We start from the raw sequence: 113,046 nt of genomic DNA, 5'->3' as shown, positions 1-113,046 counted from the left end.
GGTGCGACGCCCACCCGCATGCGGCAGCCGAAAACGGCTTCCATCGTCTCGTCGGTCAGAACCTCGCGGGGGGCACCGCTGGCGCGGACCTTGCCGGCCTTCATCATCACCATATGGTCCGCGAACATGGCCGTGAGATTGAGGTCATGCATCACGGCGACGACCCCGCCGCCGCGTTCACAGAACTTGCGGGCGAGTTGCATGATCCCGAGCTGGTGGCGGATATCGAGGCTCGACACGGGTTCGTCGAGAAGCAGGTAGCGCGGCTCGCCATCGATCACCGGATCGGTGATCTGGCAGAGGACGCGGGCAAGCTGCACGCGCTGCTGCTCGCCGCCCGACAGTTCCTGGTAGAAACGCCCGGCAAAGCCCGCGAGATCCACCGCCTCCAACGCCTCGGCCGTGACCCGGTCGTGCGCGGCGGGACCCGCATTGGCACCGGCGGCAAGGCCCAACCTCACCACCTCGCGCACGGTGAAGGGGAAGGAGATGACCGTCGACTGGGGCAGCACGCCGCGCATCAGCGCGAGTTCCCACGGCTTCAGCCCGCTGAGGTCGCGGCCATTGATGCGGATCGTTCCGCTCGACGGCGAAAGCTCACCGGAGATCGCCTTCAGCGTCGTGGTCTTGCCGGAGCCGTTCGGTCCGACGATGGCGGTCAATGCGCCCGGCAAAGCCTCGAGCGATATCCCGTGGATGACAGGTCGCCCGCCGAGACGAACGGAGAGATTGGAGACGTTGATCATGGTTTCCTTCAGAGTCCCATGTTCGAACGGCCGCGCAGCAGGATCCAGAGGAAGAACGGCGCGCCGATGAAGGCGGTGACGATGCCGATCGGCAGTTCCGCCGGAGATACGATGGTGCGGGCGATCATGTCGGCGAGGATCAACAGCGTGCCGCCGAGCAGAGCCGAGGCGGGTAGCAGGTAGCGATGATCGGGGCCGATGACGAGGCGCAGCAGGTGCGGAACCACGATGCCGACGAAGCCGATGCCGCCGCTGACGGCAACGGATGCGCCGGTCGCCGCTGCGACGCTGACGATCGCGATGTTCTTCAGCCGCTGCACGGGAATGCCCATGTGGAAGGCGGCCGCTTCGCCGAGCGTGATGGCATTCAGTCCACGCGCCAGGAAAGGGGTCACCGCGAGCGAGGCGAGGATGATCGGCGCTGCGGCCAGGATCCTCGTCCAGTTGGCGCCTGCGAGCGAGCCGAGCCCCCAGAAGGTGAGGTCGCGCAGTTGCTTGTCGTCGGCCTTGAAGACGAGAACGCCGGTGATCGCGCCGGTCAGCGCGCCGAGCGCGATGCCGGCGAGCAGCAGGGTGGCGATCGACGTCTGGCCGCCGCGGGTGGCGATACGGTAGAGCAGCAGCGTCGTGACGAGGCCGCCGACGAAGGCTGCGACCGGCAGTGCATAGAAGCCGAACAGCGCGAAAAGCGGCCCGAAGGCGGAGGTTCCGAGCACGATCAGCAGCACGGCGCCGAGGCTCGCGCCCGAGGAGACGCCGACGAGGCCGGGATCGGCCAGGGGGTTGCGGAAAAGACCCTGCATGACGACGCCGGAAACGGCGAGCGAAGCGCCGACGAGCATGCCGAGCACGGCGCGGGGCAGGCGGATATCGAGGATGATGATGCGGTCGCGGATGCTTAAGCCCTGATCGGCCCCGCCGATCAGCCAGCGCCAGACGTTGGCGAGCGACGCATCGGCAGCACCGGTCATGATAGAGCCGACGAAGGTCGCGACGGCAAACGCGATCAGGACGACAATCACCAGACGCGCCAGCCGCGAGCGATTGCCCGCGCGCCATTCGTTGCGGATATCGGCGGCGAAAGCGGTCAGGCGCATGCCGCGGTCCACCGCCTCACTGCGAGGCATTGGCCTTCTTCCCGTAGATGGCGGCATTCAGTTCGCGCACGGCGCTTGCTGTGCGTGGGCCGAAGCCGAGCAGGTGCAGGCCGTCCATGCGGATCAGCGCCTTGTTCTTGGCGGCGGGCGTGAGGCTCAGCGCCGGCAGGGCGAAAAGTTCGTCCGCCTTGGCGGAGTGTTCACCGCCGCGGTCCATCATCAGGACGACGTCGGGCTTGGCCTCGATGATTGCCTCGTCGGTCAGCCCCTTGTAGCCAGGGAAAGTTCCGACCGCGTTGACGGCGCCCGCAAGCTCGATGATGCCGTTGGCCGCTGTGCCTTGTCCCGAGGCCATGACCTTTCCGCCCTGCGTGCTCAGGATGAAGAGCACGCGCTTGCGTTCGGCTTCCGGACGGGCGGCACTCTCGGAGACTGCCGCATCGAGATCAGCTTCGACGCTCTTTGCCAGGGTTTCAGCCCTTTCCTCGACACCGAGGAAGGTGCCGACGGCGCGGATCTTCGCGGGGATGCCAGCCTTGTCGAAGGTCTCGGGCACGCTGGTGAAGGCGATGTTCGCCTCCTTCAGCACCGCCAGCGCCTCTGGCGGGCCGCTGCCTTCGATGGCGATGATGGCGCTCGGGTTGGCGGCGATGATGCCTTCCGGTGCAAGCTGGCGCATGTAACCGACATCCGGCAGCGCCTTTGCCGCTTCCGGATAGGTGCTGGTGGAATCGCGGCCGACGAGGCGGCCTTCCTCGCCGAGCGCATAGATGATCTCGGTGATCGCTCCGCCGACCGAAACGACGCGCGAGACGTCGGCCTTCTGTATCTCCTCGGCCATCGCCGGCTGGATGAAGGAGGGCGCGCCGGGTGCCATCGCCGGCAGCAGGAAGGGCGCCGAAAGGGCAAAGGTGGCAAGCGCCAGTTCCCGGCGGCGGAGGCGACGGAAGTCGAGACCGTTGATCATCGAAGTGTTCCTTATCCTCTCCTCAGGCGGCGACAGTCGTGTCGAGACGCGGCAGGCCTTCGGCGATCGAACGCCATTCTGGACGTTCGGCGAGACCCTCTTTCCGCTTGCCGAAGAACTGGATGATCATCTCGCCCTTGGCGTCGAGCGCCTCGATCGAGGTGACATGACCGTCGGCCGTCGGCTTGCGCACGGCCCAGAGTTCGGCGATGTGGTCGGTGCGCAGATGCAGGTGGAAGGTCGGATCCATGACGTTGAGCCACGGGCCCATCGGCGCGATCTTGGCGATCGGGCCGGAATGGATCTGGATCATGCCGCGGTTGCCAACGAAGCACATGATCGGCAGTTCGATCTCGGCGCTCTGACGCATCATCGCTTCGATGCTGGACGGGTCGAGTTGCCAGGCGAAATCCTCACCGATGTTGCTGAGCGCCTGGCGGCGGCCGATCTTCAGCTTGCGCAACATGCCGTGGAACTGATGCGTGTCCGTCATTTTCATCCAGCGGTCGCGCAGTTCGGCAACATCGACGACGGTCTCCGGCCTGTCGTCGGTGGCGGGCACGCTGGCGTCGGCAGCGAATTCCTGCGTCTGGTCGTCAAGGCGGAAATCCGCGACGATCTTGTCATAGGCAGCGACATTCGATTCCGGGCGCAGATGCACCTTGTGCACGGCATTGCCCCACTTGTCGAAGAACTGCAGGCTCTTGCGGGCTTCGCCCTGGTCGTCGGTCTTCGTTACGGCGAAGGCGTGCGCCCAGGCGCCCGGGAAAACTCTGAGGTCGATCTGTTCGCCCATCACGATGCTTGCCATCTCGCCGGTGGTGATCTTCTCGTAGACGCCGATCTTTTCATGAACCGCGCTTTCGTTGCGGGTCAGCGCCATGACTTCGCCGAGTTCCTCCACGCGCGACAGGAAACGGTTGGCATCGGCATCGATGCGCACGGCGGTCAGCCCACATTCGGCAGCGACGAGAGCCGCTTCGGAAACACCGAGTTGGGCTGCGATATCACGCTCGCGCAACTTCGGGTTCTCGGCGCGGTAGGCGCGGATTTCGGAAGGAGTGGGGCGGAGGCTCTCGGTCATTTTCATCTGCCTATTTGTTCAGGATCAGTTTGCCTTGGCGGGTGATCTTCATGCGGTAGATCGCGCCGTCGTGGGAAATGAGGATCTCGTTTTCGCTGCCGAAAAGTTCGCGACTTTCGATTATCCGTTGCGCGCGCCCGGCCTGGATCGGCGGCTCGGATGGGCGTGCAAGGTCATTGTCGTTGGTCACTGGGCTGGCCGTTTCGAGAGGGCAGGCCGCGCTGTTTTTCCAGCATTTCCTGCCGTGCAATTCGTTTACTATCTTGACTTCATTACTCATATTTATTTATGGACGCAATACCGGACTTAAACACTCAAGTTAGTTATTGCGGGCTTGTGGACAAGGGTGTGCGGGCCTCGTTCGGTGGCTCGCCGCAACCCTTTGGAGTGATGTCGTCATGAAGTTTTCCAGCCTTCCGATTGTTTCCGTTGCTCTTGCGCCCCTCATCGCTGCGACCAGTGTCAACGCCCAGGAGGCTGTGCCCGCCGGTGGGCTGACGATCGAGTTGAACGATGTCGCGCCGTCGCAAAAGGGCTGCAAGCTCACTTTCGTCGCCGGTAACGCCTTTGCGCAGTCGCTGAGCAAGGTGTCTTTCGAGTTCGTGATCTTCGACCAGAAGGGGCTCGTCGAGCGCATGGCGGTGCTCGACTTCCGCGATCTGCCCGCCGGCAAGACCAAGGTTCGCCAATTCGACCTCCCCGGCACCAATTGCGATGCGGTGAAGAGCCTGCTGATCAACGATGCGCCGACTTGTGTCGGCGATGGCATGCAGCCGGGCGCCTGCATGAGCGGGCTCAAGACCGGCTCGAAATCGGCCGTGGAACTCAAGGGCTGAGCGAACAGGGGCTGATTGAGACCGCTCCTTAGGGAGCGTGGGTTTGCGCCGCCCGGTGCGGCGAAGGTAAGGCAGCAATGAAGCGCATCGTCATCTGGACTGGGGCCGCCATCATCTCGCTTGCAACGCATGGCGTTGTTCTTGCTACCCTGTTTGCATCTGCGCCGCCGGAGGACGAATCGACGCTCATGATCGGCGGTACGGCGACAGAAGTTGCCGTGCTCGGCGACGCGTTCTCTGAAACGCTGCAGGCGGGTGATCCCTCCGAGATCGTCGAGCCGATTGAAGATGTTCGCGACGAGGTAAAGCCGGAGGAGCTTACGCCGGTCGAGGAGCAGACTTCGACCACACCGGAAATCGCCGCGGAAGAACCGCACGATCTGACGGCGACCGAGGCCGATGTCATCCTGCCGGCCGAAGAGATGCCGACCCTTGAGGTTGCCGAAGCTGTGGTCACCGCAAGCGTCGCGCCGGTTGAACCTGCCGTGCCGGAAGAAAAACCCGAGATCGTGGAGCCGAAGAAGGAGCAGGTGGAAAAACCTGAACCGAAGAAGGAACCGGTCAAGAAAAAGAAGGTCGCCCGCAAGAAGGCTGGCGACAAGGGCGAGCAGAAGCAGACCCAGGTCAAAGGCCAGGCGGACGGCGATATCAATGGTGCTTCCACGGTCGCCACCGGTCAGGGACGCGCGGCATCGGTGATCGGCAACGCGGGAGAGGAAAACTACAAGGGCAAGGTCCGCTCAAAGGTCCAGCGCGCTTTCCTCAGGAAGACCCGCGGGATCCGCAGTGGCGAAGGCGATACCGCGACGGTTACGTTCGTCGTCGCCGCGAATGGAGGCCTGGCGGGGGTCAATCTCGTGCGCAGCTCCGGATCGGACCGTCTCGACAAGGCGGCCCTGGATTCCGTCCGCAGCGCAGCACCTTTCGCCGCCATCCCGGCCGGTTCCGGCAAGAGCAGTTGGAGCTTTACCGTCCCGATGTCCGTAAACTGACAGGCGGATGCGCCATTTCCTGCCTGCGGGCGAAGAGCTGATTTTTTCTCGAAAATATGATTATAAAACTCATGTTTATACTTTACTCGGATTATCAAGTTTAATAGGTTGCGTTCGTCACGCAGCCGAAGGGCGTGTGTCGAGATGATGTCCCGATGCGACCGGCTGCCCGTGAAGGCCCTTGTCGCACGATCAGGCGGAGAGGATTGCATGCGCGGCAAGCGTCACCAGAATGCGGCGAAGAATGGCAAGGGGCGTTCGGAAGCGACCGAGGCACGCCAGGAGGCCGGCAAGGCAACGCTTGAAGGACGCAGTTTCCTCTATGTCGGCGGCCGCGATTGTCAGGTGGCGCATTTGCGCGAAATCGCCAGCTCCTTTGGCGCCGAGCTGCTGCACCACGACGGCGGCCTGCGCGAGGCCGTCTCGCGGATCGACCGGGTGCTACCGTCCGTCGACTGCGTCTTCTGCCCGATCGACTGCATCAGCCACGACGCATGTCTTCGCGTGAAGACCGGCTGCAAGAAGTGGGGCAAGGCCTTCGTGCCGCTGCGCAACGGCTCGAAATCGAGCCTGGAGCGCGCGCTTCAGGACCTGACCACCAGCCGCGACGAGCGGTAATCCTCCCAAGACAAGACGAGAGTTTGCAATGAACGAAGAACGTCCTGACCTCGCCATGATGATCGGTCTGCACAAGCTGGCGGTACAGAATGGCGATGGCCTGGTGCCGGAGCTCTACGAGATCCTGACGCGCCGCGCGCGCATGCTGGAAGAAACCACCAACATCGCGGAGTTCCCAACCTGGCAGGCGCGACCTCCGGTTCGCGATCCGCTCGGCCTTGCGGAGCCCAAGGAAGGAACTATCCTCGCCTTTCCGCGCGCCGCCAACGACGCCGCCCGCAAGAAGGAAAGCGCATAAAAGCAATTCCAGGAAAAGTGCGAAGCGGTTTTCCGTCCGGGATTGCGTAGGCTAAGGAAACAGTTCCAGGAAAAGTGCGAAGCGGTTTTCCGTCCGGGATTGCGTAGGCTAAGGAAACAATTCCAGGAAAAGTGCGAAGCGGTTTTCCGTCTGGGATTGCGCCGTTTCAACGGAGCCGGATCGTTTCGCAGTTCGGCGAAGACCTACGGAGACCAAGATGTACGTTGCCATGAACCGTTTTCGTATCGCCATCGGCCAGGAAGAGGCTTTCGAAGCCGTGTGGAAGGGCCGCGATTCCAGTCTTTCGGAAATGCCGGGCTTCGTTTCCTTTCATCTGCTCCGTGGCGACAGCGTGCCGGAAGAGGGCTATACGCTCTTCGTCTCGAACTCGGTCTGGAAGGACAGGGATTCGTTCTCGGCCTGGACGAAATCGGAGAACTTCCGGGCCGCACACCGGAGTGCCGGTGACAACAAAGCGATGTATCTCGGTCCGCCGAAATTCGAAGGTTTCACCGCCGTCGAAGGTGCCTGATCCTCGCCGTGGGCCTGGGCCCAATCCCTGATATTGCCTTTCGTTCGCCTCCTGGATGGACCCGTCCGGGAGGCGAATTGCTTCTGGGCTAGGCCTTTCGCGGCAGGAAGGCGCCGAGCGAAACGGCGAGCCAGCCCGCCATGATCGTCGTGCCGCCGAGCGGCGCCGACATCGGGAACAGGCCGTGGCCGGAGGCATGGCGCATGGCGAGATCCGCCGAGAACAGCGCCGTTCCCACGGCAATCAGCAAGGCCGCAGCAGGGGCGGTGCGAAAGCTTGGCCAGGCTGCGTAAAGCGCGACCAGTGCAGGCGCGTGCGCCAGGCACATCGCGGAAATGCCGGCGAGCAGTCTCGGATCGTCGCCATGCGAGGCCGCGGCCGCGCTGACAACGCCGGTCAGCCCCATCAGTCCGGCAACAAAAAGCGTCGTTGCGCGAAATCCGCTCTGCGACATGTCACGTCATTCCTTGTTCTGCATATGAAGGGCGAGGCGGGTGATCGGCTCGATAATGATCTGCCTGAGCTGCGGATGGGCGATCGTTTCCTCAAGCGCGCGGGTGAAGCAGAGCAGCCATTCGTCCCGTTCCGCCGGGCCGATTTCGGCGATGAAATGGCGACGGCGCAGCATCGGGTGTCCGCGCTTCTCGACATAGATTGGCGGTCCGCCAAGCCAGCCGGTCAGGTACTCGTAGAATTTCTCCTCGCTGCCCGAAAGGTCGGGCGGATGCACGGCGCGGCATCGTGCGGCTTCCGGCAGCGTGTCCATCAACTCATAGAAGCGGCGCGTCAGCGCGCGAACCGTCGGGTCGCCGCCGATCGCTTCGTAGAGGGTGGTGGTTTCCGTTTCCGCCATGCTCGCGTCCTTCATCCCCTGCGGTCCTAGCGCGCGGCATCCGGTCCGACAACGGTTTTCCTGGCAACGGCTTTGCGGCGTTTCATCGCGGCCGGGCCGTGTCCCTTACGGCGGTCCGCGCCCGGGTCTCATCATGGCCGAGGTGGTGATCCTCAACCTCTTTTCCAAGTCCGCCTTTGATTGAGGTTGTCAAAAGCCGGTCCTCACGCATCCTCAGGCGGCGGCGCCGTCGATTCCCGCAGGATCAGTTCGACCGGCCAGAGTTCATGGACCTCCTCGGTTGGCCTGCCGGAGAGAAGCTGCAGCACGAGGTCGGCCGAGCGTGCACCGGCAGCGCGCATCGAAGACCGTGTCGCCGAGAGCGACGGCACCATGTTTTCCGCGGTCAGGTAGGGGAAGACGTCGTCATGGGCGATCACCGAAACCTCGCGGCCGATCTCCAGCCCCATGGACCGGGCCGCTCTGTAGATGCCGAGGGCGGTCATCATCGAGCCGGCGACGAAGGCGGTCGGGCGCGGCGTCTGCTCCAGGAAGGAGCGTGCGAAGCGGAAGCCCAGTTCATCGGTAAAGTTGCCGTGGGCGACGAGACGCGGATCGAACGGAATGCCGCGCGCCTGCAGCGCGTCGCGATAGCCCTTGTCGCGGTGAAGTGAGAAGGTGCGTCCTTTCCGTCCGTTGATCATGGCGATGCGGCGATGGCCGAGATCGATCAGATGCGAGGTCGCCCGGCGGATCGCGCCTTCGTTGTCGATGTCGAGCCAGGCATGCGGCACGTCGATATCGGATCGACCGTGGACGAGGAAGGGCATACCGAGCTTGTGGAGGAGCGCAATGCGTTCATCGTTCGGTTCGGGCGAATGCACGATCACCGCATCGACGCGGCCGCTGACGGCGAGCCGGCTGTAAAGCTGGATTTCGCCCTTGGGATCCTTGTCGTCGATCGGGCTGACGAGGATGTCGATATCCTCGGTGCCGAGCCGCTCGGCCAGCCCGCCCATGAACTCGGAGAAGTGAAACTCACCTGATCGTCCCATGACGACGCCGATGGCGCCGGCACGACCGGTGGCGAGCCTCACGGCATTGATGTTCGGACGATAGCCAAGGCGCGATGCCTCTTCGGCCACGCGCTTGCGTGTCTTTTCGCTGACCTCTGGGTAACCGCTCAGCGCCCGGCTGACGGTGGTTGGCGAAAGGCCCAGTTGCTGTGCGAACTCCCTCAGTTTCATTCGGTATGCGTTTCCTCAGCCTAACCCCGGTCCCAGAAATATACACCTTCCCCGCCGGTAACAATCAGTTTGTCGGGGCCGTCCCCTGCCTTGCATCCGAAGGGAGTTTTGCCAAACCGTTTTAAATTACCGCGTCTCCCCCTCTATTTTATGGGTTTCCGCGACTCGCACGCGGAATTCACTCTCTTTTTGTAATCTATTGAAAATAAACAGTTATATTTGATGACTCACGAAATCCGACTTTTTCCAATGCATGGATTGACAGTTTTTCCGTCTTCTGCCAACTTTTTCCAATCCAAACCGCTTTCGATTTTGCTGAGGAGCTTCGAGCGGTGGAGGGGAACAGGAGGAGTCGACCATCATGAGAACCATGCTCAATGCCCTGAGTTTTTGCGCCGCGATCGTTGCAGCCGGGACGGCCAGCGCCGCCGAGCTTTCGCTCGCCGCCAACACGACCGGCAAGAACGTCAATTTCATCCGCGAGCAGCTCGACATCTTCGAGAAGCAGACGGGACACAAGGTGAGCCTGGTCACCATGCCGCCGTCGAGCAGCGAGCAGTTCAGCCAGTACCGGCTGTGGCTTGCCGCTGGAAACAAGGATGTCGACGTCTACCAGACCGATGTCGTCTGGGCGCCGCAGTTGGCCGACCAGTTCGTCGATCTGACGGAGGCAACCAAGGACGTCGTCGGACAGCACTTCCCGTCGATCATTGCCTCGCAGACCGTCAACGGCCGTCTCGTGGCCCTGCCGGCCTTCACCGATGCGCCGGCGCTGTATTACCGCAAGGACCTCCTGGAAAAGTATGGCAAGACGCCGCCGAAGACCTGGGACGAGCTGGCGGCGACCGCCAAGGAAATCCAGGAGAAGGAGCGCGCCGCCGGCCAGGGCGATCTTTGGGGCTACGTCTTCCAGGGCAACGCCTATGAAGGGCTGACCTGCAACGCGCTTGAATGGATCAAGTCGTCAGGCGGTGGGCAGATCGTCGAGCCCGATGGCACGATCTCGATCAACAACGAGAAGGCGGCCGCTGCGATCGACCGCGTCAAGGAATGGATCGGCGCGATTTCTCCGCAGGGCGTGCTCGCCTACCAGGAGGAAGAGTCGCGTGGTGTCTGGCAGACGGGCAATGCCGTCTTCATGCGCAACTGGCCCTATGCCTACGCGCTCGGCAATGGCGACGACAGCGCGGTGAAGGGCAAGTTCGATGTCGTGCCGCTGCCAACGGCGACCGATGGCGACCAGCCGTCCTCGACGCTCGGTGGCTGGAACCTTGCCGTCTCCAAATATTCCGACGACCAGGAAGCGGCGATCGCGCTCGTCAAGTTCCTCGCGTCCCCCGAGGTGCAGAAGCAGCGGGCCATCCAGCTCTCCCAGCTTCCGACGGTTGCCGCTCTCTACGACGATGCGGAGGTCGCCAAGGCGCAGCCGTTCATGCCGGCCTGGAAGCCGATCTTCCAAAGCGCCGTACCGCGGCCGTCGGCTGTTACCAAGGTCAAGTACAACGAGGTTTCGGCCAAGTTCTGGAATGCCGTCCACAACACGCTGTCTGGCAACGGCACGGCCGCGGAAAACCTCGAACTGCTCGAAGTCGAACTCACGGACATGAAAGGCGATAGCTGGTGATCCTCCCGGGGGCGAGGGGAGTGCCTTCGGGCCTTCCCTCGCTCCACCGAGCCACCGCCGACGACGCGCTCTTTGAACCAGGCAATTCCGGACGCGATACCGTTTCGCGCCGTGATTTGCCGAGAGCAGCGTCGTTTCTCTCGGGCCAACCGTCCGGCAGCGCGCCGAACGGCAAGGGTGAGTATAGACATGACCGATCTTTCACTCGCAGATCCCCCTTCCGCACTCGATGAGCAGGCAGGGATCCGTTCGGATCTCAACGCCAGCCGCGTTCGTTCCGCCTGGATCTTTCTCGCGCCGACCTTGCTGGTGCTCGCGCTCGTCGCCGGCTGGCCGCTGTTGCGCACCATCTATTTCAGCTTCACCAACGCGTCGCTGACCAACCTCGAAGGCGCCGAGTTCGTCGGCCTCAAGAACTATCTGAGCTGGATCACGCTAAAGAGCGGGCGCACGGTCTATAACGGCCTGCTCGCCGATCCCGCCTGGTGGAACGCCGTCTGGAACACGCTGAAGTTCTCGGCGATCTCCGTCACCATCGAGACGGTGCTGGGCCTCGTCGTCGCCCTGGTGCTGAACGCCAATTTCCCGGGCCGCGGGCTGGTGCGCGCCGCGATCCTCATCCCCTGGGCCATTCCGACCATCGTTTCCGCCAAGATGTGGGCCTGGATGCTCAACGACCAGTTCGGTATCTTGAACGACCTCTTGCTCGGCCTTGGGCTGATCAGCCAGAAGATCGCCTGGACCGCCAATCCGGAGACGGCGATGGTTGCGGTGCTGATCGTCGACGTCTGGAAGACGACGCCCTTCATGGCGCTCTTGATCCTTGCCGGCCTACAGATGGTGCCCTCCGATATCTACGAGGCGGCCAAGATCGACGGCGTTCATTCGCTGAAGGTGTTCTGGCGGCTGACGCTGCCCCTGATCCGGCCGGCGCTGATGGTCGCGGTGATCTTCCGCATGCTCGATGCGCTGCGCATCTTCGATCTCATCTATGTACTGACGCCCAACAACGCCCAGACGAAGACCATGTCGGTGCTGGCCCGCGAGAACCTGTTCGACTTCGACAAGTTTGCCTACGGCGCAACCGCCTCGACAATGCTGTTCCTGATCATTGCAGCGATCACCGTCGCCTACATGTGGTTTGGCCGCGTCAATCTCGAAGGAGGAGAACGCTGATGGTCGCCATCCTCGCCAAGCGCACGGCGTTCTACGCCCTCGTCGCCGCCATCATCATCATGGCCGTCTTTCCGTTCTATTACGCCGTGCTGACGAGCTTCAAATCCGGAACGGCGCTCTTCCAGGTCGATTACTGGCCGACCGAGATTTCCTTCGAAAACTACGCCGGGGTCGTGTCGAGCAGCGGCTTCCTGCGCAATCTCGCCAATTCGCTGCTGGTCGCAACGATCGTCGTCGCAGTATCGCTGCTGCTGGCCGTCACCGCTGCCTACGCATTGGCGCGGGTGCGGTTCCGCGGACGGGGACTCTTGCTGCTGACGATCCTGTCGGTGTCGATGTTTCCGCAGATCGCCGTGCTTGCCGGCCTGTTCGAACTCATCCGGAGTGTCGGGATCTTCAACACGCCCTTAGCGCTGATCTTCTCCTACATGATCTTCACGCTGCCCTTCACGGTGTGGGTGCTCACCACCTTCATGCGCGATCTGCCGGTGGAAATCGAGGAGGCGGCGATCGTCGACGGCGCCACACCCTGGGTGATCATCACGCGCGTGTTCATGCCGCTGATGTGGCCGGCGCTGGTGACGACGGGGCTGCTCGCCTTCATCGCCGCCTGGAACGAGTTCCTGTTCGCGCTGACCTTCACGTCGTCCGACAGCCAGCGCACCGTCCCGGTCGCGATCGCGCTGCTCTCGGGGAGCAGCCAATACGAAATCCCGTGGGGCAACATCATGGCCGCATCGATCATCGTCACCGTGCCGCTGGTGATCCTCGTCCTGATCTTTCAGCGGCGGATCATTTCCGGTCTCACGGCCGGTGGCGTCAAAGGATAGAGCGGGGTGAGGAAAAGTGTGCGCGGTTTTCCGCCCGCATCCCGCTCTAACCTTTTAGAATCGATCACGTTTATTGTTTTGGCTCGGCCCGACCCAAAACAATCGTGATCCAAGGAGGAAAACATGGCAGAACTTCAATTGCGCAACATCCGCAAGTCCTTCGGCGCCTTCGAGGTCATCAAGGGCGTCAGCATGGACATCCGGGCCGGTGAGTTCATGGTCTTCGTCGGGCCGTCCGGCTGCGGCAAGTCCACGCTGCTGCGCCTGATCGCCGGGCTTGAGGATATCTCTTCGGGTACGCTTTCCTTCGACGGGCAGGTGGTCAACCAGTTGACGCCGTCGAAGCGCGGCATCGCCATGGTGTTCCAGTCCTATGCGCTCTATCCGCACATGACCGTGTTCGAGAACATGTCCTTCGGCATGCAGCTTGCGGGCAAGGACAAGGAGCAATGCAAGAAACGCGTGGAGGCGGCCGCCGAGATGCTGCAACTCACGCCCTATCTCAAGCGGCTTCCCCGTCAGCTCTCCGGCGGCCAGCGTCAGCGCGTCGCGATCGGCCGGGCGATCGTGCGCGACCCCAAGGTCTTCCTGTTCGACGAACCACTCTCCAATCTCGATGCGGCGCTCCGGGTGGCGACCCGCATCGAGATCGCCAAGCTGCATCGCAGCATGCACAAGACGACGATGATCTATGTCACCCACGACCAGGTCGAGGCGATGACACTGGCCGATCGCATTTGCGTGCTACGGGATGGTCGGGTCGAACAGATCGGCACGCCGCTCGAGCTTTACGAGAGCCCGAACTCGGTGTTCGTCGCCGGCTTCATCGGTTCGCCCAAGATGAATTTTCTCACCGGCGCTTTTGCCGCTCCCTACGATGCGCACACGATCGGCATCCGGGCCGAACATCTGGAGATCAGGGCAGGGGATGGCAAGTGGTCGGGCACGGTGGTGCATTCCGAAATGCTGGGATCCGACAGCTATATCTATCTCGACATCGGCGCTGCAGAACCGGTCATCGTCCGGGAAGGCGGTACCTCGCTTCACCGGCCGGGCGAGACAGTGCAGATCTCGCCGGTCGGCGACAACATCCACCGCTTCGATGCGGAGGGGCAGGCCTTGGGTCGCATGCCCATGAAAGGGGCGGCCTGACAAACCTGATGAACAACGAGGCAGTCTTGAGCTTCGGGGCCGCCAACTCCCGGCGGCGTACGACGACAGGCCCGCAACGGGCGAAACGCAAGGAGAATGAACGTGCCTATCAGAACAGTCGTTTGGGGCGAAAACATCCACGAGCAGACCAACGAGGTGGTCCGCAGCATCTATCCGAACGGGATGCACAACACGATCGCAGCGGCGCTGAACACGGAAAGCGCGATCGAAGCGACGACCGCGACGCTGCAGGAACCGGAACACGGACTCAGCGTCGAGCGCCTGGCCAATACCGACGTGCTCCTGTGGTGGGGCCACAAGGACCACGGCGCCGTCAGCGACGAAGTGGTCGAGCGGGTCGCCAAGCGCGTCTGGGAGGGCATGGGCCTGATCGTGCTGCATTCCGGCCATTTCTCCAAGATCTTCAAGCGCCTGATGGGAACACCCTGCGCGCTGAAATGGCGCGAGGCCGGCGAGCGCGAGCGTGTCTGGGCGATCAACCCACGCCACCCGATCGCCGAAGGGCTCGAAGAGAATTTCGTGCTCGAGAACGAGGAGATGTATGGCGAGCAGTTCTCGGTTCCCGAGCCGCTCGAAACCGTGTTCATCTCGTGGTTTGCCGGCGGTGAAGTGTTCCGTTCGGGTCTCACCTGGCGTCGCGGCGCCGGCAACATCTTCTATTTCCGCCCGGGCCATGAGACCTACCCGACCTATCATGACGCCAATGTGCAGAAGGTGCTGCGCAATTCGGTGAAGTGGGCCTACAACGCCGACAATCGCTACACCGCGATCCATGATGCGCCGAACGTGCCGGTCGAAAAGGCGTTGGAACCGATCGTCGAACGTGGGCCGAAGCTGCACCAGGCCGGCGAAGCAGGATACAGGTGAGAACAATGCGTCTTCTTGTTGTTGGAACCGGCGGCATGGCGAACAGCCATGCCCAGGCCTTTGCCAAGATCGAAGGCGTCGAGATGGTCGGCGCCGTCGATGTCGATCCGTCGCGCGCCCGTGCCTTTGCCGAGAAGCACGGGATCGCCGAGGCCTTTACTTCGCTCGACGAGGCGATTGCCTGGGGCAAGTTCGATGCGGCGACGAACGTGACGCCGGACAAGGCGCATCACCCGACGACGCTGGCATTGCTGGCGGCCGGCAAGCACGTGCTCTGCGAGAAACCGCTCGCCGAGAACTACGCCAAGGCAGCGGAGATGGCGGAGGCGGCCGAGCGTTCCGGCCTGGTGACGATGGTCAACCTCACCTATCGCAATGTCGCGCCGCTGCAGAAGGCGCGGGCGATGGTGCTCGCCGGCGAGGTCGGGCAGTTGCGCCATCTCGAGGCCTCCTATCTGCAAAGTTGGCTCGTCTCCAAGGCCTGGGGTGACTGGGCGACGGAATCGCAGTGGCTGTGGCGGCTCTCGACCAAGCACGGCTCGAACGGCGTGCTCGGCGATGTCGGCATCCATATCCTCGACTTTGCCGGCTACGGCGCCGGGACGGATGCCGCTCGGATCTTCGCTCGCCTCAAGACCTTCGACAAGGCGCCCGGCAACCGCATCGGTGAATATGACCTCGACGCCAATGACAGCTTCGTCATGACGGCGGAATTCGGCAACGGCGCCATGGGCGTCATTCATGCCAGCCGCTGGGCGACGGGACATCTGAACGAGCTGCGGCTCCGGCTGCACGGCGATAAGGGCGCGCTTGAAGTGGTGCACACGCCCGATGGCTCGACGCTGCGCGCCTGCCTCGGCGCCGATGTCGAAACCGCCACCTGGCGCGACGTCGATGCAGGTACGGTTCCGACCAACTACCAACGGTTCGTGGCTGCGGTTCGCGAGGGCAAGACCGAAGATCCGGGCTTCCGTCACGCGGCGAACCTGCAGAAGGTGCTCGACCTGGCGATGGAGACGGAAGCCGGACGGCGCGAACTCGCCGTTTGATGCACGGGTCGTGAGGGCGGCGTAACCGTTGCCACCCTCCGCCTTGTTCAGGGGCTGATTTCAGCTCCCGAAAGCCCATTCGGCGATCCGTGTTTCACAGCACGGATCGCCGAATGCGGTACTGGACCCCGCGTCTTCTAAGGCACGCTAGGGCCGTTGTAACACCCTGAACTGCTGCATAATTTCGCCCTCGATCGATTGAGGATTTATGCAACAGGGTCCGCGCGTCAGGGTGTTACCGTTGCGCCGACGGTGTTTTCCACCGACTGGCCAAGACGTCGTACTTGCTCGTTGTAGTTCTTGCGGGTGTTGGGGTCGAAAATCATGATCGGCGTCGAGACCGCGAGGCTCGCCGCGTTGCCGACGGTCTGCGTGGCGCCGAGCGTGACGGCGCCCAGGCGCTCGCCGAGCCCGACATCGGAATCGGTTACGGTCTGGCCCGCGATCAGGCGGTTGCCAAGCAGGCGCACGACTTCCGGACTTTCGGCGAACTTGCCATGGTTCAGCTTGTCGCCGCCCTTCAGCGCCGTCAGGTCGATGACGCTGATGCCGGCTCTTTCCAGTTGCGTACGGTAAGGCTCGGCGGTCGGATCGATCTGTCCAAGGCGGTCGACATTGCCGGAAATGCGCCTGGACAAGGTCAGCGCCCGGTCGTCGCGCGACACGAACAGCGTGAACTTCGGCCGCTTGTCGCCCATGGCGCGGATCTGCTGGCCGAAGACGTCGACGTCGAGATCCGGCGACGCCAGGATGACGTCGGTGATCTTGGGTGCGATGCATTTGTCGCGAATCGCCATCTGGCGCAGGGCCTCGACCGTCAGCCACGAGCCCATGGAGTGGGCCATGACAGTGATTTCGCTGACCTGGGGGTTGCTCGAGGCGCGCCGAAGCAGTTCCTCCAGCGCATCCCGCGAATAGTTAGTGCTTTCCTTGTCGTAATTGTAGTCGAAGATGCTGGCGCGCGAGGGCCAGGTGAAGATGACCGGGGCGACGTCCGTGCCGGAATCATGCACGATCTGGGCAAACCGGTAGACGGCATCCTCGTAGCGGTTGTTGAACCCGTGCACGAAGATCAGCACGCGGCGGCTCTTCGGCAGATTACCCTTCAGCCAGCTTTGGACGTCGTTGCCCTGATGCAGCGGCGTGACGCTGACCGTGGAGAAGTCGCGCTCCGGATTGGCCGGGAGCTTCTTCGGCCATTGCACCTGGCCGACTTCGCGGTTCTTTTCCGGCGGGATGGAAACGACGATTTCCGTCAGGGAAAGCTGGTCCGACCGTTCGCCGCTGAAAAGCACGCCCGGTTCCGCCGTGGGGGCGCGTGTTGTCGCGACCATCAGGTCGACTTCGGAGGCGCCACCCGTCGTGCCCGAAGGAACGAGCACGCCCACCGGACGGCCGGCACAGGCAGCGAGGGTTACGGCGAGGAGGAGCGTGGCGGCGACGCGGCTCCAATGCCCTTCCGAACCTGCCAGTGAAAACGGACGCAGCAACCCAACCCCCAGTACCGCATCATGCGGTGCGACATCCCGGCCATCGGGACCAAGCTATTTCCTTGCATTAGAAACGGCAGATTTTCATCCCTTGATCGGCTTTGCGCACCTGTTGCCGCTGTGTTTGACGGCGAGATTGCGGCAATCATGCAACATTTCGCTACAGGCAGGCCTGGGTAAAACCCCCTGATATTCATTGAAAAGGCTTTGGCCTTTCAATAGCATCGCCACGACTTTCTCCCGGACACGGCCGTAAGCGGCCTGTTCGATCTCCCTGAAATGATGAAGGAATTCAGGAATGCAGGCGGTTTTCGATGGCCATAACGACGTGCTTCTGCGCCTGTGGCAGAACGCCCGGAAGGGTTCCGACCCGGTCCGTGAATTCGTCGACGGTATCGGCGAGGGCCATATCGATGCGCCGCGCGCCAAGGCCGGCGGCCTCATCGGCGGTCTCTCTGCGATCTACGTGCCCTCAGGCGATCTGATCCTGCAGCCGCCGGATGAAAACGGCCACTATGAAACGCCGCTTTCGGCGCCCCTCGAACACTTGCCGTCGCTGGCCGTCGCCATGGAGCTCGCGGACATCGCCGTTCGGCTCGACCGGGCAGGGGCGTGGAAACTCTGTCGCTCGACCGGCGAGATCCGCCGTGCGGTCGAGGCCGGCGTCTTCGCTTCCGTCCTGCATATGGAAGGCTGCGAAGCGATCGGCGCCGATCTATCGGCACTTGAAACCTTCCATGCTGCCGGACTGCGCTCGCTCGGGCCGGTCTGGAGCCGCCACAACGTCTTCGGCCATGGCGTGCCGTTCTCCTACCCGAAGTCGCCGGACACGGCGCCGGGCTTGACCGAGGCGGGTTTTGAACTGGTGCGCGCCTGCAATCGCCTCGGCATCCTCATCGATCTCGCGCACATCACCGAGCAGGGGTTCTGGGATGTCGCGAAAACCACGGATCAGCCGCTGGTCGCCAGCCATTCGAACGCGCATGCGCTGACGCCGGTTGCGCGCAACCTCACGGACAGGCAGCTCGACGCCGTCAGGGAAAGCAAGGGCCTCGTCGGGCTCAACTATGCGACGACGATGCTGCGTGCCGATGGCCAGGAGAGTGCGGCGACACCGCTTTCCGACATGGTTCGCCATGTCGACTACATGGTCGAGCGCATGGGCATCGAATGCGTGGCGCTCGGATCGGATTTCGATGGCGCGACGATCCCCGAGGGGATAGCCGACGCAGCCGGTAACCAGGCGCTCGTTGCCGCGTTGAGGGGTGCCGGATATGGTGACGCCGAACTGGCAAAGATATGCCGGGAGAACTGGTGGAGAGTTCTGGGACAGGCTTGGCACGAGGCCGCCTGAACCATGAAGAAGGGGCCCAAAAGGGCGCAAACGAGGGAACTGCAAAAATGATGCACAAGCTCAATGGACGTCTTCGTCTTCTGACCGCTTCGGCGGCGCTGGCCATGGTCATGGCCGCGACCGCGCCGGCCTTCGCCGAAACGCCGAAGGACACGCTGGTCGAAGCCTTTGCGATCGACGACGTCATTTCGATGGATCCGGGCGAAGCCTTCGAGCTGACCGCCGCCGAAATCACCGGCAACACCTACAGCATGCTGGTGCGCCTCGACATCAACGACACCTCCAAGGTCGTCGGCGATCTCGCCGATAGCTGGACCGTGTCCGACGATGGCCTGACCTACACCTTCAAACTCAAGTCCGGCCTGAAGTTTGCCTCCGGCAATCCGGTGACCGCTGAGGACGTCGCATGGTCGTTCGAGCGCGCCGTGAAGCTCGACAAGAGCCCGGCCTTCATCCTTACCCAGTTCGGCCTTACCGGCGACAACGTGACGGAAAAGGCGAAGGCTACGGACGAACAGACCTTCGTCTTCACAGTCGATCAGCCCTATGCGCCGAGCTTCGTCTTGAACTGCCTGACGGCGACCGTCGCCGCCGTGCTCGACAAGAAGCTCGTTCTCGAACACGCCAAGGCTGTAACCCCAAGCGACGACTTCAAGTACGACAACGACTTCGGTAACGAATGGCTGAAGACGGGCTATGCCGGCTCCGGTCCGTTCAAGCTGCGCGAATGGCGCGCCAACGAGGTCATCGTTCTCGAACGCAACGACAACTACTATGGCGAACAGGCAAAGCTCGCCCGCGTCATCTATCGCCACATGAAGGAAAGCTCGGGCCAGCGCCTGGCGCTCGAAGCCGGCGATATCGACGTTGCCCGCAACCTCGAGCCCGGCGATCTCGATGCCGTCTCGAAGAACGCAGATCTGGCCGCCACCAACGCGCCCAAGGGCACGGTCTACTACATCAGCCTCAACCAGAAGAATGCGAACCTTGCCAAGCCCGAGGTGCGCGAGGCCTTCAAATATCTGGTCGACTATGATGCGCTCGGCTCGACGATCATCAAGGGTATCGGCGAAATCCACCAGAGCTTCCTGCCGAAGGGCGTGCTCGGTGCTCTCGACGAGAACCCCTACAAGTTCGATGTCGCCAAGGCGAAGGAACTGCTCGCCAAGGCCGGCCTTGCCGACGGCTTCACCGTCACCATGGACGTTCGCAACGGCCAGCCGGTCACCGGCATTGCCGAATCCTTCCAGCAGACGCTCGGCCAGGCCGGCGTGAAGCTCGAAATCATCCCCGGCGACGGCAAGCAGACGCTGACGAAGTACCGTGCCCGTAACCACGACATGTATATCGGGCAGTGGGGCATGGACTATTTCGATCCGAACTCCAATGCGGAAACCTTCACCAGCAACCCCGACAACTCGGACGAAGGCAAGAACAAGACGCTTGCCTGGCGCAATGCCTGGGACGTTCCGGAGCTGACGAAGAAGACCAAGGAAGCTCTGCTTGAGCGCGACGGCGCCAAGCGCGCCGAGACCTACAAGGAACTGCAGAAGACGGTGCTCAACGAAAGCCCGTTCGTCATCATCTTCCAGCAGACCGAAGTCGCCGGCTACCGCGGCAACGTCAAGGGCCTGAAGCTCGGTCCGAGCTTCGACACCAACTTCGTCGCCGGCATCACAAAAGAATAAGCCGTCTCGAAGGAATAAACCGAAAGGATCGTTCCCTTGAGCATGAGCGGAACAGGGACAGTGGACGGGCGCAAACGCGCCCGTCCCGGCAAGATCGTTGCAGCCGTGCTGCGCTTTCTTGTCGTTGTCGTCACGACATATCTCGGCCTTCTGGCCGTCACCTTCTTCATCGGCCGGGTAATCCCGATCGACCCGGTTCTCGCCGTTCTCGGCGACCGGGCGCCGACGCATGTCATCGAAAGGACGCGCGAGGCGATGGGCCTGAACCTGCCCCTCTACCAACAATTCTTCATTTATGTTCGCCAGGCGCTGACCGGCGACTTCGGCGTTTCCGTGCTGACGACCAATCCGGTCATGACCGACATTCGTCGTGTGTTTCCCGCGACGATGGAGCTTGCGACGCTCGGCACGCTCATCGGCGCGCTGATCGGCGTGCCGCTCGGCGTGCTTGCCGCCGTGAAGCGCGGCAGCATCGCCGACCAGATCGTGCGCGTCATCGGCCTCGTCGGATATTCCGTGCCGATCTTCTGGCTGGCGCTCCTGTCGCTCCTCCTCTTCTATGCGCGGCTGAAGTGGGTCGCCTATCCGGGCCGCATCGACATCGTGTTCGAATACACGTTCACGCCTATCACCGGTTTTTATCTCCTGGATTCGCTCTGGCAGCGGCAATGGGACGTCTTCTGGGACGTCTTCCGCCACATCATCCTGCCGGCCGCGCTGCTCGGCTATTTCTCGCTCGCCTATATCAGCCGCATGACGCGCAGCTTCATGCTCAACGAATTGCAGCAGGAATACATCGTCGCGGCGCGCGCCAAGGGATTGTCCGAGACGCGGATCATCTGGGGGCATGCGCTTCGAAATGCGGCGGTGCCGCTCGTGACCGTGATTGCGCTCTCCTATGCCGGCCTGCTCGAAGGCTCGGTGCTGACCGAAACCGTCTTCGCCTGGCCGGGTCTCGGCCTTTACATCACCAACTCGCTGCAGAATGCCGACATGAACGCCGTCCTCGGTGGCACCATCGTCATCGGCTCGGTCTTCATCGGTATCAATCTACTGTCCGATCTTCTCTACCGGACACTCGACCCGAGGACGCGTCAGCGATGAGCACCATTACCGAAACACGTCCGATGACACGCCGCGAGTGGCTTTTGTCCGATCGCCCGCAGTCGCGCACCCAGGCCCGTCTCGGTCGCGCCTACATGACCTGGCAGCGCTTTGCCGCCAACCGGCTCGCCGTTCTCGGCCTCGTCATCCTGTTGGCGCTGGTCTTCGTTGCGGCCTTCGCCGATTTCCTGGCGCCGCATTCGCCCTATCTCGGCGATCTCGCCAATGCCCGGCTGCTGCCGCCCGGAAGTCCCGGCTACCTGCTCGGCACCGACGATCTCGGCCGCGACATCCTATCGCGGCTGATCCACGGGTCGCGGCTGACGCTCGCCGTCGTGTTGCTTGTTGCAATCATCGCGGCACCCATCGGCCTGATCGTCGGCGCCGTCGCCGGCTATGCGGGCGGTTGGGTCGATGCGGTGCTGATGCGTATCACCGACATCTTCCTGGCCTTCCCCAAGCTGGTCCTGGCGCTTGCTTTCGTCGCGGCACTCGGCCCGGGCATCGAGAATGCCGTCATCGCGATCGCCATCACCTCCTGGCCGCCCTATGCGCGTATCGCCCGCGCCGAGACACTGACGGTGCGCAACTCCGACTATATCGCGGCGGTGCAACTGATGGGCGCGTCGCCGATCCGTATCATCTTCCGCCATGTGATGCCGATGTGCATGTCGTCGCTGATCGTGCGCGTCACGCTCGACATGGCCGGCATCATCCTGACCGCGGCCGGCCTCGGCTTCCTCGGCCTCGGCGCACAGCCGCCGCTGCCGGAATGGGGCGCGATGATTGCTTCGGGTCGGCGCTTCATCCTCGACCAATGGTGGGTGGCGACCATGCCCGGCATCGCCATCCTCATCGTCAGCCTCGGCTTCAACCTGCTTGGCGACGGCCTGCGCGATGCACTCGATCCCCGGGAGAGCGGCCAATGAGTGCGCTGCTGACGGTTGAAGACCTAAAGGTTTCGTTCCCGACCCGCACCGGCCTCGTCGAGGCGGTGCGCGGCGTATCCTTCACGCTCGGCCGCGAACGCCTTGGCATCGTCGGCGAAAGCGGTTCCGGCAAGTCGCAAACGGGCCGCGCCATCATGGGGCTGACGCCTGGTCATGCGCAGGTGACCGCCAAGCAGTTGTCCTTTGACGGGATCGATCTGCTCTCCGCATCGCCGAAGGTCCGCCGGGATCTCAGGGGCAAGCGCATCGCCATGATCCTGCAGGACCCGAAGTATTCGCTGAACCCGGTCATGAGCATCGGCCGGCAGATCGTCGAGACGCTCAGGCAGCATGAAAACGTCAGCCGGGCGGAAGCCCGGGAGCGGGCGCTCGACATGCTGGCGGCCGTGCAGATCCGCGATCCGAAGCGCGTCTACGATCTCTATCCGCACGAGGTTTCGGGCGGCATGGGCCAGCGTGCGATGATCGCCATGATGCTGGTCGCCGGGCCGGAGCTCCTGATTGCCGACGAACCGACATCGGCGCTCGACGTGACGGTGCAGCTCGAAGTGCTTGGCATCCTCGACAAGCTCGTTGCCGAGCGCGGCATGGGCCTGATCTTCGTATCGCACGACCTGCGTCTGGTGTCGTCCTTCTGCGACCGGGTGATCGTGATGTATGCCGGCAGGATCGTCGAGGAACTGGCGGCATCCGAACTCGCCAACGCCAAGCACCCCTATACCCAAGGTTTGCTGAACTGCATGCCGGCGATCGGGTCCGATCGCCATCCCCTGCCGGTTCTCGACCGCAAGCCGGAGTGGGCTCAATGACATCAGCCGTATCCGTTTCGAACCTTTCCGTCACATATGACGACTTCAAGGCCTTGAACGACGTCAGCGTCGAGATCGCGCCGGGCGAGTCCTTCGGGCTCGTCGGCGAATCCGGGTCGGGCAAGTCGACCTTGCTCCGAGCGATCGCCGGTCTGGCGCCGGTCACGGCCGGCACCATCCGGGTTCATGACCGCGTGCTGCAGGGGGCCAAGCGCGACAAGGCGTTTTATCGCGCCGTGCAGATGGTCTTCCAGGACCCCTACGGTTCGCTGCACCCGCGCCAGACGATCGACCGGCAATTGCTGGAACCCCTGGCGATCCACGGCGTGGTCGACGGCGAACGCCGCATCCTGAAGGCGCTTGACGAAGTCGGTCTCGGATCCGGGTTCCGGTTCCGCTATCCGCACCAGCTCTCGGGCGGTCAGCGCCAGCGGGTCGCGATCGCCCGCGCGCTGATCCTCGAGCCCTCGGTCCTGCTGCTCGACGAGCCGACCTCGGCCCTCGACGCCTCGGTTCAGGCCGAGGTCCTGAACCTGTTGGAACAGGTCAGGCGCGTTCACAAGCTCACCTTCATCATGGTCAGCCACGACCTCGGCGTCGTCACCCATATGTGTGACCGGCTGGCGGTCATGCAGGGTGGGCGTGTCGTGGAGCGCCTGTCCTCGGCGGATCTCGTCGCCGGACGGATCGGCGAGGGCTACACGCGCAGCCTGATGGTCGCGAGCAAGGGCTTCCAGCGCAAGGACGCTGCAGCGACTGCGTGACGAGACCGCTACAAGCGGGCAGCCGTCCCGCTTGTATGCTTTTTGTCGCACGGAACGGCGCCTAAGTCCGGTCCATTTAAGCGCTTTGCCGCCAGACCGAGGTCGAGTCGGTGATCACCTTTTGGATGCGGCGCTGCTCACGCCATTCTCGTCCCATGTCCTTGATGACCGGGCGCGCCTCCGGCGAGAAGATATAGTTGCGGGACCGGGCGACGTAGGCTTCCATTGCCGGGTTCACGCCCGAATAGAACTGCTTCTCCGGATCGCGGGAGAGATCCATCAGGCCGGCGCAGTGCCGCGCAAACCCACCACGCAGGATGGACGGAGACGTCGTGAATTTCGGGAAGGTGCGGAAGAGCGGGACCTTGATTCCGAGCAGACGTGCATACTCGTTTCGCCGATGGAAATGGCCCTTGCGTCGGATATCCCAGTTCTGGTCCGCGGTGTGGAACGACACCTGGGTAATCGCCGGATCGGCGAAGGGCGCCAGCAGTTCCTCGCCCATGTCCCTCAAGGCAATCCAATCATCTTCGAGATGGAAGACATAGTCGGCGCTGGTCGCCGACCAGAGTCTCGCGACGGCCGCGCAGAAGCCGGGGCTTTCCGGCTGGAAGACGACCCCGTCGGGGAAGTGGCTGCGGAAGATCTCGACACAGGCACCGTGATCGGCCGTCGATCCGAAGATCGGGTCAAGATTGAGATAGGCTTCGCCTAGATCAAGGTTGCTGAAAATTCTCTCCCGGAAACTGGCAAGCGTCTGAGCAAGCAGGTCCGGGCGCCGAGTGGCGACAAGGCATAGGTCAAAGGTAGACATGGCACCTTCCTAGGCGCTTTGTTTACAACCGTCAATACCCACGCTGCCGCTGAATTTGACGCTGATTTCGGCTATTTTGGGGCAAGAGCGTTTCAGTGCGAAAGTTTTTTGATTTTCGTTACTTAGCGAAAGTGCCGGGCGGAAAGGACATCGACATCCTTGGCGCCCGGCGCCGGGAAATCAGAAGATTTTCAGCTCCGGTATTGCAACGACAAATTGCCCGCCCCAGGCGCGGATTGCGGCATTGTCGGCGACGATTTCGTCCGTGAGATTCCATGGCAGGATCACGAGATAATCGGGCTTGGCAACTTGCAGATGGGCCGGTGCGTGCACCGGAATGTGGGTGCCCGGCAACAGCTTGCCCTGCTTCAAGTCGTTGCGGTCGACTGCGAAGGCAATGTCGCCCGGCTTCACGCCGCAGACATTGAGGAAGGTGTTTCCCTTGGCCGCGGCGCCATAGGCGGCCACCGTCTTGCCTTCGGCCTTGGCGCGCACCAGGAATTCCTGAAACCCTTTGCAGACGGCGGCGATCCGGTCGTCGAAGGCCGCATAGGTTGCCATCCGCATCAGGCCGGCAGCGGCTTCCTTCTCGCGGACGACCGCAAGCCTTTCGGTCGCTTCACGCTTACCCGAGGCAAGCTGGGCAAACACGCGCAGCGAGCCGCCGTGGGTGGTGAGTTCCTCGACGTCGAACACCTTCAGGCCGCAGCTTTCGAAGATGCGTTCGACGGCGGCCAGCGACAGGTAGGAATAGTGTTCGTGGTAGATCGTATCGAACTGTACGCCTTCCATGAGGCGCAGCAGATGCGGGAACTCGAACGTCGCCACGCCGTCACATTTCAGCAGGATGGCAAAGCCGCCGACGAAATCCGCGATATCGGGCACATGCGCCAGCACGTTGTTGGCCGCCGTCAAATCGGCGCGGATGCCGCGGTTGACGAGGGCAGTCGCGGTTTCCCGGCCGAAGAAGGCGACCTCGGTCGGAACCTTGCGATCCTCGGCGATCCGCGCCGCATTGGCGGCGGGCTCGACGCCGAGCACCGGCACACCCTTGGCGACGAAGTATTGCAGCAGATAGCCGTCGTTCGAGGCGATCTCGACGACCTGCGACGTGCTGTTAAGTCCGAAGCGTTCGGTCATGGTGTCGGCGTAGCGGCGAGCGTGCTCCAGCCAGCTGGTCGAAAACGAGGAGAGATAGGCGTAACCGTCCGTAAAGATCTCGTCGGCCGGCACGGTCTCCGTCGTCTGCACCAGCAGGCACTCGGAGCAGACCATCGCCTTCAGCGGAAACGAGCGTTCGCGTGCAATTGCTGCTTCGGTCGGCTCCAGAAATGAATTGGACCAGGGCGTCGATCCCAGGTCGGCGACGACGGTCGCGAGCGGCGTCGAGCAGAAACGGCAGTTGTGGGACATCGAAGTCGTTAGCCTCTCATGAATGCGTCGATTTGGCCGAGCGTCAGGTCGCGGGCGGAGCCGCCGCGACGCCAGCCGTCATACCAGTGCGCGGTCCAGGCGATCGCCTGCTCCTGCGAGAGCCTGGCGGTCCAGGACAAGGTTTTCAGCGCAAGCGCGGGGTCGAGGCCGAGCGTTTGCATCTCGCGAGGCTGATCCTCCAACGAGCTGTCGCGCCATTGCGTCGGCAGGCCCATGGCGGCCTGGATCGCGCCGGCGACATCGCGCACGGGAATCTGCCGCTCTGCAGGGGAGGGGCCGAAATTCAGCGCCGCTGTATCGGTTTGGCCCTCGTGCAGCGCCTCGGCATAGACGAAATAGCCGTTGAGGCAATCGAGAACATGCTGCCAGGGCCGCGTCGCCATCGGACTGCGGATATCGAGCATCTCACCCGACAGCGCGGCACGGACGATGTCGGGGACAAGTCGGTCGACCGAGAAGTCTCCACCGCCCAGCACGTTGCCGCCGCGGGCGGTCGCCACCCGGATGCCGCGCTCGCGCAGGAACGAATCGCGCCAGGTGGAAACGACCAGCTCGCAAGCGGCCTTCGAGCCGGAATAGGGGTCATGGCCGCCAAGCACGGCCTCTTCCGGAAAATGCCGGCCGCTTTCGTCGTTGCGGTAGACCTTGTCGGTGGTCACGACGACGATCGTCTTGAGAGCGGGCGCCGCGCGTGCGGCCTCCAGCAGACGCACGGTTCCCATGACGTTGACGTCGAAGGTTTCGGCCGGCGTCCGGTAGCTTTCGCGCACCAGCGGCTGGGCCGCCATATGCAGGACGATTTCCGGATCGAACTGTCGCACGGCCGTCGCGAGCGTATCGCCGTCGCGGATATCGCTCAGATGTTCGCCTGCGGTTTCGCCGGGCCCGAGCAGGGCGTGCAGGGAAGGCTCAGCGGCAGGCGGCAAGGCGTAGCCGGCAACGCGGGCACCCATTCGCGCCAGCCAGAGCCGCGCCCAGCTTCCCTTGAAGCCGGTGTGCCCTGTCAGAAGCACGCGCCTGCCGGCCCAGAAGGCGGGATCGGCCAGCCGGCTCATGACCAGACTTTCCAGGGCGCCGAGCCGTTTTGCCAGAGTTCTTCGAGCTGGTTCTTGTCGCGCAACGTATCCATCGGACGCCAGAAGCCGTCATGCGGGAAGGCCATCAACTGACCATCGCGGGCCAAGCCTTCGAGAGGAGCACCTTCAAACGCAATGTGATCGCCCTCGATGCGATCGAGCACGGCCCGGTTGAGGACGAAGAAGCCGCCATTGATGCGGTTGTTGTCGCCGGCGGGCTTCTCGATGAAACTTTGAACGCGTCCGTCGCTGACGGCGAGCGCGCCGTAACGGCCCGGCGGAACCACGCTGGTCACGGTCGCCTCGCGGCCGTGACTGCGATGGAAATCGGTTAGCGCCTTGATGTCGATGTCGGCAACGCCATCGCCATAGGTGAGGCAGAAAGTATCCCCCAGATGCTCGGCGACACGCTTCAGGCGGCCGCCGGTCATGGAGTCCGTGCCGGTGTCGACGAGTGTGACGCGCCACGGCTCGGCCTTATTGGAATGAAAGAGCGTCTCGCCGGTCGCCATGTCATAGGTGACGTCGGAAGAATGCAGGATGTAGTTGGAGAAGTATTCCTTGATCATATAGCCGCGGTAGCCGAGGCAGATCACGAAATCCGAGAAGCCGTAGTGGCTGTAGATCTTCATGATATGCCACAGGATCGGCCGCCCGCCGATTTCGATCATCGGCTTGGGCCTCAGATGGCTCTCTTCCGAGATGCGCGTGCCGTAACCACCGGCAAGTATGACGACTTTCATGTGTATTGCCCTGAGTACTAGCGATTTTTCGCGACGCAAAGCTTGCCAACGCCGCAGTTCCTCTCGTTGACAATTGTGTCTGCAACGGTAGACCTAGGCGCGAAAAAAGCGGCAAATATGCGTGGCTCATTAGTAGCATTTCAGGACTGAAAGCAACCCACCGATGATCGCTTATCTGTACTGACCGGGGTAATGCGTATCGATATGAAGACATTCCGCAACGAAATAGTAGATACAGGGCGTCTTGCGCCATTTTTCACCATAATTATCCCAACGCGCAATAGGCCGGAATATGTGTGCGACGCGGTGTCAAGTATTCTGGAACAGAGCTTTTCCGATTTCGAACTGATCATTTCGGACAACTCGTCTGATGAGGTTGCGGAGCGAAACAAATACGTCCTTTCGGACGCATTGCAGGATTCCCGTGTTCGGTATGTTCGCCCGGAGAAAGAACTTGCCATGGTTGCCCATTGGGAATGGGCAGTGTCCCACGCGAGAGGACATTATGTGGGAATCGTGACGGATCGTATGGCGCTTCGCCTTTATGCCCTCAATGAGGTGCACCGAATCGCGCGGTCGGAAGGTCCGGATGCGGTTTGCTATAATTCTGCGGTAGTTCGAGAAGGGCCTGGCTACAGAAAAATCAAAGTAATAGCCAGCGCGCTCACCGCCAAGCGGATTCGGTCGGGCGACATGATACGGAGTTTTTCACGCGGAGAGTTGAAGAAGGGCAATCCCAGGTTCCTTAATTCCTTCGTAAAGTCTGCGACGATCGAGGGGATCAGAAAAAAGTATGGGAGTGTCTTCTCCGGTTTGGCGCCGGACTATGCCTTTCTGTTCAGATTTCTGGATACCTCGGACGAGTATGTCTACATCCCGGAAACGCTCTTGCTTTCGCAGGGAGAGGACAGGAGCAACGGTCGCGCGTTCAAGACGGGCATGCACAACCAGGATAGCAGGGACTTCTTGCGAAAGATTGAGCAGGAGCAAAGCGAATGGCTGCGCTACGGGCCAATAAAGAATGATGTCTTCCTGCTGTCGAACGTCGTGTTGCGGGAATACGATATTGTTAAAGAGATCAATAAAAACACAACACTGCCTGCGATCGATCTACACGCCTTTTTCCGGAATTCGGTCGAAGCGGCGATAGCAACGGCGGAAGCTGGTTCGCTGAGCTGGGATGCGGTCAAAGCGCTGGCGGGTCTAGCGGAGGAGCGTGGGTTCGGGCCACTGCCCGACGTGTTGCTCCAGCAACAGGCCGCGCATCGTGCTTCGCGGCCGCTGTCTACCGTCCGTGAGGTGCTTGCTAAGCTCACTCTGCCTCTTCGTCTGAAGGTTGAAACGGCGCTATTTATTTGCGGACTGTCGCCGAAGGTGAGCAGTTCGAGGTTGATGGACGCCCTGCGGATTGATGGGCTTCAATATCAGCGCAGGACGCCTCGCGATAACGGTCGCCCACGGCGAAAAATCGAAAGTGCACCCCGGTCGGGATAAGACGCCTCTCAGCTTTCGGGCATAAACATCGCAAAGCCACGGTCACGCGCCGACATTTGCGTCATGTCGAGCGGCCACGCGATGCCAAGCATCGGGTCGAACGCGTTGAGGCCGCCCTCCGCCTTTGGTGCATAGGGCTTGTCACGCAGATAGATCAGTTCGCACTTCTTGGTCAGCATTGATACGGCAGGCTAACGGAAACGCTGGCGTTCAATGCACGATTTGACTGCCTAAATCAATTCCCCGACGCCGTTGGATTGACTTGAGTGGCTTGCGCCGCAGGCACAGCACATTGCGTTTTGGGCTTGGCGGGTCTAGTCACCAACAGCCTAGAACGAAAAACATGGTGCAGTCGGCCGATGACGATGGAGCAGGCAGAGGTAGTGGTGGTTTTTCCCGTGTATAACGGTGCGAAGACCCTCTTGAAGAGTTTGGAATGTATTGCGAACCAGGAGTTCGCGACATTTCAAGCAATCATCCTGGAAAACTGTTCAACGGACGATACGCTGTCTATCGCACGGGCCTTTTGCGAGAAGGACAACCGCTTCTCGATCGTGCAGAATCCCGTTCATCTCAGCGCCCAAGACAATTTCACCAAAGCGTTTCAATTGGGTGCGGCCAGGGGACGGTTCTTTTGTCTGCGAGCTTGCGACGATTTCTCATCGTCAGATTTCCTTGGCGCACTCCTGGGCGCATTGCAGCAGGACGACGGCAAACTGCTTGCCGCCTGTTCCACCAAAGTCATCGGCAGAGGCGAGCCGAAGATGAAACATCCAGTTTCATCAGCCATTAATTTTGGAAAGCGTTATGAGCAAGGGAAGGTGCCAAGAAACTTAACCTTTCCCGCTGAGTGGATTTATGGTGTCTTTCGTTCCAGTGCGAGCGACGTCATCGTGACGCGGTGGAGAGAGTTGAACAACCCTTGGTGCTCCGCCTCTTATGCCTTGGCCGAATTTATTGTTCGCGATCTTGTCGTATACGTCCCTGGGCCGACCTATGACTTCGTCGAAGGCTCGGGATCCGAGCAGAGATATGGGGCGAAGACGTTTCGCGATCGGCTGCAGCAGCGGTTGGGATATACGCTTGGATGTTACAAGCTTGTTCACATCCTTCCGAAAGTTGGTCTGCTCACTAGGTTGAAATTTTTTCGCATGTGCTGGAACGACGCGCGCAGGAAAACCCGCTACAAGCTCTTTTGGATAGTCTAAAGTGCCTCGCGATCTTTCAGATTCGCTCCTCGGTATTAGTCTTTGATATTTCGCATGTCCTTATTGCAAAACATGCTTTACGTGAGTTCTACTAAGGGAGCCGCCACAGATATTGTGGCCGCGCGGCGATCCGAAACTTTGCTGGTAACCCGTTGACCGCGAGTTATCTCTAACGGAGCTGCTAGAGCAGAGGAAAGGTTCGATCCCGTTCCGACATTTGGGTGACCATAAGCGGCCAAGCGATGCTGAGGCGAGGATCAAGAGGATTGAGACCGCCCTCCGCCTTGGGTGCATAGGGCTTGTCATGCAGATAGATTAGTTCGCACTTCTCGGTCAGAGTTTGGAAGCCGTGTGCGAAGCCGCCGGAGATCATTAGGGAACGAGCATTTTCGGCACTGAGAATTTCGCCATACCACTGAAGATAGGTCGGAGAATTCGGCCGGATATCGACAGCGACGTCGAACACGGCGCCCACTAGGCATGAAACCAGTTTCGTTTCATCGTATGGTTGGCGCTGGAAATGTAATCCCCGTATCGCGCCTTTAGATTGTGTCATTGTGTGGTTGATCTGGGCGATTGTGCCGTTTTCTCCAAACTCTGAAAGTTCCTCACGGCAAAAGAAACGCGAGAAGAAACCGCGTTCGTCACCTATCTGCTGGCGTTCTATGACTGTAAGCCCGGCGAGCGGGGTGGAGATGCGATTGAACCGCGACATATGTCCGAGCGTCCGTTGCTTGATGTCGCGACTAGTGCACCATGTCGCGCGGCGCGCGCAAGAAAGAAGTTCATTGTTGCATTCCGCTTTCGCCCGCCTCCGGTGATGCGGCAGCTATTCGGGCTTGGTACCAACCAGCCGAAGGCGTGAGGCCGTTGCACGTCGATTGGAGAGGGGGTGGCACCGAAAGCTCGGAACAAGCTACCTTCCATAGGAGTGCTTCCAGGGCCCATAGAAACCGTTTGCGAGACAGCGAGCGCGCGGCTTAGAACGCGCAAGACGTCAGATTTAGGTGGGAAGGAGTGAGAAGTATTGGCAAAAAAGATTCTTGTGACTGGCGTCACCGGTTTCGTTGGTCGCCATGTCCTGCACCAATTGACGCAACGCGGTATGAGTGTCGTCGCCATAGTGCGAGAAGGGAAAGAGGCACCGGTTAGCGGGCTGCCGGGGCTCGATGGTATTGTATCGACCAAATCCCTGTTCGCAGAGCCGGACGAATGGTGGCTCGATGTCCTGCGGGATATCGACACGGTTATCCATCTCGCCTGGTATGTCGAGGCAGGAAAGTACCTTGTGGCTCCGGAAAATCTAGATTGCCTCAGCGGAACGCTTAGGCTTGCGAAGTGCGCGGCTAAAAGCGGCGTTCGTCGGTTCGTCGGCATTGGCACCTGCTTCGAGTATGATCTCGGCGTGGGTCGTCTCTCTACCGATACGCCCTTGAAGCCAACGACGCCGTACGCTGGCGCTAAGGCTGCGGCATTCATGGCGCTGTCGCAGTGGCTGCCGCAGAATCAGGTCGAGTTCGCTTGGTGCCGGCTCTTCTATCTGTACGGGGAGGGAGAGGATGAGCGACGCTTTGTTCCTTATCTGCGAAACTCGCTCGCCGCTGGGCGTCGGGCGGATCTGACGCAGGGACAGCAGGTTCGCGACTTTCTTGAGGTGCATGAGGCGGCGAAGATGATTGTCGACACCGCAACAGGCGAAGTCCTGGGGGCGGTCAATATTTGCTCTGGTGTGCCGGTCACCATCCGAGAATTTGCGACAAGAATTGCCGATGAATATGGTAGGAGGGATCTCCTGAATTTTGGTGGGAGGCCCGAAAACCTAGTCGATCCCCCATATGTGGTGGGAGTCAGATGAAGCAGATGGCTAAGGAAGCAGGCATGACATCGTCAGATACGGTGCGGTTGTTGTATGAGCAGCAGGGGTTGCCGATTTTTCAGAATAGAATGTATGACACTGCGGAAGAGGCAATTGCCTCGCCGCGCGGAGATATGCGGCTCGTCGAGGATCTCGCATCCGGGCTCGTTCGCAATGACGCCTTTCGGCCGGAGTTGATGATCTACGATGTCAACTATCAAAATGAGCAAGGCGTCAGCCCTCTGTTTCGTAAGCACCTTGATGATGTTGCGACAATTATTCGCGAGACGATGGGCGATAGTGAGCTCGTAGAAGTCGGTTGCGGCAAGGGGCTCTTCCTGGAACTGCTTCTCGAGCGAGGCGTCGATATCACCGGCTTCGACCCAGCCTATGAAGGGAACAATCCGCGTGTTCGCCGCGAGTACTTCCAGCCTGGAAGCGGCATCGAGGCGAAAGGGCTCATCCTCCGGCATGTCCTAGAACATATTCCGAGCCCGGTTTCGTTTCTCGAACAGTTGAAGCAGGCCAATGGCGGGGGAGGAAAGATCTACATCGAAGTGCCTTGCTTCGATTGGATCTGCCGTAATCGCGCGTGGTTCGACATATTCTACGAACACGTCAATTACTTCAGGCTGTCCGACTTTCATCGGATGTTCGGGGAGGTCGTGTCCAGCGGGCGGATCTTCGGTGGGCAGTATCTTTTCGTGGTCGCGGAACTCGGTTCGTTGCGAGAGCCGACGCTGGACAAAAATGACCGGGCTCAACTGCCTGCGGATTTCACACGCAAACTTGAGGCAATCGGCGAATCCGAAGCTGAACCGGCGGTCATTTGGGGCGGCGCTTCCAAGGGCGTGATCTTTTCGCTACTTCGGACAAGGGCGGGCCTGCCAGTTAAGGCGGTCATCGACATCAATCCGGCAAAGCAAGGAAAATACCTACCCCTCACCGGGCTCAAAGTCCTTTCACCGAGTGAGGCGCTCCCGGCTCTGCCGAAAGGATCCAACATCTACGTGATGAACCGCAACTATATCGATGAAATAAGAAACATGTCAGATAACGCATTTGCTTATATAGAGGTCGACCATGACTGAATTCCTAGACGAGATGGCGGGCCGGATCTCTGCAATTGCTGAGAACCGCGAGTTCCGCGAGAGCGCGGCAGATTTCCTTCGCCAATCCATCAGCCCCAAATACTCCTACAACTTCCACTGGATGGGCAGACCGATCATCCAGTATCCGCAAGACATGGTGGCCATGCAGGAGATTATTTGGGCAACGCGGCCCGATCTGGTGATCGAGACCGGAATTGCACATGGTGGTTCGCTCATCCTCAGTGCGTCCATGCTTGCGCTCCTCGACATGCAGGATGCAATTGAGGCGGGGACGTCGTTCGATCCTCGCCTGTCTGCCAGGAAGGTCCTGGGCGTCGACATCGATATCCGCGCGCACAATCGGCTGGCAATCGAGGCGCATCCGATGGCTTCCAGGATCGAGATGATCCAGGGCTCGAGCATTGCGCGAGAGGTCGTCGACCAGGTTCACGCCTTTGCCAAGCCTTATTCGCGTATTCTCATTTGCCTCGACAGCAACCACACGCACGAGCATGTCCTGGCCGAACTGGAGGCCTACGCTCCGTTAACGAGTGTTGGTAGCTATTGTGTTGTTTTCGATACCGTTGTTGAGGACTTGCCATCCGAAGCCTATCCAGACCGGCCATGGGGCAAGGGTGACAATCCGAAGACGGCCGTCTGGAAGTATCTGGAGTCGCATCCAGAATTTGAAATCGACCGTTCCATCGACCAAAAGTTGATGATTACGGTTGCGCCAGATGGTTTCCTGAAGCGGCGGACTTAGGTCGAGCTCCAGTGGATGACATTTTGCCCGGCATGGGCTGGATCAGCACCCACGTCTGAGGCGTGGGTGTTTTCAATTCGGCGCCTGGCGATCGTGGCGTGCATCGGCCGCACGCTGACCGTCGTTGACTTCATGGTGGATGGGTGGACAATGATCTTTCCGCGCCACCACGAGAGAGAAGGGGTGTCGACGATGACGATCGCCAGAAAACTTCAGGACTATATCGATGGTGCGGGTGTCGCCTATGACACCGTCGCCCATCACCGGACAGCCACCACCAGCCAGACGGCGAGAGCGGCACATGTACCCGGCAGCAGGCTTGCCAAATCCGTGGTCGTCCACCACGAGATGGGCTACGTGCTCGCCGTTGTGCCGAGCACGCACCGGGTTGAACTCTCCACCTTGCAGGACGTGATGGACAGGCGCCTCGGTCTCGCTTCGGAAGAGGAGGTCTGCAACCTCTTCGCCGATTGTGATATCGGCGCGGTGCCGCCCATCGGTTCAGCCTATGACGTGCCGGTGTTGCTCGACGAAAGTCTGGGCGACGTAAACGACGTCTACTTCGAGGGCGGCGACCACAAGACGCTGGTGCACATGAGCGGGTCGAACTTCCGCAACCTGATGAAGGGTGCGCAGATCGCCCGCTTCAGCCACCCGGCGTAACGGCCGCTCAGTGACGAATTTGCCAAGCCGGCGGTTCGCCGGGGCGATGCTTGCGCGCGCCGTTCGCTTGGCCTGAGGTGATAGCAGGCTGGTGGGAGGTCGGGCGTTGGTGCTCGAATGCAGCCTCGGGCCTGTCACAGCGGCGGCAGGGGCAACTCGGACCGCGCCGGCCATCGAGCCTGTGATTGGCGACCGTTGCCTTGGACGCACGAGGCCGCGACGGCTACCTGCACCTAGATGTCATCACCCGATGTCGTGAAATTCGACAATAACCGGCGTGCCGTTGTTACGAACACCGAGTAGGGCCAATCGACCCCGGTGCATTTGCAAGCGTCACGTGCCGATGTTGCTCACCAGGCGTCCGCTCCGGTGACAAATCCCATGTTCTAGACCTGCGGAACTTGCAAAATCGTCCGATGGTCTGCGGCTATCGGCAAAACAATCCTTGCGAGATAGTCACTGAAAGAATCGGTATCCGATAAATTTCCGTTGTGACAAATGAAAAATCTGATTTACTGCACCTCGCTGCTTGGCTTTTCGGGGGATATTGCCGATGGAGTGCACCCGCAGGGATATTATGCTTGGTGGTTTGGCGCTGCTCGGCGCCGGCACGGTACAGAAACCGGCCTTTGCCGCAGCGACGTCCTATTTTTCCGACCCGGCAGTCGACAATGGCGTGACCTACCGAAGCACGAATTTCGCCAAGATCGACAGGAAATGGCAGCGTCAGGTCGTCAAGTATTTCAGCAGCGAGCCGATCGGCACGGTCGTCGTCGATACCAGGCACCATTTTCTCTACCTGATCATGGAGAACAAGACGGCCATCCGCTATGGCGTCGGCGTCGGGCGCGAGGGCTTCAAATGGTATGGCCGCGCCACGATCGACCGCAAATCGCTCTGGCCGCGCTGGACGCCGCCGCCGGAGATGCGGGAGCGCCACCCGGAACTGCCGGAATTCGTCGAGGGAGGCTCGCCGAAGAACCCGCTTGGCCCGCGCGCCATGTATCTGCTTCGCGACGGTGTTGATACCGGCTATCGCTTCCACGGCACGCTGGAGCCGGGCAGCATCGGCAAGGATGCTTCCAGCGGCTGCATCCGCATGTTCAACGAAGATGCGATCGATCTTTATCAGCGCTGCCCGATTGGCACCGCCGTGCAGGTCCTGCCGCATATCGCCGACAAGGCGCCCGAGGTCAGCCAAGCAACCCCGGTCGCAACTCCGGTCGAATGAGGAATATCACCCTGATGCCCGCTATGCCCGGATATACGAGGCTGCTTTCTGTTGCGGCCATTTTGCTGACGCTGACCGCCTGCAGCACCACCGAGATCGCCGCGGTCGAAGAGCCTGCCGTGGCGCCGATGACCGGACAAACCGACGATCCGGCGCCCGGTTTCGAAACGGTTGCCGCTGGCAGCGAAGAGGACTTCATCCTCAATGTCGGCCGCCGGACCTACTTCACCCAGGACTCGGTCACGCTCGATTCCGTCGCCAAGGCAACATTGGACAAGCAGGCCATCTGGCTCAACAGCAATCCGCGCTGGCTCGTCAAGCTGCAGGGCTTTTCCGACGATTCCGGTTCCGCGTCGAAGATGGCGACACTGTCGCAGCAACGCGCCGATGCGGTCATGGCCTATCTCAGCTCGAAAGGCGTGGACCCGAACCGCATGTGGGCCAAGGGCTACGGCAACGATCGCGAGGTCCGCGACTGCACGGAGCGCTCCTGCAAGGTGCAGAACCGCCGCGTCGTCTCCAATCTACGCACCGAGCGCGACGCGATCTGATCGCGCGTCGCCCACACGTCCTTCGGAGAGCCAAAGCGGACGTCAGCTTTTGCGCTCCTCACAAGGATGACGACATGTCATGGCGAGGCTGCATAGGTCCGTGACATGGGGAAGGGGTGGGTGGACCGTTCCTTACTGAACGGCAGTCGCCTGCGACTGGAAGATGGGACGCGGCTGTTCAGGCGCATCCTGCGGGCGGCAACAATGCCCCGAACCGGGGGCTGATCTTCCAGAACATCGAGGTTGCGAGTTTCGTGCGCCATATTCGCTGGTGACGGCGATCTATGGTTTTCCCGCAAGCTACGCGAAATCAATCCCCGCTATGCCGCATAGAAACGCTGCACACGAGGGACGTTCTTGGCCACCGCAGACACCCGAATATCTCGCCCGGGACAAGCGCTCATCGACATAGCCTTGCGTGCCGCCGTTCCTGTTTTCGGCTTCCTTGCAATGATTGCCCTATGGGCGGCGGGTGTGGCGCTGTCGGGCGTTCCTCCGTATATTCTTCCGGGCCCGTTGGCGGTGGCCGCGACGATGATCGGCGATTGGCACATCTTGGGACCGGCGCTTTGGACGACGACAAAAACGACCCTGCTTGCCCTGCTTTTCGCGCTGTTCGGCGGATGGGGCATCGCCGTGTTGCTGGCGCAAGCACGGTGGATGGAAGCCTTTCTTGCTCCGCTTGCCGTGGCGATCCAGGTGACGCCTATCGTCGCGATTGCACCGCTGATCGCCATCTACGCGCCGACCCCGCTTGTGGCGCAATTGATCTGCGCATTCATTGTCGCCTTCTTCCCGATCATGCTGAACACTTTGCAGGGGCTGAAAGGTGTCGAGCGCCATCACGCCGACTTGCTTCGCACCTATGGCGCGTCCCGGTGGCAGACGTTTCGCTATCTGCAAATTCCTTCCGCGCTGCCAGGCATTTTCGCGGGCGTTAAAATCGGCGCGGGCCTTGCGCTGATCGGGGCCGTCGTCGCGGAATTTTCCGTAGGGCAGGCGGGTGAGCATGCTGGCTTGGCCTTCCGGCTGTTGGAAGCACAAAGCCGACTGTTCACGCCCCGTGTCTTTGCGGCGCTGGTGCTGCTTGCAGGTCTCGGGGCCCTGCTTTTTGCCGCGACGGCATTTCTCTCCTGGCTCGTTCTTCGCCGCTGGCATGAGAGCGAAGGTGCCTCGAAGGGTTAAGGCCGGCAATACATTCGGCCCCCGCAGAGGGTTCATCTTTTCAGGCTCAGCCCGACGCCCTTGCAGGAAAAGCGTGTATCGAATGCCCGGGTATAATCGGTGTCGGCCTTGAGCAGCTTCACCTTTACCAGTTCGTCGGCAAGCTGCTTGTAGCGTTCTGCGGTCAGGCAACCGATGCCCTTGTCCAGCGCATCGCCGCTATCGACGATTCCGTACTGCCTGATCTTCTCGATGGCATATTCGATCTGGCCATTCGTCATCTCGGGGTTGGTGGCCTTGATCAGCGCGTTGGCCGCCGCATTATCCCCATAGAGATAGTTGTACCAGCCCTCGATCGAGGCATCGACAAAACGCTGCACGAGATCGGGATTGCTGTTGACAAGGCTTTGCTGCACGGTGATCATCGTCGCGTAGGGCTTGTAGCCGCTGTCAGCGAGAAGAAAGATCTTCGGTTCCGTGCCGGTCTGCTTTCGCACTTCATAGGGTTCGGCGGTGATCAGTCCCTGTTGGGCCGATTGTTTGTTGGCGAGAAACGGCGCAGGGCTGAAATTATAAGGCCTGAATTGCCCGTCGTGGAAACCGCCGAAGTTGGCCTTCATCCATTCGAAATACGCGCCGAAGCCGCCCTGCGTCATGTAGATCGTTTCGAGCTTGGCGAGGTCCTGGAAGGTCTTGATGCCGCTGTCGGGGTGAGCCAAAATGACCTGGGCGTTCTTCTGATAAAACGCTGCGACATCGACAAGGGGAATGCCCTGTTCGATGCCGATGAGTTGCTCCTGCTGGGTTCCGAGATAGAAATCGAGCTTGCCCGTCAACAGCAAGGCACGGTTCTGCGCTCCCGGCCCGCCCTGCAGGATTTCGACATCGAGGCCGTATCTGGCATATGTGCCGTCAGCGACCGCCTGATAGAAGCCGCCGTGATCGGCCTCGGCGAGCCAGTCGGTGCCGAAGCGGACCTTGTCGAGGGAGTAGGCGGGGGAGGCGGCGGAGATTGCTGCGAGTGCAATCATTGCCGCCTTGCCGAAAGCGGTATGCTTGGTCATTGGACGTTCCTGACAGGGAAGATGTGAAACGCAGGGGGTTGTCGCTCGTGGTTGTAGCCTAGATTTGACCTAGCGGCTTGAAAAACTGCATCATTTTCCCCTGCGTCAGCCATGTTGCCATGTATCTGCCATTCTCTACGGGCTCTCAACATTCCAACAGCATGGCCTCACCGGAAATCCCGCGCGCGCTCTCATTTGAACAGCATCATGATATTGCCGGCGTCGGAATTCGCGATCTGCAAGGCCTGGATGGCAAGCTGCTGTTGCGCCTGAAGGGCTTTGAGCCGGGTTGACGCTTCGTTCATGTCGGCGTCGACGAGGCGGCCAATGCCCTTGTCGAGGGTGTCCATAAGGGTTTGCGAAAAGTTGGTCTGCATGTCGATGCGGGTCTTGGCCGAGCCGAGCGTGCTTGCGGCGGACGTGACCTTTTGCAGCATGACGTCGAGCCCGGACATGTAGTTGTCGAGGCTGCTTGCGGGATCGGTGATATCCACATCGGTTATATCAAAATCGGCAATGGGGCCGATGTTGTCTTTGACCTTGTCGATGGCAATGATCGAACGCGTTCCCTTCTGGGGGTACATGTTCGGATCGATATCCAGAACGACATTGCCAGCGTTGGCGCTGACTTTGACCCCATGGATGGCCAGTGCCGCGTCGAGAACCTGTGCCATCTGCGTGGCGGTGTTGATGAAACCATCTGTGGTACCGAGCGTGGCATCGACCAGATTGCGGTCGATGCTGACCTGCTTGACGGTGTTGTTCACCTTCAACTCGAACTGAAATGCGACCTCGCGATAAATTCTGAATGGCGATGTGAATGCAAACTGCGTTTTGGCATAGTCGCCAATGCTGGCACCCGCGACACCTGCTGTCGTTGTCGCTGCGCTGGCAAGTCCAGTTGCCCCGGCCGGCGAGCGGGTAATGCCGCTGACCCCGACGCTGGCCCCGCTCGATACTCCAGAGGTCTGGAACTGCAGGCTGGAACCGATTGTGCTTACGGCGACATTGCTGTTGATCCCGGCAGCGGAAAACGCCTGAGTCAGAACCGCCGCATAGTCGGCCGCGCTGGTGATCGTGCCCGTGGAGATGCCGAGCGTCGAATTGATCAAGGCTTCATCGATCGTCAGCGTCTGCGAAATCACGCCATCCACATCGATATGAAGGCTGATGGCTTCACCTGTGGCGAGCGTGACAGGCAACCCCGTCGTCTGCCATGTCTGCGTGGTGGAGGAAATAAATCCGGTTGCTCCATTCGGGCTACGGGCTACGCTCCCGACCGTTACGCTGGCTTCCGTGCTGCCCGAAGTCTCCTGGCTGCGGAACTGCAGATTGGAGCCGACCGTGGAGACGGTGACATTGTTATCGATCCCTGCTGCGACCAACGCTTGCGCCACGACCGCTCTATAATCGGCCGCGCTGCCGATCGAGCCGGTGGAGACGCCGAGCACCGAATCGATGAGCGACTTATCGATGACGAGCGTCCGAGAGATCGCCCCATCGACATTGATGTCCAAAGTTATTGTGTCGCCGCTCGTGAGTGTGATGGGCAGACCTGTCAGTTGCCGTGTCTGAGTTCCTGGCAGCCCAGCATCGCTGAGCAGAGCTGAGCGGAATCCGCCGATATCGCCCAGGCTGCGAATATCTCTCTGCAGTGCGCCGCCGCCGCCGGCATTGAATAGACTGACATCCGCGAGGTTGACCTCAGTCGTGCCGACTTGCACCAGGCCGTCGGCGGACCTGATGAAGGACGAGGTGAGGCTCGTCGGCAGTGAAGACAGCTCCCACAGGTTTTGCGGCGCATCGGTCTTCAGCCAATTGACGCCGTTGAAGCTTGCCGAGGAGGCCGTCGACAGAAGTTGCTGCTTGAGCTGATCCAGTTCCTTCTGGACTTTGGTCTTGTCCACGCCAGGTTCTTTCGCCGCGACTAGCTTCGCCTGGAACTCGCTGAGGATATCCACCGTCGTATCGAGGCCGGCATAGCTGACATCGATCTTCGCCGCTCCGAGGCCAAGGGCATCGGCAACCGCGGAAATGACCATGTTATCGGACCGCATGGTGGTGGAGATCGACCAATAGGCGGCGTTGTCCGCCGCTGCCTGCACGCGCAAGCCAGAGCTGATTTGGTCCTGTGTCTGTGAGAGCTGGATTCCAACGCTGCGGAGGGTCTGCAACGCGGCCATAGCGGCCGTATTCGTCAAAATGCTGGTCATGTTAAAAGGCCCGTGAGCACAGGCTAACCCCCGGACCTCGAAACCAGTCCGGCACAAAGAGTTAGCAATGGTGGGAACACTTTTAACGGTTAACCACTGGGGTGCCCGCCATCATGGCGAGACCGTCACCCTAAAAAACCAGGTAGCCGGGTGGTTTAGGGTCGCTCGGCGGGACGCTCATTCCGCAATCCAGCCGAACACTTTCGTTAACGTTTTTGCAACAGGATAGGTTAACAAAAGGTTAACGGTGCCGCCGCCCGGATACCAATTTTAAACGAATCATCCCTGCGTCGGGGATAAAGCCCGAACACGACCCGCGCCAGCGTTAGCGCTACAGCCTATCGTGGGGACGCGCGAATTGCGGTATGACGGTCGCGACGACTTCGAGTTCCGTCTCGAAGTCAGCTACAAGCTGAACGAATTTCGTCTCAACTTCGTCGGTGTCGCGGATATCGTTCACAGCGACGGAGTTCTTCCGCAGGAAGCGCGAATAGAGGCGTCCTTCGTCGGACGCCTCGGCTGGAAAATGGACGCGTTCCAGCTCTTTCACGTATGCTGCCGCGGTGATCGCCTCGATGATGCCTTTGCGGGCTTGATGATTTGAGATCGGGCCAACTTCGGCATTCAGTTTGAGGTATCCGTTGACGCCATCGTCGCCTGCCCGGACTTCGACCCAAGCGATGAGCGGATAGCCTGCCCACCAATTTTGGCACCCGGGCCAGGTGATCCCGGTCTTTTTGAATTCCTCGTGCCACCGAACGGGCAGAAAGCTCACGAGGTTCTTCTGCAGCCCAAAATAGACGAACCTGCGGTTGCCGATCCTGATCGATTTTCCGCGCTCGGGATTGTCGCCAAACAATCGACTGATGGCGGGGCCGAACCCCGTGTCGGCGCTGCGTTCCGCGATGAGACCCATCACCTTCCTATGATCCCGATAAAACTGGCGTGCCAGTCTTTGCATTTCGAAGGGGTCCTTACTCAAGTCGGTCAGTTCCTCAGGGAATATCGAAATGATGGATCGGTCATCGCAATCCAGGGATGATTGATAAGTCAATTATTTCAAGGAGAAAAGTGGCGCACCCGACAGGATTCGAACCTGTGACCTTTGGAATCGGAATCCAACACTCTATCCAGCTGAGCTACGGGTGCATCCGTTGGCGGCAGGGCCGCCGAAGCAGGCTGTGAAGCGGTTCATAGCTTAGCTTTAGCGCCGCATCAATGGTGAAAAGGAGCAGTTCGCAGGGGAATTTGCCGTTGTTGCTGAAAATGCAACTGCTTGCCCTGCCTCTGCCGGTCGACAAAGTGCTCGGCGGCGGACCGATGAGGCGCGCCGCCGAGGATTGCTTCAGGCTACCTGCATGGCGCCGGGGCCGGGGATCGCCTTCGGCGGTACCTTGCCCATGATGATCATGCCGAGCACCTCGTCCTTGGTCACGTCCTCGGTGCGGGCCTGGCCGACGACCTGGCCGTTTTTCATCACCGACACGCGGTCGGCGAGGTCGAAGACGTCGTGGATGTCGTGGCTGATCAGGAAGATGCCGATGCCTTCGCGCTTCAACTGCTTGATGAGGTCGCCGACCTGGGCGGTTTCCTGGGGCCCGAGGGCCGCCGTCGGCTCGTCCATGATCAGGATGCGGGCGTCGAAGAGGATCGCGCGCGCGATCGCCACCGATTGCCGCTGGCCGCCGGAAAGCGCCTTCACCGGTTCCTTGAAACGCTGGAAGTTGGGGTTAAGGCGTCCCATGACCTCGCGGGCCTTGGCCTCCATCGCCACGTCGTCGAGCGTGCCCCAGGGGGTCCTGAGCTCGCGACCGAGATAGAGATTGGCGGCGGCGTCGACATTGTCGGCGACGGCGAGCGTCTGGTAGATCGTCTCGATGCCGTATTTCTTGGCGTCGCGCGGGTTGTTGATGTCGGCGGCTTCGCCGTTGATCAGGATCTCGCCGGCATCGCGCTTGTAGGCGCCGGAGAGGATCTTGATCAGGGTCGACTTGCCGGCGCCGTTGTGGCCGAGCAGGGCCACGACCTCACCGGGGTAGAGATCGACGGAGGCGTTGTCCACCGCGTGGATGCCGCCGAAGGAGATGGAAATGTTCTTCATTTCCACGAGCGGAGTGCGTTGGTCTTTCATGGATCGTACTCCTTACTTGGCGCGGGCGCGGTAGATGGTGTCGAGCCAGACGGCAACGACCAGAACCACACCGACGACAATGCGCTGGAATGGCGAGTCGATCCCCAGGAGCACCATGCCCGACTGTAGTGATTGCATGACGAGCGCGCCGATCATGGCGCCGGCGATCGTGCCGACACCGCCGGCGAGCGATGTGCCGCCGATGACCGCGGCGGCGATCGTATAGAGTTCGTCGAGTTCGCCCTGCGCGTTGGTTGCCGCGTTGAGGCGGGCGGTCGAGATCGCCGCGGCAATGGCGCAGAGGATGCCCATTAGCGTGAAGATCTTGACGGTGACCCAGCGGGTCTTGATGCCGGCGAGTTCGGCTGCTTCCGGGTTGCCGCCGAGCGCGAAGACATAGCGGCCGAAGCGGAGCCGCGTGGCGATGAAGGTCATGACGATGCCGACGGCGACGGCGACGAGCACGGGGATGGCGATCCCGTGCGAGATCTGCAGGCCGCCTTCGGGCCAGGCGATGCCGTTGGCGTCGGCATATTTGCGGGCGATGTTGGTCGGCCAGTAGTAGCTGTTGGCGACGGCGATCGCGCCGAGCACCAGGATACAGCCGAGAATCGCCAGGAAATACTCCGCCCAGACCGGACGCAGCGGGAAGCGGAAGCGCTTGCGCTGCTTGCGCGAATTGAGGATGGCGGCGACGATGGCTATGCAGGCGAGGATGCCGACGATCCAGCTTGCTGTTGCGCCGATCGACCCTTCAGTGCCGCCGCCCATGAGGCGGAAGGTGGTGTTCATCGGCGCGACCGTCTGGCCGCTGGTCACGAACCAGGTGGCGCCGCGCCAGACGAGCAGGCCGCCAAGCGTGACGATGAAGGCGGGCACGTTGAGGAAAGCGACGATCGAGCCCTGGAGCGCGCCGATGGCAGCACCCACGGCGACGCCGCTCAATAGCGTGATGATCCAGATGGCCGGATGCTCGAGGCCGAGATATTGCGGCAGAAATTTCACCTGCATGACGCCCATGACCATGCCGCAGAAGCCGAGCACGGAGCCGACGGAGAGGTCGATGTTGCGGGTGACGATGATCAGCACCATGCCGGTCGCCATCACGGCGACGGAGGAGGTCTGGACCGTCAGGTTCCACAGGTTGCGCGGCGTGAGGAACAGGCCGCCGGTCATGATCTGAAAGCCGATCCAGATGATGACGAGCGCGCCGACCATGCCGAGCAGCCGGGTGTCGATTTCGGTGGCGCGGAAGAAGCGCTTCACCGGGTTTTCGTCCGCTGTGCGGGCGCGATTTGCCTGTGCGCCCTGCGTGTTGCCTTGTGTGATGTCGGCCATGGACGTGCCTTCCCCCACTTTTCGTGTTGATGTCGTCGCGTCAGATGGCACCAGGAGCCGGGATCGACGCGACAAGTCCGGTGCGACGGCAGAGATCGAGCGTTTCGTTACATTGCGCCGGTTGCGCGGGCGGCATTGTCCGCCCGGTGCGCACCTTGCGCAAGCGCCGCAACGGGTTGCGTTGCGGCGCTTGTCTGACGTCAGCGCTCAGTTCTGCTGATGCGGTTTACTTGCAGGCCGCGACGTCGCCCTTGACGCCCTGGCAGGCTTCCGCCTTGGAGATCCAGCCCGCGTCGATGACGACGTTCAGGTTGTCCTTGGTGATCGGCAGCGGTGCGAGGAAGACCGACTGCATGGCCACGCCCTTCGGTCCGCCGTTGAAGGTGGTGACGCCGGCGACTTCTTCCATCTTCTTGCCGCCGGCAAGTTCGACGGCGACTTCCGCGGCGCGCTTGCCGAGTTCACGGGAGTCCTTCCAGACCGAGACGGTCTGCGTGCCCAAGGCAACGCGGTTCAGTGCTGCCTTGTCGGCATCCTGGCCGGAGACCGGGACCGAGCCGGCGAGGCCCTGTGCATCGAGAGCCGCGATCGAGCCGCCGGCCGTACCATCGTTGGAAGCGACGACCGCGTCGACCTTGTTGTCGTTGGCGGTCAGGAACTGCTCCATGTTCTTCTGGGCGTTCTCCGGCTTCCAGCCGTCCGTATAGGCTTCGCCGACATTCTTGATCTTGCCGGCGTCGACGGCTTCCTTCAGCACTTCCATCTGTCCGGAGAAGAGGAAGTCGGCGTTCGGGTCAGCCGAGGAACCCTTGATGAAGACGTAATTGCCTTCCGGCTTCACCTTGAACACTTCGCGGGCCTGCATGCGGCCGACTTCCTTGTTGTCGAAGGTGATGTAGAAGGCGGCCGGGTTTTCGATCAGGCGGTCGTAGCCGACGACCGGAATGCCTTCGGCGGCGGCCTTTTCGATGGCCGGGCCGATGGCGTCGCTGTCCTGGGCCAGCACGATCAGTGCATTGGCGCCCTGGGCGATCAGCGACTCGATGTCGGTCAGCTGCTTGGCTGCGGACGACTGCGCGTCGGCGGAGATGTACTTGTCACCGGATGCCTCCAGCGCGGCCTTGATGGCGGCTTCGTCGGTTTTCCAGCGCTCTTCCTGGAAGTTGGACCAGGAAACGCCGACGACCAGGTCCTTCGCCTGGGCAACGGAATGCAGGGAAACGATGACGGCAACCCCTGCCATCAGCTTCAAAACGGATTTCATTTCATCCTCCCGAGTGAGGGCCGGCCGAGCGTGCGAACCTCCCGCACCATCCCCCGCCAGCCTTGAATGCTGTCGGAGATCGTGCCGCCACATCGTGCGGAATTATTTTCTCGACAGTCGAGAAAATGAATGTCATGGATTTTGGAGGCTGTCAACACGGCGTGAATGCGGTGATTGCGGCATCAACAAAGCGCTTCGCGAGTGGTCTCGTGCGTTGTTTCTCGACCGTCGAGAAAATCGGTGCCACAAGGCTGTCGGCGCCTTGTCTCGCCGTTCAACAGATGCTTTGGGAGGGGCATGTGTTCGAAGAATCCGCCACTGACAGGGACGTCTCATGCTGACCAAATCCAGCACTGAGCTCGTGCGTCAGCAGAACAGCGCGCTGGTCCTTGCAGCGCTCAGGCGCGCCGGCAATCTCTCCCACACGGAAATCTCGGCTGAGACCGGGCTTGCCTCGGCGACCGTTTCCGTGATCACCGCGGAATTGGAGAAGGCCGGGGTGCTCGCGAAGGCGGAACAACAGGTTCACGGCGGGCGAGGGCGGCCCCGTGTCCTCTTCACGCCGCGGCGCGACCACGGCCATCTCGTGGTCGTCAGGATCTCCTCCGACATCGTGCAATATTCGCTGATCGATTATGGCGGCACGCTTCTCGACCGGTTCGACGAAACGCGAAACCACGGCGAGCGCGGCACGGTTCCTTTCGCCCGCGCATTCGTGGATGCGCTCGAACGCCTGCTGCAGCGTTCGAGGCTGGAACGGGATCGCGTGCTCGCCGTTTCGATCAGCAGCAAGGGGTTGGTCGACAGCGCGGCGGCGCGGCTTTTGTGGTCGCCGGTCTTTGGCCGGGAAGAGCTGGATTTCGCCGCGTTGCTTGCGCCGCAGTGGCGCGCGAAGGTCATGCTCAGCAACGAGACGCTGCTGGTCGCGCAGGCGCTCGCCGCCCAGGCCGAGCGCAAGCCGGAGGGCGGGTTCAGGGCGCTTGCGGCGATCTCGCTCGGCCACAGCATCGGCCTCGGCGTCGCCCGCAAGAACCACAGCGGGGAGATGGATGTCAGCGCGCCCAACTTCGGCCATATGCTGCACGCGCCGTCGGCCGGCCTGTGCCGTTGCGGCGCCTATGGCTGCATCGAGGCGGCAGCGGGCTTCTATGGGATTCTGCGGGCGGCGTTCGAGGTGCCGGCGGATACCATCCCCGCCAAATTCGTTCCCGTTGCCGAGCTCGACAAGATCGCCGTCAATGCGCGGCAGGGGCATCGCATGGCCGGTTATGCGTTCCGCCAGGCGGGCATCGCGCTCGGTAACGGCATCTCGCGCATGCTGAGCCTCTATGAACGCATGCCCGTTCACGTCACCGGCCCCGGCATCCGCTACTTCGATCTCATGCTGCCGGGCATCGAGGAGGGACTTGCCCAATCGATGCAGGTTCGTCTCCAGGGCGCTCCCGAAATATCGGTCGTGCCCGACGAGCAACGTCTCGTCTTCGAGGGGCATCTGGAGCGGGCGCTGGGCGCGATCGATGCCGATATCGCCACCACCGGCCTTTCGTGATGCTTGGCTGAAGCGCATCGCCAGGCGCGACCATTTTTGGGGTTGTGCCGAAGGCGAACGCCTTTGGTAATACAATTTACAGTTATTTAGCGACTCCTTGTCAATGTGGCGGTGACGTGGGAGACGTCTATGTTTTCAGTGATTGCATGCATACGCGACGATCATGACTGGCGGCTCATCGTGGCCGCCGCGATCGTCTGCCTGGCAGGCAGCGTCGCAACGATGTTGCTGCTGCTGCGTGCCGAGCGAAGCGAAGGCGGCCAACGCAGCCTCTGGGTTGCCGCCAGCGGCCTTGCCTGCGGTTTCGGTGTCTGGTCGACGCACTTCATAGCGATGCTGGCCTATGACGGTGGCGTGCCTGTTGCTTACGGTCTCTGGGGCACCGCCCTGTCGATGGTCGTAGCCATAGCCGCGTCGTGGATCGCCTTCGCAATCTGCCTCGGCGGTGGTTCGCGTATCTCGATGTGCTGCGGCGGTTTCGTGCTTGGTGCCGGCGTCGCGGCGATGCATTTCACCGGCATGCAGGCGATCGAGATCCACGGGCACATAGCCTACGATCTGCGGGCGACCGGTTCGGCGGTCGTCGCGGGAATGCTGGTGGCGGGTGCTGCGCTCCACGCTTTTCATGTCCTGCGCAGCATGCGGCGGTTGGTCGTCTCCTCACTGCTGCTGGTGCTGGCGATCTGTGCCTTGCACTTCACGTCGATGAGTGGCGTGACGCTGGTGCCGGAGGCCAGTGTCGCCGTCGCCGATACCATTCATCCCGCCTGGCTCGCCGGTGGGGTCATCGCCGCCTCGACCACATTGATCGTGCTCGCCTTCGGTGCGCTCTTCGTCGATCGGCACCTGACCGATCTCCGAGGGCTTGCCAACGCCTCGCTCGAAGGCATGGCGATCGTTTTCGACGGCGTCATCGTCGAAGCCAACGAGCGGTTTTCCGGCCTCACCGGCCGGTCGCTTGCGGACCTGTCCGGGCGTCGCCCGTCCGAGATCTTCGTCTTCGGCGAGGAGGGGCTGGAGGGACACAGGCGTGGGGAAGGTCCCGGCGAGATCGACCTTCTGAGTGCCGACGGGCGCACCATTCCCGTGGAATTCATGTGTCGGACGATCGAGTATCGTGGACGCGAATGCGAAGTGATCTTCGTGCGCGACTTGAGGGCAAGGAAGGAAGCCGAGCGCACGATCGAGCATCTGGCCCATCACGATGCGCTCACCGACTTGCCGAACCGCGCCTTCTTCGATCGCAGGCTGGCCCAGACGCTTGCGGCGGCTTCTGCGCGAGGCGAGGAACTGGCGATCCTCTGCCTCGATCTCGATCGCTTCAAGGCGGTCAACGACATCTTCGGCCACGGCGAAGGCGACCGGATCCTGCGCAAGGTTGCCGACATCCTGCGCGAGGCTGCCGGAGAGCAGGACACGATCGCCCGTCTCGGCGGTGACGAATTCGCGATCATTCAGGTGGGCGGCAAGCAGCCGCAGGCGGCGCGTCTGGTGACGGACCGTATCCTGGCGCTGTTTGCCGCGGAAATGGATACCAATCGCGACCCGACCGCCGTCGGCGTCAGCATCGGCGCCGCGCTCTACCCGACCGACGGGCAGACCGCAGATCAGTTGCGCAACAACGCCGACACGGCGCTCTACCGCGCCAAGCAGAGCGGCAAGGGTATCGCCTGCTTCTTCGACCGGGAGATGGATGAAGCGGTTCGCACCCGCCGGCAGATCGAAAACGACCTGCGCCATGCGGTGCTTCGCCGCCAGTTCTTTCTCGAATACCAGCCGCTGGTCGAGGTTCAAAGCGACAGGATCATCGGCTACGAGGCGCTTCTGCGCTGGAGCCATCCGCAGCGCGGGCTGATCGGGCCCGACGTGTTCATTCCGATCGCAGAGGAAAGCGGTTCGATCATCCAGATCGGCGAGTGGGTGCTGGAACAGGCCTGCACGGAAGCGGCAAAATGGAATGAGCCGCTGCCGATTTCCGTCAACATCTCGCCGGTCCAGTTCCTGCTGCCCAATCTCTTCGACCAGGTCGCCAGCATCTTGCGCCGGACTGGCCTCGATCCCTGGCGGCTGGAACTGGAAATCACCGAGGCGGCGCTGATGCACAATCGCGAGGACGTGCTGGCAGTACTGGTTCGCCTGCGTATCCTCGGCGTCAGGATCGTCATGGACGATTTCGGCACCGGGCATTCGTCGTTGAGCAACCTGCAGACCTTCCCCTTCGACAAGCTGAAGATCGATTGCAGCTTCACGGCTGCCCTTGAAAAGGATCCTTCGGCGCAGGCGATCGTCCGGGCGATCATCGCACTCGGCCACAGCCTCAAGCTGGCGGTCGTGACCGAAGGCGTCGAGACCGAACGACAACGGCAGATCCTGGCGGAGGAAGGCTGCCTGCAGATCCAAGGCTTTCTTTCCGGCCGGCCGGGTGCTGCGCCCAGCACCGGCCGGGAAGCGCCGCGGTGGGAGAAGGTGGCGGCATGCGCCGAAGGCTGAGATGCCTCGGGCGCTGACTTGCAGAGTGCGGGTGTAAAAAAGGCCGGGCATGTGGCGCCCGGCCGATTTGTTTGCTTGGGAGGCGAAGTTCTACGCCACGCTGATCTGGCGCTTTTCGACAACCGACTTTAGGGCAGCGTCCGCGAGCGCCAGTGCGGCAAGGCCGTCCTTGCCGGAAGGCGTGATCTCCGCGCCCTTTTCGATCGTGGCGATGAAGCTCTCGATCTCGTTGGCATAGGCTTCGGTATAGCGGGTCATGAAGAAGTCGTGCAGCGGCGGGCGGGTGTAGCCATCGCCGTTGGCGATCTCGATCGACACCGGCCGCTGGTTCTCAGCCGAAACGACTCCTTTCGAGCCGTGCACTTCGATGCGCTGGTCGTAGCCGTAGGTGGCGCGGCGGGAGTTGGAGATGATGGCCTGCTTGCCGGACGCAGTCTGCAGGATTACCGAGACGCTGTCATAGTCGCCGGCTTCGCCGATCGCCTTGTCGACGAGAACGGCGGCGGTTGCCGTCACCGAGACCGGCTCCTCGCCGAGCAGGAAGCGGGCCATGTCGAAGTCGTGGATGGTCATGTCGCGGAAGATGCCGCCCGAACGCTTGATGTAGTCGACCGGCGGGGCGCCGGGATCGCGCGAAGTGATCGTCACCATCTCGACGTCGCCGATCTTGCCGGCATCGATCGCCTGCTTGACGGCCATGAAATGCGGATCGAAGCGGCGGTTGAAGCCGACCATCAGCTTGGCCTTGGTTTCGTTGACCACCTTGAGGCAGGCCTTGACGCGCTCGACGTCAAGGTCGACGGGCTTTTCGCAGAAGATCGCCTTGCCGGCGCGCGCGAAGCGCTCGATCAGGTCGGCATGGGTGTCGGTCGGCGTGCAGATGACGACGGCGTCGATGTCCTTGGCGGCTTCGATCGCTTCGATGGTGCGTACGTCGCAGCCATACTGCTTGGCGATGGCTTCGGCAGCGGCGGGGAAGGCATCGGCAACGGCAACAAGCACCGCATCCGGATTGCCGCTGACGGCTTTCGCGTGAACCTTGCCGATGCGTCCGGCGCCCAGAAGACCAAATCTGACTGTCATCTCTGTTTCTCTCGAAGTCCGGTTCGCGACCGGGAAGGGGCGTGATGATCGGCGCTCATCGCGCAAAGGCGCCGCGGAATACCGTTTCCGCGAATGGGTCGAAAAGTTGCCACGAAAGATCGCGCGTTGGAACGCTGCGCCGGCGCCTCTCCCTTGGTACCTCCGCTGTCCGTTCGGCCACCCAATCCCGCACAATCGGAATGAAACGGCCGATACGCACATTTTCGGAATTTTTATTCCATTTTTGCGCTTCCCGTCAAGGGGCGTTCGTGGTCCCGGGCTTGCCGTTGTGGACGAACTTCTCGTAAATGGAGCACTCGAGATAAGGCTGCCAGAGGATAGAATGCTCAAGTTCATCGACCCGGATCACCCCTTTTACCGCCCGCTGTGGATCCGTCTGCTGATCGTTCTCTTCTGCGCCGTGTGGACGGTGGTCGAGTTCCTTGGCGAGCAGATGCTTTGGGGCATGATCTTCCTGGCGATCACGGCCTACACCTCGGCGGCGCTGCTGATCTTCTACAGGTCGAGCGAGAAGGGCGAGGCAAAGGTCGGGGACGAGGAGCAGGACAAGGGCGACGAGGGCGGCCCCACCGGCTGAGAATCAGGGGGCCGGGCTGGTCACACGCACCTGCCGAGAGGCTTCGTCGATCAGCATGTTGGCAAGTTTCATCCGCACGGTCGCATTGGTCCGGAAGGCGGCCGGCAGCCGGTCCGGGTGGTTTAGGGCAGCGAATGCCCGCCGCTTCGCAGCAAGCGTCGCTTGCGTTTCGTCGTCTGCAAGCGCCAGTTCCTCGGCGACCTCCGCAAGGCTCGTGCGGCTGAGAAAGTCGGGCATGACGGGCGGGGACGGCGGTTCCACGAAAGACGCGTCGAGATAGGCGCGCTCGACCGCGCCGAGGGAAGTGAGGCCAGTGTTTTCGGCGGCAAAGCTACAGTCGAACGCCGGGGCATAGGGCGTGGCGACACGCGCCGCTTCGGCCGGTGCCGGTTCGCTATCCTCTTCCGTTTTCAGTCGCTCGAGCACCGACTGAAAGACTGACATTCCAAACATGACGCCTCCAATGGAGGCGCACCATGGCAGGCGGAGATTATCCCGGGCTGATCACTCTGATCATGCCGGGCTGGTCACGCTCGTCCCTGTTTCAGGATGAGGTCGTAGAGCAGCTTGGCGCTCGGCGGCAATGCGCGTCCCTCCGCCGTGATCAGCCCGTAGGGCTTGATGCGGATCGGGATTTCAGTCTTGAGGATGCGGATTTCGCCGGCCGGCGTGCGGTTGCCGGCAATCAGGTTGGCGACGTCGAGCGCCACCGGCGCGATCGCATTGGTGTTGCGCACGATGGACAGCGTCAGGATGATTGACGAGGTGTTGATCACGGTCGCCGGCAGCCTGACGCCGGCGGACACGAAGCTGTCCTCGACGGCGCGTCTGAGCAGCGTGCCCGGCGGCTGGAACACCCAGTCATAGGAGGGCAGGTCCTCAGCGCCGACCACGGGCTTGTCGAGCAGGGGATGGCCGTCACGCACGATCAGGCAGACCTCCTCGTAGCCGATTTCCACCATGTTGAAGAGCCGCGGCGGCTGATCGTCGGGGATGCGCCCGATGATGAAGTCGTGCCGCGCGGCGAGAAGCTCCCTCGCCAGCACGTTGCTGTTTTCGATCTGGACGTTGATTTCGATGCCGGGATAGGCGGTGATCACCTGGCGAATGGCGGGGACCGCGAGGTTGAGCGCCGGGCCGGTGACCGAGCCCAGCGAGACCGAGCCGCCGCTGCCGGTCTTGAGTTCGCTGATTTCGCGGGAGGCCTCCCGAAGCTCCAGAAAGATCGTCCGCGCCCGCCGCGCCAGCGCCTCGCCATAGGGCGTCAGTTCGACGCCGCGGGCGACGCGTTCGCAGACCGGCGCCTTCAGCATGGTCTCGATTTCCGACAGCATGCGCGACGCGGCCGGCTGCGAGATTCCGAGGGCTTCGGCCGCGGCGCTGATGCGCCTGTGATCGTCGATCGCGAGAATCAGCCGGAGGTGGCTGATCTTCAGGCCGGAGCGGAAGAGCGCCGAATCGAAGAGTTCGCCGGTCGTGCCGGCGGTGCCGGGCTTCTGGTCGCGCATTCTCCGCCTCCTTCTTTCCCCCTTGGTTTTCAAGGATTTTCAAAAATCACACTGTTTGCAAGTGCTATATCATTTTTGGTATACATTCAAAGCGATATTGTATTTGACAGTTATATGTTTTGATTCCAATTTTTACTCATGTGCCAGCGCATGTGGGAGCATGCGAGGCGGGGAGGCCTCTCCTTCACCTTGATCCGCAGCCAGGGACGAAGATCTCGGGCGGCGGATTACTGCGCATAGACGGGAAGGCTTTGCCTGCCGGCTTCAACTTTTTTGGGAGAGAACTGATGAAATTGATGACTTCGCTTCTCGCAGCCGCTGCGATTTCGATCGCGTCCTTCGCTGCGCCGGTATTTGCGCAGGACAAGGGCACGGTCGGCATTTCCATGCCGACGAAGACGTCGACCCGCTGGATTTCCGACGGCGAGACGATGGAGAAGCTGTTCAAGGAAGCCGGCTACACCCCGGACCTGCAGTTCGCTGACGACGACATTCCGAACCAACTCGCCCAGATCGAGAACATGGTGACCAAGGGTGCCAAGGTTCTCGTCATCGGCGCCATCGACGGCACGACGCTCTCCGACATCCTGCAGAAGGCCCATGATGCAGGCGTCAAGGTTATTGCCTATGACCGCCTGATCCGCGACTCGGGCAACGTCGACTACTACGCCACCTTCGACAACTTCCAGGTCGGCGTGCAGCAGGCGACGTCGCTGGTCCAGGGCCTCAAGCTCGACGGTGCGACCGAGCCCAAGAACATCGAGCTCTTCGGTGGTTCGCCGGACGACAACAACGCCTTCTTCTTCTATGACGGCGCGATGTCGGTCCTGCAGCCGCTGATCGACAGCGGCAAGATCGTCGTCAAGTCCGGCCAGAAGGGCATGGACCAGGTCGGCACGCTGCGTTGGGACGGTGCTGTTGCCCAGGCCCGCATGGAAAACCTGCTGTCGTCGAACTACACCGACGCCAAGGTCGATGGCGTGCTCTCGCCCTATGACGGCCTCTCGATCGGCATCATCTCGGCGCTGAAGGGCGTCGGCTACGGCTCGGGCGACATGCCGATGCCCGTTGTCACCGGTCAGGACGCGGAACTGCCGTCGGTCAAGTCGATCCTCGCCGGCGAACAGTATTCGTCGATCTTCAAGGATACGCGCGAACTGGCAAAGGTCACCGTCGGCATGGTCAATGCGATCATGGACGGCAAGGAGCCGGAAGTGAACGACACCAAGACCTATGAAAACGGCGTCAAGGTCGTTCCGTCCTACCTCTTGAAGCCGGTTGCCGTCGACAAGTCCAACGTCAAGGACGTGCTCGTCAGCTCGCGCTACTACACCGAAGACCAGATCAACAACTGATCTTTTTGAGCATGGGGGCCCGCGCGACGGCGCGGACCCCTTTTATCCAGATGACGGAGCCGGTACTCTCTCGCAGACTGCCGCTGGAATGACTGAACATGGACAATATCATTCTTGAAATGCGGGGCATCACCAAGACGTTTCCGGGCGTCAAGGCGCTGGACAATGTCAGCTTCAAGGTCCGCGAAGGTGAAATTCACGCACTCGTCGGCGAAAACGGTGCCGGCAAGTCGACGCTGATGAAGGTGCTGAGTGGCGTCTATCCCGCCGGCACCTATGACGGCGAAATCCACTATGACGGCGAAGCCCGCCGCTTCTCGACGATTTCCGACAGCGAAGACCTCGGCATCATCATCATCCATCAGGAACTGGCGCTGGTGCCGCTGCTTTCGATCGCCGAGAACATCTTCCTCGGCAACGAGATCGCCAGCAACGGCGTGATCCACTGGCCGCAGACCTTCGCCCGCACGCAGGAACTCCTGAAGAAGGTGGGCTTGAGCGAATCCCCGGCAACGCTCATCACCGACATCGGCGTCGGCAAGCAGCAGCTGGTCGAGATCGCCAAGGCGCTATCGAAGAAGGTGCGGCTGCTGATCCTCGACGAGCCGACCGCCTCGCTCAACGAAACCGATTCCGATGCGCTGCTGAAGCTCTTGATGGAGTTTCGCACGCAGGGCATGACCTCGATCATCATTTCGCACAAGCTGAACGAGATCCGGAAGGTCGCCGACCAGATCACCATCCTGCGCGACGGCGGCACGGTCGAGACGCTCGACTGTCACAGCGAAGACATCGGCGAAGACCGGATCATCAAGGGCATGGTCGGCCGCGCCATGGAAGACCGCTATCCGCCGCGCGAGCCGAATATCGGCGAGACGCTGCTGGAGGTGAAGAACTGGAACGTCTTCCACCAGCATCACCGCGACCGGCAATTCCTGCACGACGTCAATTTCACCGTGCGCGCCGGCGAAGTCGTCGGCATCGCCGGGCTGATGGGGGCAGGGCGTACCGAAACGGCCATGAGCCTCTTCGGCAAGTCCTGGGGCCACAAGATCACCGGCGAGGTGACGATGCGCGGGAAGCCCGTCGATGTCAGCACCATTCCGCGGGCGATCGACGCGGGTCTCGCTTACGTCACCGAGGACCGCAAGCAGCTCGGCCTCGTGCTGATCAACAACATCAAGGAGAACACGACGCTCTCCAACCTGAAGGCGGTTGCCGCGAACGGGGTCATCGATGACCGCAAGGAAGCGAAGGTCGCCTCCGACTATCGCTCGAAGCTGCGTATCCGTTCGCACTCGATCTATCAGGAAACGGTCAACCTCTCGGGCGGCAACCAGCAGAAGGTCGTGCTGTCCAAATGGCTGTTCACCAATCCGGAAGTTCTCATTCTCGACGAGCCGACACGCGGCATCGACATCGGCGCGAAATATGAGATCTACTCCATCATCAACCAACTTGCCGCCGAGGGTAAAGGCATTCTGATGATATCATCGGAAATGCCGGAGCTGCTTGGAACCTGTGATCGCATCTACGTCATGAATGAGGGCCGCATCGTAGCCGAGCTCTCGAAGGCGGAGGCGAGCCAGGAATCCATCATGCGTGCCATCATGCGTTCAGGGGAGAAACACTAATGGTCGCCGATACGAGCACCCAAACCAACAAGCCCTCGATCGGGGACTATCTCAAGAACAATATCCGCGAATACGGCCTGCTCGTCGCACTCGTCGTGATCATGCTGTTCTTCCAGTTCGTGACCGACGGCGTGCTGTTCAAGCCGGTCAACATCACCAACCTGGTGCTGCAGAACTCGTTCATCGTCATCATGGCGCTTGGCATGCTGCTGATCATCGTCGCCGGCCATATCGATCTGTCGGTCGGGTCGATCGTCGCCTTCATTGGGGCGATCTCGGCGATCATGCTGGTCAAGTGGGGTCTGCCGGCCTTTGTCGTCATCCCGGCCTGTCTGATCGTCGGCGGCATCATGGGGGCGGCCCAGGGCTATTGGGTTGCCTACCAGAAGATCCCGTCCTTCATCGTCACGCTTGCCGGCATGCTGGTTTTCCGCGGGCTCACCTATGTGGTGCTCGGCGGCCGCCCGATCGGTCCGTTCCCGAAGGAATTCCAGCTGCTGTCGACCGGCTTCGTTCCGGACTTCCTCTATTTCCTCAATCCGGCGCCTGAGACCATTCAGAACGTGGTGGCACTCATCGCCGTTATCGCGCTCGTCGGCTACGCGATCTATGCGGGCCTTCGCGACCGCAAGATCAATGAGCAGCACGGCACGGAGAACGAGCCCTTCGTCTTCTTCGCAGTGCAGATGGCTGTGATCGCCGCCGTGGCGCTGTTCATCGGTTTCCAGCTTGCGACCTATCGCGGCCTGCCGAACGTGCTGATCGCCATGGCCGTTCTCATCGCGCTCTACACCTTCATCACCACGCGCTCGACGATCGGTCGCCGCATCTATGCCATGGGCGGCAACGTCAAGGCGACCAAGCTTTCGGGCATCAATACCGAGCGGCTGACCTTCTACACCTTCGTCAACATGGGCGTGCTGGCGGCACTCGCCGGCATGATCATCACCGCCCGCCTCAATTCGGCAACGCCGAAGGCCGGCGTCGGCTTCGAGCTTGACGTCATCGCGGCCTGCTTCATCGGCGGCGCCTCGGCGTCCGGCGGTGTCGGCAAGATCATCGGCGCGGTGATCGGCGCCTTCATCATGGGCGTGATGAACAACGGCATGTCGATCATGGGCATCGGCATCGACTACCAGCAGCTGATCAAGGGTCTCGTCCTGCTCGCTGCCGTCTTCTTCGATGTCTACAACAAGAACAAGGGTTGAGCTGAAAGCCATAAGACCCGACGCGAACCAGTAACATTCACCGGCAGCCGCGGTTGCCAGGATCGGCGGATTGGCCCGCTGGAATTGGGTGGCGAAAGTCACCCACGGGGACGCTTTTGCCTTGAGAAGGCGGAGACTGCGACCCGAACGACGACAGGAAGGACAGGATCGTGCTGATTTCGCAGATCAGGAACGAAGACGGATCGATAACGGTCGCGGTGCGCTTGCCCGGCGAAACCGCGCATGCGGTCAAGGGCGCTGCAAGCGTCTATGCCCTGGCGATGGAAGCGGCCAATGCCGGGCGCAGCCTGAGGGAGACGATCGAGGCCAAGGGTCTCGGGGCCGCCGTCGACCTCGACAAGGCCTATGCGGAGGGACGCTTCCTGCCGCCGATCACCCATCCGGATCCGGCGCACCTGCACCTGACCGGCACGGGTCTCACCCATCTCGGCTCCGCCGCGACCCGCGACGCCATGCATAAGAAGACGAGCGAGGCGGCCGAGGAAACGCTGACGGACTCGATGAAGATGTTCCGCATGGGGCTCGAAGGCGGCAAGCCGAAGGCCGGCGAAACCGGCGTACAACCGGAATGGTTCTACAAGGGCAACGGCACCAGCGCTGTGGCCCCCGGTGCTGCGCTCGTCTCGCCCTCTTTCGCCGAGGACGGCGGTGAAGAGCCGGAAATGGCCGGCATCTACGTGATCTCCGACAAGGGCGTGCCGTGCCGAATCGGCTTTGCCGTTGCCAACGAGTTCTCCGACCACAAGACCGAGCGGGTCAACTATCTCTGGCTGGCGCATTCGAAGCTGCGGCAGGCGAGCTTCGGTCCGGAAATCCGCATCGGCGCAGCGCCGGAAGATATCCGCGGCATGTCGCGGATCCTGCGTGGCGGCAAGGTGCTGTGGGAGAAGCCGTTCCTGTCGGGCGAAGCCAACATGTCGCACAGTTTCGCCAACCTTGAGCATCATCATTTCAAGTACGAACTGTTCCGCCAGCCGGGCGACATCCACGTTCACATGTTCGGGACGGCGACGCTCTCCTTCGGCGACGGCATTCGCACCGAGGAAGGCGACGTGTTCGAGATCGAGGCGTCGGGCTTCGGCCTTCCGCTCCGCAACGCCCTTGCCATCGCCGCGGAAGAACAGGTCGCCATAAGCCAGCTCTGAAACATCTCCTAAGCGCGACCGTTCACGAGGGACGGTCAGGCGTTTCTATCAAGGAGGCTCGAAGCCTATGACATTGCACCAGAACCTGATTGCCGGCGAGTGGGTCGGCGGCGACGGGGTTGCCAACATCAACCCGTCGAATACCAATGACGTGGTGGGCGAATATGCCCGCGCCTCGGCCGACGACGCGCGAGCTGCGATCGCGGCGGCCAAGGCGGCGTTTCCCGCCTGGTCGCGCTCCGGCATCCTCGAGCGCCATGCGATCCTGAGGAAGACGGCCGACGAGATCCTCGCCCGCAAGGACGAGCTCGGAAAGCTTCTGTCGCGCGAGGAAGGCAAGACGCTGGTCGAAGGCATCGGCGAGACCGTGCGTGCCGGCCAGATCTTCGATTTCTTCGCCGGCGAGTGCTTGCGCCTGGCCGGCGAAGTGCTGCCATCCGCCCGGCCCAATATCGGCGTCGAGATCACCCGCGAGCCGGTCGGCGTCGTCGGCATCATCACGCCGTGGAACTTCCCGATCGCCATTCCCGCCTGGAAGATCGCCCCTGCGCTCTGCTACGGCAACACCGTCGTCTTCAAGCCGGCCGAGCTCGTGCCTGGCAGTTCCTGGGCGATCGTTGACATCCTCCACCGCGCCGGCCTGCCGAAGGGGGTCTTGAACCTCGTCATGGGCAAGGGCTCGGTCGTCGGCCAGGCGATGCTCGACAGCGCCGACGTGAACGCCATCACCTTCACCGGCTCCGTCGGCACCGGCAAGCGCGTCGCCGCCGCCTCCGTCGAGCACAATCGCAAATACCAGTTGGAGATGGGCGGCAAGAACCCCTTCGTCGTCCTCGACGATGCCGATCTTTCGGTCGCGGTCGAAGCGGCGGTCAATTCCGCCTTCTTCTCCACCGGCCAGCGCTGCACCGCGTCCTCGCGCATCATCGTCACCGAGGGCATTCACGATCGTTTCGTGGCGGCCATGGGCGAACGGATGAAGGGGCTGACGATCGATGACGCCTTGAAGGCCGGCACCCATATCGGTCCGGTGGTCGACGAGAGCCAGCTCAACCAGGACACCGACTACATCGCCATCGGCAAGCAGGAAGGCGCCAGGCTTGCCTTCGGCGGCGAGCTTCTGAAGCGCGACACGCCCGGCTTCTACCTGCAGCCGGCGCTGTTCACCGAGGCGACGAATGCGATGCGCATCTCCCGCGAGGAGATTTTTGGCCCGGTCGCATCCGTCATCCGCGTCCGCGATTACGACGAAGCGCTCGCCGTCGCCAACGACACGCCCTTCGGCCTCTCCTCTGGCATCGCCACCACCAGCCTCAAGCATGCGACCCATTTCAAGCGCAATGCCGAAGCCGGCATGGTGATGGTCAACCTGCCGACCGCCGGCGTTGATTTCCACGTGCCCTTCGGCGGCCGCAAGGGCTCGTCCTACGGTTCGCGCGAGCAGGGTCGCTACGCTGCCGAGTTCTACACCACCGTCAAGACGGCCTACACCCTGGCTTAAGGGAAACCGTGCAGGGCCCGCGTGATCTGCGCGGGCCGCTCAAGGAAGGAAAAGATGAAGAAGAAAGCTGAGTGGCCGCGTAGGCTCCGTTCCCAGGAGTGGTTCGGCGGTACGGGCAAGAATGCCATCATGCATCGCTCCTGGATGAAGAACCAGGGCCTGCCCGCCGACACGTTCGACGGGCGGCCGATCATCGGCGTCTGTAACACCTGGTCGGAGCTGACGCCGTGCAACGCGCATCTGCGCGACCTTGCCGAGCGGGTGAAGCGCGGCGTCTACGAGGCGGGCGGCTTCCCGGTCGAGTTTCCGGTCTTCTCCGTCGGCGAAAGCACGCTGCGCCCGACGGCGATGATGTTCCGCAATCTTGCGGCGATGGACGTGGAAGAGGCGATCCGCGGCAATCCGGTCGATGGCGTCGTGCTGCTCGGCGGCTGTGACAAGACCACGCCGAGCCTGCTGATGGGGGCTGCCAGCGTCGATATCCCGGTCATCCTCGTCTCCGGCGGCCCGATGCTGAACGGCAAGTGGCGCGGCAAGGATGTCGGCTCCGGCACGGCGATCTGGCAATTCTCGGAAATGGTGAAATCCGGCGAGATGTCGCTGGCGGAGTTCATGGATGCAGAGCAGGGCATGGCCCGCTCGGCAGGAAGCTGCATGACCATGGGCACGGCCTCCACCATGGCCTCGATGGCTGAAGCGCTCGGCATGACGCTGCCCGGCAACGCCGCAATCCCCGCCGTCGACGCACGCCGCCGGGTGATCTCGCAGCTTTCCGGCCGCCGCATCGTCGACATGGTCAAGGAGGACTTGAAGCCCTCGGACATCCTGACGAAAGAGGCCTTCGAGAACGCCATCCGCGTCAACGGCGCCGTCGGTGGCTCGACCAATGCCGTGCTGCACCTCCTGGCGCTGGCCGGCCGCATCGGCGTCGACCTGACGCTCGACGATTGGGATCGTCTCGGCCGCGAGGTGCCGACGATCGTCAACCTGCAGCCTTCGGGCAAGTACCTGATGGAGGAGTTCTATTACGCCGGTGGCCTTCCGGTGGTGATCAAGGCCGTCGGCGAGATGGGCCTCTTGCACAAGGAGGCGCTGACGGTCACTGGCGACACGATCTGGAACGGCGTCAAGGATGTCGTCAACTACAATGACGACGTCATCGTGCCGCGCGACAAGGCACTGACCAAGTCCGGCGGCATCGCGGTGCTGCGCGGCAACCTGGCGCCGAAGGGCTGCGTGCTTAAGCCGTCAGCCGCTTCGCCGCACCTTATGCAGCACAAGGGCCGCGCCGTTGTGTTCGAGAGCATCGAGGACTATCACGCCCGCATTAACCGCGACGATCTCGATATAGACGAGACCTGCATCATGGTGCTGAAGTATTGCGGCCCGAAGGGGTATCCCGGCATGGCCGAGGTCGGCAATATGGGCCTGCCGCCGAAAGTCCTGAAGAAGGGCATCACCGACATGATCCGCATTTCCGATGCGCGCATGTCCGGCACGGCCTATGGCACGGTCATCCTGCACACCGCACCGGAAGCGGCCGATGGCGGTCCCCTGGCGCTCGTGGAGAATGGCGACATGATCGCCGTCGACGTACCGGCTCGCACCATCCACCTCGAGGTTTCGGATGAGGAACTGGCTCGCCGTCGCGCGGCCTGGGTGTCGCCGGTGAAGCCGCTTGCCGGCGGCTATGGCGGCCTCTACGTCAAGACGGTCATGCAGGCCGATACCGGCGCGGACCTGGACTTCCTTGTCGGCCCGCGCGGCGCGGACATTCCGATGAACCGCGACAGCCACTGATTTTTCTGGCTCCTGGAATGCAATGCCGCACCGCTTGTCGGTGCGGCATTTCCATTTGTGATCCGATCGAGCGAAACGGTGCGCAAGCTTTGCGCGCCTTCGATGGCGCACCATCGCGAAAGTTACCGGTCTTATGACTGGCTCTGGCTCTGACTCTGGCTTTGCTGCTGCTGTTCGACCGTCACCGATACCTTCAGCGTCTCCTTGGCTTCGCCATGGATCAGCCCTGAGATGGGCGCGGCGTCGCGGTAGCAGAGGCCGGAAGCGATCCGGACATAGCGGTCGTCGGGGCAGATCTTGTTGGCAGCGTCGAAGCCGACCCAGCCCAGTCCGTTCAGATGAATTTCCGCCCAGGCATGGCTCGCCGTCTGGTCCGGCTGACCCTCCATCATCAGATAGCCTGAGATGTAACGGGCCGGCAGGTCGAGCGAGCGCGCTGCCGCGATCAGGACATGGGCGTGGTCCTGGCAGACGCCGCGGCCGCTTTCCAGCGCGTCCTCGGCCGTCGTCTCCGCATGGGTCTCGCCGGGCTTGTACTCCACCGCCTCGTGGATCGTCGCCATCAGCGCATGCATGCGGGCAAGATCGGTATCGCCCTCGGCGGATTTCGCCAGTTCCCGGATCAATTTGCCGGCCTTGGTCAGAGGCGTCTCGCGGGCATAGAGCCACAGCGGCACGTAGGACTGGTGGGGGCCGAAGACGCCGGCGCGGTCCTCCGTATGCACCTCGCCCGAGGCCGTGATGCGGATCGCCTCGCGGTCGCCGTCGACGCTGACCAGGTGAACCCGGTTGCCGAAATGATCGTCGTAGCTCACTTCGATTGCGGCGCCATCGACGAGCGTCTGCCAGCCGAGCACGGTCTGGCCAGGCTGTGTCAACGGCGTCAACCGCAGGCGCTGCAGTGCGTACTGCACGGGTTCGTCATAGTGGTATTCGGTCGTGTGGCTGATTTTCAGGTGCATGCCATCCTCCCGATCTCAATAGAACCGGTAACCGTCGGAGATTTCCTGTCCCAGACGGTTGTTGTGGCTGATGAAGTCTTCGAGATATTCGTGCAGACCCTGGTCCATGATGTCCTTGATGGACTGGCTGCGCAGCGATGCGAGCGTGCGGTCGGCCGTATCGTGGGCGGCGTGGCGCTCGCCATATTCCCGCTCGAGATAGCCGAGGTTGCTGGCGATCTTCTCGTAGCAATAGGCAAGCGATCGCGGCATGCGGCCATTGGAAATCAGGAAGTCGGCGATATTCGCTGGCCGAAGCCCGGCATCATAGACCCAGCCATAGGCGCGGTGTGCCGAAACCGACCGCAGGATCGACTCCCACTGCACATTGTCCATGGACGAGCCGACGGCGGCGACCGCCGGCAGGAGCACGTAGTATTTCACATCGAGGATCCGGGCGGTGTTGTCGGCCCGTTCGATGAAGGTGCCGATGCGCGAGAAGTTGAAAATCTCGTTTCTGAGCATCGTGCCGTGGAATGCGCCGCGGATGAGACCGGCGCGGCGCTTGATCGTGTCGATGATCTCCGGCATGTCGGTCGGGCGCGCCTTCTTGGAAAGCATCGCCTTCATCTCGAGGTAGCATTCGTTGGTCGCTTCCCAGGTTTCGCGGGTGAGCGCGGTGCGCACCATGCGGGCGTTGTGGCGGCCTGCCTCGATGCAGGACATCACGCTCGACGGATTGGCGCGGTCGCGCAGCAGGAAGTCGATCGCATCGATGCTCGTCAGCTTGTCGTGCACCTCGTCATAGTTTTCACGCACGCCGGCGCTTTGCAGCACGCCGTCCCAATCGTCTTCGCTCGCTTCGCTGCGCGTCAGCGACATGCGCAGGCCGGCATCGATCAGCCGGGCGCCGTTTTCCGCGCGCTCGATGTAGCGGAACATCCAGTAGAGGCCGTTTGCAGTTCTTCCCAGCATCTCTCAGTCCTCCAGCACCCAGGTGTCCTTGGTCCCGCCGCCCTGGCTGGAATTCACGACGAGCGAACCGGCCTTGAGCGCCACGCGCGTCAGGCCGCCGGGGATGATCTGCACCTTGTCGGAGACGAGGACATAGGGGCGAAGGTCGACGTGCCGGGGCGCAATGCCCTTGTTGACCAGGATCGGCACGGTGGAGAGGGAAAGCGTCGGCTGGGCGATGTAGTTGTTGGGGCGGCTCTTCAGCTTTTCCGCGAAGACGGCGCGCTCCCTCCTGGTCGCCGTCGGCCCGACCAGCATGCCGTAGCCGCCGGAACCGTGCACTTCCTTGACCACCAGCTCTTCCAGATGTTCGAGCACGTATTTCAGGCTCTGCGGCTCGGAGCAGCGCCAGGTGGGCACGTTTTCGAGCAGCGGCTTGCGGCCGGTGTAGAATTCGACAATCTCGGGCATGTAGGAATAGATCGCCTTGTCGTCGGAAATCCCGGTGCCGGGGGCATTGGCGATCGTGATGTTGCCGGCGCGGTAGACGTCCATGATGCCGGGAATGCCGAGCGCTGAATCCGGGCGAAAGGTCAGCGGATCGAGGAAGTCGTCGTCGACGCGGCGGTAGAGCACGTCGATCGCCTCGTAGCCGCGGGTCGTACGCATCTTCACCTTGCCGTCGATCACGCGCAGATCCGAGCCCTCGACGAGTTCCACGCCCATCATGTCGGCGAGGAAGGCGTGTTCGTAGAAGGCGGAGTTGTAGATGCCGGGCGTCAGCACCGCGACGCGCGGCTTGCCGCTGCAGCCGGGAGGGGCGAGCGAAGCGAGGCTCTGGCGCAACAGATAGGGGTAGTTCTCGACCGGGCGCACGCGGTTCTGATGGAAGAGTTCCGGGAACATCTGCATCATCGTTTCGCGGTTTTCCAGCATGTAGCTGACGCCGGACGGCGTGCGTGCATTGTCTTCCAGCACATAGAACTGATCTTCGCCGGTGCGGACGATGTCGGTGCCGACGATGTGAGTGTAGACGCCGCCCGGCGGCCTAAAGCCGATCATCTGCGGCAGGAAGGCTTCGTTCCTCTCGATCAGTTCGCGCGGGATGCGGCCGGCGCGGATGATTTCCTGCTTGTGGTAGATGTCGTCGAGAAAGGCGTTGAGGGCGATGACCCGCTGTTCGATGCCCTGGGCGAGCTTGCGCCATTCGCGGCCGGAGATGATGCGGGGGATGAGATCAAAGGGGATGAGCTTTTCGGAGCTGTCTGCGTGTCCGTAGACCGCGAAGGTGATGCCGGTCTTGCGGAATATGTTCTCGGCTTCCTTGGATTTTGCTATGAGCCGATTTTTGTCCTGGCTGGCATACCATTCATGATAGGTCGAATATGGCTGGCGCGGACTGCTGTCCGCATTCATCATTTCGTCAAATGCCAAAGGCGTGGTCCCCTTATTTTTGACCATTTGAGTACAACGCTGGTTGCAATGCAAGAAGCGTGCTCAGTCGCCTGAAAAGAAAATTGACGCCTGTTTGCGGGGTAAACTGCCCAACATCCGGGCAGTGGGATCCGGCCGCCGAAAAGGTGCGGCGGCCGCACGGCTACAAAATATGCACATGCCCTAAAATTGGACTTGGGTTTCGAGGCTAACCGAGCCCCAGGCAGGCGATTGCGAGCGCCGACAGAATGCAGAGCACGAGAAGCGAGAGCAGGGCAGCGGCACTGGCGCGCGGGCCGGCACTGGCGAGCGTGCGGATGTCGACCTCGAGGCCGAGCCCGGCCATGGCGATGACGGTCAGCCAGGTGGAGGCCTTCTCCGCGCCTGTCGCGAGCGGATCGGAGATTACGTCGCTGTTGCGGGCGACGGCGACGGCCAGGAAGCCGAGGATGAACCAGGGAACTAACTGGGCGACGATGGCGAGGCGCGACCCCGTTTTACGGTGCTCGCCCGGCACTAATTCAGCATCGCGGCCGCCGATCAGCGAGAAACAGAAGACGACAGGGCCGAGCATCAGCACACGCACGAGCTTGACGAGCGTGCCGACCTGGACCGAGAGCGAACTGAAAGGGCTGGCAGCGGCCAGCACCTGCGGCACGGCGTAGACCGTCATGCCGGCAAAGACGCCGTAGCCCCGCGGCGTCATGCCAAGCCTGCCGCCGACGAAGGGCAGCGACAGGACGACGGCGATGCCGAGGATGGCGGTAAACGAGATGGCGGCTGCCACCTCTTCGCCGCGGGCGCCGATCGCTGGAGCAACGGCCGCGATGGCGGAGTTGCCGCAGATGGCGTTGCCGCAGGCGATCAGTGTCGCCAGGCGTTTCGGCAGGCCGAGCAGCCTTGCGATCAGATAGCCGGTCGAGATCGACAGCAATACCATGGAGACGATGGTGGCGAGCAGCGTCGGCCCGCTCGCGGCGATCGCGTCGAAGCTCAGCATGGCGCCGATCAGGACGATCGCCGTCTCCAGCAGAACCTTGGCGGAGAAATGGATGCCCGAGAGGAAGCGGGCGCCGGGCGTCCAGATGGCGCGAACGATGGCGCCAAGAAGAATGGCAAGAACGAGGGCCTCCAGCCAGGCCCGACCTGTCCAGCGCCACTCGATCCATTCGAGGCCGATGGCCGCGAGCGCGACGAGACAGCAGAGGAAAAGTCCCGGAAGAATACACGTCAGGCGGGAAATGGAAGACGAAAGAGCGAAGCGGAACGGAGGATGCAATCTGGACATGGCGCGCAACCTACGCCGATCCATGAATCAGTCTAACGGATTATTCTTGTCATTCTGATCGATTTTTGAGATTGATCTGCCATGACACTCGATCAGCTTAGAATCTTCGTCGCGGTCGCCGAGCGCCTGCACATGACCAAAGCCGCCGAGGCGATGAACGTCACCCAGTCGGCGGCAAGCGCCGCGATCGCAGCATTGGAAACCCAGCACGACGTGCGGTTGTTCGATCGGGTCGGCCGCGGTTTGGCGCTGACCGATGCCGGCAGGGCGTTCCTGCCGGAGGCGAGGGCGGTCCTCGCCCGGGCGACCGCAGCGACGGCCTGTCTCAACGATCTCTCGCAGCTTCGCCGCGGCGAACTCTCGATTGCCGCAAGCCAGACGGTTGCGAGCTACTGGCTGCCGGCGCGCCTCGCCCGCTTCACCCACGACTATCCGCAGGTCGACGTGAAGCTGACTGTGCGCAATACGGCCGTCGTCGCCGAAGCGGTTGAGGAGGGGACCGCACAGCTCGGCTTCGTCGAGGGACGGGTCGATGGTGCCAAGCTCGACCATCGCCGCGTCGCGATCGATCGCATCGCGGTCTATGCTTCACCCGCGCATCCGCTCGTCTGCGCCCCGGTCAATCTGGCGATGCTGCTTGCGGCGCGTTGGGTGCTGCGTGAAGAGGGTTCCGGTACGCGGGCAATGTTCCTGCAATCGATGGGTGATCATGGAGCGGACCTCGACGGTTTGAAGATCGAGCTCGAGCTGCCTTCCAACGAAGCGGTGCTGACGGCTGTCGAAAGCGGCCCATTCGTGACGGCCGTCTCCCGGCTTGCCGCCCAGCCCTTCGTCGACAGTGGCCGGCTGGTGGAGCTGCCGTTCGAACTGGCGGAGCGCAGCTTCGAACTGCTGACCCATCGCGAAAGACAGTTCAGCCATGCGGCGCGCGCCTTCGTGGAACTGCTTTGAGGCAAATTTCGTTTTGCTCCCGCGGCTGCAACGCGGGAAAATGGGGCAATGCTTGTAAGGTCTTCCGCTTGAAGAGGTGAGCATGGCATTCGAAATCGTTGAGAGACCCGCACAGCGTATTGCCGGTGCCTTCTGGGAAGGGACTTTCGTCGAGGCGGCCGATGGCGCCGTGCGCCGGCTGATCGCCGAGATGCAGGAGCACCACAGGCGCCTTCACCCCAGGGATCATGCCGCCTTGGTCGGCCTTTCCTGGAACGGCCGCCCGGACGGTTTCCGCTATCTCGTCGGCTATGTCTCGGACGAGGCCGAGACGTTGGTTCACCCCGGGCATGTCGACCTGCCGCAGATGCGCTTCGCCACGGTCTTGCATCATCCAGACAGCGGCGACGTTTTCGCGCATTACCAGAAAATGTTTGATTGGATTGCGGCCAAGGGGCACGCGGTCGACACAGCCCTGCTGCACTATCGCGAAGAGTACGAACCCGGGTTCGTGTCGCTGTCGCTTTCCCCGCTGCGGCTGATGGTTCCGATTGGCTGATGCTTGCCATCAGAAAAATTGCTTTGACCATCAATGAGGTCGCGGATACTTGCATGAGTGCTCAAATCAGAGGGATTTGAGCAGAAATCAACGGCAGATCAAAGTGTTATAGCGGCTTGGAGCCATTCCGGAAGGCGCGTTGTACTACTTTGCCCGTCCGCCACCGTCATCCCGATAGGCCCATCATGCTCGCCCGCCTGGCCCCCGCCATCTTCGTTCTGCTCTGGTCGACCGGCTGGGTCGTCGCGAAATATGCGGCGGCTTACGCCGATCCGCTGACCTTTCTGGTGCTGCGCTACACACTGGCGATCGTGCTCTTCATCGGATTTTGCGTCGCGACCGGTGCTCGCTGGTCGAGGTCCCCGGCAGTTCTCGGTCATGCCGTAGTGTCAGGCATGTTCCTGCATGGACTTTATCTCGGGGCGGTCTGGTGGGCGATCGGCGAGGGCGTGCCAGCAGGCATTTCCGGCATCATTGCCGGCTTGCAGCCGCTGATGACGGCGGTCGCCGCCGCCTTTGTCATCGACGAAAAACTGACGACCCAACAGAAGCTCGGGCTGGTGCTCGGCTTCTTCGGCATTGCGCTCGCCGTGCTGCCGAAGGTGCTGGCGATCGATACCGGCGCGACGCCGATCCATCTCCTGCCCGTCATCGTCAACGTGCTCGGGATGGGCGCCGTCACCTACGGCACGCTCTACCAGAAGCGCCATTTGCAGAGCGGCGATATCCGCACCATCGCGGCGCTGCAATATCTCGGCGCGCTGGTCGTCACAGTTCCGCTGGCGCTGCTGCTGGAGGACCTGCACGTCACCTGGAATCTTCAGGTCGTCGCGGCGCTCGCCTGGTCAGTGCTGGGGCTTTCGATGGGGGCGATCGCGCTGCTGCTCTATCTCATTCGGCGCGGTCAGGTGTCGCGCGCGGCATCGCTGATCTATCTCGTGCCGCCGCTTGCGGCTGTGCAGGCGGCTATTTTCTTCGGCGAAGCGCTGACCCTGCCGATGATCATCGGAACGGTGATCGCCGTTGCCGGGGTCTATCTCACCAACCGCAAACAGCGGGCATAAAGCATGTCACGCAAAATGCGCGGCGGTTTTGCGATAACGACATGCGAATAACCAAAAACTAAAACGGCGGGCCGAAACGACCCGCCGTCCGTATCGACGATTTTTAGAGATCAGCCCTGGTGGCCGCGGCTGCCGCCGGCACCACGGCGCATGCCCTGGCCACCGTCGCGGCGCTCGCCGCCACCGCGGTTTTCGTTGCGGCCGCCATGGTTGCGGTCGCGCCGTTCGCCCTGCTTCTGGCCGGGGCGACCATGGTGCTTCTTGCCGTCGTGGTTGCGGTTGCCCTCGCCACGGCCGTCGTTCTGCGGATGGCCATGGTCGCGGCGCTCCTGCTTCTGCGGGCGGCGTTCGTCGCGCAGCAGGTCATCGCCGGTGAAGCCGCTGGTGACGGCAATCGGTTCGCCGGCCGGGCGTTCACGACGCGGGCGACCGCCGTTCTGGTGCTGGCCGCCGCCGTTGCCCTTGCGATGACCATTGCCATTGCCACGGCCGCCGCGGCCCTTGGCGGCGCGTGCCTGGTCGGCCGGCGCTTCACCGCTGGCAACCGCGATCGAGATGCCCATCAGCTTCTCGATGTCACGCAGCAGGCGGATTTCGTCGGGGGCGCAGAAGGCAATCGCGATGCCGTCGCGGCCGGCGCGGGCAGTACGGCCGATACGGTGAACATAGGCGTCGGGCACTTCCGGCAGATCGTAGTTGTAGACGTGGGTGACGCCGGGGATGTCGATGCCGCGGGCGGCAACGTCGGTTGCGACCAGCACGCGGATTTCGCCGTCACGGAACGCCTTCAGCGCGCGCTCGCGCTGGCCCTGGCTCTTGTTGCCATGGATCGAAGCGGCCTTGAAGCCCACGTGGTCGAGATGCTTCATCAGCTTCTCGGCGCCATGCTTGGTGCGGCTGAAGATCAGCGACAGGCCGTCCGGATTGTCGGTCAGCGACTGCTTGAGGATCTGCGTCTTCAGGTCCTTGCCGGGAACGAAGTGAACATACTGTTCGACCTTGTCGGCGGCCTTGCCCGGAGGCGTCACTTCGACCTTGACCGGGTTGGTCAGATACTCACCCGCGAGATCCGCGATCTGCTTCGGCATGGTGGCCGAGAACAGCAGCGTCTGGCGGTTCTTCGGCACGAGCTTGGAAATCTTGCGCAGGTCGTGGATGAAGCCGAGGTCGAGCATCTGGTCGGCTTCGTCGAGCACGAGATAGCGCCCTTGCGTCAGCGTCACGGCCTTGCGGGCGACGAGGTCGAGCAGGCGGCCCGGTGTTGCGACCAGGATATCGACGCCGCGGGCGAGCTGTTCGGTCTGCTTGTTGATCGAGACGCCACCGACAACGACGCCGATCTTCAGCGGAGACTTCTTGACGAAGAGCTTGAGGTTGGCAGCGATCTGGTTGACCAGTTCGCGGGTCGGGGCGAGCACGAGGGCGCGGATATTGCGAGGATCCGGGCGTCTGCCTTCGGCAACGAGCTTTTCGATCATCGGCAGGCCGAAGGCGGCCGTCTTGCCGGTGCCGGTCTGGGCGAGACCGATGAGATCGTTGCCCTTCAGCACCTGCGGAATGGCCTGCGCCTGGATCGGCGTCGGTTTTTCGAAGCCGTTGGCGGACAGGGTGTCCAGAATGTGCTGGGAGAGGCCGAGATCTTTAAAGGTGGACAAATGCATATACCTTTTGGGGGCGCCAAACGCATTCGCCGGAACCGCATCCTTGCTGTTCCGGTGTCGTTCGGCGTCAAGAACCCCGCGTGAATTGGGAACTTGTGGGTTAAAGAAAGTCGTCAAGCGCCTGTGCTGTGCCGCCTAGTGCGGCGATGGGTGCGCTATACCTTCTTCTCGGCTTTCAGTGGTTGCCGAGGGCGCGCTCACGCGGCGGCCGGAAGGTGACGCTGGGCACCATGTCGTTGGTTTGGACGAAAAAGTCAAGGTGCATCTTTTCGCAGGTGCGAAATGAGATCTACTCCAGCGCGAGATCAAAACCGGCTTCCGCCGCTTCCTGTCCGTTGACGAGGATGACGATGCGGTGCGTGCCGGCATAATAGCGGCGCGTCGTGATCGGCCGGATCGCATGGCGTTTCTCGATCTCGATCGAGCCGCCGGGCGCGAGCGTCGCCGATGTCCATTTGAAGACTTTGGGTGATGTCGAGCCGTTCGCCTTGCGATGGTGGACCGCGTAGTCGATCATCACCTTCTGGCTGGTCTGGGCCTGATGGCTGATCGCAAGGCGCAGGCCAAGGCTTTCGCCGAGCACGATTTCGGAGCGGTCGAGCGAGAGACGGGCATGAATGCGGCTCGGAGCGGCGAAGCCGAAATTCGAGAGCGCGGCCAAGTGCCCCTGCTTCAGGAGCGTGCGCGAGGCGTGGCGCAGAAGCTGGCGGCGCTCTGGCGACGCATTGCCGACGTGCTCGGCGACGAAAGCAGCCACCATGTCCGGGTGGTCCTTGGCGATGTCGTTGAGACTGTTGGCGACCGAGCGGCGCACATAGTCCTCGGGGTCGTCGAGGAGCGCCGTCAGGATCGGCAGGATCGGCTTCGGGTCGCGGATGAGTTTCGGCAGACGCATTGCCCAGGGCAGGCGCGGCCGCGTACCTTCGCTCGCCAGCCGCCGGACGTGATGGTTGGCGTCGCCGGTCCAGGTGCGGATCGTCGCCAGTGCGCGATCCTGGTCGTGATCGATGAAGACGCGAATGCCGAACTCGCCGGTGAAATGCGGCGTCAAGGCGCTCAGCAGCGATAGCGACAGATCGAAGTCCTCGAGACCGCGCAGGGCGACAAACTGGCTGACAGGCAGAAGCGCCCAGCCGCTGATGCCGGGAACGCCATCCCGGGGCAGGCAGGCTGCGAGAATCTCGGCGGCTCCGGCAAACGGCTGCGGCAAGGTCTCGACGAGCGCGTCGCGGATCTTGAGCGAACGCTGCATCAGTTCCAGCGCCTCGAGGCCGTCGCTTGCGAGCCGCAGGAATTTTCCCGATCGAAGGCGCTGGTGTCGCTGGCGATCCGGTCGGCAATGTCCGTGACGACGCCGGGGTGCAGCAGGTTCTTCAGTGGCTCGGCCATTGTCAGGCAGTCCTTCCCCTTGTTTCTCTGGCCCCTTGTTTCTCTGGCCCTCGTTCCTCTGGCCGCTCAGATCTTCTGGCCGTCGGTAAAATGCTGCACCAGCATCACCGCACTGATCGTTGCGGCATAAGGCGCAAACTCCGGATCGACCCGAACGCGTTCACCGGCGGATCGGGCGGCCTCCAGCGTCTCCCATTCGACCAGATCCGCAAACATTCCCGATGTCTCGCAGGAGTCGACCGCGCGCCAGGAGATGAAGCCGGGATAGCGGGAAACGGCTTGCATCGCCCGGTGGCGCGTGGCTGTCGCCGCGGGTTTGTCGAGGACGATGCAAACGGCAAGCTCAAGGATGTGGTCGCTGGTCATGTTCATGCTCCATGTCTGTTGGAGCTTGATTTAGCACAGGGCAACTGACAGCCTTATGGCCATAGTCGACGGTCGGATCCTTGTGCGTGTCGGGCGGTCGCTATAGCCCTTAAACGTGCGGCACGATGGCGAAGGAGGCAACGCATGAGACCTGCCGACCGGCTTTTTCGCATCATCCAGCTCATGCGCGCCACCGGGCGGGCGATGACGGCGCGTGAGATCGCCGAGAAAATGGAGGTCGCTCAGAGGACGATCTATCGCGACATGGAGCATCTGATCGCCTCGGGCGCTCCGATCGATGGCGAGCGCGGCGTCGGCTATCTGCTGCGCGGGGCCTTCGACGCGCCGCCGCTCGCCTTCACCTTCGAGCAGCTCGAAGCGCTGGCCTTCGGTGCCCGGGCCGTGCAGATGCTGGGCGACGGGCGGCTTGCCCAGTCGGCGCGCGAGGCGATGGAGAAGATCGCCCACGGTCTGCCGCCCGAACATCGGCAGCGGCTGACGGCGGCACCGCTTCGCGCCTTCCGCTCGGCACTCCAGCCGGAACCGCCGGCATTGCTCGGCGATCTCCGACAGGCGATCGCCGAGCGGCGCAAGCTTCGGCTCGCCTATGACAGCCTCAAGGACGAGCACTCCGAGCGTACCATCTGGCCGCTCGGCCTCAGCGTCTTCGGTCATAACTGGCTGCTCACCGGCTGGTGCGAGCTGAGGTCGGACTTCCGGGATTTCCGGGTCGACCGGATCAGTTCGCTTGAGGTCGAGCGCGAGCGCTACGAGGCGATGCCCGAGCGCAGCTTCGAAGCCTATCTTGCACGCATGTAGATGCAACCGCGGGCGCAAATAAGTGGCGCGGAAGGGGCCGCCTATGGAACCGAACCGAGCCTCGTGCGTTTCTTTAAAGGGCCTCTTCGGCCCAACACGATCCACACCTTTCACTGGGAGACAATCGTGCAGAACCGGACATGGATATTGGTCGCGGACGGCAATACCGCGCGCATCGTCAAGGGCGTTAATCTCTTGAAAGAGTGCCGCCAGCGACCGGAGGAGGAAACCTTTCACACCGAACCCAAGCGCGTGCAGGACATCATGGCCGACAAGCCGGGCCGGTCGCACACTTCGGTCGGATACGGACGATCCGCAATGGAATACAAGAGCGATCCCGTTCGCGAGGAGCAGCAACGCTTCGTTGCCGACGTGGCTGAAAAACTGGAGAGCTACGCCGCCGACCATGCTTTCGACAGCCTGGTGATCTGCGCGGCTCCAAGGACCCTCGGCGATCTCAGGAAGCACCTCTCCGCGCACGTCCGGGAGCGGACGGTCGCCGAGATCGACCGCAATTGCGTCGCTGCAACCACGGAGCAACTGATCGCGACAGCGCGGGCCGCAGTGTTCCCCTAAGCCGGACGAGGCTGCGTTTTCGCAAGGTTCACTGCATCTCCTGGGGCGTCCCGTCAGAAGTCCGTCGGGACGCCGCCTTCTGCCTTGCGCTTGGCGACAAAGGCATCGAGCTCCTCCTCGATCGCGGGGTCGAGGGGCGGCCGCTCGTATTCGTTGAGCTTCTGCTTGAAGATCCGGTTGGCGTGGTCGTAGGTCGTCGGTCGCCCGGCTTCGGTCCAGGTCTCGAAATTGCGCCAGTCGGAAAGGATGGGCGAATAGAAGGCCGTTTCGTAGCGCTGCAGCGTGTGCAACGTACCGAAGTAGTGGCCACCGGGGCCGACGTCGCGCACGGCATCGAGGCCGAGCGCATCCTCGCTGATATCGAGCGGCGCCAGATATTCCGCCACCATCTGCAGCATGTCGATGTCGAGGATGAACTTCTCGAAGGAGGCCGTGAGCCCGCCTTCGGTCCAGCCGGCGGCATGCATGACGAAATTGCCGCCCCCTTGCGTCAGCGCCCAGAGCGACATCGCCGACTCGTAAGCCGCCTGGGCATCGAGCGTATTGGCGGCATTGGTGTTCGAGGTGCGGTAGGGGATGTTGTATTTGCGCGCGAGTTGGCCGCCGGCGATCACCGCCTTCATGTATTCCGGCGTGCCGAAGGCCGGCGCGCCGGTCTTCATGTCGACATTCGAGGTAAAGCCGCCATACATCACGGGCGCGCCGCGCCGGACCATCTGGGTGAAGGCGATGCCGCAGAGCGCCTCGGCATTCTGTTGCACCAGGGCTCCGGCGATCGTCACGGGAGCCATGGCGCCGGCCAGCGTAAAGGGCGTGACCACCACCACCTGATTGCGCGAGGACATCTCGATGATTCCTTGCAGCATCGGCCCGTCGAGGCGCAGCGGCGAGGAGGTGTTGATGATGGTGAAGAGCGAAGGCTCGCGCTCCATCTGCTCCATGGAAATGCCGCGGCCGATGCGGGCGATCTCGATGCCGTCGGTGTTGCGCTGCCGCCCGAGCGAATAAACGTGGAAGACCTTGTCCGTCAGCTTCACCATGTCGGAGAGGCAATCGAGGTGGCGCACGGACGCGTGCAGGTCCACGGGCTCGACGGGATAGCCGCCGGTCGTGTGGACGATGTCGTAGGACTGGGCGAGCTTCACCAGCTTGCGGAAATCTTCGTGGTTGCCGGTGCGGCGGCCGCCGTCACGATCGGCGACGAAAGGCGCGCTGGCGATCTGGGCGAAGACGAGATTGTTGCCGCCGATCGCGACGTTGCGCGCCGGGTTGCGGGCATGCATGGTGAAGGAGGAGGGCGCTGACGCGACCATCTCCATGATCAGGCCGCGGTCGAAGCGCACCCGGTCGGTGCCGGGCGTCACATCGGCGCCGGCAGCCTTCATCCGGTCGCGCGCTTCCGGCAGGATGATGTCCATGCCGATCTCTTCGAGAATGGTCAGCGACGCGTCATGGATCGCCTCGAGCGCATCTTCCGAAAGGACCGCCGATTTGCTCAACGTATTGACGAGATTGAGATATTTTCCGCCTGCGGACTTGCGAGCCCGTTCCGCCCCGCGGCCGCCCGGCCGGCGTCGCCGCTCCAGCGGCGTCGAGGCCGCATCGCCCGTTGCTGCATCGGGAAACTGATCGTTGTTCATGAAAGTCCCACCGCGTTGCCGATGGGTGTGTGTCGCAGATTCCCGGTGGCGATGGCCCGCCATTTGCGACAGTTCAGTTCTCTTGTGGAGTAAATCGTTCCCGCTGACGCATTTTCGCAGCGCGATGGCGCAACCGTTCAAGACACATCGAAATCGGGTCGGTGCGCCTAGGGGCGGTCGCCGCGCAGCATCTCGCGCTTGCCGGCAAAACCCTTGCGCTTCTCGACGACGAAGCCGGCAGCCTGGAGATTGCGGCGGACGAAGCCGGCGGCCGCGTAAGTCGCGAAGCTGCCGCCTGACGCCGTCTTTTCGAAGACGAGCCGCATCAGCTCTTCCGACCACATGTCGGGATTGCGCGAGGGGGCGAAGCCGTCGAGATACCAGGCGTTGAACGGATCCTGAGCCCGGGCAACGCCTTCGAGCGCCGGGCCGCAGACGACGGTGAGGGCGACCCCGTCGCCAAAGTCGATGTGGACGTCACCGTCGGGGCTTGCCGGCCAGCGGGAGACCAGGGCCTGCCGCTCCGCGTCGATCTCGGGCCAATGGCTCAACGCGCGGGAAATCTCGTCGGCGGCCATGGGAAATCGCTCGAACGAGACGAAATGCAGACGGTCGCCGGCGGTCGCGGTCATCTTCCACTGGCGCCATGTCTCGCAGAAATTGAGCCCGGTGCCGAAGCCCAGTTCGCCGATGCGGAAGGTGCCCGCACCGACCCAGCGATGCGGCAGGCCATTGCCGGAAAGGAAGACGTGGCCGCATTCCAGCCGGCCATCGGTGCGGCAATAAAAGTGATCGCCAAACTCCCGGGAATAGGGCATATCGCCCTCGTGCCAATCGAGGTTTTGGTGCGCCGGGGGCTCGAACGGGTCTGCGGATCCTGTCATGGCGAAGGCGATAATCCGCCGGCCGGAGAAGGTCAATCGATGAGCGAGCTTTTGGTCGTCGGCGGCGGCGTCATGGGGCTGTGGGCCGCCCTTTCCGCCGCGCGCAAGGGCATGGAAGTGCGGCTGGTCGAGCAGCAGGCGATCGGCGCCGGCGCGAGCGGCGGCCTCTTGGGCGCGCTCATGCCGCATATGCCCGACCGCTGGAACGCCAAGAAGCAATTCCAGTTCGATGCGCTGGTGTCGCTCGAAGAGGAGATCGCGCAGCTCGAAGCCGAGGCCGGGATGTCGACCGGCTATCGGCGCACCGGGCGGCTGATGCCGCTCGCCAGGCCGCATCTGCGCGCCATCGCGCTCCGGCACGAGCAGGACGCGAAACAGCAATGGCACGCGGGCGACCGGCAATTCTTCTGGCATGTCCAGGAGGGCGGGCCAGAGGGTTGGCCGGCCGGGGAGGCAACGGTGCACGGCGTCGTTTTCGATACGCTGGCCGCGCGGGTGTCGCCGCGTCGAACGCTGTCGGCCCTGCGTGCCGCCCTGTCGCAGTTCTCCAATGTTCAGATCGACGAAGGCTCAGGCGTGCGCGCCATTCTCCCGGCGCATCGCCGGGTCGAACTCGACGGCGGCAGCCATCTCGGCTTCGACCATTGCATCATCGGTGCCGGCATCGGCAGTTTCCCGCTGATCGATGCGGTGTCAGGCCCGCTGAAAGCGACAAGCGGCACCGCGGTCAAGGGACAGGCAGCGCTCTTGAAGGCGAACGTCGATCCCGGGTTGCCGGTTATCTTCACCGACGGCGTCTATATCATCGCTCACGACGACGGCCATGTGGCGGTGGGCAGCACCAGCGAAAACAGCTTTGCCGATCCATTGTCCACGGATGAACAGCTCGACGATCTGTTGCGGCGCGCCATCCTCCTGGCGCCGCGTCTGGCGGATGCGCCGGTGGTCGAGCGCTGGGCGGGGCTCAGGCCAAAGTCGGCGGGGCGTGAGCCCATCGTCGGACGGCATCCTGACCATTCGAACATTTCCGTGCTGACCGGCGGCTTCAAGGTCAGCTTCGGCATCGCGCACCGCCTCGCGCGATTTGTCGTCGACGAGATCGCCGGCATTCCGACGATCGACATTCCCGAATCCTTCCTCTGCCGGAATCACTTGGAGGCGCTTCGCGAGGAGCATCTTTAGGGCTGGATCGAGGAAGGCCCCGGATGATGACGCGCTCGATCGATCCGATATGCTTGTTGTCGGGGCCATAAACCTTCGTGCCTTCAACCTTGTCGCTCGCGATCACGTCATGGGTTTCCCTTCCGGGCATCCTGCAGGTTTGCGTTGTGGCGTCGGGCGGTTTTGCCCGGTCACTTCGTCAATCTGTCACGCAAATCACCTAAGACGCGGCCAATGGATCATCATGATCTATTCTCATGAGTTTGGGCGGGATGCGGGCGGAAATCGCATGTGTTTTCCTCATCCGCTCAAGGACAACCGGAGCCACCATGCGCTACGCCATTTGTTTCACACCGCCGATGGCCGACCCGCTTTCCGCCGTTGCCGCAAGCTGGCTCGGGCGCAACGTCTATTCCGGCGAGCCGACGGAGCTGCCTTCGGTTGCCGGCCTGAGCTCTGCCGACATCGCCTACCACACGGCCGTGCCGCGCCGTTTCGGTTTCCATGCGATGATGATGTCGCCGTTTCGACTGCACCCGGACATGACGGAATCGCAGCTCCTGAAGGCGCTCATGCACTTTGCCGGCGCGCAGACGCCGTTCGAAATCGACCGGCTGGAGGTCGCCCGCATCGGTTGGTGCTTCGGCCTGATGCCGCAGGTGCCGAGCACTGCCATGCATCTGCTGGCAGCCAATGTCGTGCAGGAGTTCAACGCCTTTCGCGCACCGCTCAGCGAAGACGAGATCGAGCGTTCCGATCCGGACCGGCTGACCGCGTCGCAATTCTCCAATCTGCACCGCTGGGGTGCGCCTCACGTCATGGACGAGTATCGCTTCCATATGCTGCTCACGGGCCCGCTCGCCCCGGACGCGCTGCCTCAGGTCGAGGCGCCGCTTCGCGGCCTGTTCGAACCGCACCTGGCGACACCGCTTGCCATCGGCAGCCTCGCTCTCTTCGTCGAGCCGGAGACCGGCGCACCCCTGCGTGTGCATTCGCAGCATCCGCTCGGCAAGATCTCCACCAATGCACGCACCGAGCGCGCCAAACGCGTTGCCGCCGATCCCTCCCTTGGTCCGGGATCGATCCGGCCCTTGCCGCTCATCGTTGCGGCCTTGATGGCGCAGCGTTAGCAAGCGCGCGGTTCTCCACCTTCCTCTCCCTCCGACATCGCCGCCAGCGCTCTCCACGGGTAGATTTCGGTATCGACAATCCGGCCGGCGGTGATACCGTTCTGGAAAAATCGAAGGGTGATTTCATGTCTGAGACGAAGTATCCACGCGACCTCGTTGGCTACGGCCGCAATCCGCCGAAGGCAAACTGGCCGGGCGATGCGCGTATTGCCGTGCAGTTCGTGCTGAACTACGAGGAGGGCGGCGAAAGCTGCATCCTCGATGGCGACCCGGCGTCCGAATGTCTGCTGTCCGAGATCGTCGGCGCACAGCCCTGGCACGGCCAGCGCAACCTCAACATGGAATCGATCTACGAATATGGCGCCCGTTCCGGCTTTTGGCGGCTGTGGCGCATGTTCACGAGCCGCAACGTGCCGCTAACCGTCTATGGCGTGACGCTTGCCATGGCGCGCAACCCGGAGGCGGTTGCGGCCATGAAGGAAGCCGGTTGGGAGATCGCCAGCCACGGCCTGCGCTGGCTGGAATACAAGGACTTCCCGGAAGAGGTCGAACGCGAGCATATCCGCGAGGTCGTGCGCCTGCATACGGAGGTGACCGGCGAGCGCCCGCTCGGCATCTACCAGGGCAAGCCCTCGGCCAACACGCTGAAACTGGTGCTGGAAGAGGGTGGGTTCCTCTATTCCTGCGATTCCTATGCCGACGAGTTGCCCTATTGGGTGCCGGGTCTGCCGGCCGACAAGCCGCACCTGATCATTCCCTACACGCTTGATGCCAACGACATGCGCTTTGCCACCAATCAGGGCTTCAACTCCGGCGACCAGTTCTTCACCTATCTCAAGGACACCTTCGACGTGCTCTATGAGGAAGGCCGCCAGGGCGATGCCAAGTTGATGAATATCGGCCTGCATTGCCGGCTTGTCGGTCGCCCCGGCCGGGCCGCCGCGCTCGCCCGCTTCATCGATTACGTCATGTCGCACGACAAGGTCTGGGTGCCCAGGCGCATCGACATCGCCCGCCATTGGTACCAGCACCACAAGCCGGAAGGGGCGCTTTGATGTCCGACCGCGACGCCTTCGTCGCTCGTTTCGGGGGTGTGTTCGAGCATTCGCCCTGGGTGGCCGAACGCGCCTTCGATCGCGCCGCGGCGACGGGTCTGACGGCGGGCAACGTGCATTCGGCGCTCTGCCAGGCGTTTCGTGCGGCGCTGCCGCGCGAAAAGCTGGAGGTCTTGCGCGCCCATCCCGATCTTGCCGGCAAGCTGGCGATCGCGGGCAAGCTGACGGCGGACTCGACGGCGGAGCAGGCGTCTGCCGGCCTCGACCGGCTGACGCCCGAGGAGCATCAGCGCTTCACCGTGCTCAACGACGCCTATACGCGGAAATTCGGATTTCCCTTCATCATCGCGGTGAAGGGGCTCACCAAGGGCCAGATTCTCGCCTCCTTCGAAAGCCGCATTGACAATTCGCCCGAAGAGGAATTTGAAACCGCTTGCGCGCAGGTGGAAAAAATCGCCCGCCTGCGACTGCAGTCGATGCTTCCTGGAGACGAAAATGCCTGACAAAACCGTTCGATACGCGCTCTCACGCACTGGGGAGGCCGTCGAACTGGAGCTGATATCCGCAAGTGCGGCCCCCTCTCGTGAGGCCAAGGTCTGATGTCGCGCCTGCTTGAGATCGAGCCGCTGACGCGCGACGCCTTTGCGCCCTTCGGAACCATCATCGAAGCGGATCCGGCGACGATGCGCTACATCAACGGCGGCAACACGGAACGCTTTCACGGGCTGGCGCGCGCCGATGTGGTCGGCGACGGCGCCAATGTCATCATCAACATCTTCCGTGGCCAGCCGCGCGCGTTTCCCTATGCCGTGACCATGATGGAGCGCCATCCGCTCGGTAGCCAGAGCTTCTCGCCGCTCGACGACCGCCCCTGGCTCGTCGTTGTCGCCGAAGACGAGGACGGGCGTCCGGGCACGCCGAGGGTATTCCAGGCAAGCGGTCGGCAGGGCGTCAACTATGGCCGCAATGTCTGGCATCATCCGCTGATGGCGGTCGGCGCCGTCAGCGAGTTCCTGATCGTCGATCGCGAAGGGCCAGGCAACAATCTGGAAGAATATTTCTACGACGAGCCTTTTGTCATTCCGAGCCCAGTCTAGCGGGTCGGACGCCCGCGCCAGCAGAAAGAGGATGCCATGAGCAGCACCGGCCGCCTGACGACCCATGTTCTCGACACCGCACTCGGCAAGCCGGCCGAAGGTCTGCGCATCGATCTCTACTGGCTCGAGGGCGAGGAACGGCAACTGATCCGCACCGTCCATACCAACAGCGACGGCCGAGTCGACGGGCCGATGGTCGAAGGCATAGGCTTCATGGCCGGCCATTACGAACTGGTCTTCCATGCGGGTGACTATCTGCGTCGCACCGGTGTGACGCTGCCGGAGCCGGCCTTCCTCGACCGCATCCCCTTGCGCTTCGGCATTGCCGATCCGGCCAGCCACTATCACGTGCCGCTGTTGCTCTCGCCCTACGGTTACTCGACCTATCGCGGGAGTTGAGGGCTTAACGCGCTTCCTGGCCGCTCGTCCGTTACTTGGCGAGAGGCTCATCACACTCTCCCTCATCCTCGCCCTTGTGGCGGGGATCCAGCGACCCGACGTCCGTCGGGTCGAAGAACCTCTTCAGCCCAAGAACTTGGGCTGGCTGGATCCCTGTGACGAGCACAGGGAAGAGGGAGGTCTGGGAAGTGGCTAGGGCACAGCGACCTGACGTCGCGCCCGCGTCTCAATCCGCCAGGATGCTGCGGTCGACGTCGTTGATGTTGCGCTTGCCGCAGAGCGCCATGGTGATGTCCATCTCCTTGCGGATGATTTCCAGCGCCTTGGTCACGCCCTCCTTGCCCATGGCGCCGAGGCCATAGAGGAAGGGGCGGCCGATATAGGTGCCCTTGGCGCCCATGGCGACGGCCTTCAGAACGTCCTGGCCGGAGCGGATGCCACCGTCGATATGCACCTCGATCTGGTGGCCGACCGCATCGACGATGCGCGGCAGCATGCTGATCGACGAATGAGCGCCGTCGAGCTGGCGGCCGCCATGGTTGGAAACGATGATCGCGTCGGCGCCGGTCGCGGCTGCCATCTTGGCGTCTTCGGGGTCAAGAATGCCCTTGAGGATCAGCGGCCCGCCCCAGCGCTCCTTGATCCATTCCACATCCTTCCAGGAGAGCTGCGGATCGAACTGTTCCGCCGTCCAGGCGCCGAGCGAGGAAAGGTCGGTGACGCTCTTGGCGTGGCCGACGATGTTGCGGAAGGTGCGGCGCTTGGTGCCGAGCATCTTCATGCACCAGCCGGGGCGCGTCGCCATCTGCCAGAGGTGCTTGGGCGTCATCTTCGGCGGTGCGGAGAGGCCGTTGCGCAGGTCCTTGTGACGCTGGCCGAGGATCTGCAGGTCGAGCGTCAGCACCAGTGCCGAGCACTTCGCTGCCTTGGCGCGGTCGATCAGGTTCAGCACGAATTCGCGCTCGCGCATCACGTAGAGCTGGAACCAGAAGGGCTTGGTGGTGACCGAGGCGACGTCCTCGATCGAGCAGATGCTCATGGTCGAGAGCGTGAAGGGGACGCCGAAGGCTTCGGCGGCCTGGGCCGCCAGCATCTCTCCGTCGGCGTGCTGCATGCCGGTGAGGCCGGTCGGGGCGAGCGCCACCGGCATCGAGACCTTCTGGCCGATCATCGTCGTTTCCAGCGAACGGTTGGTCATGTCGACCAGCACCCGCTGGCGCAGCTTCACCTTGGCGAAATCCTCCTCATTGGCGCGATAGGTGCCTTCGGTCCAGGCGCCGCTGTCGGCATAGTCGAAGAAGAGCTTCGGCACGCGGCGCTTGGCAAGAGCCTTGAGGTCGCTGATTTCGAGGATTTGCGTCATGGAAACGGCCTTCATCCAAGGGAGATTGACGAGCCATTATCATGTTTGCCGGAGGCTTGTTAATAGCCAGAAAGCGGAGAGGTCAATTTTCTTGACCTCTCCGCACTTGGCGGGTCACGCGGCGGCGAGCGCCGATTTCGCCGGCTTGCCGGCGACATAGGTTTCGACGATCGCGCGGTCGTCGCCCATGGTCTGCAGCAGGAAGAGTTCGTCGGTCAGTGAATTGACCACTTCGGCCCGGAGCGCCATGGCCGGCGTCGCCGCCATGTCGAGCACGATGAAATCGGCATCGGTGCCGGCCTCCAGCGTGCCGATCCTGTCGACGAGCGAGAGTGCCTCGGCGTTGCCGCGGGTCATCATGAAGAAGCTGTCGAAGGGGTTCAGCCGCTCGCCCTGCAACTGCAGGATCTTGTAGGCCTCGTCGAGCGTCTTCAGCATGGAATAGCTGGTGCCGCCACCGATGTCGGAGGCGACCGAGGTGCGCACCGGCTTGTCGCGACGGGTGAGTGCGCGCAGCGGAAAGAGACCGGAGCCGAGGAAGAGGTTGGAGGTCGGGCAGAAGACGGCGACCGAACCGGTCTCGCTCATCGCATCCGCCTCGCGCTCCGAGAGATGGATGCAATGGCCGAACAGGCTTTTCGGCCCGAGCAGGCCATAGCGGGCGTAGACGTCGGTATAGTCCTTGGCTTCGGGATAGAGCTCGCAGGTAAAGGCGATCTCGTCGCGGTTTTCCGAAAGATGGGTCTGCACGTGCAGGTCGGGGAACTCGCGCACCAGCGACTTGGCGACGTCCATCTGTTCCGGTGTCGAGGTGATGGCGAAGCGCGGCGTGATGGCCACGTGGTTGCGGCCCTTGCCGTGCCATTCGCGGATCACCGCGCGGGTTTCGTCGTAGCTCATCTCAGGCGTGTCGAGCAGTCCTTGCGGCGCGTTGCGGTCCATCATCACCTTGCCGGCGACCATGCGCATGTCGCGACGGAGCGCCTCGGCGAAGAAGGCATCGGCGGAGGCCTTGTGCACCGAGCAATAGGCGGTCGCCGTCGTCGTTCCGTGACGCACCATCTCGTCGAAGAAGCGGGTCGCAATGCGTTCGGCATGGGCGGTTTCGACGAAGCGGCATTCCTCCGGGAAGGTGTAGGTGTTCAGCCACTCCAGCAGATTGGCGGCATAGGAGGCCATCACCTGCATCTGCGGGAAATGCAGGTGCGTATCGATGAAACCGGGCACGATCAGGTGCGGGCGGTGATCGATTTCCGCCACACCCTCAGGAGCGCCTGCCTTGATGGCGGCATAGGTGCCGCTGGCAATGATCTGCCCACCTTCGACCAGCAGTGCGCCGTCGCTCTCGTAGCTATAGGCGGCGCTGTCGTCGATCGACGTTGGCGCGCGATGGAAGCTTAAGAGTCGGCCCCGGATGAGGGTGGTTGTCATTGTGTCCTGCCTTCCTCGACGGCACCTTCGAACCAGGCTGTCAGAAGCTGGCGCTCGTCCGTCGTCATGTCTGTCACGTTGCCGGGCGGCATCGCGTGGCTGCGCCCGGCCTGGATATAGATTTCACGGGCATGGGCGGCAATCTCCGCGTCGCTTTCCAGCACAACGCCCTTCGGCGCCCGGGTGATGCCCTCATAAACCGGTTCGGCGGCGTGGCACATGGAACAGCGGGTCGAGACCGTGTCCTTGACGGCGGGGAAGTGGGCGTTCGCGGCAAAGCGGGCGAAGGCCGGCGCCACTTCCGCCTTCTCGCCGCCGCTCAGAACCTTCGGCACGGTCGAAAGCCACATGATCAGGACGAAGATCAGCGCGGTGGCGAGCCAGGTCCAGGTTGGCGTGCCCTTGCGGGCGTGGGTGGTGTTGAACCAGTGGCGGATGGTGACGCCCATCAGGAAGACCAGCGCCGCGATGATCCAGTTGAACGCCGTCGCAAACGCCAGTGGGTAGTGGTTCGACAGCATGAAGAAGATGACGGGGAGCGTCAGGTAGTTGTTGTGGAGCGAACGCTGCTTGGCTTGCGCTCCGAGCTTCGGATCCGGCGTGCGGCCGGCGATCAAATCCGCGACGACGATCTTCTGGTTGGGAATGATGATGAAGAAGACGTTGGCCGACATGATCGTGGCGGTGAAGGCGCCGAGATGCAGGAAGGCGGCGCGGCCGGTGAAGAGCTGGGTATAGCCCCAGGCCATGGCAACGAGCGCGACATAGAGCAGCGCCATCAGCCCCCAGGTGTTCCGGCCAACCGGCGATTTGCACAGGAGATCGTAGAACAGCCAGCCGACGCCGAGCGAGGCGAGCGAGATCAGGATCGCGGTCGTTGCGGAAATATCGAGCACATGGCGGTCGATAAGGAAGAGATCGGCGCCGCCGTAATAGACGACACAGAGCATGGCGAAGCCCGAGAGCCACGTCATGTAGGATTCCCATTTGAACCAGGTGAGATGCTCCGGCATCGTGGCCGGCGCCACCAGGTATTTCTGGATGTGGTAGAAGCCGCCGCCGTGGACCTGCCATTCCTCGCCATAGGCGCCGACGGGCAGGTGATCGCGCTTCATCAGGCCGAGGTCGAGCGCGATGAAATAGAAGGATGAGCCGATCCAGGCGATGGCCGTGATCACGTGCAGCCAGCGCACGGCAAAGGCCAGCCATTCCCAGGCAATGGCGAACTCGTACATTCAGATCCCCTTTTGTCTCCGCTCTAGCGCAACTTTCCGTTTTCAGATCATTCGGCCTGAAAGACAGCTGCTCCAGCACCTTGCGCAAAAACGATAGAGGGGAAAAGGGGCTTGTGAACTCCTCAAGCCCTATTTGCCTGCAGGAATTGCGGCGGGCAGAGCTCGCCAAGGATCCAGTCGCGGAAGATCCGGATTTTCGGTGTGTTGCGGCGGGCGTGCGGATAGGCAAGCCAGTAGTCGCAACCGTCGCTGCAGCGCAGATCGAACGGCTGGTAGAGGCGGCCGAGCGCCACATCGTCCGGATAGAATTCCGGCGTCAGGATTGCGACCCCTTGGCCTGCGACGGCAGCGCGCGCCTCGAAGGATTGCGCGCCGAGCCGGCTGTGCGGCCGCCCTTCAAGATCGGGATCGTCGACGCCGGCGGCCTTGAACCACATCCGCCACCAGGGGTCGCCCGCATCGATGATCCTGAGCTTCAGCAGGTCACGCGGCTCGTGCACGCCGCCGATGGTTTCGGCAAGTGCCGGGCTCAGCATCGGGCTGAATTCCACGCGCATCAGCGGGTGTGTGTCGAGGCCGGGCCAAACGCCGGCGCCTGAGCGGATCGCAAGATCGGCCGGCTCCCGGGTGAAATCGGTGAGCGAGTCGCTCGTCGTCAGCCGGACGGCAATGTTGGGATGGGCGAGCTGGAAGCTGCCGATGTTGCGCGCAAGCCATTGGGAGGCGAAGGTCGGCGTCGAGCTGATCAGGAGCGCGCTGTCGATATCGCCGCGGGCGTTGGATACCGCGTCCTGCAGCATTTCGAAGGCTTCGGTCACGCGCGGGGCCATGCGTTGGCCCACTTCCGTCAGCGAGATCTGGCGCGGGCGGCGCAGGAACAGCGGCTCGCCGACATTCTCCTCGATCAACTTGACCTGGTAGCTGACGGCCGTCTGGGTCATGCCCAGTTCTTCACCGGCCTTGGTGAAGCTGCCGAGTCTCGCGACCGCTTCGAAGACCCGGAGCGCATTCAGCGGAAACTGCTTCGACATCTTCATGGATAAGTTCTCTTGATGCATGCAGACGGATGTTCGATTGGATTTCGATCCTCCTCCACGGCATCCTCCAAGTCAACTTCCCAAGACGAACAGGTGCTGAGATGACTTGCGATACTTTCGAACGTACTGAAAGAAAACCATTTCTTTCGCGTGAGCCGGTCGTCCGGCTCACGGCTGCCCTGTTCGGCGGCCTCGTTGCCCCCAAGCCGATGCTGGATGTCAACGCGCTCTCCGATCACATGAAGAGAGATATGGGTTTCATGGATGTTCACAGCCCCCACGGCGACGACGAGGAGGCAATGGCCAACGCTCGCCGTCTGCTCAGCATCAATGAACTGCCGCGGCTGTAGAGGCCGTGCGTTCCGTTTCTAAAGCGTCTTTCCGCTTCCAGCGATGCTTGAAAGCGGGATGCTCTGGGCGCGGGATTGATGGCCGTCAGGAGCGCCGTAGGCGTTCGACGGCCATCAGCACACGCTCCGGTGTTGCCGGCGCGTCGAGCCGCGGGCATTCGCGGTAATCCGCGACACTCGCGACCGCCATCGACAGCGCTTCCAGCACCGAGATCGGCAGCATGAAGGGTGGCTCTCCCACCGCCTTGGAGCGACCAATGGTTTTCTCGACGTTGCTCGACCATTCGGCAAGCCTGACATTGAAGATCTTCGGCCGGTCGGAAGCGAGCGGGATCTTGTAGGTGGAGGGGGCGTGGGTGCGCAGCCGGCCCTTGTCGTCCCACCACAGTTCTTCCGTCGTCAGCCAGCCCATGCCCTGCACGAAACCGCCCTCGATCTGGCCGATATCGATCGCCGGGTTGAGCGAGCGGCCGACATCGTGCAGCACGTCGACGCGATCGACCATGTACTCGCCGGTCAGCGTGTCGATCGAGACCTCCGAAACCGCGGCGCCATAGGCGAAATAGTAGAAGGGCGTGCCGCGGCCGGTGGCGCGATCCCAATGGATCTTCGGCGTCCTGTAGTAGCCGGCGGCCGAAAGCTGGATGCGACCCATATAGGCCTGCTTGATGAAATCGGCGAAGGGCACCAGCTCCTCGCCGATCTTCACGTGGTTGGCCACGAAGCTGACATTATCCGGCGTCGTCTGCCAGCGCTCGCAGGCGAAGCTTACCAGCCGCTCCTTGATCTGGCGTGCGGCGTCGAAGGCGGCCATGCCGTTGAGGTCGGAGCCGGAGGAAGCGGCGGTCGCCGACGTATTCGGGACCTTGCCCGTCGTCGTCGCGGTGATGCGGACACGGTCGAGATCGACCTGGAAACTGTCGGCGATCACCTGCGCCACCTTGATGTAGAGGCCCTGGCCCATCTCGGTGCCGCCGTGGTTCAGGTGGATCGAACCGTCCTGATAGATATGCACCAGGGCGCCCGCCTGGTTGAAGGCGGTCATGGTGAAGGAGATGCCGAACTTCACCGGCGTCAACGCAATGCCCTTCCGGATGACGCGGCTCGTCCGGTTGAAGTCGAGAACCGCCCGGCGGCGCGCCTGATAGTCCGCACTCTCTTCGAGTTCGGCGACGATCTGCCCGATGATGTTGTCTTCGACCTGCTGGTGGTAGGGAGTGATGTCGCGGCCGGAACCCTTGTCGCCATAAAAGTTCAGCTTGCGGATCTCGAGCGGGTCCTTGCCGAGCTGGTAGGCGATCTCTTCGATGATGCGCTCGCCGCCGAGCATGCCCTGCGGGCCGCCGAAGCCGCGATAGGCGGTGTTCGACACCGTATTGGTCTTCAGCGGTTGCGACGTGAGCTTCACATGCGGATAGAAATAGGAGCTGTCCGCGTGGAACAGGGCCCGGTCGGTGACCGGTCCGGAGAGGTCGGACGAGTAGCCGCAGCGCGCCGCATAATTGGCGTGGACGGCATGGATGCGGCCCTCGTCGTCGTAGGCGACGTCATAGTCGACCAGGAAGTCGTGGCGCTTGCCGGTTGCCGTCATGTCCTCGTCGCGATCCGGGCGGAACTTGACGGCACGGTTGAGCTTCTTCGCCGCAACGGCCGCAAGCACTGCAAACTGGTTCCCTTGCGTTTCCTTGCCGCCGAAGCCGCCGCCCATGCGGCGCACGTTCACCGTCACCGCGTTCGAGGGCACGCCGAGCACGTGCGAGACCATGTGCTGGATTTCGCTCGGATGCTGGGTCGAGGACCAGACGGTGACCTCGTCGTCCTCGCCGGGAATGGCGAGGGCGATATGGCCTTCGAGGTAGAAATGCTCCTGGCCGCCGATCCGCATGCTGCCTTTGAGCCGGTGCGGGGCTTTTTCCAGCTCCGCCTCGGCGTCGCCGCGCTGCAGGATCAGCGGCTGTGTCACCAGTTCGCCGCCATTGGCGACAGCGTCGAGAATGTCGGTGACGTGCGGCAGGTCGCGATAGGTGATCTTCGCCAGCCGTGCGGCCCGGCGGGCAATATCGCGGGTCTCCGCAATCACGGCAAAGGCCGGCTGACCGTGGAACTGCACGATCCCATCGGCGAGCACCGGCTCGTCGTGCAGGTGGCTGGGGCTGATGTCGTTGGAATGCGGCATGTCCTTGGCGGTCAGCACCAAGACGACGCCAGGCACGGCGACGACGGCCGAGAGGTCCATGGCGATGATTTCCGCGTGCGCCCGGTCGGTCATGCCGAGTGCGCCATGCAGGGTGCCTGCCGGTTCGGGCATATCGTCGATATAATCGGCAGTGCCGGCCACATGTTTGTGGGCGCTGTCGTGACGCAGCGGCGCATGCATCTCGCCGCGGATCGCCTTACGTTCCTCGAAGGTGGATTTGTCCATCTTATTGGTTCCTTCCGAAGGAAATGCTCCTCATCCGCGCGGTGAGGAAAGCGAAGCGCCCCTCATCCGCCTGCCGGCACCTTCTCCCCGCCATGCGGGGAGAAGGAGACTCGTGGCAACCGGCAGGTTGACCGCTCCTGGCGAAGCCTGCGACGTCCACGTTTCCTCTCCCCGCCTGCGGGGAGGGGGCTAGTCCTCGGGTTAAACCCGAGGAGAGGGGCAAATCCCGCCCATTGAACTGGCGATCGACGCTCATACCGCCTCCTCGAAACGACGCAGCTGCGCCGTCTCGCCGCCGCTTTCCAGGAAGAAACGCATCAACAGGTTCTTCGCCGCCAGCATGCGATAATCGCTGGTGGCACGCCAGTCGGTAAGCGGCTGGTAGTCGGTCTCGAAGGCTGGCTGTGCCGCGTGGATCGTTTCCTCGGTCCAGGTCTTGCCGATCAGCGCCGATTCCACATTCGTGGCGCGCCTCGGCGTGGCGGCCATGCCGCCGAAGGCGATGCGGGCGGAGCGGACGGTGCCATCTTCCACCGACAGGCGGAACGCGCCGAGCAGGGCGGAAATGTCTTCGTCGCGGCGCTTGGAGACCTTATAGGCGGCAAAGAGATCCTCGGCCGGCAGGCGCGGCACGAAAATGCTTTCGACGAATTCGCCCGGTTGGCGATCCTGCTTGCCATAGGCGATGAAGAAGGATTCGAGCGGCAGTGTGCGCCGGCCCTCTTTCGAGCGCAGCGTCACGGTGGCCTCGAGCACGATCAAGGGCGGCGGGCTGTCGCCGATCGGCGAGCCGTTGGCGATGTTACCGCCGATCGTGCCCATGTTGCGCACCTGCTCGCCGCCGATCCGGTTGATCAACGGGCCGAAGCCGGGATGGATCTTACTGAGGGCGGAGAACGCGGCGGTGTAGCTGACGCCGGCGCCGATCGTCAGGCCTGCCTCGCTCTCTTCGATGCGCTGCAGTTCTGCGATGCCGTTGATGAAGATGGCCGGGTTGATCGGCCGCATCTGCTTGGTCACCCAGAGGCCGACATCGGTAGAGCCGGCAACGACCGTCGCCCCCGGATGTTCGGCGAGTGCTGCGGCCAGGCCATCGCCGTCCGCCGGCACGATCAGGCAGTTTTCGCCCTGGCGAATGATGATCGTTTCGGCCGGGATCAGCGCCTTGAGCCTTGCGGTGATCGCTTCGCGCTCCCTGGTGATCGGATCGAAAATGGCGGAGGGCCGCGCTTTCGCGGCCGCTTCCGCGGCGCGCACGATCGGCTCGTAACCGGTGCAGCGACAGAGATTGCCTTGCAGCGCCTTCTCGATGGCAGCCCGGCTCGGGTCGTCGTTCGCAAGCCAGAGGCCATAGAGCGACATGACGAAGCCGGGCGTGCAGAAGCCGCATTGCGAGCCGTGGAAATCGACCATCGCCTGCTGCACCGGATGCAGCGTGCCGTCCTTGCCGGCGAGATGTTCGACCGTGACCACGTGCGTTGCCTGCAGCGAGCCGAGGAAGCGGATGCAGGCGTTGACGCTTTCATAGACGAGCGCATCGCCCGCGAGCCGCCCGACCAGCACGGTGCAGGCGCCGCAGTCGCCCTCGGCGCAGCCTTCCTTCGTGCCGGTCAGCCGGCGCTCGAGCCGCAGAAAGTCGAGCAGGGTCGTGGTCGGTGCGATATCCGAAAGCGAGACCTCGTGGTCGTTGAGGATGAAGCTGATCGTTCCATTCGACTGGGGCATGCCATTCATTCCCTGCGGCTGCATTACCTGAAATCACTTTGATTTTAGGTGGTTATGCAGAAAAGCAAAGGGCCGAAGAAACTTTTGCCTGCTCCAGGGGCGTGCCTATTGCGCCGTCCAGCCGCCGTCCATGGAAACATGGGTGCCGGTGATCTGGGCCGCGTCGTCGCCGGCGAGATAGACGGCGAGGGAAGCGACCTGTTCGACCGTGATGAACTTCTTGGTCGGCTGGCCCTTCAGCATCACGTCGTTGATGACCTGCTGCTCGGTGATGCCGCGGGTGCGCGCCTGGTCCGGGATTTGCTTTTCGACGAGCGGCGTCAGCACGTAGCCGGGGCAGATCGAATTGACGGTGATGCCGTTTTCTGCGACTTCGAGGGCGACGGTCTTCGTCAGGCCTAGAACGCCGTGCTTGGCAGCGACGTAGGCCGCCTTGAACGGCGAGGCGACGAGGCCATGGGCGGAGGCGATGTTGACGATGCGGCCCCAGCCCTTCGCCTTCATGCCGGGAATGGCGGCGCGGATCGTATGGAAGGAAGAGGAGAGGTTGATCGCAATGATGCGGTCCCATTGCTCGATCGGGAAATCCTCGACCTTCTCGACATATTGAATGCCGGCATTGTTGACGAGGATATCGACGCTGCCGAAGCGCTCGGCGGCCGTGGCGATCAGATCGGCGATCTCGGTGGGCTTCGTCATGTCGGCGCCATGATAGACGACCGTCCCGCTCGTCAGCGCGCCGACCTCGTCCGTCGCTTGTCTGATTTCATCGGGGCTGCCGAAGCCGTTCAACACGATGTTGGCGCCGCCCTTGGCGAACGCCTTGGCGATCGCAAGCCCGATGCCGCTCGTAGAACCGGTGATGACCGCTGTTTTCGTCATTGCTGCTCTCTCCCTTTGCGGCGCCGCGGATTTCCCTTTGCTGCGGCGCAACAGCGCCAGCCTACGCGTAAAACCGCGGCGCTGACAATTGTGTTTTTGAGTCCTGCATGCTTGCTTAAATTGGATCCGACTTAAGCAAGCATGCAGCAGTTCAGAGTGCTACAGCGACCTTTGCGCGTCTGATGAGACGCGCGGCGCTGTAGGGACCGCTGAGTTGTCGAGGGGACCAACGAAGCCGGGCGGTTGCGTTTTGTTTTCGTTTGACATTCGTTTTGCCATCGTATTGAAGTTTCCGAAATGACGTCCCGCCCTTGAGGAAGGGCGGAGAACAATTGAGCGGCATGAGGAAAAGTGTGTGCGGTTTTCCGCCCGCATCCCGCTCTAACTTATGGTGCGGCCGGGGAGGGGCATATGGGCGGATATATTCTCGCGATCGATCAGGGTACGACCTCGAGCCGTGCGATCGTCTTCGACGGTCGGCAACGGATCGTCGGTGCCGGCCAGAAGGAATTCAAGCAGCACTTCCCGAAATCCGGCTGGGTCGAGCACGATCCCGAGGAAATCTGGCAGACAGTCCTTTCGACGGTCCAGGAGGCGATCGCCAAGGCAGGCATCACTGCCGGCGACATCTCGGGCATCGGCATCACTAACCAGCGCGAGACCGTCGTCGTCTGGGATCGCGAAACCGGCAGCCCGATCCATAACGCGATCGTCTGGCAGGACCGCCGCACCGCCGCCTATTGTGACGAGCTCAAGCAGCAGGGGCTGGAAAAGACCTTCACCGAGAAGACCGGCCTGCTGCTCGATCCCTACTTCTCCGGCACCAAGCTGAACTGGCTGCTCTCCAACGTCAACGGCGCACAGGCGCGCGCGGCGAAGGGCGAGCTCTGCTTCGGCACCATTGACACCTTCCTCATCTGGCGGCTGACCGGCGGCAAGTCCTTCGTGACCGATGCCACCAACGCTTCACGCACGCTCATCTACAACATTGCCGAGAATGCCTGGGACGAGGAACTGCTCGATATCCTCAACGTGCCGCGCGCCATGTTGCCGGAGGTCAAGGACTGCGCAGCTGATTTCGGCGTCACCGATGCGGCGATCTTCGGCGCCGCGATCCCGATCCTCGGCGTTGCCGGCGACCAGCAGGCGGCGACGATCGGCCAGGCCTGCTTCAAACCGGGCATGCTGAAATCCACCTATGGCACCGGCTGCTTCGCGCTGCTCAACACCGGCAAGGATATGGTGCGCTCCAAGAACCGGCTGCTCACCACCATTGCCTACCGGCTTGACGGCGAAACGACCTACGCGCTGGAAGGTTCGATCTTCGTCGCCGGCGCTGCCGTGCAATGGCTGCGCGACGGTCTGAAGGTCATCAAGGCAGCGCCGGATGCCGGCACGCTCGCTGAAAGCGCCGATCCGACGCAGGAGGTCTATCTGGTCCCGGCCTTCACCGGTCTCGGCGCGCCGCACTGGGATCCGGATGCGCGCGGCGCGATCTTCGGCATGACCCGAAACACCGGCCCGGCCGAGTTTGCCCGCGCCGCGCTCGAAGCCGTCTGCTACCAGACGCGCGACCTGCTGGAGGCGATGCACAAGGACTGGCGCAACAACGGCAAGGAAACGGTGCTGCGCGTCGATGGCGGCATGGTTGCTTCCGACTGGACGATGCAGCGGCTTTCCGACCTGCTCGACGCACCGGTCGACCGCCCCGTCATCCTCGAAACGACCGCGCTCGGTGTCGCCTGGCTCGCCGGCGGCCGCGCCGGCGTCTGGCCGAAGCAGGAAGCGTTCGCCCAGTCCTGGGCGCGCGACCGTCGCTTTGAGCCGGCCATGGACGAGAAGATGCGCAAGGCCAAGCTTCAGGGATGGCGCAATGCCGTGAAGCGCACGCTGAACTAACAGCACGGGCGAGGCGCGGTTTTCACCCGTAGCATCCGGTTCCGGCCAATCATCCGACACAGGCTCCATTCATGCTCATCCGGGAAACACAGCGTTTCCCGGATGAGCATTTGCTGCTCCTGCGCGCGGCAACTATCTGTTGTCACAACAGAAACAGGACGGGCATCATGGAACTCGGGCTTTACACTTTCGCGGATGTCGATCCGAATGCTGAAGAAAAGGGCAAAGAGGGGCAGCGCCGCCTCAAGAACCTTCTCGAAGAAATCGAGCTCGCCGATCAGGTGGGCCTCGACGTTTTCGGGCTCGGCGAGCATCACCGCCCTGATTATGCGGCCTCGGTACCATCCGTCATTCTGGCTGCCGCCGCCGCCAAGACGAAAAATATCCGGCTGACCAGCGCCGTCACGGTGTTGAGTTCGGACGATCCCGTGCGCGTCTTCCAGCAGTTCTCGACCCTGGACCTGATCTCCAATGGCCGTGCCGAGATCATGGCGGGGCGCGGATCCTTCATCGAATCCTTCCCGCTCTTCGGCCAGTCGCTCGATGACTACGACCAGCTTTTCGCCGAGAAGCTCGATCTATTGATGGCGCTGCGCGACAGCGAGAAGGTCACGTGGTCGGGCGAGATGCGGCCGGCAATCCACGATCGCGGCGTCTACCCGCGGCCGCTGCAGGACCCGTTGCCGCTCTGGATCGCCGTTGGCGGCACGCCGCAATCGGTGGCGCGCGCCGGCGCGCTCGGTCTGCCGGTGGCGCTTGCGATCATCGGCGGCGAGCCGCGCCGTTTCGCGCCGCTCTTTGATCTCTACCGCGAGGCCGCGCGCCGCGCAGGCCAGGATCCGGCCAAGCTCAAAACCAGCATCAACGTGCACGGCTTCATCGCCGACACGACCGATCTGGCCGCCGACCAGTTCTATGGTCCGCAGGCGGAGGTGATGAACCGTATCGGCCGCGAGCGCGGCTGGGGACCGACGAACCGGGCACATTTCGATCAGGCGCGTGGGCCTAGCGGCAACCTCTTCCTCGGCGATCCGGAAACGGTGGCTCAGAAGATCGTCGAAAACTGGAAGGTCTTCCGCAACGATCGTTTCCTGCTGCAGATGGCGATCGGGCCGATGCCGCACGAGCAGATCATGCGCGGCATCGAACTCTACGGCACCAAGGTGGCACCGCTGGTGCGCAAGGCGGTGGCGGAAGAGGAGGCGGCGGCATCGGCCGCAGTCTGATCTGCAACGCGGGGTTTCAGGGCTCGATTGCCGGCCGTCCCGTTCGGCGCTGGCATAACGTATGGCGACACGCTACATGTGAGCGCGAAAGCGAGACACGGATGACCCTGAACAACGAAGAAGATCTGCTGCGGCTGAAGGAAATCGGCCGCATCTGCGCCAACGCATTGCAGGCGATGGGCGAGGCGCTCGAGCCCGGCATCACCACGGCGGAACTGGATGCGATCGGCCGCAGGGTGCTGGAAGAGGCCGGCGCGCGCTCGGCGCCCGAGCTCTGCTACAATTTCCCCGGTGCCACCTGCATCAGCGTCAACGAGGAAATCGCCCACGGCATTCCCGGCAGTCGGGTGATCCAAGCGGGTGATCTCGTCAATATCGACGTCTCGGCCGAAAAGGACGGCATCTTCGCCGACACGGGCGCTTCCTTCCCGGTGCCGCCGGTCAGCGTCGCGATCGACAGGCTTTGCCGCGATGGCAAGCGGGCGATGTGGGTCGGCCTCAAGCAGGTGCGCCCCGACCAGCCGCTGGCGGCCATCGGCAACGCGATCGGCGACTTCGCCCGCAAGAACCGCTATTCGCTCGTCACCAATCTCGCCAGCCACGGCATCGGCCGCTCACTGCATGAAGAGCCGACCGAGATTGCCACCTGGCCGGACCCGCGCGAACGCCGCCGGATGACCGACGGCATGGTTTTCACCGTCGAGCCTTTCCTGTCCACAGGCGCGCAATGGGCCGAAGGCGGCAATGACGACTGGACGCTCTACAGCGATCCGCGTGCGCCGACGGTGCAATACGAGCACACCGTCGTGGTCACGCGCGGCGGGCCGCTGGTGGTGACGCTGCCCGGCTAAAGCAACGCTAGGAAAAGTGCGAAGCGGTTTTCCGTCCGGCGTTGCGGGCGGGTTTCGGGGCCGCGACCCCCGTAACCCATTGAAGTCGTTCGATCGTTCGATTTCTTCAATAGGTCCTTCAATTATTGTCATTTGTGGGGGCCCTTGTTGCGGTGCAATAAAAGAGCATGACCACGCTCGACAGACCGCTCCCGGCCAACATCTCCGCCACGGCCACTGCAGGCGCTATCGCCATGGCCGTCGCCATGGGCTTCGGCCGTTTTTCCTATACGCCGATCCTGCCGGCGATGATGGCCGATCTCGGCCTCTCGCCGGGCGATGCCGGCCTCATCGCCTCCGCCAATTTCGTCGGCTATCTCGCCGGTGCCATTCTCGCCGCCCTTGGTTGGGCGCATGGATACGAGCGCCGGATCGGGCTTGCGTCACTCGTCGCCACCACAGCTCTGCTGGCGGCCATGGGGCTCTCGTCCTCCGTCGCCGTGCTGGCGCTCATCCGCTTCCTGGCCGGCCTTGGCAGCGCCTTTGCCATGATCTTCATCTCCGGCATCGTGCTTGGCCATGGCCTGCTTGCGCGGTCGGAGCATGTGCCGGCCGTCCATTTCGGCGGCGTCGGCCTCGGCATCGCATTTTCCTCGCTCTGCGTCTGGGTAAACCCGCTTGCGGGGCATGCCAGCTTGACGACTTCGATGGGCGATTGGTTCACCGGTGCCCTCGTTGGACTGGTCGGGACCATTTTTGTCGCAGCGCTCCTGCCCGGCGTTCCTTCTTCCGGTGGAGGCACGGTGCGCGAGAAACCGCTTGCCTGGACGCGACCGCTCACGGTGGTGACGTTTACCTATGCACTGTTCGGCTTCGGCTATGTCATCACCGCCACCTTCCTTGTCGCCATGGCGCGTGACCCCAGCGGCGGCCACAGCATCGAGTTTCTCGCCTGGCTGCTGACCGGCCTTGCCGCAGCGCTCTCCGTCCATCTCTGGCGCTTTGCCGTCCCGCGCCTCGGTCTTGCCGGTGTCTACGCGGTCGGCCTTTTGGTCGAGGCGGTCGGCCTGGTGCTGACGGTCGGACTGCCCTTGCCCTATGCGCCGCTCGCCGGCGGGCTGATGCTTGGGGCTACCTTCATGATGATAACCGCCTATGGCCTCCAGATCGGCCGACGGCTCGCGCCGGAAAGCCCGCGCAAGGCGCTCGCCCTGATGACCGCCGCCTTCGGCATCGGCCAGATCATCGGCCCGCTGGTCGCCGGTTGGCTGGCGGAACGCACCGGCAGCTTCGCTGCACCGACCTTGATTGCGGCGATCGTGCTCTTCCTCTGCGGTGGCGTCATCCTCTTCGAATTGAAGCGGATTTCAGCGGCGTTGAAGTCTTGACCGGGTGCCGCGATCACGCCAACGGCGACCACAAAATGTCGCCCGACCCTGGCGCTGCCCATGATGAAATAACAGTAAGATTTGTATTCCCGGATTGTTGACGAAGGCGCTTTGCCGTAGTTTCGGCGCATCGGTGGGCGTATCTCGCGTCAACCTACAAGAGTCGATCACGATGGTCGCTGCAAGCCATCGCGAAAAAAACGAAAGTGCCGCACCTTGCTCGAATCCTTCTTTCCGAAGCCGAAGCTGTTCTTCCTTTCCGTTGTCCTGTGGTCGCTATTTTCGGTCGCCTTCTGGTATACCGCCGGCGAGCAAATGGGAGCGGTGTTCGGTCTGCCGCCATTGGCAGGCGAAGCGCCCATCGGCCTTGGGCATTTCTTCACGACGGCGTCGGTTTGGTTCTACTTATATTTCACTTCGAGCATGGCGCTGTTCTGCCTCTTCTGGCAGTTTTACGCCGTCGATAATCCGTGGCGGAAATGGTCCGTCTGGGGATCGGCATTTATCGTTTTTACTGTTTATTTCTCCGTCGACATCAGCGTTGCGCTCAATAATTGGCGCCGCCCTACGTTCGATAGGATCGTCGAGGCCCTGAAAGCACCGAACACGGTACAGGCCTCGGAAATATACGGCTACGCGCTCATATTCTTCGAACTGGCCAGCGTTTATATCGTTTCGGCCGTGCTCATCAGTTTCTTCACCAGCCACTATCTGTTCCGCTGGCGAAACGCGATGAACGACTACTACTATGCAAAGTGGTCAAAGGTCCGCCACATCGAGGGTGCCTCCCAGCGTATCCAGGAAGATACGATGCGCTTCGCAACGACCGTCGAAGGCTTGGGCGTCCGGCTGATCGATTCGCTCATGACCTTGATCGCCTTTTTGCCGGTGCTGCACGCACTTTCGGCCAACGTCAAGGAACTGCCGATCGTCGGCGCCGTGCCCTATCCACTCGTGCTGGCTGCGATTTTCTGGTCGCTTTTCGGCACCGTGCTGCTTGCCGTGGTCGGCGTAAAGCTGCCGGGGCTCGAATTCCGCAACCAGCGCGTCGAGGCGGCGTACCGCAAGGAACTCGTCTACGGTGAAGATCACCCGGACCGCGCGCTCCCCCCGACCGTCACGGAACTGTTCAGTAATGTGCGGAAGAACTACTTCCGCCTCTATTTCCATTACATGTATTTCAACGTTGCGCGATATTTCTACCTGCAGACGGATAACATCTTTCCGCTTTTCCTGATGGTTCCGGCCATTGTGGGAGCGACAATCACCTATGGGCTTTTTCAGCAGATCCAGGGCGCGTTCTCGCAGGTGACGAGTTCGTTCCAGTATCTCGTCAATTCCTGGCCGACCGTCATCGAGCTGATTTCCATCTACAAGCGCCTGCGCGCCTTCGAAGCGGCAATCGAAGAGCAGCCGCTGCCGCAGATCGATCAGCAGTTCATCGAGGCTGGCGGAAGGGAAGAGCTGGCGCTCTGATGGTGCTCGGAGCGTGTCGCGTGACAGCGAGTCGTGCGACGCGCTCAGTCCCACGTTGCCACGTGCCGGCTGAGGCTATGGAACCGCGTGAGCGATAGGTCCTGAATCAGAAGGCGGAGCGATCCGCCTTCTTTTTTGCCTGCTCGATGACAGGCAACGCCTGGGCATAACTGACACAGGCAACGTCGGGTTTTCCGCAGACTTCCGTCAGCAACCGATCGAGGGCGCGCCAATAGGCGCCACCGTTCATCTCGACGAAATGAAAGCCGAGCTGCAGGGGAATTCGGTCGCCGCCATATTCGCGGTCGAAGGCTTTCCTGTAGGCCTCGTAGGTGCGCTCCTCGAAGCGCGCACTGTCCTTCTTGTTCTCGACGCCCATGGAGTGACGGACGAAGAGATTGTAGTCCATGCCGATCACGGGGCGCTGCGTCGGTCCCTCGGGAATCAGCGGCAAGCCGAAGCGCGGCAACCCGTCCTTGGTCGTCGGCCAGCCCGGTCCCTTGGTCACCAGGCTGGCGTCATAGGTGAAGCCCGATTCCGTCAGGGCCGGCAGCAAGCCATCGCTCAGCGAAAGATAGGGAGCACGGAAACCCTTGACGCCCGCTTTGGCGAACTCGGCCCAGCCCTCGGGCTCCGCCTCTGGTCGATCCGCCCTTTTCCAGGCGTCGCGGAGCGCAGTGTTGAAGGTTGTGAATTCGCTCTGCCAGTCGGCCTTGCTCCAGCCCTTGCCGTCGAAATGACCGCAGGCGTGGCTGGCGATGTCGTGGCCATCGAGGTGGGCCTGCCAGACATGGCCGGCGCGAACGGCGATCTCCTCGCGGCTCTGGGCGAAGCCGACATTCGAGCGGCCGGGTTTCTGGCCCGGCGGCCTATAGATCTCCTTGCCGTCGGCTCGGGTCATCAGGAAGGTGCAGGAGAGAAAATAGGTGAAGTGCGCGCCGGTGCGCTTCGCCATCGCCAGGCTCTTTTCCCATAGCGCATTGTCATGGGCACCGTCGAAAGAGACGATGACAAGCTGCCGGTCAGCGGTGGGGACGGTGGCCGGCGTCGCCGGTTCGGAGCGCGCAAGCGCAGGTACCATGGCAAGGGAAAAGGCGAGAAATGTACGAATCATGATCAACTGCAGCGAGGAATTTTCGTCGCAGATTGTTCGAAATTGCGGCAATCCTTTGATCGGGCTGGAAAAAGGACGCCATCAAGGCTACTCCATAGCCACCCGGGCCAGAATCGGTCCAAGGGCGAATGGCATAGAAAATCAAAGAGCTACAGCGACTCAAGCGCGCCTGCCCGGCACGCGGACGCTGACTTGGTCCGATCTCTCGAACAAAGCGGTGGCCCCATGGCGATACTCGTTCTCGGCATCATCATCTTTCTCGGTATGCATCTCATCCGCGTGGTTGCGCCCGGTTTGCGGGCCAGCGTCATCGAGAGCCGCGGCAAGGGAACCTGGATGGGGATCTATGCGATCCTCAGCCTCATCGGCCTCTGTCTGATCATTTATGGCTTCGGCCAAGCCCGCAGCGAAACGGGCATGCTCTACAATCCGCCGGTGTTTCTGCGCCACATCGCGCTTCTGCTGATGCTTTTCGCATTCGTCTTCCTGGCTGCAGGCTTCCTGCCGGCGGGCCGCATTGCGGTGGCGGTCAAGCATCCCCAGATCCTGTCGATCAAGATCTGGGCCTTCGCGCATCTGCTCGCCAACGGCGAGACATCCTCCGTCCTGCTGTTCGGTTCATTTCTCGCCTGGGGCGTGATCCTGCGCATCTCGCTGAAGCGCCGCGAGCGGGCAGGGGAGCGCGTGCTGCCGGTGTTCAAGTCATCGACGAACGACGTGTTGGCGATCGTCATCGGTTTCGTCGGCTGGGTGCTCTTCGTCTGGAAGCTTCACGAGTGGTTGATCGGCGTCGCGCCGGTGGTGATGGGCTAAATCACGTCGGCCCCCTTACAAGCGCCGCAAAATCGGGTAGAAGGCGCAAAATCCATGAGCGCGCGGTGCGTGGGCAAGAACGCGTCGCGCGTGCTCGAACAGTTTGAGATCGTGCGCTGTTTCCGTTGATGACGGTCGGAATAGCGCACCAGTGGGCAGGCAAGGCCGGGGCAATAGATGGCGAACCAAGACGACAGCTTTATCCGCGAGGTCAATGAGGAACTGCGTTCCGACCAGATGAAGAACATCTGGGCGCGTTTCGGCGGTGTCATCGTCGCGATCGCCGTGCTTATCGTCCTCGGAACCATCGGCAAGGTCGGGTTCGACTACTGGCAGGAGGGAGCCTCTTCGAAGTCGGGCGACGCCTTCCTGCAGGCGCTCAACCTTGCCAAGGAAAACAAGACGGACGAGGCGCTTGCTGCCTTGAACGCGCTGGAGAAGGACGGCTACGGCGCCTATCCGGTGCTGGCGCGCCTGCGCGCGGCGACGCTTCAGGCCCAGAAGGGCGATACCGATGCAGCGGTGAAGGCATTCTCGGCCATTGGCAGGGACGGCAGCGTACCGGCGGCCATCCAGGACGCGGCGCGGCTGCGTGCCGCCTATCTGCTGGTTGACATCGGCAGCTACGATCAGGTTTCGGCCGAGGTCGAGCAGCTCGCGACGCCGCAGCACAACATGCGCCATTCGGCGCGCGAAGCGCTCGGCCTTGCGGCCTACAAGGCCGGCGATTACGCCAAGGCAAAGACCTGGTTTCAGCAGATCGTCGACGATCAGCAGAGCCCGCGCAACGTCGCCGGCCGCGCCCAGATGCTGCTCGACGTGATCACCGCCAGCGGCAAGGCCTGACGTTTCGCCCATCCGCGATGTGGATGGGCACAGGGTGCACGACCCTTTCGAATCAGCGCATGATCCCAAAATCGATCTCGATCTTGGGGTTGTGCGCTAAAGCATTTAAAGCAGTTCCAGCAAAAGTGCGCAGCGGTTTTGCGTCCGGGACTGCGAAAGACAAACAAGCAGTTCCAGCAAAAGTGCTTAAGCGGTTTTGCGTCCGGGACTGCGAAAGAAAGGCAAGCAGTTCCAGCAAAAGTGCTTAAGCGGTTTTGCGTCCGGGACTGCGTGAAATCATCAGCAGAGCAGTTCCCCTGAGGAACGCTCCGGTGCCGCCTGGATGCGGCTGAGAACGAAATTACGAGCGCGGCCCGCCCAAATCGGCTGCCGCGCTCCAAGCGGAAACGGATAGATCCATGAGCTTCACCGTCGCCATCATCGGGCGTCCCAATGTCGGCAAGTCCACCTTGTTCAACCGTCTGGTCGGCAAGAAGCTGGCGCTTGTCGACGATACGCCCGGGGTTACCCGCGACCGTCGGCCGGGCGACGCCAAGCTGATCGACCTCAAGTTCCGCATCATCGACACGGCCGGGCTCGAACAGTCGCCGCCTGACAGCCTACAGGGACGGATGTGGGCGCAGACGGAAGCCGCGATCGACGAGGCCGATCTCACGTTGTTCCTGATCGACGCCAAGGCCGGCTTGACGCCGGCCGACGAGACATTGGCCGAGATGCTGCGCCGTCGTGGCAAGCCCGTCATTGTCGTAGCCAACAAGTCCGAGGCGCGCGGCTCCGACGGCGGTTATTACGACGCTTTCACACTAGGCCTCGGCGATCCTTGCCCGATTTCGGCCGAACATGGCGAAGGTATGCTCGACCTGCGCGACGCTATTGTCGCCGCGCTCGGGGAAGAGAGAGCCTTCCCGCCCAGGGAAGACGTGGCGGAGACCGACGTCGATATCCGTCCGACCGGTGCCGGGGATGGGACCGAGGACGACGAGGCCGAGCCGGCCTATGACGAGACGAAGCCCTTGCGCGTCGCGATCGTCGGCAGGCCGAATGCCGGCAAGTCGACGCTGATCAACCGCTTCCTCGGCGAGGACCGCCTGCTGACCGGCCCGGAAGCCGGCATTACGCGCGATTCCATTTCCGTCGAGTGGGAATGGCGCGGCCGCACCATCAAGATGTTCGATACCGCCGGCATGCGCCGCAAGGCGAAGGTGCAGGAGAAGCTGGAAAAGCTCTCGGTTGCCGATGCGCTGCGCGCCATCCGCTTTGCCGAAACGGTCGTCATCGTCTTCGACGCGACCATACCCTTCGAGAAGCAGGACCTGCAGATCGTTGATCTCGTGCTGCGCGAGGGCAGGGCAGCGGTGCTCGCCTTCAACAAGTGGGACCTGGTCGAGGACTGGCAGGCGGTGCTTGCCGATCTTCGCGAAAAGACCGAGCGGCTGCTGCCGCAGGCGCGCGGCATCCGCGCCGTGCCGATTTCCGGCCACACCGGCTACGGCCTCGACCGGCTGATGCAGGCGATCATCGAGACGGACAGGACCTGGAACCGCCGCATCTCCACCGCCCGGCTCAATCGGTGGCTCGAATCCCAACAGATCCAGCATCCGCCGCCGGCCGTGTCCGGCCGCCGCCTGAAGCTCAAATACATGACGCAGGTGAAGGCCCGCCCGCCGGGCTTCATGATCTCCTGCACCCGTCCTGACGCGCTGCCGGAATCCTACGTGCGCTACCTGATCAACGGTCTGCGCAACGATTTCGACCTTCCGGGCGTGCCGATCCGCATGCATTTCCGTTCGGGCGACAACCCCTACGAATCGAAGGCGAAAAAGCGGCGTTAAAGCAGTTCCAGGAAAAGTGCGAAGCGGTTTTTCGTCCGGAACTGCGGAAGACAGGCAAGCAATTCCAGGAAAAGTGCGAAGCGGTTTTCCGTCCGCGTGACCAAAGCAAAGCTGAAAGCGATCCTGCCGCTCACGCGACAGGCAGCTTTTCCTTGGGGACGAGCGCTCCATGATGGCCGATAACGCCGGCGGCGACACTCGCCGCAAAGGCGGCGGCCTCGGCCGGTTGAGCACCGGCGACCAGGCGGGCGACGAAGGCACCGTTGAAGCTGTCGCCGGCGCTGGTCGTGTCGACGACGCGCGCGACCGGCGTTGCGGGCACGTGCTGGAGGGATGCATCGCCGAACGCGAGCGTCACGCCCTTCTCGCCGTCTTTCACGACGACATTGGCGGCGCCGAGGCCTTTGTAACGCGCGATCGTCGCTTCGATCGAGGCGTCGCCGAAATGGGTGACCTCGTCGTCGAAACTCGGCATGACGAGGCTCGCCGCACGGGCGCCATCGGTCAGCGTCCGGCGCATGCGTTCGGCGTCGTCCCAAAGCCGCGGGCGAATATTGGGGTCGAAGACGACCAGCTTGCCGGCGGCTTTCGCACGGCGGAGTTCCGAAAGCAGCGTCTCCACCGCATCGGATGCAAGGATCGCCAGGGTGATGCCGGAATAGAGGATGAGGTCGGAGGCTTCGATCGCGCGCCGGAGGTGCTCGGCATCGTCGGCCAGAAGCTTGGCGGCCGAGTGTGAGCGCCAGTAGGAGAAGCTGCGCTCGCCGTCCTTCAGGTGGATCATGTAGAGCCCGGCCGAACGGTTCTCGATCCGGCGCACGGCCGAGGTGTCGATCCCTTTTTCCGCCATGAAGGCCAGCATCTCGTCCGAGATCGTATCGGTGCCGACGGCGGAGCAATAGGCGACGGTCCAGTCAACAGGCACGAACAGGCGCGCATAGTAGGCGGCGTTGAAGGTGTCGCCGGCATAACCTTTGCGCAGCAGCCCGCCTTCCGCCTGCATGAGTTCGACCATGCACTCCCCGATCGCAAGCATCTTCCCGGCCAACGACTTTCCTCCTCGCAAGATTTCGCCTGAGACGGGATAAGGGGCTCCGCCGCTCTCGGCAAGAGATTGTTTCCGGTGGCGTTCGTGACGATAGAAGACGGCGTTTACTGATCCGCCGAGCAACGCTACACCTTTGCGGGCGAACCGTCTTCAAGGGGGCATTCATGACGTCTCGGCAGGTATCGGGTGACGATTGGTGGCGCGGCGCGGTGATCTACCAGGTCTATCCGCGCTCCTTCCAGGATACCGACGACGACGGCATCGGCGATCTGAAGGGCGTCACCCGTCGGCTGGCGCATATCGCCTCGCTCGGCGTCGACGCCATCTGGCTGTCGCCGTTCTTCACCTCGCCGCAGGCCGACATGGGCTACGACGTGTCGGACTATTGCGACGTCGACCCGATGTTCGGAACGCTCGCCGATTTCGACGAGATGCTTGGCGAGGCCCATCGTCTCGGCCTGAAGGTCGTCATCGATCAGGTGATCTCGCATACGTCCGATCGCCATCCCTGGTTCATCGAAAGCCGCTCGGACCGGACGAATCCGAAGGCCGATTGGTATGTCTGGGCCGATCCGAAGCCGGACGGCACGGCGCCCAACAACTGGCTGTCGATCTTTGGCGGGCCGGCCTGGGAATGGGACGGGGTGCGCAAGCAATATTACATGCACAACTTCCTCGGCTCGCAGCCAGACCTCAACTTCCACAATTCCGCAGTCCAGGACGCCGTGCTCGATGCCGCCCGCTTCTGGCTCGACCGCGGCGTCGACGGCTTCCGCCTCGATACCGTGAACTTCTATTTTCACGACCGGCATCTCAGGGACAATCCGCCGCTCGTTCCCGATCCGGACGCAACCAGCAACGATGCGCCTGACGTGAACCCCTACGGTATGCAGGACCATCTCCACGACAAGAGCCAGCCGGAAAACATCGCCTTCCTCCAGCGGTTCCGGGCGCTGCTCGACCGTTACGAGGGGCGCATGACCGTCGGCGAAGTCGGCGATGGCGCCCGCTCGCTGAAGACGGTAGCGGCCTATACCGGCGGCGGCGACAAGCTCAACATGTGCTACACCTTCGACCTGCTCGGTCCGGACTTTACGGCGCGGCATATCCGCCGCTGCGTCGAGAATTTCCAGAAGGTGGTCACCGACGGCTGGGTTTGCTGGGCCTTCTCCAACCACGACGTGACGCGCCATGTCAGCCGCTTCGCCCGGAACGAGACCGAGCGGGAGAGGGTGGCGCGGCTGGCGATCACGCTGCTTTCCAGCCTGCGCGGCTCGATCTGTCTCTATCAGGGCGAAGAACTGGGGCTTCCGGAGGCGGAGCTTGCCTTCGAGGACCTGCGCGATCCCTATGGCATCCGCTTCTGGCCCTCCTACAAGGGCCGCGACGGGTGCCGCACGCCGATGGTGTGGGAAGAGGCGGCAGCGAATGCCGGCTTCTCCGCTGGCAAGCCCTGGCTGCCGGTGCCGGCTGAACACCGCCGCCTAGCCGTGGATGCTATGGCCGCGGGCGTGGATACGACCCTCGACCACTACCGGGCGACGCTCGCTTTCCGCAATACGCAGCCGGTATTGCGTGATGGCGTGATGCGTTTCCTCGACACGAACGGCGACCTCTTGGCCTTCGTTCGCGAAAAGGACGGCGAGCGCCTGCTCTTCGTGTTCAACCTCACCCGCGAGCCGCAGGTGTTTCTGCCGTCCGCCCTGGTGCAACCCCTGGATTTGCCCGGATATCCGGCGCGCCTCGAAGCCGGTAGCATTAAGCTCGCCGGATTGTCGGCCTTCTCAGGAAAATTCTGATGCGCGTCTTGTTGATGGATGGTGAAACCATCGGCCGCTGGGTCGAAATGCGTCTGGCGCTCTGGCCGGATACGCCGGAAGCGGAGCATCGCGCCGAGGTCGAATCCTCTCTTGCCGAAAGTGATCGCTATGCGTCGTTCCTGTGCGAGGACGAGGCGGGAGTCGCCGCTGGCTTTGCGGAGGCGTCGATCCGCCGGGACTATGTCAACGGGTGCGAAACCTCGCCGGTGGCCTTTCTCGAAGGGATTTACGTGTTGCCGCGGTACCGCCGCCGTGGTGTGGCGCGTGCGCTGATCACCGCGGTGGAACGCTGGGCGACGAGCCAGGGATGCCAGGAACTTGCTTCCGACACAGCGACCGACAATCTCAGGAGCCAGAGCCTGCACATGGCGCTCGGCTTCGAAGAGACGGAGCGGGTCGTCTATTTCCGCAAGGAGCTGGCGCCCGCCGCGGCGGACAATTGAGCGCTCCAGCGGCCAGAGGCGGGCCTCACCCGATCAGCATGAACTTGTCGACGTCGACCAGCCCGCGGTCGGAGATCTTCAAGTGCGGGATGACCGGCAGCGGCAGGAAGGCGAGCTGCAGGAAGGGCTCTTCCAGCTTGGCGCCGAGCGCGAAGGCGGCGTGTCTCAGGTGGTGCAGGGTATCGCGCACGGACTCGTAGGGCTCCAGGCTCATCAGGCCCGCGACCGGCAGCGCGATCTCGCCGGTCACCTTGCCGTCTTCGACGACGACGAAGCCGCCCTTGATCTCGCCGAGCCGGTTGGCGGCGCTCGCCATGTCCTCGTCGTTGACACCGACGACGCAGATGTTGTGGCTGTCATGGCCGACGGTCGAGGCGATTGCGCCCTTCTTCAGCCCGAAGCCCTGGACGAAGCCGTTGGCGTGGTTGCCGTTGACGCCGTGGCGCTCGATGACTGCCACCTTGATGATGTCGCGGCCGAGATCGACGCCGGTCTGGTTGCCGACGGCCGGCAGGCGGTAGCGGCGATGTTCGGTGATGATCTTGCCGGGAAGCACGCCGATGACCGAGGTATCGCCATCCGTGACCGGGACACCAAACGCGCTGGCATGAACCTGGCCGGCCTTGACGCTGTCGAGCCCGACGGGCGCGACCGGATTGCGGGTGGCAAAGAGCGCATCTGTGACGCGCCTTCCGCCTGAGAACACCATCTCGGCTTTGCAGTTTTGCAGGTTGTCGACGACGACGAGATCGGCGCGCCAGCCGGGCGCGACAAGGCCGCGGTCGGAGAGCCCGAAGGCGCGGGCGGCCGAGATCGAAGCGGCGCGATAGATCGCCAGCGGCTCGACGCCGGCTGATATCGCCGTGCGGATCATGTGGTCGAGATGGCCCTGTTCGGCGATATCGAGCGGATTGCGGTCGTCGGTGCAGAGCGCCAGATGCGGTGACAGGCGTTCGGTGATGATCGGCATCAGCGCGTGCAGGTCCTTCGAGACCGAACCCTCGCGCACGAGGATGTGCATGCCCTTACGGATCTTCTCCATCGCTTCTTCGGCACTGGTGCATTCGTGGTCGGTACGGATGCCGGCGGCGAGATAGCCGTTCAGATCCTTGCCGGAGAGCAACGGCGCGTGGCCATCGATATGGCCGCCCTGGAAGGCGTCGAGCTTGGCGAGACAGACGGGATCCTTGTGGACGACGCCGGGGAAGTTCATGAACTCGGCGAGGCCGATGACCTTGGGATGATGACGGAAGGGCAGGAGCCTTTCGATCGGCAGATCGGCGCCCGATGTTTCCAGATGCGTTGCCGGCACGCAGGAGGAGAGCTGGACACGGATGTCGATGATCGTTTCCTGGGCCGAGTCCAGGAAGAACTGGATGCCCTCGGTGCCGAGTACGTTGGCGATCTCGTGCGGGTCGCAGACGACGGTGGTGATGCCGAGCGGCAGGACGCAGCGGTCGAATTCATGCGGCGTGACGAGTGAGGATTCGATGTGCAGATGCGTGTCGATGAAGCCGGGTACGACGATGCGGCCGGTGATGTCGATCTCCTCGCGTCCCTCGTAGCTGCCGAAGGTGCCGACGATGCGGTCGCCGGAGATCGCGATGTCGGAGGCGGCCAGCTCGCCGGTCACGAGATCGAAGAAGCGCCCGCCCTTCAAAACGATATCGGCCGGTTCGCGTCCGACGCCCTGATCGATGTAGCGTTCCAGTGCTTCGGACATGGGGCAACTCCAGTTCTTGTGTGCATCGAGCCACCGGTCTGGCTTCCGTAGCGACCGTGCTTCGGTTCCGCGTGGCAGATAAGAGTAACCCTCTCCTCGTCGCCGGGGAAAGGGTCATTGATGGTCGGCGCGAGGCCGGATCAGATGTTGTTGTTGAGAACGGCGCGCAGCTTGCCGAACAGCTCGTCGATCTGGGTCTTGCTGATGATCAGCGGCGGCGACAGCGCGATGATGTCACCGGTGGTGCGGATCAGCAGGCCGCTCTCATAGGCCTTCAGGAATGCGGAGAAGGCACGCTTGGTCGGCTCACCGGCGATCGGCTGGAGCTCGATCGCACCGATCAGGCCGAGATTGCGAATGTCGATAACATTCGGGCAATCTTTCAGCGAGTGCAGCCCGTCTTCCCAGTAGGGGGCGAGCTCGGCGGCGCGGGTGAGCAAGCCCTCTTCCTTGTAGGTGTCGAGCGTGCCGAGGGCGGCGGCCGAGGCGATCGGGTTGCCGGAATAGGTATAGCCGTGGAAGAACTCGATCATGTGCTCCGGACCATTCATGAAGGCATCATGGATCTCGGAGGTGACGAAGACTGCGCCCATCGGGATGACGCCGTTGGTCAGACCCTTGGCGGTCGTGATGATGTCGGGCTTCACGTCGAAATACTGCGCGGCGAAAGGCGTGCCGAGGCGGCCGAAACCGGTGATGACCTCATCGAAGATCAGCAGGATGCCGTGCTTGGTGCAGATTTCGCGCAGCTTCTGCAGGTAGCCCTTCGGCGGAATCAGCACGCCGGTGGAGCCGGCGACCGGCTCGACGATCACGGCGGCGATGGTGGAAGCGTCATGCAGCGTGACGATGCGCTCGAGTTCGGTGGCGATGTCGCCGCCATGTTCGGGCTCGCCGCGGGTAAAGGAATTCTGCGCCGGCAGGTGGGTGTGCGGCATGTGGTCGACGCCAGTGAGCAGCGTACCGAACATCTTGCGGTTGGAGACGATGCCGCCGACCGAGACGCCGCCGAAGTTGACGCCGTGGTAGCCGCGCTCGCGGCCGATCAGCCGGAAGCGCGAGCCGTCGCCCTTGGCGCGGTGATAGGCGAGCGCCACCTTCAGCGCCGTGTCCACCGATTCCGAGCCGGAATTGGTGTAGAGAACATGATTCATGCCTTCGGGGGCGATGTCGACCAGGCGGTTCGCGAGTTCGAAGGCCTTGGGGTGGCCGAGCTGGAAGGCCGGTGCATAATCGAGCTCGCCCGCCTGTTCGCGGATCGCCTCGGTAATCTTCGGGCGACAATGACCGGCGTTCACGCACCACAGCCCGGCCGTTCCGTCCAGAACCGTACGACCGTCATGGGTCGTGTAGTACATATCCTTCGCGCCGACGAACAGCCGCGGTTCCTTCTTGAACTGCCGGTTCGCGGTGAACGGCATCCAGAAGGCGCGCAGATCGTTCGGGGTGTTGAGACGGTTCGACATTCCAGTTCTCCTCGGTCCGTTTTTCGTCAGGCGCTCGCCGCCCGCATTTTTTACCCTTTGGTCAAACTATCAGCGCCCCGGGACGCGTCAAGCCTTGGAAGCCCCGCACAGAGAGCCTTCGGGGTGGCGAATTTTTGTCTCGGGGCTGGATATTTTCTCTAGCTTAACTTGTTTGCGTCAACGCTGCGTTGCCATGCCTTGCCGGGTCCATGGCCGCCTGTGAATGGGTCTTCGCGCCTGCGGCCCGGCTGAGCCACCTGGGAGCTTGGACGTGTCGAGGTTCGGGATAGTACACGCGGCAATTGCCGCGCTCTTCCTGCCTGCCCCGGCTGCTGCTGCCGAACTGATCGCCGACGGTCGCTTCGAAAAGGGGCAGGACGCGTTCTGGGCGAGCGACGGGCTGACGCTCGAGCGAGAGGGCGGGCGGCTCTGTGTGGAGACCCGGGGCGGAGGAGAGGTCTGGGGGCAGATCGTCGGGGTCAACGGGTTGAAGCTGGTGCCGGGGCGTGTCTATCGCCTGTCGGCGAGGGTCATCGCCCAGCCGGCGCGCGCGATCCCGGCAAGGGTGCAGCGTGCTGCAGATCCCTGGACTGCCGTTGCCGAATTTACGATGGCGGGGTCACCCGGTGGCACCCCGTTCTCGATCGAGTTTGAGGCAAGCGAACCGGACGAGGGGCAGTTTGTGATGCCGCTCGGGGGTGGGGAGGCCGGCCGCCTCTGTCTTGACGACGTATCGCTGGTCGAGACCGGTGCCGCGTCACAGGTGGCGAAGCGCGCGACCGAGGGGCCTGCCATTCGCGTCAACCAGCTCGGCTACTTCACCCACGGACCGAAGCGCGCGACCTTCGTTGCCGACACGAAGCGGCCAATCGATTTCCAGTTGCTCGACGCCAAGGATGAGGTCGTCGTCAAGGGCGGGGCGCAACCAAGCGGCTTCGATCCGACGGCGGGCGTCGAAACCCAGGTCGCGGATTTCTCATCTTTCGCAATGGCTGGAGACGGCTATCGTCTCGTGGCCGGCGACTGGGCGAGCGATCGTTTTTCGATCGGCGATGATCTCTATGACCGCCTGCGCGTCGATGCGCTGTCCTGGTTCTATCCGCAGCGAAGCGGCATCGAGATCGAAGCGGCGATCGCCGGCAAGGCCTACGCCCGCTCCGCCGGCCATGTCGGCGTGGCGCCGAACCAGGGCGACAAGGCGGTCGTGTGCCTCGATAGCACGCGAGCCGAGGCGCTCTACAGCGGCTGGTCCTGTTCCTATCGGCTGGACGTTTCCGGCGGCTGGTACGACGCCGGTGATCACGGCAAATACACGGTGACCGGCGCCCTGTCCGCAGCGCAACTGCTCGCCACCTACGAGCGCGGGCGTATCTATGCCGCGGGTTCGCCGGTCATGCGCGACGGTCTCTCGCGCATTCCCGAAAACGGCAACGGCATGCCCGACATCCTCGACGAGGCGCGGTGGGAGCTCGAGTTCCTGTTGCGGATGGTGGTTCCGGATGGCGAGCCGCTCGCCGGCATGGTGCACCATAAGGTCCATGATATCGCCTGGACCGCGATGCCGATGCTGCCCAGCGACGACCCACAGCCGCGGGCGCTTTATCGTCCGTCGACGGCTGCAACGCTCGACGTCGCAGCCGTCGCGGCTCAGGGCGCCCGGCTTTTCGCCGATCAGAATCCAACGTTCTCGGCGCGGTTGCTTGCGGCCGCGCGCAAGGCCTGGGTGGCGGCCAATGCCAATCCCGTGCTTCTCGCGCCAAAATCGGACGGCCTTGCCGGCGGCGGCGACTACGACGACGACAGCATTTCGGACGAGTTCTTCTGGGCGGCGACCGAGCTCTATCTGACGACCGGTGACGGGGCCTATCTCGACGTGCTGCGGGCATCGCCGCTTTGGGCGGCCGATACGCTTTCTCCCGGCGGCGCCTTCGATTGGCGCAACGTCGCAGGCTTTGCACGGCTGCAATTGGCCCTTTTTGGCACCCGGTTGCCGGACGACGACCGTGACACCATCAGGAACTCGGTGCTTTCGGCAGCGCGGCGCTTCCTGTCGCTGCAACAGACAGAGCCTTTCGGAATCGTCTACCGACCCAAGGACCGGCGCTACGACTGGGGATCGAACCAGCTGATGCTGCAGAACATCATCGTGCTCTCGGCCGCTTTCGATATCTCCGGCGAGAAGACCTTTCTCGACGGTGCGCGCGAGGGCATGGATTACATTCTCGGCCGCAATGCGTTGGCGCTATCCTATATCACCGGCTACGGCACGCGCGCGGCCAAGAACCAGCACAGTCGCTGGTATGCGCACCAGCGTGACCCGCGACTGCCGAACCCGCCGGTTGGCTCTCTCGCCGGCGGCCCGAACTCCACCCCTGTCGATGACGTCGCGAGGCAGCACTTGAAAGGCTGCGTGCCGCAGACCTGCTATGCCGATGACATCGAAGCCTATGGATCCAATGAAATCGCCATCAACTGGAATGCGCCGCTCGCCTATGTCGCGTCGTTCCTCGCCGATGCGCGCTAGGAGAGTGAAAGCGTGACCGGAATAGCCTTCGTCGGAACCGGCTTCGTCGCCGACTATTACATGACGACGCTCGCCAACCATCCGCAACTCCGCCTCGTCGGCGTCTGGGATCGCGATGCGGAGCGCCTCGACGCCTTTGCGCGCTACTGGAAGGTCTCGGCCTATGCTTCGCTGGATGCGGCACTCGCCGATCCCGCCGTCTCGATCGTTATCAATCTGACGACGCCGGAAAGCCATTACGGCATCAACCACGCCTCTCTCTCTGCCGGCAAACATGTCTATTGCGAGAAACCGCTGGCAATGACGGTCGAGGAAGCAAGCGAACTGGTGGAGCTTGCCCGCGAGCATGCACTCGTGCTTGCAGGTGCGCCTGCCAATGGCCTCAGCGACGCGCAGGCGCTCTGTGCGAGCCTGCTTGCGGCCGGGACCATCGGCACGCCGCGGCTGGTCTATGCCGAGATGGAGGATGGCCCGGTCTTCAAGGCGAACTGGCGCGCCTGGCGCAGCCGCTCAGGCGCCCGCTGGCCGGGCGTGCATGAATTCGAGGTGGGCTGCACGCTCGAGCACGCGGGCTATGCCGCAAGCTGGCTCGTCTCGCTCTTCGGGCCGGTCGCCGAGGTCAGCGCCGTTTCCGCCCTGACCTTTCCGGACAAGGGCCCGGGAACCGAGACGCTGGCGCTTGGCCCTGAT

At 62.6% G+C, this 113,046-nt stretch carries 101 protein-coding genes, 1 tRNA gene and 3 pseudogenes (2 of these 105 cut by a window edge); 59 read left to right on the top strand and 46 right to left on the bottom strand.

The window, feature by feature from the left end:
• The 5 genes in view from QM996_RS12620 to hemP are tightly spaced (at most 22 nt apart) and all read right to left on the bottom strand, a layout consistent with a single transcriptional unit that may run on beyond the window.
• Positions 1-746 carry the 5' portion of a heme ABC transporter ATP-binding protein gene (locus QM996_RS12620; RefSeq protein WP_500267777.1) on the bottom strand. The gene continues 46 nt to the left of window position 1, outside the view, so the window shows 746 of its 792 coding nt (coding positions 1-746); it begins with the start codon at positions 744-746; its stop codon lies beyond the left edge, outside the window.
• Positions 747-754: 8 nt separating this feature from the next.
• Positions 755-1,873, bottom strand: coding sequence for a FecCD family ABC transporter permease (locus tag QM996_RS12615; protein ID WP_500267776.1), 1,119 nt, complete (start codon positions 1,871-1,873; stop codon positions 755-757).
• Complete coding sequence (locus tag QM996_RS12610; RefSeq protein WP_500267775.1) at positions 1,860-2,810, bottom strand: heme/hemin ABC transporter substrate-binding protein; 951 nt, start codon at positions 2,808-2,810, stop codon at positions 1,860-1,862. The genes QM996_RS12615 and QM996_RS12610 overlap by 14 nt, the downstream gene beginning before the upstream one ends.
• 22 nt (positions 2,811-2,832) lie before the next feature.
• Complete coding sequence (locus QM996_RS12605) at positions 2,833-3,894, bottom strand: hemin-degrading factor (protein WP_500267774.1); 1,062 nt, start codon at positions 3,892-3,894, stop codon at positions 2,833-2,835.
• A 10-nt stretch (positions 3,895-3,904) separates the two neighbouring features.
• Positions 3,905-4,174, bottom strand: a complete 270-nt coding sequence (gene hemP, locus QM996_RS12600) for a hemin uptake protein HemP (protein WP_500267773.1) — start codon at positions 4,172-4,174, stop codon at positions 3,905-3,907.
• A gap of 118 nt (positions 4,175-4,292) precedes the next feature.
• Here hemP and QM996_RS12595 point away from each other — a divergent pair, with 118 nt between their 5' ends.
• The 5 genes from QM996_RS12595 (at position 4,293) to hmuQ (ending at position 7,170) form a co-directional block, all read left to right on the top strand.
• Positions 4,293-4,730, top strand: a complete 438-nt coding sequence (locus tag QM996_RS12595; protein WP_500267772.1) for a hypothetical protein — start codon at positions 4,293-4,295, stop codon at positions 4,728-4,730.
• Between the two features lie 77 nt (positions 4,731-4,807).
• Positions 4,808-5,722: an energy transducer TonB family protein gene (locus tag QM996_RS12590; protein ID WP_500267771.1), complete on the top strand. Its 915-nt coding sequence runs from the start codon at positions 4,808-4,810 to the stop codon at positions 5,720-5,722.
• Positions 5,723-5,932: 210 nt separating this feature from the next.
• On the top strand, positions 5,933-6,340 hold the full coding sequence (locus QM996_RS12585) for a DUF2325 domain-containing protein (protein WP_500267770.1): 408 nt from the start codon (positions 5,933-5,935) through the stop codon (positions 6,338-6,340).
• Between the two features lie 28 nt (positions 6,341-6,368).
• Positions 6,369-6,638, top strand: a complete 270-nt coding sequence (locus QM996_RS12580) for a hypothetical protein (protein WP_500267769.1) — start codon at positions 6,369-6,371, stop codon at positions 6,636-6,638.
• A gap of 217 nt (positions 6,639-6,855) precedes the next feature.
• Positions 6,856-7,170, top strand: a complete 315-nt coding sequence (gene hmuQ, locus QM996_RS12575) for a heme-degrading protein HmuQ (protein WP_483504003.1) — start codon at positions 6,856-6,858, stop codon at positions 7,168-7,170.
• 88 nt (positions 7,171-7,258) lie between these two features.
• Here the strand turns inward: hmuQ and QM996_RS12570 are convergent, their stop codons facing one another.
• From QM996_RS12570 to QM996_RS12560, 3 genes are all read right to left on the bottom strand, one after another.
• Complete coding sequence (locus tag QM996_RS12570) at positions 7,259-7,624, bottom strand: DUF423 domain-containing protein (RefSeq protein WP_429816488.1); 366 nt, start codon at positions 7,622-7,624, stop codon at positions 7,259-7,261.
• A 6-nt stretch (positions 7,625-7,630) separates the two neighbouring features.
• Complete coding sequence (locus QM996_RS12565) at positions 7,631-8,023, bottom strand: globin family protein (protein WP_500267768.1); 393 nt, start codon at positions 8,021-8,023, stop codon at positions 7,631-7,633.
• 203 nt (positions 8,024-8,226) lie between these two features.
• Positions 8,227-9,249 (bottom strand): substrate-binding domain-containing protein, encoded by a 1,023-nt coding sequence (locus QM996_RS12560; protein WP_173517547.1) that lies wholly within the window; start codon positions 9,247-9,249, stop codon positions 8,227-8,229.
• Positions 9,250-9,610: 361 nt separating this feature from the next.
• Between QM996_RS12560 and QM996_RS12555 the strand changes: the two genes are divergently transcribed.
• The 6 genes from QM996_RS12555 to QM996_RS12530 all read left to right on the top strand — a co-directional run bounded on the left by QM996_RS12555 (position 9,611) and on the right by QM996_RS12530 (position 15,968).
• Complete coding sequence (locus QM996_RS12555; protein WP_500267767.1) at positions 9,611-10,873, top strand: ABC transporter substrate-binding protein; 1,263 nt, start codon at positions 9,611-9,613, stop codon at positions 10,871-10,873.
• 189 nt (positions 10,874-11,062) lie between these two features.
• On the top strand, positions 11,063-12,049 hold the full coding sequence (locus tag QM996_RS12550; protein WP_500267766.1) for a carbohydrate ABC transporter permease: 987 nt from the start codon (positions 11,063-11,065) through the stop codon (positions 12,047-12,049).
• The gene (locus tag QM996_RS12545) at positions 12,049-12,879 is read left to right on the top strand and encodes a carbohydrate ABC transporter permease (RefSeq protein ID WP_500267765.1); all 831 of its coding nucleotides are present in this window, start codon (positions 12,049-12,051) and stop codon (positions 12,877-12,879) included. Before QM996_RS12550 ends, QM996_RS12545 begins: the two co-directional genes overlap by 1 nt.
• Before the next feature lie 123 nt (positions 12,880-13,002).
• Positions 13,003-14,031 (top strand): ABC transporter ATP-binding protein, encoded by a 1,029-nt coding sequence (locus tag QM996_RS12540; RefSeq protein WP_500267764.1) that lies wholly within the window; start codon positions 13,003-13,005, stop codon positions 14,029-14,031.
• A 96-nt stretch (positions 14,032-14,127) separates the two neighbouring features.
• Positions 14,128-14,919, top strand: coding sequence for a ThuA domain-containing protein (locus QM996_RS12535; RefSeq protein ID WP_500267763.1), 792 nt, complete (start codon positions 14,128-14,130; stop codon positions 14,917-14,919).
• Between the two features lie 5 nt (positions 14,920-14,924).
• The gene (locus QM996_RS12530) at positions 14,925-15,968 is read left to right on the top strand and encodes a Gfo/Idh/MocA family protein (protein WP_500267762.1); all 1,044 of its coding nucleotides are present in this window, start codon (positions 14,925-14,927) and stop codon (positions 15,966-15,968) included.
• 227 nt (positions 15,969-16,195) lie between these two features.
• Here QM996_RS12530 and QM996_RS12525 read toward each other — a convergent pair whose 3' ends face one another.
• Positions 16,196-17,458 (bottom strand): alpha/beta hydrolase, encoded by a 1,263-nt coding sequence (locus QM996_RS12525; protein WP_500267761.1) that lies wholly within the window; start codon positions 17,456-17,458, stop codon positions 16,196-16,198.
• A 298-nt stretch (positions 17,459-17,756) separates the two neighbouring features.
• Here QM996_RS12525 and QM996_RS12520 point away from each other — a divergent pair, with 298 nt between their 5' ends.
• From QM996_RS12520 to QM996_RS12495, 6 genes are read left to right on the top strand one after another with little or no spacing between them, the layout of a single operon-like run.
• Positions 17,757-18,812, top strand: coding sequence for a dipeptidase (locus QM996_RS12520; RefSeq protein ID WP_500267760.1), 1,056 nt, complete (start codon positions 17,757-17,759; stop codon positions 18,810-18,812).
• 47 nt (positions 18,813-18,859) lie between these two features.
• Positions 18,860-20,500: an ABC transporter substrate-binding protein gene (locus QM996_RS12515; protein WP_500267759.1), complete on the top strand. Its 1,641-nt coding sequence runs from the start codon at positions 18,860-18,862 to the stop codon at positions 20,498-20,500.
• Between the two features lie 42 nt (positions 20,501-20,542).
• Complete coding sequence (locus tag QM996_RS12510; RefSeq protein ID WP_500267758.1) at positions 20,543-21,604, top strand: ABC transporter permease; 1,062 nt, start codon at positions 20,543-20,545, stop codon at positions 21,602-21,604.
• Positions 21,601-22,533 carry an ABC transporter permease gene (gene nikC / locus QM996_RS12505; protein WP_500267757.1) on the top strand — a complete coding sequence of 311 codons (933 nt, stop codon included), beginning with the start codon at positions 21,601-21,603 and terminating at the stop codon, positions 22,531-22,533. Before QM996_RS12510 ends, nikC begins: the two co-directional genes overlap by 4 nt.
• Positions 22,530-23,363: an ABC transporter ATP-binding protein gene (locus QM996_RS12500; RefSeq protein WP_500267756.1), complete on the top strand. Its 834-nt coding sequence runs from the start codon at positions 22,530-22,532 to the stop codon at positions 23,361-23,363. The genes nikC and QM996_RS12500 overlap by 4 nt, the downstream gene beginning before the upstream one ends.
• Positions 23,360-24,127: an ABC transporter ATP-binding protein gene (locus QM996_RS12495; RefSeq protein WP_500267755.1), complete on the top strand. Its 768-nt coding sequence runs from the start codon at positions 23,360-23,362 to the stop codon at positions 24,125-24,127. Before QM996_RS12500 ends, QM996_RS12495 begins: the two co-directional genes overlap by 4 nt.
• A 76-nt stretch (positions 24,128-24,203) precedes the next feature.
• Here QM996_RS12495 and QM996_RS12490 read toward each other — a convergent pair whose 3' ends face one another.
• The 4 genes from QM996_RS12490 to rfbF all read right to left on the bottom strand — a co-directional run bounded on the left by QM996_RS12490 (position 24,204) and on the right by rfbF (position 28,194).
• Entirely contained in the window at positions 24,204-24,941 is a 738-nt protein-coding gene (locus QM996_RS12490; RefSeq protein ID WP_500267754.1) for a glycosyltransferase family 2 protein, read from the bottom strand.
• A gap of 180 nt (positions 24,942-25,121) precedes the next feature.
• Entirely contained in the window at positions 25,122-26,354 is a 1,233-nt protein-coding gene (locus tag QM996_RS12485) for a class I SAM-dependent methyltransferase (protein ID WP_500267753.1), read from the bottom strand.
• A gap of 8 nt (positions 26,355-26,362) precedes the next feature.
• Positions 26,363-27,430: a CDP-glucose 4,6-dehydratase gene (rfbG, locus tag QM996_RS12480; protein WP_500267752.1), complete on the bottom strand. Its 1,068-nt coding sequence runs from the start codon at positions 27,428-27,430 to the stop codon at positions 26,363-26,365.
• Positions 27,427-28,194, bottom strand: coding sequence for a glucose-1-phosphate cytidylyltransferase (gene rfbF / locus QM996_RS12475; RefSeq protein ID WP_500267751.1), 768 nt, complete (start codon positions 28,192-28,194; stop codon positions 27,427-27,429). Before rfbF ends, rfbG begins: the two co-directional genes overlap by 4 nt.
• A gap of 192 nt (positions 28,195-28,386) precedes the next feature.
• On the opposite strand from rfbF, the gene QM996_RS12470 reads away from it, so the two are divergent.
• Entirely contained in the window at positions 28,387-29,688 is a 1,302-nt protein-coding gene (locus QM996_RS12470) for a glycosyltransferase family 2 protein (protein WP_500267750.1), read from the top strand.
• 8 nt (positions 29,689-29,696) lie between these two features.
• Here the strand turns inward: QM996_RS12470 and QM996_RS12465 are convergent.
• Positions 29,697-29,864: pseudogene (locus QM996_RS12465) on the bottom strand (dTDP-4-dehydrorhamnose 3,5-epimerase family protein); the annotation flags it as partial.
• Positions 29,865-30,053: 189 nt separating this feature from the next.
• Between QM996_RS12465 and QM996_RS12460 the strand changes: the two are divergent.
• Entirely contained in the window at positions 30,054-30,896 is an 843-nt protein-coding gene (locus QM996_RS12460; protein ID WP_500270304.1) for a glycosyltransferase family 2 protein, read from the top strand.
• 181 nt (positions 30,897-31,077) lie between these two features.
• Here QM996_RS12460 and rfbC read toward each other — a convergent pair whose 3' ends face one another.
• Complete coding sequence (gene rfbC / locus QM996_RS12455; protein WP_500267749.1) at positions 31,078-31,611, bottom strand: dTDP-4-dehydrorhamnose 3,5-epimerase family protein; 534 nt, start codon at positions 31,609-31,611, stop codon at positions 31,078-31,080.
• Between the two features lie 312 nt (positions 31,612-31,923).
• Between rfbC and QM996_RS12450 the strand changes: the two genes are divergently transcribed.
• From QM996_RS12450 to QM996_RS12420, 7 genes are all read left to right on the top strand, one after another.
• Positions 31,924-32,751, top strand: a complete 828-nt coding sequence (locus QM996_RS12450) for an NAD-dependent epimerase/dehydratase family protein (protein WP_500267748.1) — start codon at positions 31,924-31,926, stop codon at positions 32,749-32,751.
• Positions 32,748-33,842: a class I SAM-dependent methyltransferase gene (locus QM996_RS12445; RefSeq protein WP_500267747.1), complete on the top strand. Its 1,095-nt coding sequence runs from the start codon at positions 32,748-32,750 to the stop codon at positions 33,840-33,842. The genes QM996_RS12450 and QM996_RS12445 overlap by 4 nt, the downstream gene beginning before the upstream one ends.
• The gene (locus tag QM996_RS12440) at positions 33,835-34,605 is read left to right on the top strand and encodes a cephalosporin hydroxylase family protein (RefSeq protein ID WP_500267746.1); all 771 of its coding nucleotides are present in this window, start codon (positions 33,835-33,837) and stop codon (positions 34,603-34,605) included. The genes QM996_RS12445 and QM996_RS12440 overlap by 8 nt, the downstream gene beginning before the upstream one ends.
• A gap of 192 nt (positions 34,606-34,797) precedes the next feature.
• Complete coding sequence (locus QM996_RS12435) at positions 34,798-35,268, top strand: aminoacyl-tRNA deacylase (RefSeq protein ID WP_429816656.1); 471 nt, start codon at positions 34,798-34,800, stop codon at positions 35,266-35,268.
• Between the two features lie 553 nt (positions 35,269-35,821).
• Positions 35,822-36,499 carry a L,D-transpeptidase gene (locus QM996_RS12430; RefSeq protein WP_500267745.1) on the top strand — a complete coding sequence of 226 codons (678 nt, stop codon included), beginning with the start codon at positions 35,822-35,824 and terminating at the stop codon, positions 36,497-36,499.
• Entirely contained in the window at positions 36,496-37,050 is a 555-nt protein-coding gene (locus QM996_RS12425) for an OmpA family protein (protein ID WP_500267744.1), read from the top strand. The genes QM996_RS12430 and QM996_RS12425 overlap by 4 nt, the downstream gene beginning before the upstream one ends.
• Before the next feature lie 474 nt (positions 37,051-37,524).
• Complete coding sequence (locus QM996_RS12420) at positions 37,525-38,235, top strand: ABC transporter permease (protein WP_500267743.1); 711 nt, start codon at positions 37,525-37,527, stop codon at positions 38,233-38,235.
• Between the two features lie 32 nt (positions 38,236-38,267).
• On the opposite strand, the gene QM996_RS12415 is transcribed toward QM996_RS12420, so the two are convergent.
• From QM996_RS12415 to xylF, 7 genes are all read right to left on the bottom strand, one after another.
• Positions 38,268-39,278: an ABC transporter substrate-binding protein gene (locus QM996_RS12415; protein WP_500267742.1), complete on the bottom strand. Its 1,011-nt coding sequence runs from the start codon at positions 39,276-39,278 to the stop codon at positions 38,268-38,270.
• A 191-nt stretch (positions 39,279-39,469) separates the two neighbouring features.
• Positions 39,470-41,491: a flagellin family protein gene (locus QM996_RS12410; protein WP_500267741.1), complete on the bottom strand. Its 2,022-nt coding sequence runs from the start codon at positions 41,489-41,491 to the stop codon at positions 39,470-39,472.
• A gap of 331 nt (positions 41,492-41,822) precedes the next feature.
• Entirely contained in the window at positions 41,823-42,407 is a 585-nt protein-coding gene (locus QM996_RS12405) for a hypothetical protein (protein WP_500267740.1), read from the bottom strand.
• 156 nt (positions 42,408-42,563) lie between these two features.
• Positions 42,564-42,640: transfer RNA gene (locus tag QM996_RS12400), tRNA-Arg, on the bottom strand.
• 196 nt (positions 42,641-42,836) lie between these two features.
• Positions 42,837-43,622: an ATP-binding cassette domain-containing protein gene (locus QM996_RS12395; RefSeq protein WP_034793927.1), complete on the bottom strand. Its 786-nt coding sequence runs from the start codon at positions 43,620-43,622 to the stop codon at positions 42,837-42,839.
• A 12-nt stretch (positions 43,623-43,634) separates the two neighbouring features.
• Entirely contained in the window at positions 43,635-44,960 is a 1,326-nt protein-coding gene (locus tag QM996_RS12390; protein ID WP_500267739.1) for a sugar ABC transporter permease, read from the bottom strand.
• A 226-nt stretch (positions 44,961-45,186) separates the two neighbouring features.
• The gene (gene xylF / locus QM996_RS12385; RefSeq protein ID WP_500267738.1) at positions 45,187-46,224 is read right to left on the bottom strand and encodes a D-xylose ABC transporter substrate-binding protein; all 1,038 of its coding nucleotides are present in this window, start codon (positions 46,222-46,224) and stop codon (positions 45,187-45,189) included.
• Positions 46,225-46,558: 334 nt separating this feature from the next.
• On the opposite strand from xylF, the gene QM996_RS12380 reads away from it, so the two are divergent.
• Positions 46,559-47,773: an ROK family transcriptional regulator gene (locus QM996_RS12380; RefSeq protein WP_500267737.1), complete on the top strand. Its 1,215-nt coding sequence runs from the start codon at positions 46,559-46,561 to the stop codon at positions 47,771-47,773.
• Between the two features lie 129 nt (positions 47,774-47,902).
• Positions 47,903-50,263, top strand: coding sequence for a bifunctional diguanylate cyclase/phosphodiesterase (locus tag QM996_RS12375; RefSeq protein WP_500267736.1), 2,361 nt, complete (start codon positions 47,903-47,905; stop codon positions 50,261-50,263).
• Between the two features lie 90 nt (positions 50,264-50,353).
• On the opposite strand, the gene iolG is transcribed toward QM996_RS12375, so the two are convergent.
• Entirely contained in the window at positions 50,354-51,346 is a 993-nt protein-coding gene (gene iolG, locus QM996_RS12370) for an inositol 2-dehydrogenase (protein ID WP_500267735.1), read from the bottom strand.
• Between the two features lie 343 nt (positions 51,347-51,689).
• Between iolG and QM996_RS12365 the strand changes: the two genes are divergently transcribed.
• Positions 51,690-51,944, top strand: coding sequence for a hypothetical protein (locus QM996_RS12365; protein ID WP_500267734.1), 255 nt, complete (start codon positions 51,690-51,692; stop codon positions 51,942-51,944).
• A 3-nt stretch (positions 51,945-51,947) separates the two neighbouring features.
• Here QM996_RS12365 and QM996_RS12360 read toward each other — a convergent pair whose 3' ends face one another.
• Both QM996_RS12360 and QM996_RS12355 read right to left on the bottom strand, forming a co-directional pair.
• A complete protein-coding gene (locus QM996_RS12360; RefSeq protein WP_500267733.1) occupies positions 51,948-52,397 on the bottom strand; it encodes a hypothetical protein in 450 nt (149 codons plus the stop codon).
• 74 nt (positions 52,398-52,471) lie between these two features.
• Positions 52,472-53,452 carry a LysR family transcriptional regulator gene (locus tag QM996_RS12355; protein ID WP_173517496.1) on the bottom strand — a complete coding sequence of 327 codons (981 nt, stop codon included), beginning with the start codon at positions 53,450-53,452 and terminating at the stop codon, positions 52,472-52,474.
• A 287-nt stretch (positions 53,453-53,739) separates the two neighbouring features.
• Here QM996_RS12355 and chvE point away from each other — a divergent pair, with 287 nt between their 5' ends.
• From chvE to araD, 6 genes are all read left to right on the top strand, one after another.
• A complete protein-coding gene (gene chvE / locus QM996_RS12350; RefSeq protein ID WP_500267732.1) occupies positions 53,740-54,807 on the top strand; it encodes a type 1 periplasmic-binding domain-containing protein in 1,068 nt (355 codons plus the stop codon).
• 98 nt (positions 54,808-54,905) lie between these two features.
• Positions 54,906-56,441, top strand: a complete 1,536-nt coding sequence (gene mmsA, locus QM996_RS12345; protein ID WP_500267731.1) for an ATP-binding cassette domain-containing protein — start codon at positions 54,906-54,908, stop codon at positions 56,439-56,441.
• On the top strand, positions 56,441-57,649 hold the full coding sequence (mmsB, locus tag QM996_RS12340) for a multiple monosaccharide ABC transporter permease (RefSeq protein WP_247958574.1): 1,209 nt from the start codon (positions 56,441-56,443) through the stop codon (positions 57,647-57,649). Before mmsA ends, mmsB begins: the two co-directional genes overlap by 1 nt.
• A gap of 170 nt (positions 57,650-57,819) precedes the next feature.
• Positions 57,820-58,815 (top strand): AraD1 family protein, encoded by a 996-nt coding sequence (gene araD1, locus QM996_RS12335; protein WP_500267730.1) that lies wholly within the window; start codon positions 57,820-57,822, stop codon positions 58,813-58,815.
• Between the two features lie 67 nt (positions 58,816-58,882).
• Positions 58,883-60,316: an aldehyde dehydrogenase family protein gene (locus QM996_RS12330; protein WP_500267729.1), complete on the top strand. Its 1,434-nt coding sequence runs from the start codon at positions 58,883-58,885 to the stop codon at positions 60,314-60,316.
• Positions 60,317-60,370: 54 nt separating this feature from the next.
• Positions 60,371-62,116: an IlvD/Edd family dehydratase gene (gene araD / locus QM996_RS12325; protein ID WP_500267728.1), complete on the top strand. Its 1,746-nt coding sequence runs from the start codon at positions 60,371-60,373 to the stop codon at positions 62,114-62,116.
• A gap of 131 nt (positions 62,117-62,247) precedes the next feature.
• Here araD and QM996_RS12320 read toward each other — a convergent pair whose 3' ends face one another.
• The 4 genes from QM996_RS12320 to QM996_RS12305 form a co-directional block, all read right to left on the bottom strand.
• Entirely contained in the window at positions 62,248-63,078 is an 831-nt protein-coding gene (locus QM996_RS12320; protein WP_500267727.1) for a transglutaminase family protein, read from the bottom strand.
• A gap of 15 nt (positions 63,079-63,093) precedes the next feature.
• Entirely contained in the window at positions 63,094-64,032 is a 939-nt protein-coding gene (locus QM996_RS12315; protein WP_500267726.1) for an alpha-E domain-containing protein, read from the bottom strand.
• A 3-nt stretch (positions 64,033-64,035) separates the two neighbouring features.
• Positions 64,036-65,430 (bottom strand): circularly permuted type 2 ATP-grasp protein, encoded by a 1,395-nt coding sequence (locus QM996_RS12310; RefSeq protein WP_500270303.1) that lies wholly within the window; start codon positions 65,428-65,430, stop codon positions 64,036-64,038.
• 223 nt (positions 65,431-65,653) lie between these two features.
• The gene (locus tag QM996_RS12305) at positions 65,654-66,733 is read right to left on the bottom strand and encodes a YeiH family protein (RefSeq protein WP_500267725.1); all 1,080 of its coding nucleotides are present in this window, start codon (positions 66,731-66,733) and stop codon (positions 65,654-65,656) included.
• Positions 66,734-66,814: 81 nt separating this feature from the next.
• Here QM996_RS12305 and QM996_RS12300 point away from each other — a divergent pair, with 81 nt between their 5' ends.
• The 3 genes from QM996_RS12300 to QM996_RS12290 all read left to right on the top strand — a co-directional run bounded on the left by QM996_RS12300 (position 66,815) and on the right by QM996_RS12290 (position 69,286).
• Entirely contained in the window at positions 66,815-67,684 is an 870-nt protein-coding gene (locus QM996_RS12300) for a LysR family transcriptional regulator (protein WP_500267724.1), read from the top strand.
• A gap of 82 nt (positions 67,685-67,766) precedes the next feature.
• On the top strand, positions 67,767-68,222 hold the full coding sequence (locus QM996_RS12295) for a GyrI-like domain-containing protein (RefSeq protein WP_500267723.1): 456 nt from the start codon (positions 67,767-67,769) through the stop codon (positions 68,220-68,222).
• Positions 68,223-68,407: 185 nt separating this feature from the next.
• On the top strand, positions 68,408-69,286 hold the full coding sequence (locus tag QM996_RS12290) for a DMT family transporter (protein WP_500267722.1): 879 nt from the start codon (positions 68,408-68,410) through the stop codon (positions 69,284-69,286).
• Between the two features lie 110 nt (positions 69,287-69,396).
• On the opposite strand, the gene QM996_RS12285 is transcribed toward QM996_RS12290, so the two are convergent.
• The 3 genes and pseudogenes from QM996_RS12285 to QM996_RS12275 form a co-directional block, all read right to left on the bottom strand.
• Positions 69,397-70,941 carry a DEAD/DEAH box helicase gene (locus QM996_RS12285; protein WP_500267721.1) on the bottom strand — a complete coding sequence of 515 codons (1,545 nt, stop codon included), beginning with the start codon at positions 70,939-70,941 and terminating at the stop codon, positions 69,397-69,399.
• Between the two features lie 295 nt (positions 70,942-71,236).
• Positions 71,237-72,336: pseudogene (locus QM996_RS12280) on the bottom strand (DNA alkylation repair protein).
• Between the two features lie 66 nt (positions 72,337-72,402).
• Positions 72,403-72,702: a hypothetical protein gene (locus QM996_RS12275; RefSeq protein WP_173517482.1), complete on the bottom strand. Its 300-nt coding sequence runs from the start codon at positions 72,700-72,702 to the stop codon at positions 72,403-72,405.
• Positions 72,703-72,846: 144 nt separating this feature from the next.
• Here QM996_RS12275 and QM996_RS12270 point away from each other — a divergent pair, with 144 nt between their 5' ends.
• Positions 72,847-73,521: a helix-turn-helix transcriptional regulator gene (locus QM996_RS12270; RefSeq protein ID WP_500267720.1), complete on the top strand. Its 675-nt coding sequence runs from the start codon at positions 72,847-72,849 to the stop codon at positions 73,519-73,521.
• A 126-nt stretch (positions 73,522-73,647) separates the two neighbouring features.
• Complete coding sequence (locus QM996_RS12265) at positions 73,648-74,097, top strand: host attachment protein (protein WP_500267719.1); 450 nt, start codon at positions 73,648-73,650, stop codon at positions 74,095-74,097.
• Between the two features lie 53 nt (positions 74,098-74,150).
• On the opposite strand, the gene QM996_RS12260 is transcribed toward QM996_RS12265, so the two are convergent.
• Entirely contained in the window at positions 74,151-75,737 is a 1,587-nt protein-coding gene (locus QM996_RS12260) for a trimethylamine methyltransferase family protein (protein ID WP_500267718.1), read from the bottom strand.
• 167 nt (positions 75,738-75,904) lie between these two features.
• Positions 75,905-76,621: a tRNA (5-methylaminomethyl-2-thiouridine)(34)-methyltransferase MnmD gene (mnmC2, locus tag QM996_RS12255; protein ID WP_500267717.1), complete on the bottom strand. Its 717-nt coding sequence runs from the start codon at positions 76,619-76,621 to the stop codon at positions 75,905-75,907.
• Positions 76,622-76,660: 39 nt separating this feature from the next.
• On the opposite strand from mnmC2, the gene QM996_RS12250 reads away from it, so the two are divergent.
• Positions 76,661-77,803, top strand: a complete 1,143-nt coding sequence (locus QM996_RS12250; RefSeq protein WP_500267716.1) for an NAD(P)/FAD-dependent oxidoreductase — start codon at positions 76,661-76,663, stop codon at positions 77,801-77,803.
• 22 nt (positions 77,804-77,825) lie between these two features.
• On the opposite strand, the pseudogene QM996_RS12245 reads toward QM996_RS12250, so the two are convergent.
• Positions 77,826-77,933 (bottom strand): annotated as a pseudogene (locus QM996_RS12245) (PRC-barrel domain-containing protein); the annotation flags it as partial.
• 178 nt (positions 77,934-78,111) lie between these two features.
• Between QM996_RS12245 and QM996_RS12240 the strand changes: the two are divergent.
• The 5 genes from QM996_RS12240 to uraH all read left to right on the top strand — a co-directional run bounded on the left by QM996_RS12240 (position 78,112) and on the right by uraH (position 81,463).
• Positions 78,112-78,912 carry a DUF1045 domain-containing protein gene (locus tag QM996_RS12240; RefSeq protein ID WP_500267715.1) on the top strand — a complete coding sequence of 267 codons (801 nt, stop codon included), beginning with the start codon at positions 78,112-78,114 and terminating at the stop codon, positions 78,910-78,912.
• A 125-nt stretch (positions 78,913-79,037) separates the two neighbouring features.
• A complete protein-coding gene (gene puuE / locus QM996_RS12235; RefSeq protein WP_500267714.1) occupies positions 79,038-79,967 on the top strand; it encodes a polysaccharide deacetylase family protein in 930 nt (309 codons plus the stop codon).
• Entirely contained in the window at positions 79,967-80,470 is a 504-nt protein-coding gene (uraD, locus tag QM996_RS12230) for a 2-oxo-4-hydroxy-4-carboxy-5-ureidoimidazoline decarboxylase (RefSeq protein WP_500267713.1), read from the top strand. The genes puuE and uraD overlap by 1 nt, the downstream gene beginning before the upstream one ends.
• 96 nt (positions 80,471-80,566) lie before the next feature.
• Positions 80,567-81,064: an ureidoglycolate lyase gene (locus QM996_RS12225; protein ID WP_500267712.1), complete on the top strand. Its 498-nt coding sequence runs from the start codon at positions 80,567-80,569 to the stop codon at positions 81,062-81,064.
• A gap of 36 nt (positions 81,065-81,100) precedes the next feature.
• The gene (uraH, locus tag QM996_RS12220; RefSeq protein ID WP_500267711.1) at positions 81,101-81,463 is read left to right on the top strand and encodes a hydroxyisourate hydrolase; all 363 of its coding nucleotides are present in this window, start codon (positions 81,101-81,103) and stop codon (positions 81,461-81,463) included.
• 226 nt (positions 81,464-81,689) lie between these two features.
• On the opposite strand, the gene QM996_RS12215 is transcribed toward uraH, so the two are convergent.
• From QM996_RS12215 to QM996_RS12200, 4 genes are all read right to left on the bottom strand, one after another.
• Positions 81,690-82,826, bottom strand: a complete 1,137-nt coding sequence (locus QM996_RS12215; RefSeq protein WP_500267710.1) for an alpha-hydroxy acid oxidase — start codon at positions 82,824-82,826, stop codon at positions 81,690-81,692.
• Positions 82,827-82,940: 114 nt separating this feature from the next.
• Complete coding sequence (guaD, locus tag QM996_RS12210; RefSeq protein ID WP_500267709.1) at positions 82,941-84,257, bottom strand: guanine deaminase; 1,317 nt, start codon at positions 84,255-84,257, stop codon at positions 82,941-82,943.
• A complete protein-coding gene (locus QM996_RS12205) occupies positions 84,254-85,492 on the bottom strand; it encodes a urate hydroxylase PuuD (RefSeq protein ID WP_500267708.1) in 1,239 nt (412 codons plus the stop codon). The genes guaD and QM996_RS12205 overlap by 4 nt, the downstream gene beginning before the upstream one ends.
• 122 nt (positions 85,493-85,614) lie before the next feature.
• Entirely contained in the window at positions 85,615-86,529 is a 915-nt protein-coding gene (locus QM996_RS12200; RefSeq protein ID WP_500267707.1) for a LysR family transcriptional regulator, read from the bottom strand.
• 29 nt (positions 86,530-86,558) lie between these two features.
• On the opposite strand from QM996_RS12200, the gene QM996_RS12195 reads away from it, so the two are divergent.
• Entirely contained in the window at positions 86,559-86,879 is a 321-nt protein-coding gene (locus QM996_RS12195; protein WP_500267706.1) for a hypothetical protein, read from the top strand.
• Between the two features lie 85 nt (positions 86,880-86,964).
• On the opposite strand, the gene xdhB is transcribed toward QM996_RS12195, so the two are convergent.
• The 3 genes from xdhB to QM996_RS12180 form a co-directional block, all read right to left on the bottom strand.
• Complete coding sequence (gene xdhB, locus QM996_RS12190; RefSeq protein WP_500267705.1) at positions 86,965-89,301, bottom strand: xanthine dehydrogenase molybdopterin binding subunit; 2,337 nt, start codon at positions 89,299-89,301, stop codon at positions 86,965-86,967.
• 252 nt (positions 89,302-89,553) lie between these two features.
• Positions 89,554-91,026, bottom strand: a complete 1,473-nt coding sequence (xdhA, locus tag QM996_RS12185) for a xanthine dehydrogenase small subunit (RefSeq protein ID WP_500267704.1) — start codon at positions 91,024-91,026, stop codon at positions 89,554-89,556.
• A gap of 105 nt (positions 91,027-91,131) precedes the next feature.
• Positions 91,132-91,908 carry a 3-hydroxybutyrate dehydrogenase gene (locus QM996_RS12180; RefSeq protein WP_500267703.1) on the bottom strand — a complete coding sequence of 259 codons (777 nt, stop codon included), beginning with the start codon at positions 91,906-91,908 and terminating at the stop codon, positions 91,132-91,134.
• A 411-nt stretch (positions 91,909-92,319) separates the two neighbouring features.
• Between QM996_RS12180 and glpK the strand changes: the two genes are divergently transcribed.
• From glpK to sbmA, 5 genes are all read left to right on the top strand, one after another.
• Positions 92,320-93,807: an FGGY family carbohydrate kinase gene (gene glpK / locus QM996_RS12175; protein WP_500267702.1), complete on the top strand. Its 1,488-nt coding sequence runs from the start codon at positions 92,320-92,322 to the stop codon at positions 93,805-93,807.
• 167 nt (positions 93,808-93,974) lie between these two features.
• The gene (locus QM996_RS12170; RefSeq protein WP_500267701.1) at positions 93,975-95,033 is read left to right on the top strand and encodes an LLM class flavin-dependent oxidoreductase; all 1,059 of its coding nucleotides are present in this window, start codon (positions 93,975-93,977) and stop codon (positions 95,031-95,033) included.
• Positions 95,034-95,134: 101 nt separating this feature from the next.
• Positions 95,135-95,884, top strand: coding sequence for a methionyl aminopeptidase (gene map / locus QM996_RS12165; RefSeq protein ID WP_500267700.1), 750 nt, complete (start codon positions 95,135-95,137; stop codon positions 95,882-95,884).
• 167 nt (positions 95,885-96,051) lie between these two features.
• Positions 96,052-97,251, top strand: a complete 1,200-nt coding sequence (locus QM996_RS12160) for an MFS transporter (RefSeq protein ID WP_500267699.1) — start codon at positions 96,052-96,054, stop codon at positions 97,249-97,251.
• 216 nt (positions 97,252-97,467) lie between these two features.
• Positions 97,468-98,727 carry a peptide transporter gene (gene sbmA, locus QM996_RS12155; RefSeq protein ID WP_500267698.1) on the top strand — a complete coding sequence of 420 codons (1,260 nt, stop codon included), beginning with the start codon at positions 97,468-97,470 and terminating at the stop codon, positions 98,725-98,727.
• A gap of 106 nt (positions 98,728-98,833) precedes the next feature.
• Here sbmA and QM996_RS12150 read toward each other — a convergent pair whose 3' ends face one another.
• Positions 98,834-99,841, bottom strand: a complete 1,008-nt coding sequence (locus QM996_RS12150) for a polysaccharide deacetylase family protein (protein WP_500267697.1) — start codon at positions 99,839-99,841, stop codon at positions 98,834-98,836.
• Positions 99,842-100,066: 225 nt separating this feature from the next.
• Between QM996_RS12150 and QM996_RS12145 the strand changes: the two genes are divergently transcribed.
• From QM996_RS12145 to der, 3 genes are all read left to right on the top strand, one after another.
• On the top strand, positions 100,067-100,654 hold the full coding sequence (locus QM996_RS12145) for an NnrU family protein (RefSeq protein ID WP_500267696.1): 588 nt from the start codon (positions 100,067-100,069) through the stop codon (positions 100,652-100,654).
• Positions 100,655-100,831: 177 nt separating this feature from the next.
• Positions 100,832-101,500, top strand: coding sequence for a tetratricopeptide repeat protein (locus tag QM996_RS12140; protein WP_500267695.1), 669 nt, complete (start codon positions 100,832-100,834; stop codon positions 101,498-101,500).
• A 398-nt stretch (positions 101,501-101,898) separates the two neighbouring features.
• Positions 101,899-103,332, top strand: coding sequence for a ribosome biogenesis GTPase Der (der, locus tag QM996_RS12135; protein WP_500267694.1), 1,434 nt, complete (start codon positions 101,899-101,901; stop codon positions 103,330-103,332).
• A gap of 130 nt (positions 103,333-103,462) precedes the next feature.
• Here the strand turns inward: der and QM996_RS12130 are convergent, their stop codons facing one another.
• Positions 103,463-104,380 (bottom strand): sugar kinase, encoded by a 918-nt coding sequence (locus QM996_RS12130; protein WP_500267693.1) that lies wholly within the window; start codon positions 104,378-104,380, stop codon positions 103,463-103,465.
• Between the two features lie 164 nt (positions 104,381-104,544).
• Between QM996_RS12130 and bglA the strand changes: the two genes are divergently transcribed.
• A complete protein-coding gene (bglA, locus tag QM996_RS12125; RefSeq protein ID WP_500267692.1) occupies positions 104,545-106,179 on the top strand; it encodes an alpha-glucosidase family protein in 1,635 nt (544 codons plus the stop codon).
• Positions 106,179-106,643, top strand: a complete 465-nt coding sequence (gene aac(6') / locus QM996_RS12120) for a GNAT family N-acetyltransferase (RefSeq protein ID WP_500267691.1) — start codon at positions 106,179-106,181, stop codon at positions 106,641-106,643. Before bglA ends, aac(6') begins: the two co-directional genes overlap by 1 nt.
• A gap of 25 nt (positions 106,644-106,668) precedes the next feature.
• On the opposite strand, the gene ade is transcribed toward aac(6'), so the two are convergent.
• Both ade and aptA read right to left on the bottom strand, forming a co-directional pair.
• Complete coding sequence (ade, locus tag QM996_RS12115; protein ID WP_500267690.1) at positions 106,669-108,366, bottom strand: adenine deaminase; 1,698 nt, start codon at positions 108,364-108,366, stop codon at positions 106,669-106,671.
• 140 nt (positions 108,367-108,506) lie between these two features.
• Complete coding sequence (gene aptA / locus QM996_RS12110) at positions 108,507-109,832, bottom strand: aspartate aminotransferase family protein (protein WP_500267689.1); 1,326 nt, start codon at positions 109,830-109,832, stop codon at positions 108,507-108,509.
• Positions 109,833-110,103: 271 nt separating this feature from the next.
• Here aptA and QM996_RS12105 point away from each other — a divergent pair, with 271 nt between their 5' ends.
• Entirely contained in the window at positions 110,104-112,356 is a 2,253-nt protein-coding gene (locus tag QM996_RS12105; protein ID WP_500267688.1) for a glycoside hydrolase family 9 protein, read from the top strand.
• 60 nt (positions 112,357-112,416) lie between these two features.
• Positions 112,417-113,046, top strand: partial view of a Gfo/Idh/MocA family protein gene (locus QM996_RS12100; protein ID WP_500270302.1) — the 5' portion only. The gene runs 459 nt beyond the window's last position; only the first 630 of its 1,089 coding nucleotides appear in the window; the start codon lies at positions 112,417-112,419; its stop codon lies beyond the right edge, outside the window.

Source organism: Sinorhizobium chiapasense, assembly GCF_045277575.1.
Lineage (GTDB): Bacteria > Pseudomonadota > Alphaproteobacteria > Rhizobiales > Rhizobiaceae > Ensifer > Ensifer chiapasense_A.
This window is presented reverse-complemented; position numbering and strand designations above follow the sequence as displayed.

Excerpts from the sequence above, each read along its gene's own strand:
- der (WP_500267694.1), top strand. The coding sequence starts at position 101,899 with ATGAGCTTCACCGTCGCCATCATCGGGCGTCCCAATGTCGGCAAGTCC.
- QM996_RS12145 (WP_500267696.1), top strand. The coding sequence starts at position 100,067 with ATGGCGATACTCGTTCTCGGCATCATCATCTTTCTCGGTATGCATCTC.
- QM996_RS12495 (WP_500267755.1), top strand. The coding sequence starts at position 23,360 with ATGACATCAGCCGTATCCGTTTCGAACCTTTCCGTCACATATGACGAC.
- rfbF (WP_500267751.1), bottom strand. The coding sequence starts at position 28,194 with ATGAAAGTCGTCATACTTGCCGGTGGTTACGGCACGCGCATCTCGGAA.
- QM996_RS12330 (WP_500267729.1), top strand. The coding sequence starts at position 58,883 with ATGACATTGCACCAGAACCTGATTGCCGGCGAGTGGGTCGGCGGCGAC.
- rfbC (WP_500267749.1), bottom strand. The coding sequence starts at position 31,611 with ATGTCGCGGTTCAATCGCATCTCCACCCCGCTCGCCGGGCTTACAGTC.
- QM996_RS12610 (WP_500267775.1), bottom strand. The coding sequence starts at position 2,810 with ATGATCAACGGTCTCGACTTCCGTCGCCTCCGCCGCCGGGAACTGGCG.
- QM996_RS12585 (WP_500267770.1), top strand. The coding sequence starts at position 5,933 with ATGCGCGGCAAGCGTCACCAGAATGCGGCGAAGAATGGCAAGGGGCGT.
- QM996_RS12275 (WP_173517482.1), bottom strand. The coding sequence starts at position 72,702 with ATGACCAGCGACCACATCCTTGAGCTTGCCGTTTGCATCGTCCTCGAC.
- QM996_RS12530 (WP_500267762.1), top strand. The coding sequence starts at position 14,925 with ATGCGTCTTCTTGTTGTTGGAACCGGCGGCATGGCGAACAGCCATGCC.
- QM996_RS12560 (WP_173517547.1), bottom strand. The coding sequence starts at position 9,249 with ATGAAACTGAGGGAGTTCGCACAGCAACTGGGCCTTTCGCCAACCACC.
- QM996_RS12250 (WP_500267716.1), top strand. The coding sequence starts at position 76,661 with ATGAGCGAGCTTTTGGTCGTCGGCGGCGGCGTCATGGGGCTGTGGGCC.
- QM996_RS12460 (WP_500270304.1), top strand. The coding sequence starts at position 30,054 with ATGGAGCAGGCAGAGGTAGTGGTGGTTTTTCCCGTGTATAACGGTGCG.
- QM996_RS12410 (WP_500267741.1), bottom strand. The coding sequence starts at position 41,491 with ATGACCAGCATTTTGACGAATACGGCCGCTATGGCCGCGTTGCAGACC.
- QM996_RS12150 (WP_500267697.1), bottom strand. The coding sequence starts at position 99,841 with ATGATTCGTACATTTCTCGCCTTTTCCCTTGCCATGGTACCTGCGCTT.
- QM996_RS12510 (WP_500267758.1), top strand. The coding sequence starts at position 20,543 with ATGAGCGGAACAGGGACAGTGGACGGGCGCAAACGCGCCCGTCCCGGC.
- uraH (WP_500267711.1), top strand. The coding sequence starts at position 81,101 with ATGAGCAGCACCGGCCGCCTGACGACCCATGTTCTCGACACCGCACTC.
- QM996_RS12415 (WP_500267742.1), bottom strand. The coding sequence starts at position 39,278 with ATGACCAAGCATACCGCTTTCGGCAAGGCGGCAATGATTGCACTCGCA.
- mmsA (WP_500267731.1), top strand. The coding sequence starts at position 54,906 with ATGGACAATATCATTCTTGAAATGCGGGGCATCACCAAGACGTTTCCG.
- puuE (WP_500267714.1), top strand. The coding sequence starts at position 79,038 with ATGTCTGAGACGAAGTATCCACGCGACCTCGTTGGCTACGGCCGCAAT.
- QM996_RS12215 (WP_500267710.1), bottom strand. The coding sequence starts at position 82,826 with ATGACGCAAATCCTCGAAATCAGCGACCTCAAGGCTCTTGCCAAGCGC.
- QM996_RS12320 (WP_500267727.1), bottom strand. The coding sequence starts at position 63,078 with ATGCACCTGAAAATCAGCCACACGACCGAATACCACTATGACGAACCC.
- QM996_RS12540 (WP_500267764.1), top strand. The coding sequence starts at position 13,003 with ATGGCAGAACTTCAATTGCGCAACATCCGCAAGTCCTTCGGCGCCTTC.
- rfbG (WP_500267752.1), bottom strand. The coding sequence starts at position 27,430 with ATGAGCCGGCTGGCCGATCCCGCCTTCTGGGCCGGCAGGCGCGTGCTT.
- QM996_RS12605 (WP_500267774.1), bottom strand. The coding sequence starts at position 3,894 with ATGACCGAGAGCCTCCGCCCCACTCCTTCCGAAATCCGCGCCTACCGC.
- aptA (WP_500267689.1), bottom strand. The coding sequence starts at position 109,832 with ATGTCGAACCGTCTCAACACCCCGAACGATCTGCGCGCCTTCTGGATG.
- QM996_RS12490 (WP_500267754.1), bottom strand. The coding sequence starts at position 24,941 with ATGTCTACCTTTGACCTATGCCTTGTCGCCACTCGGCGCCCGGACCTG.
- QM996_RS12240 (WP_500267715.1), top strand. The coding sequence starts at position 78,112 with ATGCGCTACGCCATTTGTTTCACACCGCCGATGGCCGACCCGCTTTCC.
- QM996_RS12205 (WP_500267708.1), bottom strand. The coding sequence starts at position 85,492 with ATGTACGAGTTCGCCATTGCCTGGGAATGGCTGGCCTTTGCCGTGCGC.
- xylF (WP_500267738.1), bottom strand. The coding sequence starts at position 46,224 with ATGAAATCCGTTTTGAAGCTGATGGCAGGGGTTGCCGTCATCGTTTCC.
- xdhB (WP_500267705.1), bottom strand. The coding sequence starts at position 89,301 with ATGGACAAATCCACCTTCGAGGAACGTAAGGCGATCCGCGGCGAGATG.
- QM996_RS12195 (WP_500267706.1), top strand. The coding sequence starts at position 86,559 with ATGTTCGATTGGATTTCGATCCTCCTCCACGGCATCCTCCAAGTCAAC.
- QM996_RS12270 (WP_500267720.1), top strand. The coding sequence starts at position 72,847 with ATGAGACCTGCCGACCGGCTTTTTCGCATCATCCAGCTCATGCGCGCC.
- QM996_RS12315 (WP_500267726.1), bottom strand. The coding sequence starts at position 64,032 with ATGCTGGGAAGAACTGCAAACGGCCTCTACTGGATGTTCCGCTACATC.
- QM996_RS12580 (WP_500267769.1), top strand. The coding sequence starts at position 6,369 with ATGAACGAAGAACGTCCTGACCTCGCCATGATGATCGGTCTGCACAAG.
- QM996_RS12180 (WP_500267703.1), bottom strand. The coding sequence starts at position 91,908 with ATGACGAAAACAGCGGTCATCACCGGTTCTACGAGCGGCATCGGGCTT.
- QM996_RS12445 (WP_500267747.1), top strand. The coding sequence starts at position 32,748 with ATGAAGCAGATGGCTAAGGAAGCAGGCATGACATCGTCAGATACGGTG.
- QM996_RS12425 (WP_500267744.1), top strand. The coding sequence starts at position 36,496 with ATGAGGAATATCACCCTGATGCCCGCTATGCCCGGATATACGAGGCTG.
- guaD (WP_500267709.1), bottom strand. The coding sequence starts at position 84,257 with ATGACAACCACCCTCATCCGGGGCCGACTCTTAAGCTTCCATCGCGCG.
- QM996_RS12390 (WP_500267739.1), bottom strand. The coding sequence starts at position 44,960 with ATGGCCGACATCACACAAGGCAACACGCAGGGCGCACAGGCAAATCGC.
- bglA (WP_500267692.1), top strand. The coding sequence starts at position 104,545 with ATGACGTCTCGGCAGGTATCGGGTGACGATTGGTGGCGCGGCGCGGTG.
- QM996_RS12565 (WP_500267768.1), bottom strand. The coding sequence starts at position 8,023 with ATGGCGGAAACGGAAACCACCACCCTCTACGAAGCGATCGGCGGCGAC.
- uraD (WP_500267713.1), top strand. The coding sequence starts at position 79,967 with ATGTCCGACCGCGACGCCTTCGTCGCTCGTTTCGGGGGTGTGTTCGAG.
- QM996_RS12170 (WP_500267701.1), top strand. The coding sequence starts at position 93,975 with ATGGAACTCGGGCTTTACACTTTCGCGGATGTCGATCCGAATGCTGAA.
- QM996_RS12200 (WP_500267707.1), bottom strand. The coding sequence starts at position 86,529 with ATGAAGATGTCGAAGCAGTTTCCGCTGAATGCGCTCCGGGTCTTCGAA.
- QM996_RS12550 (WP_500267766.1), top strand. The coding sequence starts at position 11,063 with ATGACCGATCTTTCACTCGCAGATCCCCCTTCCGCACTCGATGAGCAG.
- QM996_RS12615 (WP_500267776.1), bottom strand. The coding sequence starts at position 1,873 with ATGCCTCGCAGTGAGGCGGTGGACCGCGGCATGCGCCTGACCGCTTTC.
- QM996_RS12515 (WP_500267759.1), top strand. The coding sequence starts at position 18,860 with ATGATGCACAAGCTCAATGGACGTCTTCGTCTTCTGACCGCTTCGGCG.
- QM996_RS12290 (WP_500267722.1), top strand. The coding sequence starts at position 68,408 with ATGCTCGCCCGCCTGGCCCCCGCCATCTTCGTTCTGCTCTGGTCGACC.
- hemP (WP_500267773.1), bottom strand. The coding sequence starts at position 4,174 with ATGAGTAATGAAGTCAAGATAGTAAACGAATTGCACGGCAGGAAATGC.
- QM996_RS12140 (WP_500267695.1), top strand. The coding sequence starts at position 100,832 with ATGGCGAACCAAGACGACAGCTTTATCCGCGAGGTCAATGAGGAACTG.
- QM996_RS12500 (WP_500267756.1), top strand. The coding sequence starts at position 22,530 with ATGAGTGCGCTGCTGACGGTTGAAGACCTAAAGGTTTCGTTCCCGACC.
- QM996_RS12360 (WP_500267733.1), bottom strand. The coding sequence starts at position 52,397 with ATGTTTGGAATGTCAGTCTTTCAGTCGGTGCTCGAGCGACTGAAAACG.
- QM996_RS12595 (WP_500267772.1), top strand. The coding sequence starts at position 4,293 with ATGAAGTTTTCCAGCCTTCCGATTGTTTCCGTTGCTCTTGCGCCCCTC.
- QM996_RS12260 (WP_500267718.1), bottom strand. The coding sequence starts at position 75,737 with ATGAACAACGATCAGTTTCCCGATGCAGCAACGGGCGATGCGGCCTCG.
- QM996_RS12520 (WP_500267760.1), top strand. The coding sequence starts at position 17,757 with ATGCAGGCGGTTTTCGATGGCCATAACGACGTGCTTCTGCGCCTGTGG.
- QM996_RS12295 (WP_500267723.1), top strand. The coding sequence starts at position 67,767 with ATGGCATTCGAAATCGTTGAGAGACCCGCACAGCGTATTGCCGGTGCC.
- QM996_RS12375 (WP_500267736.1), top strand. The coding sequence starts at position 47,903 with ATGTTTTCAGTGATTGCATGCATACGCGACGATCATGACTGGCGGCTC.
- QM996_RS12305 (WP_500267725.1), bottom strand. The coding sequence starts at position 66,733 with ATGTCCAGATTGCATCCTCCGTTCCGCTTCGCTCTTTCGTCTTCCATT.
- QM996_RS12485 (WP_500267753.1), bottom strand. The coding sequence starts at position 26,354 with ATGTCCCACAACTGCCGTTTCTGCTCGACGCCGCTCGCGACCGTCGTC.
- QM996_RS12590 (WP_500267771.1), top strand. The coding sequence starts at position 4,808 with ATGAAGCGCATCGTCATCTGGACTGGGGCCGCCATCATCTCGCTTGCA.
- QM996_RS12555 (WP_500267767.1), top strand. The coding sequence starts at position 9,611 with ATGAGAACCATGCTCAATGCCCTGAGTTTTTGCGCCGCGATCGTTGCA.
- QM996_RS12545 (WP_500267765.1), top strand. The coding sequence starts at position 12,049 with ATGGTCGCCATCCTCGCCAAGCGCACGGCGTTCTACGCCCTCGTCGCC.
- QM996_RS12570 (WP_429816488.1), bottom strand. The coding sequence starts at position 7,624 with ATGTCGCAGAGCGGATTTCGCGCAACGACGCTTTTTGTTGCCGGACTG.
- QM996_RS12470 (WP_500267750.1), top strand. The coding sequence starts at position 28,387 with ATGCGTATCGATATGAAGACATTCCGCAACGAAATAGTAGATACAGGG.
- QM996_RS12160 (WP_500267699.1), top strand. The coding sequence starts at position 96,052 with ATGACCACGCTCGACAGACCGCTCCCGGCCAACATCTCCGCCACGGCC.
- QM996_RS12435 (WP_429816656.1), top strand. The coding sequence starts at position 34,798 with ATGACGATCGCCAGAAAACTTCAGGACTATATCGATGGTGCGGGTGTC.
- araD (WP_500267728.1), top strand. The coding sequence starts at position 60,371 with ATGAAGAAGAAAGCTGAGTGGCCGCGTAGGCTCCGTTCCCAGGAGTGG.
- map (WP_500267700.1), top strand. The coding sequence starts at position 95,135 with ATGACCCTGAACAACGAAGAAGATCTGCTGCGGCTGAAGGAAATCGGC.
- QM996_RS12310 (WP_500270303.1), bottom strand. The coding sequence starts at position 65,430 with ATGATGAATGCGGACAGCAGTCCGCGCCAGCCATATTCGACCTATCAT.
- QM996_RS12535 (WP_500267763.1), top strand. The coding sequence starts at position 14,128 with ATGAACGTGCCTATCAGAACAGTCGTTTGGGGCGAAAACATCCACGAG.
- mmsB (WP_247958574.1), top strand. The coding sequence starts at position 56,441 with ATGGTCGCCGATACGAGCACCCAAACCAACAAGCCCTCGATCGGGGAC.
- QM996_RS12355 (WP_173517496.1), bottom strand. The coding sequence starts at position 53,452 with ATGCGCGACCAGAAGCCCGGCACCGCCGGCACGACCGGCGAACTCTTC.
- QM996_RS12395 (WP_034793927.1), bottom strand. The coding sequence starts at position 43,622 with ATGAAAGACCAACGCACTCCGCTCGTGGAAATGAAGAACATTTCCATC.
- QM996_RS12225 (WP_500267712.1), top strand. The coding sequence starts at position 80,567 with ATGTCGCGCCTGCTTGAGATCGAGCCGCTGACGCGCGACGCCTTTGCG.
- mnmC2 (WP_500267717.1), bottom strand. The coding sequence starts at position 76,621 with ATGACAGGATCCGCAGACCCGTTCGAGCCCCCGGCGCACCAAAACCTC.
- iolG (WP_500267735.1), bottom strand. The coding sequence starts at position 51,346 with ATGACAGTCAGATTTGGTCTTCTGGGCGCCGGACGCATCGGCAAGGTT.
- nikC (WP_500267757.1), top strand. The coding sequence starts at position 21,601 with ATGAGCACCATTACCGAAACACGTCCGATGACACGCCGCGAGTGGCTT.
- hmuQ (WP_483504003.1), top strand. The coding sequence starts at position 6,856 with ATGTACGTTGCCATGAACCGTTTTCGTATCGCCATCGGCCAGGAAGAG.
- QM996_RS12405 (WP_500267740.1), bottom strand. The coding sequence starts at position 42,407 with ATGGGTCTCATCGCGGAACGCAGCGCCGACACGGGGTTCGGCCCCGCC.
- QM996_RS12430 (WP_500267745.1), top strand. The coding sequence starts at position 35,822 with ATGGAGTGCACCCGCAGGGATATTATGCTTGGTGGTTTGGCGCTGCTC.
- glpK (WP_500267702.1), top strand. The coding sequence starts at position 92,320 with ATGGGCGGATATATTCTCGCGATCGATCAGGGTACGACCTCGAGCCGT.
- chvE (WP_500267732.1), top strand. The coding sequence starts at position 53,740 with ATGAAATTGATGACTTCGCTTCTCGCAGCCGCTGCGATTTCGATCGCG.
- QM996_RS12365 (WP_500267734.1), top strand. The coding sequence starts at position 51,690 with ATGCTCAAGTTCATCGACCCGGATCACCCCTTTTACCGCCCGCTGTGG.
- QM996_RS12380 (WP_500267737.1), top strand. The coding sequence starts at position 46,559 with ATGCTGACCAAATCCAGCACTGAGCTCGTGCGTCAGCAGAACAGCGCG.
- QM996_RS12300 (WP_500267724.1), top strand. The coding sequence starts at position 66,815 with ATGACACTCGATCAGCTTAGAATCTTCGTCGCGGTCGCCGAGCGCCTG.
- ade (WP_500267690.1), bottom strand. The coding sequence starts at position 108,366 with ATGTCCGAAGCACTGGAACGCTACATCGATCAGGGCGTCGGACGCGAA.
- QM996_RS12440 (WP_500267746.1), top strand. The coding sequence starts at position 33,835 with ATGACTGAATTCCTAGACGAGATGGCGGGCCGGATCTCTGCAATTGCT.
- xdhA (WP_500267704.1), bottom strand. The coding sequence starts at position 91,026 with ATGCCCCAGTCGAATGGAACGATCAGCTTCATCCTCAACGACCACGAG.